The 115,343-nt window shown below is 42.1% G+C and carries 103 protein-coding genes, 4 tRNA genes and 1 riboswitch (1 of these 108 running past the window's edge); of the genes, 29 read left to right on the forward strand and 78 right to left on the reverse strand.

What is annotated here, in order from left to right; translation table 11 throughout:
- Window positions 1-400: 400 nt before the first annotated feature.
- Genes OFY17_RS10790 through OFY17_RS10800 form a run of 3 tightly spaced genes read right to left on the reverse strand, consistent with a single transcriptional unit; the run spans window position 401 to window position 3,670 of the window.
- Window positions 401-1,573, reverse strand: a complete 1,173-nt coding sequence (locus OFY17_RS10790) for a sodium ion-translocating decarboxylase subunit beta (RefSeq protein ID WP_263530749.1) — start codon at window positions 1,571-1,573, stop codon at window positions 401-403.
- A 17-nt stretch (window positions 1,574-1,590) separates the two neighbouring features.
- Window positions 1,591-3,384, reverse strand: a complete 1,794-nt coding sequence (gene oadA, locus OFY17_RS10795) for a sodium-extruding oxaloacetate decarboxylase subunit alpha (protein ID WP_263530750.1) — start codon at window positions 3,382-3,384, stop codon at window positions 1,591-1,593.
- A 34-nt stretch (window positions 3,385-3,418) separates the two neighbouring features.
- Window positions 3,419-3,670: an OadG family protein gene (locus OFY17_RS10800; protein WP_263530751.1), complete on the reverse strand. Its 252-nt coding sequence runs from the start codon at window positions 3,668-3,670 to the stop codon at window positions 3,419-3,421.
- Between the two features lie 178 nt (window positions 3,671-3,848).
- On the opposite strand from OFY17_RS10800, the gene OFY17_RS10805 reads away from it, so the two are divergent.
- Complete coding sequence (locus tag OFY17_RS10805) at window positions 3,849-4,829, forward strand: tRNA dihydrouridine synthase (protein ID WP_263530752.1); 981 nt, start codon at window positions 3,849-3,851, stop codon at window positions 4,827-4,829.
- A 23-nt stretch (window positions 4,830-4,852) separates the two neighbouring features.
- Here the strand turns inward: OFY17_RS10805 and OFY17_RS10810 are convergent.
- The 8 genes from OFY17_RS10810 to alr form a co-directional block, all read right to left on the reverse strand.
- A tRNA-Arg gene (locus OFY17_RS10810) sits at window positions 4,853-4,929 on the reverse strand.
- A gap of 59 nt (window positions 4,930-4,988) precedes the next feature.
- Window positions 4,989-5,065, reverse strand: a tRNA-Arg gene (locus OFY17_RS10815).
- 56 nt (window positions 5,066-5,121) lie between these two features.
- A tRNA-Arg gene (locus tag OFY17_RS10820) sits at window positions 5,122-5,198 on the reverse strand.
- A 56-nt stretch (window positions 5,199-5,254) separates the two neighbouring features.
- Window positions 5,255-5,344: transfer RNA gene (locus tag OFY17_RS10825), tRNA-Ser, on the reverse strand.
- A 68-nt stretch (window positions 5,345-5,412) separates the two neighbouring features.
- Window positions 5,413-5,598, reverse strand: coding sequence for a carbon storage regulator CsrA (gene csrA / locus OFY17_RS10830; protein ID WP_263530753.1), 186 nt, complete (start codon window positions 5,596-5,598; stop codon window positions 5,413-5,415).
- 140 nt (window positions 5,599-5,738) lie between these two features.
- Complete coding sequence (locus OFY17_RS10835) at window positions 5,739-6,980, reverse strand: aspartate kinase (RefSeq protein ID WP_263530754.1); 1,242 nt, start codon at window positions 6,978-6,980, stop codon at window positions 5,739-5,741.
- A 39-nt stretch (window positions 6,981-7,019) separates the two neighbouring features.
- On the reverse strand, window positions 7,020-9,638 hold the full coding sequence (gene alaS, locus OFY17_RS10840; protein ID WP_263531075.1) for an alanine--tRNA ligase: 2,619 nt from the start codon (window positions 9,636-9,638) through the stop codon (window positions 7,020-7,022).
- Between the two features lie 244 nt (window positions 9,639-9,882).
- Window positions 9,883-10,983: an alanine racemase gene (gene alr / locus OFY17_RS10845; protein WP_263530755.1), complete on the reverse strand. Its 1,101-nt coding sequence runs from the start codon at window positions 10,981-10,983 to the stop codon at window positions 9,883-9,885.
- 284 nt (window positions 10,984-11,267) lie between these two features.
- On the opposite strand from alr, the gene OFY17_RS10850 reads away from it, so the two are divergent.
- Window positions 11,268-11,720 (forward strand): regulatory protein RecX, encoded by a 453-nt coding sequence (locus tag OFY17_RS10850; RefSeq protein ID WP_263530756.1) that lies wholly within the window; start codon window positions 11,268-11,270, stop codon window positions 11,718-11,720.
- Between the two features lie 59 nt (window positions 11,721-11,779).
- Here OFY17_RS10850 and recA read toward each other — a convergent pair whose 3' ends face one another.
- Window positions 11,780-12,820 carry a recombinase RecA gene (gene recA, locus OFY17_RS10855; protein WP_263530757.1) on the reverse strand — a complete coding sequence of 347 codons (1,041 nt, stop codon included), beginning with the start codon at window positions 12,818-12,820 and terminating at the stop codon, window positions 11,780-11,782.
- Window positions 12,821-12,932: 112 nt separating this feature from the next.
- A complete protein-coding gene (locus OFY17_RS10860) occupies window positions 12,933-13,421 on the reverse strand; it encodes a CinA family protein (RefSeq protein ID WP_263530758.1) in 489 nt (162 codons plus the stop codon).
- Window positions 13,422-13,499: 78 nt separating this feature from the next.
- On the opposite strand from OFY17_RS10860, the gene mutS reads away from it, so the two are divergent.
- From mutS to OFY17_RS10885, 5 genes are all read left to right on the forward strand, one after another.
- Window positions 13,500-16,124 carry a DNA mismatch repair protein MutS gene (gene mutS, locus OFY17_RS10865; RefSeq protein ID WP_263530759.1) on the forward strand — a complete coding sequence of 875 codons (2,625 nt, stop codon included), beginning with the start codon at window positions 13,500-13,502 and terminating at the stop codon, window positions 16,122-16,124.
- Between the two features lie 136 nt (window positions 16,125-16,260).
- Window positions 16,261-16,584 (forward strand): ferredoxin FdxA, encoded by a 324-nt coding sequence (gene fdxA, locus OFY17_RS10870; RefSeq protein ID WP_263530760.1) that lies wholly within the window; start codon window positions 16,261-16,263, stop codon window positions 16,582-16,584.
- A 650-nt stretch (window positions 16,585-17,234) separates the two neighbouring features.
- Window positions 17,235-19,079: a dihydroxy-acid dehydratase gene (ilvD, locus tag OFY17_RS10875; RefSeq protein ID WP_263530761.1), complete on the forward strand. Its 1,845-nt coding sequence runs from the start codon at window positions 17,235-17,237 to the stop codon at window positions 19,077-19,079.
- A gap of 85 nt (window positions 19,080-19,164) precedes the next feature.
- The gene (locus OFY17_RS10880; protein WP_263530762.1) at window positions 19,165-20,007 is read left to right on the forward strand and encodes a 23S rRNA (adenine(2030)-N(6))-methyltransferase RlmJ; all 843 of its coding nucleotides are present in this window, start codon (window positions 19,165-19,167) and stop codon (window positions 20,005-20,007) included.
- 22 nt (window positions 20,008-20,029) lie between these two features.
- Window positions 20,030-21,253, forward strand: coding sequence for a sensor domain-containing diguanylate cyclase (locus OFY17_RS10885; RefSeq protein ID WP_263530763.1), 1,224 nt, complete (start codon window positions 20,030-20,032; stop codon window positions 21,251-21,253).
- A 75-nt stretch (window positions 21,254-21,328) separates the two neighbouring features.
- Here the strand turns inward: OFY17_RS10885 and OFY17_RS10890 are convergent, their stop codons facing one another.
- The gene (locus OFY17_RS10890; protein ID WP_263530764.1) at window positions 21,329-23,518 is read right to left on the reverse strand and encodes an OsmC domain/YcaO domain-containing protein; all 2,190 of its coding nucleotides are present in this window, start codon (window positions 23,516-23,518) and stop codon (window positions 21,329-21,331) included.
- 231 nt (window positions 23,519-23,749) lie between these two features.
- On the opposite strand from OFY17_RS10890, the gene OFY17_RS10895 reads away from it, so the two are divergent.
- Genes OFY17_RS10895 through OFY17_RS10905 form a run of 3 tightly spaced genes read left to right on the forward strand, consistent with a single transcriptional unit; the run spans window position 23,750 to window position 26,535 of the window.
- Window positions 23,750-24,655 carry a heme/hemin ABC transporter substrate-binding protein gene (locus tag OFY17_RS10895; RefSeq protein ID WP_263530765.1) on the forward strand — a complete coding sequence of 302 codons (906 nt, stop codon included), beginning with the start codon at window positions 23,750-23,752 and terminating at the stop codon, window positions 24,653-24,655.
- A 3-nt stretch (window positions 24,656-24,658) separates the two neighbouring features.
- Window positions 24,659-25,717: a FecCD family ABC transporter permease gene (locus OFY17_RS10900; RefSeq protein ID WP_263530766.1), complete on the forward strand. Its 1,059-nt coding sequence runs from the start codon at window positions 24,659-24,661 to the stop codon at window positions 25,715-25,717.
- 23 nt (window positions 25,718-25,740) lie between these two features.
- A complete protein-coding gene (locus tag OFY17_RS10905; RefSeq protein ID WP_263530767.1) occupies window positions 25,741-26,535 on the forward strand; it encodes a heme ABC transporter ATP-binding protein in 795 nt (264 codons plus the stop codon).
- 115 nt (window positions 26,536-26,650) lie between these two features.
- Here the strand turns inward: OFY17_RS10905 and OFY17_RS10910 are convergent, their stop codons facing one another.
- The 4 genes from OFY17_RS10910 to folA form a co-directional block, all read right to left on the reverse strand.
- Window positions 26,651-27,724, reverse strand: a complete 1,074-nt coding sequence (locus OFY17_RS10910; protein ID WP_263530768.1) for a hemin-degrading factor — start codon at window positions 27,722-27,724, stop codon at window positions 26,651-26,653.
- A gap of 15 nt (window positions 27,725-27,739) precedes the next feature.
- Window positions 27,740-29,629 (reverse strand): TonB-dependent receptor plug domain-containing protein, encoded by a 1,890-nt coding sequence (locus OFY17_RS10915; protein WP_263530769.1) that lies wholly within the window; start codon window positions 29,627-29,629, stop codon window positions 27,740-27,742.
- A 316-nt stretch (window positions 29,630-29,945) separates the two neighbouring features.
- Window positions 29,946-30,365 carry a secondary thiamine-phosphate synthase enzyme YjbQ gene (locus tag OFY17_RS10920; RefSeq protein ID WP_263530770.1) on the reverse strand — a complete coding sequence of 140 codons (420 nt, stop codon included), beginning with the start codon at window positions 30,363-30,365 and terminating at the stop codon, window positions 29,946-29,948.
- A 12-nt stretch (window positions 30,366-30,377) separates the two neighbouring features.
- Entirely contained in the window at window positions 30,378-30,881 is a 504-nt protein-coding gene (folA, locus tag OFY17_RS10925) for a type 3 dihydrofolate reductase (RefSeq protein WP_263530771.1), read from the reverse strand.
- Window positions 30,882-31,028: 147 nt separating this feature from the next.
- Here folA and OFY17_RS10930 point away from each other — a divergent pair, with 147 nt between their 5' ends.
- Together OFY17_RS10930 and OFY17_RS10935 are read left to right on the forward strand one after the other, a co-directional pair.
- Window positions 31,029-31,880, forward strand: coding sequence for a thymidylate synthase (locus OFY17_RS10930; RefSeq protein ID WP_263530772.1), 852 nt, complete (start codon window positions 31,029-31,031; stop codon window positions 31,878-31,880).
- 75 nt (window positions 31,881-31,955) lie between these two features.
- The gene (locus OFY17_RS10935; protein WP_263530773.1) at window positions 31,956-33,218 is read left to right on the forward strand and encodes a leucine-rich repeat-containing protein kinase family protein; all 1,263 of its coding nucleotides are present in this window, start codon (window positions 31,956-31,958) and stop codon (window positions 33,216-33,218) included.
- A 135-nt stretch (window positions 33,219-33,353) separates the two neighbouring features.
- On the opposite strand, the gene OFY17_RS10940 is transcribed toward OFY17_RS10935, so the two are convergent.
- From OFY17_RS10940 to OFY17_RS10970, 7 genes are all read right to left on the reverse strand, one after another.
- Window positions 33,354-33,884 carry a GNAT family N-acetyltransferase gene (locus tag OFY17_RS10940; protein ID WP_263530774.1) on the reverse strand — a complete coding sequence of 177 codons (531 nt, stop codon included), beginning with the start codon at window positions 33,882-33,884 and terminating at the stop codon, window positions 33,354-33,356.
- 27 nt (window positions 33,885-33,911) lie between these two features.
- The gene (locus OFY17_RS10945) at window positions 33,912-34,217 is read right to left on the reverse strand and encodes an NIPSNAP family protein (RefSeq protein ID WP_263530775.1); all 306 of its coding nucleotides are present in this window, start codon (window positions 34,215-34,217) and stop codon (window positions 33,912-33,914) included.
- 75 nt (window positions 34,218-34,292) lie between these two features.
- Window positions 34,293-35,423: a DUF1835 domain-containing protein gene (locus OFY17_RS10950; protein WP_263530776.1), complete on the reverse strand. Its 1,131-nt coding sequence runs from the start codon at window positions 35,421-35,423 to the stop codon at window positions 34,293-34,295.
- A gap of 167 nt (window positions 35,424-35,590) precedes the next feature.
- Window positions 35,591-36,094: a GNAT family N-acetyltransferase gene (locus OFY17_RS10955; protein WP_263530777.1), complete on the reverse strand. Its 504-nt coding sequence runs from the start codon at window positions 36,092-36,094 to the stop codon at window positions 35,591-35,593.
- Between the two features lie 29 nt (window positions 36,095-36,123).
- The gene (locus OFY17_RS10960; protein ID WP_263530778.1) at window positions 36,124-36,543 is read right to left on the reverse strand and encodes a mechanosensitive ion channel family protein; all 420 of its coding nucleotides are present in this window, start codon (window positions 36,541-36,543) and stop codon (window positions 36,124-36,126) included.
- Window positions 36,544-36,650: 107 nt separating this feature from the next.
- Window positions 36,651-37,139: a DUF1003 domain-containing protein gene (locus OFY17_RS10965; RefSeq protein WP_263530779.1), complete on the reverse strand. Its 489-nt coding sequence runs from the start codon at window positions 37,137-37,139 to the stop codon at window positions 36,651-36,653.
- Between the two features lie 200 nt (window positions 37,140-37,339).
- On the reverse strand, window positions 37,340-37,759 hold the full coding sequence (locus OFY17_RS10970) for a helix-turn-helix domain-containing protein (protein WP_263530780.1): 420 nt from the start codon (window positions 37,757-37,759) through the stop codon (window positions 37,340-37,342).
- A 74-nt stretch (window positions 37,760-37,833) separates the two neighbouring features.
- On the opposite strand from OFY17_RS10970, the gene OFY17_RS10975 reads away from it, so the two are divergent.
- Both OFY17_RS10975 and OFY17_RS10980 read left to right on the forward strand, forming a co-directional pair.
- Window positions 37,834-38,325, forward strand: coding sequence for a DUF2938 domain-containing protein (locus OFY17_RS10975; RefSeq protein ID WP_263530781.1), 492 nt, complete (start codon window positions 37,834-37,836; stop codon window positions 38,323-38,325).
- Window positions 38,326-38,352: 27 nt separating this feature from the next.
- Window positions 38,353-38,577, forward strand: coding sequence for a DUF2798 domain-containing protein (locus OFY17_RS10980; RefSeq protein WP_263530782.1), 225 nt, complete (start codon window positions 38,353-38,355; stop codon window positions 38,575-38,577).
- A gap of 71 nt (window positions 38,578-38,648) precedes the next feature.
- Here the strand turns inward: OFY17_RS10980 and OFY17_RS10985 are convergent, their stop codons facing one another.
- The 4 genes from OFY17_RS10985 to OFY17_RS11000 all read right to left on the reverse strand — a co-directional run bounded on the left by OFY17_RS10985 (window position 38,649) and on the right by OFY17_RS11000 (window position 40,809).
- Window positions 38,649-39,191, reverse strand: coding sequence for an HIT family protein (locus OFY17_RS10985; RefSeq protein WP_263530783.1), 543 nt, complete (start codon window positions 39,189-39,191; stop codon window positions 38,649-38,651).
- 103 nt (window positions 39,192-39,294) lie between these two features.
- Window positions 39,295-39,708 carry a VOC family protein gene (locus OFY17_RS10990; protein WP_263530784.1) on the reverse strand — a complete coding sequence of 138 codons (414 nt, stop codon included), beginning with the start codon at window positions 39,706-39,708 and terminating at the stop codon, window positions 39,295-39,297.
- A gap of 75 nt (window positions 39,709-39,783) precedes the next feature.
- Window positions 39,784-40,215 carry a helix-turn-helix domain-containing protein gene (locus OFY17_RS10995; RefSeq protein ID WP_263530785.1) on the reverse strand — a complete coding sequence of 144 codons (432 nt, stop codon included), beginning with the start codon at window positions 40,213-40,215 and terminating at the stop codon, window positions 39,784-39,786.
- A gap of 78 nt (window positions 40,216-40,293) precedes the next feature.
- A complete protein-coding gene (locus OFY17_RS11000; RefSeq protein ID WP_263530786.1) occupies window positions 40,294-40,809 on the reverse strand; it encodes a peptide-methionine (S)-S-oxide reductase in 516 nt (171 codons plus the stop codon).
- A gap of 152 nt (window positions 40,810-40,961) precedes the next feature.
- Between OFY17_RS11000 and OFY17_RS11005 the strand changes: the two genes are divergently transcribed.
- Window positions 40,962-41,672 carry a lipoate--protein ligase family protein gene (locus OFY17_RS11005; protein WP_263530787.1) on the forward strand — a complete coding sequence of 237 codons (711 nt, stop codon included), beginning with the start codon at window positions 40,962-40,964 and terminating at the stop codon, window positions 41,670-41,672.
- Window positions 41,673-41,687: 15 nt separating this feature from the next.
- On the opposite strand, the gene OFY17_RS11010 is transcribed toward OFY17_RS11005, so the two are convergent.
- On the reverse strand, window positions 41,688-42,611 hold the full coding sequence (locus OFY17_RS11010) for a DMT family transporter (protein WP_263530788.1): 924 nt from the start codon (window positions 42,609-42,611) through the stop codon (window positions 41,688-41,690).
- A 213-nt stretch (window positions 42,612-42,824) separates the two neighbouring features.
- Here OFY17_RS11010 and OFY17_RS11015 point away from each other — a divergent pair, with 213 nt between their 5' ends.
- Window positions 42,825-43,895 carry a bifunctional transcriptional activator/DNA repair enzyme AdaA gene (locus OFY17_RS11015; RefSeq protein ID WP_263530789.1) on the forward strand — a complete coding sequence of 357 codons (1,071 nt, stop codon included), beginning with the start codon at window positions 42,825-42,827 and terminating at the stop codon, window positions 43,893-43,895.
- Here OFY17_RS11015 and OFY17_RS11020 read toward each other — a convergent pair.
- The 4 genes from OFY17_RS11020 to OFY17_RS11035 form a co-directional block, all read right to left on the reverse strand.
- Window positions 43,888-44,517, reverse strand: a complete 630-nt coding sequence (locus OFY17_RS11020; protein WP_263530790.1) for a LysE family translocator — start codon at window positions 44,515-44,517, stop codon at window positions 43,888-43,890. The genes OFY17_RS11015 and OFY17_RS11020 overlap by 8 nt on opposite strands.
- Window positions 44,518-44,589: 72 nt before the next feature.
- The gene (locus OFY17_RS11025) at window positions 44,590-45,060 is read right to left on the reverse strand and encodes a GNAT family N-acetyltransferase (RefSeq protein ID WP_263530791.1); all 471 of its coding nucleotides are present in this window, start codon (window positions 45,058-45,060) and stop codon (window positions 44,590-44,592) included.
- Window positions 45,061-45,124: 64 nt separating this feature from the next.
- Window positions 45,125-46,876: a diflavin oxidoreductase gene (locus OFY17_RS11030; RefSeq protein WP_263530792.1), complete on the reverse strand. Its 1,752-nt coding sequence runs from the start codon at window positions 46,874-46,876 to the stop codon at window positions 45,125-45,127.
- A gap of 26 nt (window positions 46,877-46,902) precedes the next feature.
- The gene (locus OFY17_RS11035; protein WP_263530793.1) at window positions 46,903-48,714 is read right to left on the reverse strand and encodes a NirA family protein; all 1,812 of its coding nucleotides are present in this window, start codon (window positions 48,712-48,714) and stop codon (window positions 46,903-46,905) included.
- 546 nt (window positions 48,715-49,260) lie between these two features.
- Between OFY17_RS11035 and OFY17_RS11040 the strand changes: the two genes are divergently transcribed.
- The 4 genes from OFY17_RS11040 (at window position 49,261) to OFY17_RS11055 (ending at window position 56,700) form a co-directional block, all read left to right on the forward strand.
- The gene (locus tag OFY17_RS11040; RefSeq protein WP_263530794.1) at window positions 49,261-50,778 is read left to right on the forward strand and encodes a bifunctional metallophosphatase/5'-nucleotidase; all 1,518 of its coding nucleotides are present in this window, start codon (window positions 49,261-49,263) and stop codon (window positions 50,776-50,778) included.
- Entirely contained in the window at window positions 50,775-52,679 is a 1,905-nt protein-coding gene (locus tag OFY17_RS11045; RefSeq protein WP_263530795.1) for a GGDEF domain-containing protein, read from the forward strand. The genes OFY17_RS11040 and OFY17_RS11045 overlap by 4 nt, the downstream gene beginning before the upstream one ends.
- A gap of 525 nt (window positions 52,680-53,204) precedes the next feature.
- Window positions 53,205-55,094 carry a methyl-accepting chemotaxis protein gene (locus tag OFY17_RS11050; protein WP_263530796.1) on the forward strand — a complete coding sequence of 630 codons (1,890 nt, stop codon included), beginning with the start codon at window positions 53,205-53,207 and terminating at the stop codon, window positions 55,092-55,094.
- 301 nt (window positions 55,095-55,395) lie between these two features.
- Window positions 55,396-56,700, forward strand: coding sequence for a methyl-accepting chemotaxis protein (locus tag OFY17_RS11055; protein WP_263530797.1), 1,305 nt, complete (start codon window positions 55,396-55,398; stop codon window positions 56,698-56,700).
- 10 nt (window positions 56,701-56,710) lie between these two features.
- Here OFY17_RS11055 and OFY17_RS11060 read toward each other — a convergent pair whose 3' ends face one another.
- Window positions 56,711-57,661, reverse strand: coding sequence for an AraC family transcriptional regulator (locus OFY17_RS11060; RefSeq protein WP_263530798.1), 951 nt, complete (start codon window positions 57,659-57,661; stop codon window positions 56,711-56,713).
- 147 nt (window positions 57,662-57,808) lie between these two features.
- Between OFY17_RS11060 and OFY17_RS11065 the strand changes: the two genes are divergently transcribed.
- Window positions 57,809-60,082 carry a sensor domain-containing protein gene (locus tag OFY17_RS11065; RefSeq protein WP_263530799.1) on the forward strand — a complete coding sequence of 758 codons (2,274 nt, stop codon included), beginning with the start codon at window positions 57,809-57,811 and terminating at the stop codon, window positions 60,080-60,082.
- A gap of 95 nt (window positions 60,083-60,177) precedes the next feature.
- Here OFY17_RS11065 and atzF read toward each other — a convergent pair whose 3' ends face one another.
- The 8 genes from atzF to OFY17_RS11105 all read right to left on the reverse strand — a co-directional run bounded on the left by atzF (window position 60,178) and on the right by OFY17_RS11105 (window position 71,511).
- Window positions 60,178-62,031 carry an allophanate hydrolase gene (gene atzF / locus OFY17_RS11070; protein ID WP_263530800.1) on the reverse strand — a complete coding sequence of 618 codons (1,854 nt, stop codon included), beginning with the start codon at window positions 62,029-62,031 and terminating at the stop codon, window positions 60,178-60,180.
- Window positions 62,032-62,033: 2 nt separating this feature from the next.
- Window positions 62,034-65,702 carry an urea carboxylase gene (gene uca / locus OFY17_RS11075; protein ID WP_263530801.1) on the reverse strand — a complete coding sequence of 1,223 codons (3,669 nt, stop codon included), beginning with the start codon at window positions 65,700-65,702 and terminating at the stop codon, window positions 62,034-62,036.
- Between the two features lie 115 nt (window positions 65,703-65,817).
- Window positions 65,818-66,459, reverse strand: coding sequence for an urea amidolyase associated protein UAAP2 (locus OFY17_RS11080; protein WP_263530802.1), 642 nt, complete (start codon window positions 66,457-66,459; stop codon window positions 65,818-65,820).
- Between the two features lie 3 nt (window positions 66,460-66,462).
- Window positions 66,463-67,179 carry an urea amidolyase associated protein UAAP1 gene (locus OFY17_RS11085; protein WP_263530803.1) on the reverse strand — a complete coding sequence of 239 codons (717 nt, stop codon included), beginning with the start codon at window positions 67,177-67,179 and terminating at the stop codon, window positions 66,463-66,465.
- Window positions 67,180-67,192: 13 nt separating this feature from the next.
- Window positions 67,193-68,035: an ABC transporter ATP-binding protein gene (locus tag OFY17_RS11090; protein WP_263530804.1), complete on the reverse strand. Its 843-nt coding sequence runs from the start codon at window positions 68,033-68,035 to the stop codon at window positions 67,193-67,195.
- Window positions 68,032-68,850 carry an ABC transporter permease gene (locus tag OFY17_RS11095; protein ID WP_263530805.1) on the reverse strand — a complete coding sequence of 273 codons (819 nt, stop codon included), beginning with the start codon at window positions 68,848-68,850 and terminating at the stop codon, window positions 68,032-68,034. The genes OFY17_RS11090 and OFY17_RS11095 overlap by 4 nt, the downstream gene beginning before the upstream one ends.
- 87 nt (window positions 68,851-68,937) lie before the next feature.
- On the reverse strand, window positions 68,938-69,990 hold the full coding sequence (locus tag OFY17_RS11100) for a putative urea ABC transporter substrate-binding protein (protein WP_263530806.1): 1,053 nt from the start codon (window positions 69,988-69,990) through the stop codon (window positions 68,938-68,940).
- Window positions 69,991-70,053: 63 nt separating this feature from the next.
- A riboswitch (guanidine-I (ykkC/yxkD leader) is annotated at window positions 70,054-70,164 on the reverse strand.
- Window positions 70,165-70,482: 318 nt separating this feature from the next.
- Window positions 70,483-71,511, reverse strand: coding sequence for a YHYH protein (locus OFY17_RS11105; protein ID WP_263530807.1), 1,029 nt, complete (start codon window positions 71,509-71,511; stop codon window positions 70,483-70,485).
- Window positions 71,512-71,852: 341 nt separating this feature from the next.
- Between OFY17_RS11105 and OFY17_RS11110 the strand changes: the two genes are divergently transcribed.
- Together OFY17_RS11110 and OFY17_RS11115 are read left to right on the forward strand one after the other, a co-directional pair.
- Window positions 71,853-73,064 (forward strand): HD-GYP domain-containing protein, encoded by a 1,212-nt coding sequence (locus OFY17_RS11110; protein ID WP_263530808.1) that lies wholly within the window; start codon window positions 71,853-71,855, stop codon window positions 73,062-73,064.
- 325 nt (window positions 73,065-73,389) lie between these two features.
- Window positions 73,390-74,607, forward strand: coding sequence for an HD-GYP domain-containing protein (locus tag OFY17_RS11115; protein WP_263530810.1), 1,218 nt, complete (start codon window positions 73,390-73,392; stop codon window positions 74,605-74,607).
- A gap of 83 nt (window positions 74,608-74,690) precedes the next feature.
- On the opposite strand, the gene OFY17_RS11120 is transcribed toward OFY17_RS11115, so the two are convergent.
- The 9 genes from OFY17_RS11120 to OFY17_RS11160 form a co-directional block, all read right to left on the reverse strand.
- Window positions 74,691-76,562 (reverse strand): ABC transporter ATP-binding protein, encoded by a 1,872-nt coding sequence (locus OFY17_RS11120; RefSeq protein WP_263530811.1) that lies wholly within the window; start codon window positions 76,560-76,562, stop codon window positions 74,691-74,693.
- Between the two features lie 262 nt (window positions 76,563-76,824).
- Window positions 76,825-77,220, reverse strand: coding sequence for a cytidine deaminase family protein (locus OFY17_RS11125; RefSeq protein ID WP_263530812.1), 396 nt, complete (start codon window positions 77,218-77,220; stop codon window positions 76,825-76,827).
- Between the two features lie 54 nt (window positions 77,221-77,274).
- Entirely contained in the window at window positions 77,275-77,748 is a 474-nt protein-coding gene (locus OFY17_RS11130; protein ID WP_263530813.1) for a GNAT family N-acetyltransferase, read from the reverse strand.
- Between the two features lie 72 nt (window positions 77,749-77,820).
- Window positions 77,821-78,264: a GNAT family N-acetyltransferase gene (locus OFY17_RS11135; RefSeq protein ID WP_263530814.1), complete on the reverse strand. Its 444-nt coding sequence runs from the start codon at window positions 78,262-78,264 to the stop codon at window positions 77,821-77,823.
- Window positions 78,265-78,727: 463 nt separating this feature from the next.
- Window positions 78,728-80,041, reverse strand: coding sequence for a D-serine ammonia-lyase (locus OFY17_RS11140; protein WP_263530815.1), 1,314 nt, complete (start codon window positions 80,039-80,041; stop codon window positions 78,728-78,730).
- A 59-nt stretch (window positions 80,042-80,100) separates the two neighbouring features.
- Window positions 80,101-80,835: a GNAT family N-acetyltransferase gene (locus tag OFY17_RS11145; protein WP_263530816.1), complete on the reverse strand. Its 735-nt coding sequence runs from the start codon at window positions 80,833-80,835 to the stop codon at window positions 80,101-80,103.
- Window positions 80,825-81,283 (reverse strand): DMT family transporter, encoded by a 459-nt coding sequence (locus OFY17_RS11150; RefSeq protein WP_263530817.1) that lies wholly within the window; start codon window positions 81,281-81,283, stop codon window positions 80,825-80,827. The genes OFY17_RS11145 and OFY17_RS11150 overlap by 11 nt, the downstream gene beginning before the upstream one ends.
- Complete coding sequence (locus tag OFY17_RS11155; RefSeq protein WP_263530818.1) at window positions 81,284-81,913, reverse strand: NAD(P)H-dependent oxidoreductase; 630 nt, start codon at window positions 81,911-81,913, stop codon at window positions 81,284-81,286.
- 98 nt (window positions 81,914-82,011) lie between these two features.
- Entirely contained in the window at window positions 82,012-82,602 is a 591-nt protein-coding gene (locus tag OFY17_RS11160; protein ID WP_263530819.1) for a Crp/Fnr family transcriptional regulator, read from the reverse strand.
- Between the two features lie 210 nt (window positions 82,603-82,812).
- Between OFY17_RS11160 and OFY17_RS11165 the strand changes: the two genes are divergently transcribed.
- Window positions 82,813-83,463, forward strand: a complete 651-nt coding sequence (locus OFY17_RS11165; protein WP_263530820.1) for a peroxiredoxin-like family protein — start codon at window positions 82,813-82,815, stop codon at window positions 83,461-83,463.
- 65 nt (window positions 83,464-83,528) lie between these two features.
- On the opposite strand, the gene lgt is transcribed toward OFY17_RS11165, so the two are convergent.
- From lgt to OFY17_RS11180, 3 genes are read right to left on the reverse strand one after another with little or no spacing between them, the layout of a single operon-like run.
- Complete coding sequence (lgt, locus tag OFY17_RS11170) at window positions 83,529-84,326, reverse strand: prolipoprotein diacylglyceryl transferase (protein WP_263530821.1); 798 nt, start codon at window positions 84,324-84,326, stop codon at window positions 83,529-83,531.
- Window positions 84,327-84,366: 40 nt separating this feature from the next.
- On the reverse strand, window positions 84,367-86,652 hold the full coding sequence (ptsP, locus tag OFY17_RS11175; protein ID WP_263530822.1) for a phosphoenolpyruvate--protein phosphotransferase: 2,286 nt from the start codon (window positions 86,650-86,652) through the stop codon (window positions 84,367-84,369).
- 15 nt (window positions 86,653-86,667) lie between these two features.
- The gene (locus OFY17_RS11180; protein WP_263530823.1) at window positions 86,668-87,177 is read right to left on the reverse strand and encodes an RNA pyrophosphohydrolase; all 510 of its coding nucleotides are present in this window, start codon (window positions 87,175-87,177) and stop codon (window positions 86,668-86,670) included.
- Window positions 87,178-87,311: 134 nt separating this feature from the next.
- On the opposite strand from OFY17_RS11180, the gene OFY17_RS11185 reads away from it, so the two are divergent.
- Window positions 87,312-87,968 (forward strand): histidinol-phosphatase, encoded by a 657-nt coding sequence (locus OFY17_RS11185; RefSeq protein ID WP_263530824.1) that lies wholly within the window; start codon window positions 87,312-87,314, stop codon window positions 87,966-87,968.
- A gap of 88 nt (window positions 87,969-88,056) precedes the next feature.
- On the opposite strand, the gene OFY17_RS11190 is transcribed toward OFY17_RS11185, so the two are convergent.
- The gene (locus tag OFY17_RS11190) at window positions 88,057-89,253 is read right to left on the reverse strand and encodes a class I SAM-dependent rRNA methyltransferase (RefSeq protein ID WP_263530825.1); all 1,197 of its coding nucleotides are present in this window, start codon (window positions 89,251-89,253) and stop codon (window positions 88,057-88,059) included.
- A gap of 129 nt (window positions 89,254-89,382) precedes the next feature.
- Between OFY17_RS11190 and OFY17_RS11195 the strand changes: the two genes are divergently transcribed.
- Window positions 89,383-90,249: an HDOD domain-containing protein gene (locus OFY17_RS11195; protein WP_263530826.1), complete on the forward strand. Its 867-nt coding sequence runs from the start codon at window positions 89,383-89,385 to the stop codon at window positions 90,247-90,249.
- Between the two features lie 14 nt (window positions 90,250-90,263).
- On the opposite strand, the gene OFY17_RS11200 is transcribed toward OFY17_RS11195, so the two are convergent.
- From OFY17_RS11200 to ffh, 18 genes are all read right to left on the reverse strand, one after another.
- Window positions 90,264-91,331 (reverse strand): ABC transporter ATP-binding protein, encoded by a 1,068-nt coding sequence (locus OFY17_RS11200; RefSeq protein ID WP_263530827.1) that lies wholly within the window; start codon window positions 91,329-91,331, stop codon window positions 90,264-90,266.
- Window positions 91,332-91,339: 8 nt separating this feature from the next.
- Window positions 91,340-92,992 (reverse strand): ABC transporter permease, encoded by a 1,653-nt coding sequence (locus tag OFY17_RS11205; protein WP_263530828.1) that lies wholly within the window; start codon window positions 92,990-92,992, stop codon window positions 91,340-91,342.
- A 30-nt stretch (window positions 92,993-93,022) separates the two neighbouring features.
- Window positions 93,023-94,090 (reverse strand): Fe(3+) ABC transporter substrate-binding protein, encoded by a 1,068-nt coding sequence (locus OFY17_RS11210; protein ID WP_407659429.1) that lies wholly within the window; start codon window positions 94,088-94,090, stop codon window positions 93,023-93,025.
- A 206-nt stretch (window positions 94,091-94,296) separates the two neighbouring features.
- Window positions 94,297-95,124 (reverse strand): HDOD domain-containing protein, encoded by an 828-nt coding sequence (locus OFY17_RS11215; protein ID WP_263530829.1) that lies wholly within the window; start codon window positions 95,122-95,124, stop codon window positions 94,297-94,299.
- Window positions 95,125-95,508: 384 nt separating this feature from the next.
- Entirely contained in the window at window positions 95,509-96,735 is a 1,227-nt protein-coding gene (locus tag OFY17_RS11220) for a UbiH/UbiF/VisC/COQ6 family ubiquinone biosynthesis hydroxylase (RefSeq protein WP_263530830.1), read from the reverse strand.
- 33 nt (window positions 96,736-96,768) lie between these two features.
- Window positions 96,769-98,076, reverse strand: a complete 1,308-nt coding sequence (locus tag OFY17_RS11225) for an aminopeptidase P N-terminal domain-containing protein (protein WP_263530831.1) — start codon at window positions 98,074-98,076, stop codon at window positions 96,769-96,771.
- Window positions 98,077-98,123: 47 nt separating this feature from the next.
- Window positions 98,124-98,714 (reverse strand): YecA family protein, encoded by a 591-nt coding sequence (locus OFY17_RS11230; protein WP_263530832.1) that lies wholly within the window; start codon window positions 98,712-98,714, stop codon window positions 98,124-98,126.
- 106 nt (window positions 98,715-98,820) lie between these two features.
- On the reverse strand, window positions 98,821-99,663 hold the full coding sequence (gene folD / locus OFY17_RS11235) for a bifunctional methylenetetrahydrofolate dehydrogenase/methenyltetrahydrofolate cyclohydrolase FolD (RefSeq protein WP_263530833.1): 843 nt from the start codon (window positions 99,661-99,663) through the stop codon (window positions 98,821-98,823).
- Window positions 99,664-99,787: 124 nt separating this feature from the next.
- A complete protein-coding gene (gene recJ, locus OFY17_RS11240; protein ID WP_263530834.1) occupies window positions 99,788-101,512 on the reverse strand; it encodes a single-stranded-DNA-specific exonuclease RecJ in 1,725 nt (574 codons plus the stop codon).
- 94 nt (window positions 101,513-101,606) lie between these two features.
- Window positions 101,607-102,326 carry a 16S rRNA (uracil(1498)-N(3))-methyltransferase gene (locus OFY17_RS11245; RefSeq protein ID WP_263530835.1) on the reverse strand — a complete coding sequence of 240 codons (720 nt, stop codon included), beginning with the start codon at window positions 102,324-102,326 and terminating at the stop codon, window positions 101,607-101,609.
- A 75-nt stretch (window positions 102,327-102,401) separates the two neighbouring features.
- Window positions 102,402-103,787 carry a threonine synthase gene (thrC, locus tag OFY17_RS11250; RefSeq protein WP_263530836.1) on the reverse strand — a complete coding sequence of 462 codons (1,386 nt, stop codon included), beginning with the start codon at window positions 103,785-103,787 and terminating at the stop codon, window positions 102,402-102,404.
- A gap of 14 nt (window positions 103,788-103,801) precedes the next feature.
- On the reverse strand, window positions 103,802-105,103 hold the full coding sequence (locus OFY17_RS11255; protein ID WP_263530837.1) for a homoserine dehydrogenase: 1,302 nt from the start codon (window positions 105,101-105,103) through the stop codon (window positions 103,802-103,804).
- Window positions 105,104-105,248: 145 nt separating this feature from the next.
- The gene (locus tag OFY17_RS11260) at window positions 105,249-105,968 is read right to left on the reverse strand and encodes a DsbC family protein (protein WP_263530838.1); all 720 of its coding nucleotides are present in this window, start codon (window positions 105,966-105,968) and stop codon (window positions 105,249-105,251) included.
- Between the two features lie 103 nt (window positions 105,969-106,071).
- Window positions 106,072-106,434 carry a 50S ribosomal protein L19 gene (gene rplS, locus OFY17_RS11265; RefSeq protein WP_263530839.1) on the reverse strand — a complete coding sequence of 121 codons (363 nt, stop codon included), beginning with the start codon at window positions 106,432-106,434 and terminating at the stop codon, window positions 106,072-106,074.
- 67 nt (window positions 106,435-106,501) lie between these two features.
- Window positions 106,502-107,254: a tRNA (guanosine(37)-N1)-methyltransferase TrmD gene (gene trmD / locus OFY17_RS11270; protein WP_263530840.1), complete on the reverse strand. Its 753-nt coding sequence runs from the start codon at window positions 107,252-107,254 to the stop codon at window positions 106,502-106,504.
- Window positions 107,255-107,277: 23 nt separating this feature from the next.
- Window positions 107,278-107,823 carry a ribosome maturation factor RimM gene (gene rimM / locus OFY17_RS11275; RefSeq protein WP_263530841.1) on the reverse strand — a complete coding sequence of 182 codons (546 nt, stop codon included), beginning with the start codon at window positions 107,821-107,823 and terminating at the stop codon, window positions 107,278-107,280.
- 15 nt (window positions 107,824-107,838) lie between these two features.
- Entirely contained in the window at window positions 107,839-108,087 is a 249-nt protein-coding gene (gene rpsP, locus OFY17_RS11280) for a 30S ribosomal protein S16 (RefSeq protein WP_263530842.1), read from the reverse strand.
- 177 nt (window positions 108,088-108,264) lie between these two features.
- Complete coding sequence (ffh, locus tag OFY17_RS11285; RefSeq protein ID WP_263530843.1) at window positions 108,265-109,638, reverse strand: signal recognition particle protein; 1,374 nt, start codon at window positions 109,636-109,638, stop codon at window positions 108,265-108,267.
- Between the two features lie 128 nt (window positions 109,639-109,766).
- Here ffh and OFY17_RS11290 point away from each other — a divergent pair, with 128 nt between their 5' ends.
- The 3 genes from OFY17_RS11290 to OFY17_RS11300 all read left to right on the forward strand — a co-directional run bounded on the left by OFY17_RS11290 (window position 109,767) and on the right by OFY17_RS11300 (window position 112,447).
- Window positions 109,767-110,534, forward strand: a complete 768-nt coding sequence (locus OFY17_RS11290; RefSeq protein ID WP_263530844.1) for a cytochrome C assembly family protein — start codon at window positions 109,767-109,769, stop codon at window positions 110,532-110,534.
- Between the two features lie 91 nt (window positions 110,535-110,625).
- Window positions 110,626-111,882, forward strand: a complete 1,257-nt coding sequence (locus OFY17_RS11295; RefSeq protein WP_263530845.1) for an HlyC/CorC family transporter — start codon at window positions 110,626-110,628, stop codon at window positions 111,880-111,882.
- A 13-nt stretch (window positions 111,883-111,895) separates the two neighbouring features.
- Window positions 111,896-112,447, forward strand: coding sequence for an NUDIX hydrolase (locus tag OFY17_RS11300; protein WP_263530846.1), 552 nt, complete (start codon window positions 111,896-111,898; stop codon window positions 112,445-112,447).
- Window positions 112,448-112,456: 9 nt separating this feature from the next.
- Here the strand turns inward: OFY17_RS11300 and OFY17_RS11305 are convergent, their stop codons facing one another.
- The 4 genes from OFY17_RS11305 to OFY17_RS11320 all read right to left on the reverse strand — a co-directional run.
- The gene (locus OFY17_RS11305; RefSeq protein WP_263530847.1) at window positions 112,457-113,320 is read right to left on the reverse strand and encodes a DUF72 domain-containing protein; all 864 of its coding nucleotides are present in this window, start codon (window positions 113,318-113,320) and stop codon (window positions 112,457-112,459) included.
- On the reverse strand, window positions 113,317-113,826 hold the full coding sequence (gene greB / locus OFY17_RS11310) for a transcription elongation factor GreB (RefSeq protein ID WP_263530848.1): 510 nt from the start codon (window positions 113,824-113,826) through the stop codon (window positions 113,317-113,319). Before greB ends, OFY17_RS11305 begins: the two co-directional genes overlap by 4 nt.
- A gap of 84 nt (window positions 113,827-113,910) precedes the next feature.
- Window positions 113,911-114,732 (reverse strand): mechanosensitive ion channel family protein, encoded by an 822-nt coding sequence (locus tag OFY17_RS11315; RefSeq protein WP_263530849.1) that lies wholly within the window; start codon window positions 114,730-114,732, stop codon window positions 113,911-113,913.
- A 238-nt stretch (window positions 114,733-114,970) separates the two neighbouring features.
- A protein-coding gene (locus OFY17_RS11320; RefSeq protein WP_263530850.1) for a DUF2489 domain-containing protein crosses the window boundary here: on the reverse strand, window positions 114,971-115,343 show its 3' portion. The gene runs 86 nt beyond the window's last position; 373 of the gene's 459 nt are visible here — the last part of the coding sequence; the start codon falls outside the window, past its right edge; the stop codon is at window positions 114,971-114,973.

Consider the following 115,343-nt stretch of genomic DNA (forward strand, 5'->3'; position numbering starts at 1 on the left):
AAACACCAACTTACTTAATAAAGCGAATTGACGTGTTTGACTCTCGTGTAAGACTTCAATTTTTTTGAAAGTCTCCAGCGAGCGCCCACACAAATTATCTGATTATCTATTTTAAAGAGCGTTGCTATACCACTTGCAGCTACTTGAATCACCTAGTTACTAAATAACTAAGTAGAAGCACTGCCCGTGTCAGCGAGGGCGTATATTAAGGATCTACAGAAACAATGCAAGAACTTTTGGTAGTTATTTTAGCTTTATTCCTATTTAGTTTTAGACACTTAGCAAAACACCAAGCATCGATCAAAAAACCAACAACAAACACACAAACCACCCCTAAAAACAAAAAAGCCCTTAACCAAAGGTTAAGGGCTTTTTAAAAATACCTATTAAGTAATATTAACTAACCACCTACATAACTAAGCATTACACCAGCAGCAACAGCAGAACCGATAACACCCGCAACGTTTGGCCCCATCGCATGCATCAACAAGAAGTTTTGCTTGTTTGCTTCCAGACCTACTTTGTTAGCAACTCGCGCTGCCATAGGCACGGCAGATACACCCGCTGCACCAATAAGAGGGTTAATATCTTCTGCTGAGTACTTGTTCATGATCTTAGCCATGATAACACCGGAAGCTGTACCAATAGAGAAAGCCACCAAGCCTAAACCTAAGATACCCAAGGTCTCAACATTTAAGAAATCTTCTGAGCTAAGCTTCGAACCTACACCCAAGCCCAAGAAAATAGTAACTGTATTGATCAAAGCATTTTGAGCTGTATCGCTTAAACGATCCACCACACCACACTCTTTCATTAGGTTACCAAAGCAGAACATGCCTAATAGTGGAGCAGCACTTGGCAAGAACATAGCAGCCAAAAGAATTACCACAACAGGGAATATGATCTTCTCTTTCTTCGAAACGACTCGCAACTGAACCATTTTGATCGCACGCTCTTCTTTAGAAGTAAGTGCTCTCATAATTGGCGGCTGAATCAATGGAACCAATGCCATGTACGAATAAGCGGCAACAGCGATAGCACCCAACAAATCAGGAGCAAGTCGACTCGCAACAAAAATCGCCGTAGGACCATCTGCACCACCGATAATACCGATTGCTGCAGCATCCGCTAAAGTGAAGTCCATAATTCCAGCAGCACCCAGCACCACTGCACCGATAACCGTTGCAAAGATACCAAACTGAGCAGCTGCACCTAACAGAAGTGTTTTAGGGTTAGCTAACATTGGACCAAAGTCCGTCATAGCACCCACACCCATAAAGATAAGCAATGGGAAAAGACCTGTTTCAATACCACCATGATAGATGTAGTACTGAAGGCCACCCGGGGAAACCAAGTGACCCGCTGCATCATAAACAGGAGCGGCCATAAAGCCAGCCCCCGGAATATTAACCATGACAGCACCTATACCAATAGGCAGTAGCAACAAAGGTTCAAAGCCTTTTTTTACAGCCAGAAAGATCAGTATAAGACCCACACACATCATCACAAACTGACCCAGCTCAAGCTGGTAAAAGCCAGTATCATGAAGCAAATTTAGTAGCTTATTTTCCATCTCTAAATTTTCCTAGATTACAAAGTAAGAAGTGTGTGACCAACTTGTACAGAGTCACCTTCTTTCACGTTAATGGAACCAACCACACCAGACTTAGGAGCTGAAATCTCAGTTTCCATTTTCATGGCTTCTAAAATCATAACTGTCTCACCTTCTTCGACTTGCTGACCAGGAGAAACAAGTACTTTAAAGATGTTACCAGCAAGAGGAGATGGAACAGCCTCACCTGAAGATGCAGCAGGAGCAACTGGCGCCGCAGCTGGAGTCGATGCAGAAGCGGCAGGTTGAATAGCACCAACAACACCACCTTCAGTAACCTGTACAACATACTCTTCGCCGGAAACAGATACTGTGTAAACCCCTTCACCACCAGGAGAAGAGCTACCCACACTAGCCGAGTCTACAGTCGAATTTGCAATAGGCGCAGGCTCAAAGGCGCTTGCATCACCACGGTTCTGTAGGAACTTCAGACCAATTTGCGGGAACAAGGCATAAGTAAGAACATCATCAATTTGGCCATCCGCCAACTCAATGCCTTTCTCTTTCGACAAACCAACTAACTCTTCTGTTAGCTTATCCATTTCTGGAGACAGCAAATCAGCAGGGCGACATGTGATTGCTTCAGCGCCATCAAGAACACGAGCCTGAAGATCCGCATTAAATTCAGCAGGAGCAGCACCGTATTCACCTTTCAATATACCAGCTGTTTCTTTAGAGATAGACTTGTAACGCTCGCCTGTTAATACATTCAATACAGCTTGCGTACCCACAATTTGAGACGTTGGAGTAACAAGAGGAATTAGACCAAGATCTTCACGCACTTTAGGTATTTCTTTTAGCACGTCATCAAACTTATCTGCCGCACCTTGCTCTTTTAACTGGTTTTCCATGTTAGTCAACATGCCACCAGGAACTTGTGCAATAAGAATTCGAGAGTCTGTGCCACGCAGAGAGCCTTCAAACTTAGAGTATTTTTTCCTTACATCACGGAAGTAAGAAGCAATATCTTCAAGCTGAGCTAAATCTAAGCCTGTATCACGGTCCGTACCCTGTAAAGCTGCAACAACTGACTCTGTTGCACTGTGGCCGTACGTCATAGACATTGAAGAGATTGCAGTATCGACACGATCAATCCCTGCTTCCACAGCTTTAAGAATCGTCATATCAGACAAGCCAGATGTCGCATGGGCATGTAATTGAACTTCTAAGTGTGTTTGTGCTTTCAGAAGACTAACTAACTCATAGGCATCATAAGGAGTCAAAATACCTGACATATCCTTAATCGCGATAGAGTCCGCACCCATATCTTCTAGGGTTTTCGCGTAATCTACCCAGTTCTGAGTCGTATGCACTCGACTCTTAGTATAAGAAATTGTGCCTTGAGCATGTTTACCTTGTTGCTTAACCGCCTTAATAGCTGTTTCTAGGTTACGCGGATCATTCATCGCATCAAAAATACGGAAAACATCCACACCATTAAAGGCAGCACGCTCAACAAACTTATTTACAACATCATCTGCATAGTGACGGTAACCCAACAAGTTTTGACCACGAAGCAGCATTTGCTGAGGCGTATTTGGCATCGCCTTTTTCAACTCACGAATACGCTCCCATGGGTCTTCTCCGATAAATCGAATGCAGGAGTCAAAGGTTGCTCCGCCCCATGATTCAAGTGACCAGAAGCCAACTTTATCAAGCTTTTCAGCAATAGGAAGCATGTCATCAATACGCATACGGGTAGCGAATAGAGATTGATGAGCATCACGCAAAACGACATCTGTAATGCCAAGAGGTTGCTTAGTGGTTGTCATGTTTCAGCCTCAAAAGATCTGGATAGTTAGTAGTTTAAGAGTTTTTGTTGTTTCTATAGTGGTGCACTGCCGCCGTAATTGCTTCCGCAAGTTTCGGATCCACTTTACTTGCAGCAGGTGCAGCAACTGGCTTCGCACTTGGCGCAGCAACAGCAACATCTGGAAAAAATTGGTTGAGTAGACGAGACATAAAGCTCGTCGCAACAATTAAGATACATAGAAACAGGAACACAAAGCCCATTCCCAATACCATTAACCCAATACCGTCTCCGAGTAACCCATTCATAGCATAGTCACCTTTTACTATTACCTTGTTTGTGCTGATCAAATATGATCAGATGCACATTCAATGCATAATTAATATTTACACTGTGTTTTTTACCACAAACCAGAACAGTTTCATATTTTTTTTGCGTAACAGTTTGATTTTTATTACCTACCACCCCTTCAAGACCTCATTTATTTTGAAAGACACACAAACAAAAGAAACGATCACTTTAGCTGTTGCCCCAATGGAAGGTGTAATGGACCACACAATGCGGGAACAACTGTCCCTAATCGGCGGAATGGACTACCTAGTATCCGAGTTTGTTCGGGTTACCCAATATCCGATACCAACCCCTACTTTTCGACGCTTAGTACCCGAAAACACAAATCAGGCAAAAACCAAATACGGACACCCAGTCCACACTCAAATACTAGGCAGCAACCCAGAGCTGATGGCAGAAAGTGCAAGCGCAGCAATTAACGCTGGAGCAACACACATCGACGTCAACTTCGGCTGCCCGGCAAAAAGAGTAAATGGACATGGTGGAGGGTCGGTATTACTACAGGATTCTGAAAGCCTCCACAAAATAATGCAAAGCATTCGCTCTCACATACCTACACACACACAGCTATCAGCCAAGATACGATTAGGCTATGAAGATGAAAGCTTACTATTTGACAATGTTGCCGCAATAGAAGCAGCAAACACCAACACCTTAACCATACACGGCAGAACAAAAAAAGATGGTTACAAGCCACCTGCACGTTGGGAAAAAATAGGGCAAATAAAAAACAATACTAAAATGATCGTTGTGGCAAACGGTGACATCACCAATATTGAGTCTCTATTAAAATGCCAATCTATAACAGGCTGCTCACACTTCATGATAGGGAGAGGATCTTTAAATAACCCTTTCATATTCCAAGACCTAAGAGCCGCACTAGACAATAAAGAGATAAATACACGACACGAAGACCTAATACATCTATTCCAAAGCTACACACTAAAGCTACAAGAGCATTACGATGAAGTCGCCACATTAGGCAGGCTAAAGCAATGGTGTGGACATTTAAGACTTGAGTTCGACTTTATCAAAGACAACCTGCAAGAATTAAGACGTAGCAAAAGCACAAAAGAAATCAACGAGAAAATGATAGAGATAAGAGCAAGGAAATAAGAGTTAGAAAGAAAAATAAGAAATGGTGCACCCGAGAGGATTCGAACCTCTGACCGCTCGGTTCGTAGCCGAGTACTCTATCCAGCTGAGCTACGGGTGCATAGAAAAATATTAAACTCACAATAGAGAATCAATACTTAAAATAAGAAACTTAAGAAATGGTGCACCCGAGAGGATTCGAACCTCTGACCGCTCGGTTCGTAGCCGAGTACTCTATCCAGCTGAGCTACGGGTGCGTAGCAAAAATTTCTAAAAGCATCCAAAAAGGATTGTTTTAAATGCTTTGGGGGAATGGTGCACCCGAGAGGATTCGAACCTCTGACCGCTCGGTTCGTAGCCGAGTACTCTATCCAGCTGAGCTACGGGTGCAAATTCAGTACTCCAACCTTTCTAATAAACTGGATGTTTAAAAAGGTTACTTGAAATGGCGGAGAGTGAGGGATTCGAACCCTCGATGAGTGTTAACCCATACACCCTTAGCAGGGGCGCGCCTTCAGCCACTCGGCCAACTCTCCAAACAAGTGCGGCGTAGTATATACTGCCAAAAAAAACTGTAAAGACTTTTTGAAACTTTTTTTAAAAATTAATCTTCAGAGCTTTCATCTTGTTCTTTTTGTATACGAAGATAGATTTCTTCACGGTGCACAGATACATCTTTAGGCGCATTAATACCAATACGAACCTGATTACCTTTTACACCTAGTACAGTGACAGAAACCTCATCACCAACCATTAATGTTTCACCAACACGACGAGTTAAAATTAGCATAAATAATTCCCTGTTAAATTTATTTTTCTAGTTAGGCAGATTGCCCTACAAGCAATGTAGGACAATCCCTACAAAATGAATTGTAGCCTCTAGTTAAATTTTAACCAAGTGTTTATTTATTTTTTTTGTAACGACCTAAATTAACCCTTGCTAACACCGTAAGCACTAGTATCTAAACCAAATGCAGAGTGTAAAGATCGAACAGCTAACTCCATATACTTTTCATCAATAATAACTGAGACCTTAATCTCTGACGTTGATATGAGCTGTATATTAATAGACTCCGCAGCCAAAGCTCTAAACATGGTACTAGCAACACCGGCATGGGAACGCATCCCTACACCAACGATAGAGACCTTCGCAATTTTGGCGTCAGAAAACACATCTTTGGCGCCTAGCTCTTTCGCGACATTATTCAAAACCGATAAAGCATTTTCATATTCATTGCGATGCACAGTAAAAGTGAAGTCTGTTGTCCCATCCACTGAAATATTTTGAACTATCATATCCACTTCGATATTCGCATCACTAATAGGACCAAGGATACGCGCAGCTACACCAGGGATATCCGGAATACCTTTTAACGTCAACTTGGCTTCATCTCTATTAAATGCAATACCAGAAACTGCTGGCTGCTCCATACTGTCATTCTCCTCAGCTGTGATCAAAGTACCTTCGCCCTCTTTAAAACTGGACAACACACGTAACGGCACCTGATATTTTCCGGCAAACTCAACCGAACGAATCTGCAACACTTTTGAACCAAGACTGGCCATTTCTAACATTTCTTCAAAGGTAATTTTTTCTAAACGACGAGCACTATCAACCACCCTAGGATCTGTTGTGTATACACCATCAACATCGGTATAGATCTGGCACTCGTCCGCCTCTAAAGCGGCCGCCAGAGCAACTCCGGTTGTGTCCGAACCACCACGCCCAAGAGTAGTAATATTCCCTAACTCATCAGCACCCTGAAAACCTGCAACAACAACCACTCGACCAGCATCTAAATCTAGCTGCATCGCCTCTGTATCAATCTTCTGAATACGCGCTTTACCATGAGCGCTGTCTGTTGTAATACGAATTTGTGAACCCGTATAGGAACGAGCCTCAAGACCTCTTTTGTGTAATGCCATAGACAAAAGAGCAATGGTTACCTGCTCCCCTGTAGAAAGCAAAACATCCATTTCTCTCGCACTGGGGGCTTCTGAAATATCTTTAGCAAGGCCAATAAGGCGATTGGTTTCACCACTCATCGCAGAGACAACGACAACAATATCGTCTCCCTGCTCCCTATGCCTTTGCACCCTATCGGCGACAGCTTCAATTCGCTCCACAGAGCCAACCGAAGTACCACCGTATTTTTGAACTAATAGAGCCATAATTTATTTATCTACCTACAAACACTTAAGCAAGATGCATTAAAATTTTTCTGCAACCCAAGCTGGCACTCGAGCAAGCACACTTTCAATACCTGCTGGGTTACTACCACCCGCTTGCGCCATATCAGGACGACCACCACCTCTACCGTCTACTAGAGGCGCTACTTCTTTGATCAAGTCTCCTGCTCTTACTTTTTTCGTTAATTCTTTGGTCACGCCAGCAATCAAACTCACCTTGCCATCATTAACAGCAGCTAAAACAATCACAGCGGACTCAAGCTTACTTTTCAATTCATCAAGTAAATCGCGAAGCTCTTTCGATTCAGCAACTTCAACTTGAGCAACAAGTAATTTACCACCGTCAATATCAACCGCTTGAGATGCCAAATCAGCTCCTGCCAATGCCGCCATCTTGCCTTTTAAGAGATCCAACTCTTTCTGCAAAGAGCGTGCATGATCGTTTAATGCTGTCACTTTATCCAAGGCGTTCTCTTTATTACCTTTAACTAAAGCAGCTACATTATTAAGTGCTGTTTCCGTTTGACGAGTACTGTCAATGGCTGTTTTACCAGTAAAAGCCTCTATACGACGAACACCTGCAGCAATACCACTCTCTGCAACTATCTTGAATAAACCAATATCGCCCGTACGCTTAACATGGGTACCGCCACATAATTCAATAGAGTAATCAGCGCCCATTGTTAAGACACGGACTTCACTGTCGTATTTTTCACCAAACAGAGCCATAGCACCTTTCTGTTTAGCAGACTCTATGTCCATGATTTCTGTTTCAACTTCACGGTTAAGGCGAATTTGCTCATTCACCATATCTTCCACTTGCTCAATTTCTACCGCGGTTACCGCTTCAAAGTGAGAGAAGTCAAAACGCAATTTATCTGGATCTACTAGAGAACCCTTCTGAGAAACATGATCACCCAACACACGGCGTAAGGCTTCATGTACCAAGTGGGTTGCGGAGTGATTCAGTGTTGTAGCAGAACGTAGGCTTCGATCCACTTCACCAGTAATCAAATCACCCACTGACAGCGAGCCTTCTTTTAATTCGCCTTGGTGCAAGTGCGCTTTATTTTGCTTAGTAGTATTAAGTACCTTAAAAGCACCAACACCACGCAGCCAGCCTTTATCGCCAACCTGACCACCAGATTCACCATAGAAAGGCGTGCTTTTTAAAATAACCGCTGCAGATTGACCGGCTTCAATAGACTCAACAGCCACACCATCCACTAAGATAGTTTCGACTTCACACTGACCTTCTAAATAGTCATATCCAGTAAACTCAGTGACGCTATCGATAGTGACACCACCGGACATATCCATGGAGAAGTTACTAGCAGAACGCGCTCTGGTACGCTGGGCTTCCATCGCAACTTCAAAGCCCTCTTCGTCAATTTCCAGCTCGTTCTCGCGGGCAACGTCGTTAGTCAGATCAACAGGGAAGCCGTATGTGTCATACAGTTTAAAGACTGTTTCACCTGGAATGACTTTTTCATCCCCTAGCTGACTAATAGCGTCTTCTAGAATTTTCATACCCTGATCAAGGGTTTTCGCAAACTGCTCTTCTTCCTTCAATAAGATAGAAGCCACTCGTTCTTTTAGCTTACGCAGCTCTGGGTAGGCATCACCCATTTCAACATCCAACGCCTCAACCAAGGTATGAAAGAAGACGCCATTTTGCCCCAGTTTATTGCCGTGACGAACCGCACGTCGAACAATACGGCGAAGCACATAACCACGCCCTTCATTGGATGGCACAACACCATCAACAATCATGAAAGAACATGAACGGATATGATCGGCAATAACTCTTAAAGATTGAGAGGTTAGGTCGTCGGTGCCAACCGCTTTCGCCGCAGCAGAAATAAGGTTCTGGAATAAATCGATTTCATAGTTACTGTGAACACCCTGCAAAATGGCAGCGATACGCTCAAGCCCCATTCCCGTATCAACAGATGGTTTAGGCAGAGCAGCCATTTCGCCACTGGCAGAACGGTTAAACTGCATGAAGACCACGTTCCATATTTCAATGAAACGGTCGCCATCTTCTTCTGGAGAACCTGGAGGCCCGCCCCAAATGTGTTCGCCATGGTCATAGAAAACTTCTGAACAAGGGCCGCATGGTCCAGTATCACCCATAGCCCAGAAATTATCAGACTGGTAACGGCCGCCTTTATTATCCCCAATACGGATAATCTTATCTTTCGGCAAGCCTATTTCTTTGTGCCAGATATCAAAGGCTTCATCATCTTCCGCATAAACAGTCACCAGAAGCTTTTCTGTTGGCAACTTAAGCACAACCGTCAGAAACTCCCACGCATACCCAATCGCTTCTCTTTTGAAATAGTCACCAAAACTAAAGTTACCCAACATTTCAAAAAATGTATGGTGACGAGCCGTATAACCTACATTCTCAAGGTCATTGTGCTTACCACCGGCTCGAACACAACGCTGAGAACTTGTAGCTCGAGTATATGGGCGAATATCATCCCCCAAGAAAACATCTTTAAACTGAACCATACCGGCGTTGGTAAACAACAATGTAGGATCATTTCCAGGCACCAATGAACTGGAATCTACAATCTGGTGTTGCTTACTTTCGAAGTAGGATAAAAATGACTGGCGTAATTCAGAACTCTTCATAATAGGGTGAGTCTCTATCTCTATATTTTTGAACAAATTGGATTGCGTAATGGGCATACATATAGACGCCCATTCTGTGCACTAAAAAAACACAAAATAGTACACTCAAAAGGTAGGTATTTTCAAAAGAAAGTGGTGAAAATTTAGGCTTATTTCATCGGAAGTGTAATTAATGCACATTTTCTAGAAAAATAGTGGTTAAACAAGGCCTAAAAAGTACTTTCTAGGCCTTATCAATTTGGAATTAACTCTCTGATTCACCTTCTTTATATACGTAACGTGGGCGAGTGGTCATTCTTGCAACTAACTCGTAGCCTATAGTGCCAGAAAAGTCAGCCACTTCTTCAACAGGAACATCGTTACCCCAAAGTTCTACATCCTGACCAATTAAAAGGTTGTGAGTATCGCTTGAGGATTTCACCGTAACCATATCCATGGACACACGACCTACTAGCGTTGCAGGCACGCCGTTTATTTTTAAAGGCGTTCCAGTTTGCGCATGTCTTGGGTAGCCATCGCCATAGCCCACTGCAACAGTGGCCAATTGATGGTCTTCTGTCGCCTTGTAGGATAAGCCATACCCTACACCATCTCCTTCACGCAATTTTCGCACCGAGATAACTTTCGTTGTTAGCGTCATTGCGGGTGATAAACCAAGCTGTAGCCCTGTCAAACCGGCAAAAGGAGAAATACCATAAAGCATGATTCCCGGACGAATCCACCCACCCTCAGGCACCGACCATTTCATGATTGCCGAAGAATTAGCAACGCTTGTTGCGATATCATCTCCCACATCACGACAAACCATTTCAAAGCGTGTTAATTGCTCCATGGTCGTAATATCAGACAAATCATCAGCACTGGCAAAGTGAGTCATTAACAAGACTTCGTCAACAAGACCACTTTCTTTTAGTTGTTCAACAAAGCTTGGGGCTAATGACGGCTCTAGACCCAATCTATGCATGCCAGTATCGACTTTGACAAACACCTTGCCGATTTTCGCTTTACTCTCTAAAAGCCAATCTAACTGGCTTTGATTTTCTATAGCAGCCCAAAAGCCTTTTTCCTGACAAATGGCCCACTCATCAGCTTCAAACACACCTTCTAAAAGCATAATGGTCGATTTTACACCCGCATCACGGACGACAAGAGCTTCGTCGATAGACGCCACTGCAAAGGCATCCACTTCATCATCAAGGTAGGTCGCAACCTTGACGGCACCATGTCCATAGGCATTACTTTTGATAACAGCAAAGGCATTGCAGGTTGGATGAAGTTTTTTTGCATATTGGTAATTACGCTTAATACTGTTCAGATCTATCGTTGCGGTGAGCGGCCTAGCCATTAATTTCCCTTACTACTGACAACGTCCATCACAGAGCAATGGACATAAGTTACTATTTCTAATGATCCTATAATATCGGTAATGGGCACCCTAGAGCCACCTTATAGATCACTTTCCCTTAAGAATTTCCCATTAAAATGACTAAGCTCCAGAGTAAACATGAGCTAATTTCAGCCTCGGCAGGTTTCAAACAGGCAATTTACAACGATAAATGCGCCATTAGACCTCCTGTTCAGCAATATGGAAATGCTAGAATATCGACATAAAAAGCATTAGAGGAAAATATGTTTAATCAGCATAAATCGGCATTTGATCAAGCGTTAGCCCTGCTCAACCATAGGGAACACAGCGCTCACGAAATTGAAAAAAAACTTGAAGCCAAGGGTTATGAAGAGGCCGAAATTTCGACAGCCATTCAGAAGCTTCAAGAAATCAACTATCTAAATGACGAAAGATTCGCTGAAATCTTTGTGCGCAGCAAAATCAACAGACATCTAGGAGCCAATAGAATATTACAAGAACTCCAGCAAAAAGGGATTAGTAGTCAGATTTCCAAAATCGCCATTGAAGAGGCCGAAGTTGATTGGTTCGAGCTTGCCAGACAAACAAAAGAGAGTAAGTTCGGGGAGCATAAGTACAAGGACTTTAAAGAAAAAGGGAAGCAGTTTCGTTTTCTACAATACAGAGGATTTAGTTTTGATCAAATCAACTATGCACTGTCGCCTAATGATGAATAAAAAAAACGCCAACTTAGAAGCTAAGTTAGCGCTTTCAAAAAGTTTGAATTAAAGAGAATTTAGTCTTCTAGCTCTTCTTCACTTTCTTCTGCTGAGTTACTTTTCACTGCTAATAGTTCAGCACGAATTTTCGCTTCAATTTCTTGAGCAATTTCTGGGTTCTCGGTTAAGAACTGTGCTGCATTTGCTTTACCTTGGCCAATTTTATTACCACCGTAGGCATACCAAGCACCCGCTTTATCTACAAAACCTTGCTTAACACCTAGATCAATAATTTCGCCCATACGGTAAATACCCGCACCGTACATGATCTGAAATTCAGTTTGCTTGAACGGCGGCGCAATTTTGTTTTTCACCACTTTCACGCGGGTTTCATTACCAATCACTTCATCGCCTTGTTTAACAGAGCCAATACGACGGATATCAAGGCGAACGGAAGAGTAGAATTTAAGTGCGTTACCACCTGTTGTCGTTTCAGGACTACCAAACATAACACCGATTTTCATACGAATTTGGTTAATGAAGACCACAAGACAGTTAGCGCTTTTAATAGAACCTGTTAACTTACGCATTGCCTGAGATAGCAAACGCGCCTGTACGCCAACAGAAGAGCTACCCATTTCACCCTCAATTTCAGACTTAGGCACCAAAGCGGCAACGGAATCAACAATAACCACATCAACGCTGTTTGAACGTACTAGCATGTCAACGATTTCTAATGCTTGCTCACCTGTATCAGGCTGAGATATCAGTAAATCAGCAATATTAACACCCAATTTTTCAGCATAGGCTGGATCCAGTGCGTGCTCAGCATCAATAAAAGCACATGTTTTACCTTGTTTTTGTGCTTCCGCAATAACACTCAAAGTCAGTGTTGTTTTACCTGAAGACTCTGGGCCATAAATTTCACAGATACGACCATAAGGCAGACCACCAGCACCTAATGCAATATCCAAACCTAACGATCCAGTAGAAACCGTGTCGATATCCAGTTTGGCACCTTCGCCCATTTTCATGATGGCGCCTTTACCAAATTGGCGTTCAATTTGTGATAATGCTGCGTCTAGCGCCTTTTTTTTGTTATCTGCAATAGATGACATGTTAAAGTCCTTATGGCTAATTTCGATGTGGGTAACTTTATCGGGGTTTAAATAGAATTTCAAGAAAATACTGTATATAAAAACAGTATTTTTAAAAAAGACTAAACAGACATCATTTAAAGCATGCTTTTAGGCCATTTAGAGCCTCAATAACAGCCTGCTCACGCACACTTTCCCGGTCGCCTTCAAATTGAAATCGTGTCACAACGGCTGCCTTACCTTTCCTTAACCAACCTATATAGACGCACCCAACTGGCTTTTCAATCGAACCACCGCCAGGACCTGCCACACCACTTACCGCAATAGCCACATCACCACCAAGTAATAAAGCCCCCGCACACATCTCTTTCACGGTTTGTTCTGATACGGCACCAAAAGACGCTAAGGTATCTTGCTGTACCGACAAACCTTGGACTTTAGCTTCATTAGCATAACTAATCACACCACCATAAAACCAAGACGAACTGCCGGCTATTTCAGTACAAGTTGCCCCTATCAGGCCGCCTGTACAGGACTCTGCCGTCACTAACATACTGTTATGAGCTTTTAATAGCTCACCAACCTCTGTAGCCAAGACAACTCGATTTTGTCTTTGATTCATAGTGTCTATACCTTAAATCCTAAGAAAATATCCCGTAGAATACCCCTCTATTTTTTAGATCACAATTGAGCCGTAGAAATGAGCAAAAAATCAGCTGACAGCCATACACCCATGATGCGCCAATACTTTGGCCTTAAATCACAGCATCCAAATCAACTGCTGTTTTATCGTATGGGGGATTTTTACGAGCTCTTTTATGATGACGCCAAACGTGCCGCACAATTGCTCGACATCACCTTAACGGCACGTGGTCATTCAGGCGGCTTACCTATTCCTATGGCTGGCATACCTTTCCATGCTGCAGAAAACTACATTGCTCGATTAGTTCGTATGGGTGAGTCAGTTGTCGTGGCGGAACAAACTGGTGACCCTGCCACAAGCAAAGGCCCTGTAGAAAGACAAATTGCTCGTATCGTTACCCCCGGTACTATTAGTGATGAAGCCTTCCTTGAAGAAAAACGAGAAAACCTTTTACTGTCTCTATCTCATCAAAGCCGAAAAGGGCTTGATGTATTCGGCTTCTCCTATTTGGATATGGCCAGTGGTCGTTTTTGCTTATTTGAAGTGGACGGCCATGAGTCTCTTAGCAGTGAACTGCAACGTTTATCCCCCCGTGAGATCCTTATCTCAGAAGACTTTCCAGCCAGAGACACAATCAATCTAGAAAAAGGCATCTGTGAATTAGGCCCTTGGCACTTTGATTATGAATCCAGCTACCGTCAGTTAATTCAGCAATTCAATACGAAAGATTTATCTGGCTTTGGTTGCGAAGCATTAACCGCCGCTATTGCTTCTGCTGGCGCTTTACTTCAATACGCCAAAGACACTCAACGCTCCGCTTTACCGCACATTCAATCCATTACCGTTGAGCACAAAGACGATTCTGTTCTGATTGATGGTGCCACTCGCCGCAACTTAGAAATTGATATCAATTTAACTGGTGGTACATCCAACACGTTAGTTGAAGTATTAGACTCCTGCGCCACGCCTATGGGTAGTCGTCTATTGAAACGCTGGTTACACACCCCCATTAGAGACTTGCAAGAAATCAAAGAACGCCAAACCGTTGTTGCAGAATTGAAAGAGAAACACCTGCATTTTGATTTTGAAGCCAGCTTAAAGAAAGTTGGTGACCTTGAGCGAATCCTTTCTCGTGTCGCATTAAGGTCCGCTCGGCCACGAGATCTATTACGCCTTCGATTTGCTCTCGAAGTACTGCCAGAGATCAACAGTTTGCTTACCCCCCTAAGTGCTCAGAGGCTAGCAGACTTGAACCAGCGCATTATTGCTCAACCAGAATTAACAGACACCCTAACTAAAGCTTTGGTAGAAAACCCTCCGTCGGTTGTTCGTGACGGTGGTATTTTTGCTAAAGGCTTTGATGATGAGCTAGATGAACTGCTCTCCTTATCCAGCAACGCGACAGACTTTTTAGCCGAAATGGAACGTAGCGAAAAAGAGCGCACTGGTATTAGTTCCTTAAAGGTAGGCTTTAATCGCGTACATGGTTATTACATAGAAATCAGCCGACTTCATTCAGAACAAGCCCCCGTTGAATACATCCGTCGCCAAACACTGAAAAATGCCGAGCGCTTTATTACGCCTGAGCTAAAAACCTTTGAAGATAAAGCACTCAGTGCAAAATCTAAGTCTTTAGCACGTGAAAAAGAACTCTATGAAAACTTACTCGATTTGCTTAACAACTCTTTAAGAGAGTTACAAACCACCAGCCAAGCACTCGCTCAATTGGATGTACTGAGCAATTTCGCCTTACAAGCAGACAAACTTAACTTCGCCTGCCCTGAGCTTCATAATAATAGCGGCATTAACATAATAGGCGGCCGCCATCCTGTCGTGGAGTCTGTGATATCAGAACCTTTTGTCCCTAATGATCTGGATCTACATGATGGGCGATCTCTGCTGATGATAACGGGTCCAAACATGGGTGGTAAATCCACCTATATGCGTCAAATCGCGCTAATTACCCTACTAGCTCACACCGGTAGTTTCGTACCAGCAGAAAGTGCTTCCATATCTGTTGTCGATCGAATCTTCACGCGTATGGGGTCATCCGATGACCTTGCCGGTGGCCGATCTACCTTCATGGTGGAGATGACAGAAACCGCCAACATTTTGAACAATGCGAGTAAAAATAGCTTGGTTCTAATGGATGAAGTGGGTCGAGGAACCAGCACATTTGATGGACTATCTCTTGCTTGGTCCGCTGTAGACTTTTTAGCACGTGAACTACAATGCTATGTGCTATTTGCAACTCACTATTTTGAACTAACAACACTGGCTGACCAACTAGAGAACGCAGCTAACGTCCATCTAACAGCGACAGAATATGAAGATGAGATTGTATTCATGCACAAGGTTCATGAAGGACCGGCAAGTCAATCATATGGCTTACAGGTAGCTCAGCTTGCTGGCGTGCCTCGCAATGTCATTAGCCATGCAAAGCTTAAACTTCAAGAACTAGAAGTGACAACCGGCATAGAATCTTCAGAGAAGGCTCAGCCAACAAACCAAACCAAGAAAGGGATTCATCATCCTATTGAGAGCACACCTCTACAAACAGACTTATTTGCTATGGCCGAGCAAAACGACTTGAAAGCTCAAATAAGTGAACTGGATATAGATAATATGACGCCAATTGAAGCGCTCAATGCTTTACACAAACTAAAGTCCGAGCTTAACTAATTAAATTGATCTCAAGCAAACAACAAAGATCATTAGTAATTCTACGGTAGAGTATTAGTATTACTCGCTTGCTGAAAAATGATCTACACACTTAAAATAAGCGTAATTAATCATTATCGCTTAAAGGAGAAGTCGAATGGCTTTTATCGTGACCGACAACTGCATACGATGCAAATACACAGATTGTGTTGAGGTCTGCCCTGTAGACTGTTTCTACGAAGGTCCAAACTTTTTAGCCATCAACCCTGATGAATGCATAGATTGCTCATTATGCGAGCCAGAATGTCCGGCTAACGCTATTTTTTCTGAAGATGAATTACCAGAAGAGCAAGAAGTGTTTTTAGATTTAAATCGAGATCTTTCGATGATTTGGCCAAATATATCAGAGAAAAAAGACTCTCTCCCTGACGCTTCCGAATGGGATGGTGTAGAAGAAAAGCTAGAGCATTTGGAGCGCTAAAGACTTCTTCTTAAAAGTAGTGAAAAGCTTATGCTCAGTGCTTTCTTACACATAAACCCTATACCCAAAAACAAAAAAAGGGCGACTATTTAGTCGCCCGTCTTTGCTTAAAATCCTTTTAAGCAACTCATCCTATGAGTAAACATCACTGTCGCTTCTTCCTGAAGCATCCAAACTCTCCTTGCCACAGCACATCCTGATACTGTGTTATTTCCCTATTGAGCCATCCAGTGCCCTAATTCCTTACCACCTTCACTGGCGTATCATTCCGCAATCCTTGCGTTTTCATCCATGAATATCGTTTGGATGTGTTTAATGTAACAAACTTTTTAGCTTCGACAAAAAACTCAATAAAGCAGAAGTTTTATTATTTATTCTTATATATCAATAAGATGAATCAAAACCACACAACTCTAGAACTATTCTTCACAAAACAAATCGAAAGAACTTACAATGATGTAAGAATAAGATTACAAAGAGAATTGAAAATATGCCGGTTAGGCTTTTTAAAAGCATTCAATTACTCGCTTTAATATCTCAGACAGCCGTCTATATTTATTTTTACCTGTCCAAAAATTGTCATTGGGGATGACCAATAAAATTGGTAATATAGACAAACTCGATAAAACATAAAAATTCATGGGGATACAATGCCAACATATCGTTCCAAAACCACCACTTCAGGCCGTAATATGGCTGGTGCACGCGCATTATGGCGAGCAACCGGCATGAAAGATGAAGACTTTCAAAAACCTATTATTGCCGTCGCTAACTCTTTCACGCAATTTGTACCAGGTCATGTACATCTAAAAGACATGGGACAACTTGTTGCTCGTGAAATTGAAGCAGCAGGAGGTGTTGCCAAGGAATTCAACACGATAGCCGTGGACGATGGTATTGCTATGGGCCATGACGGCATGTTGTACAGCCTGCCTTCTCGTGACTTAATTGCAGATTCTGTTGAATACATGGTCAACGCACACTGTGCGGATGCATTGGTTTGTATTTCTAACTGCGACAAAATCACACCTGGGATGCTAATGGCGGCAATGCGCTTAAACATCCCTGTTATTTTTGTATCTGGCGGCCCAATGGAAGCTGGTAAAACTAAACTTGCTGAGAATAAGCTTGATCTAGTTGACGCCATGGTTATTGCCGCTGACCCAACTGCGACAGATGAAAAAGTAGCTGAATACGAACGCTCAGCCTGCCCAACATGTGGCTCTTGTTCTGGTATGTTTACAGCCAATTCCATGAACTGTCTAACTGAAGCGCTAGGATTAAGCTTACCGGGTAACGGTACAACATTGGCCACTCACTCGGATCGCCGTCACTTATTCCTTGAAGCTGGCCGACGTATTGTAGACATTACTAAACGTTTTTATGAAAACGACGAAGCAAACTGGGCACCACGTTCAATTGCCAGTTTTGATGCTTTTGAAAATGCCATGACTCTAGATATCGCTATGGGTGGGTCAACCAATACCATTCTTCATCTATTAGCGATTGCTCGAGAAGCTGGCGTAAACTTTACAATGCAAGATATCGATAGACTATCTCGCAAAGTCCCTCAGCTATGTAAAGTAGCTCCTAACTCGCCAAAATATCACATTGAAGATGTCCATAGAGCGGGTGGTATTTTCGGTTTGCTAGGTGAACTAGACCGAGCTGGATTACTCCATAACCAATGTCATACAGTGCATGCAGCTACTATGTCTGAAGCTCTGGAAACATGGGACATCATGCGCTCACCTACACCGGAAGTTATTGAGTTTTATAAAGCAGGTCCTGCTGGTATCCCAACTCAAACAGCCTTTAGTCAATCTACTCGTTGGCCTTCACTAGATGGCGACCGCCAAGACGGCTGCTTCCGTTCCATTGAACATGCGTTCTCACTGGAAGGTGGACTTGCTGTTCTTTACGGAAACATAGCTCTAGATGGCTGTGTAGTAAAAAGTGCCGGTGTTGATGAGTCTTGCCTAGTGTTTGAAGGACCAGCTCACATCACAGAATCTCAAGACGAAGCGGTTAAAAATATTCTCGATGACAAGGTTGTCGCCGGTGAAGTGGTAATCGTTCGTTACGAAGGACCTAAGGGCGGCCCGGGCATGCAAGAAATGCTATACCCAACGTCATACATCAAGTCTAAAGGTCTCGGAAAAGCCTGTGCCCTACTAACAGATGGTCGTTTCTCTGGTGGTACTTCAGGCCTATCCATTGGTCACGTCTCTCCAGAAGCAGCAGCAGGCGGTGCCATTGGTTTAGTACAAAGTGGTGACATCATCCGTATCGACATTCCAAATCGTACTATTGATGTACTATTAAGTGATGAAGAGCTTCAAGCCCGTCGTGATGAAATGAATTCACGAGGCTCAAAAGCATGGAAACCAGTTGAAGAGCGTCCACGTAAAGTGACTCCTGCTCTTAAGGTGTTTGCTCACTTTGCTACTAGTGCAGACAAGGGTGCGGTACGCGACATTAGCTCTATAGACTAACAGTCAGTACACCATATTAAAAAGGCCGCTGCCATATAGGTTTCGCGGCCTTTTTCATTAAATTAGATCATATATAGGAAACATCATGCTCAGCTATCGTCATATTTATCATGCAGGTAATCACGCCGATATTTTAAAACATTTGGTGGTGAGCCAAATATGTCGACACCTTATAAAAAAAGAGGCGCCATTTTTTTATTTAGATACTCATGCTGGCATTGGTCAATACCCTCTAGATTCAGAACAAGCACAAAAAAACAAAGAATTTCAGTCAGGCATAGCTAAATTATTGTCAGAAGATAATTTACCTGAGAGCATTGAAGCGTTGCTTGATATCGTTCGAGAAATGAACCCGAACGGTCAATTAGAGGTTTATCCTGGCAGCCCTAAAATCGTAGATTATTACGTACGCCAAAAAGACAAACTTCATCTTTGTGAGCTGCACCCAAATGACTTCCCTACCCTTGCCGCATTGTTCCCAAACAAGCGTAAGGCCAATGTAGTAAAAGACAATGGCTTTGCTGCTGTGAAAGCTATGCTGCCTCCGCCTCAAAAACGTGGCTTCGTTTTGATGGACCCACCTTATGAAGTTAAAAAGGACTACCAGTATGTGGTCCAAGCTCTACAAGAAGGTCAGCAAAGATTCCCACAAGGCACTTACGCAATTTGGTATCCTGTGTTAAATAGAAGGCAAGCAGATAACCTTTTAAAATCCGTAAAATCCACAGGCATACGCAACGTACTCTTACTTGAACTCTGTATACGTAATACAGAAAAAGAACGAGGTATGTCAGGTAGTGGTATGATCATTGTTAACCCGCCTTGGACATTAGAAAAAGAAGCAAAAGAATTTTTACCTTTTTTGCAAGATACATTGGCGGAAGATAACGATGCTGGGTATCAAATCACATGGATTACACCAGAATAGAACTTAGACGACGGAGTGTGTTATGACCAATATATTCGAAACGGCTTTTCAACATATGCCCACCCCTGCATTTGTCATTGAAAGCAGCACAGGGAAAATACTCTCTTGTAATAACGGCTTTACCGCTTTATTCGAAAACTTCCACACTACCCCTGCAGCAAGCTGGGATCAATTATGCGCCGACAGCAACCCAGAGAAAAGTTGGGATCAGTTACACGGCAACATAAAAAGTGGGAAAATTTTACGCTGCCAAAGCCTTATTAAAATTGCCGATAAGCGCATTAACATGCAGCTGGAGTTTCAATACCTAGAGGATAGTGTACTCGTCTGCGTTTATAACACAGATCATATGGATCTATCGGCAGCAGAGAATACATTACTGCAATTCGCCCTTGCAGAATCGTCCGCTGGCCTATGGTTATGGGAAACCGACTCCAACTTAATTTCTTGCTCTAAATCCATTGCTACCTTACTCGGCTGTTCAACGGATCAAACACCAACATCGACAATCGAATGGCATCAAAGAGTACACCCAGACGATGCCCCTAGACTCGATCGTTTTATCCAAGAGCACATCGAACACAAGCAAGAATACTACGAAATAGAATACCGCTTTAGAAAAGAAGATTCGTCGTACATCTGGGTGAAAGAGCGCGGCAAAACATACTCAAAAACAACAGATGGCAGCATAAAACAAATTGTTGGTTTCATCGTTGACATTAGCCATCAGAAGGCATTAGAAGAGCACTTGAGAAACCAAGCCACTCTAGACGAGTTAACAGGTTTGCTTACCAGAACATCTGCCATCATCCATTTTAAAAAGCAATTGGGTCTAGCAAAACGTCAATACACGCCTTTAACCATGGCGAAAATTCACCTTGATGCGAACGACCAGCTATCCTCTTTATCTATGGAAGATCGCAATATCGCCATACAAACATCTGCTAGATATTTGTTCAAAAAGATGAGGGAATCGGACATATTAGCCCGAGTTGAAAGCAACAAACTGCTCCTTCTTTTACCGAATACCAGCGTAAAAGATGCGGTTAATCGTCTAAACTATATGATCAACCCAACAGATGAGGAAGCAATCACCTTATCGCAAGGCAATGTTGACCCTATGAACTTCTGTGTTGGTATTGCGACCTTCCCTGAAGATGGCGACACCATTGAAGAGCTAGCGGAAAGTGCGAACGAAGCCGTACAAACAGGGCAGGCTAAACAACAAAAAATTGCCGTGAATTAAAGCTATCTTGCAACTAAAAAGCCCATCATTTGATGGGCTTTTTTATTTCACTTCATTTCTCGTGATTTAAAAACACTAGTTGGAATTTACTGCTTTCGCTCTAGCTGCATGCAGTTTCTTATAACTTTCGATCAGCCTTAAATGGGGCTCAATACCTTCTAGCTGCATACTGGTTTTGGTTAAACCATAAAAACGCACATCACCTGACACGGACCCAAGAGCATTGTCGATAAGTTCTTGACCAAACATACGGCTAAAGCTGTAAACAAAGTCTTCTAGAGCTAAATCTTCATCTAAGGTCACTTCCAATACTGCATTTACAGCCTGATAAAATAAGCCACGAGCAACCGTATTATCGTTGTATTGTAGGTACTCACCGACTAGATCATGAGCATCTTCATGGGCGCCCAAAGCAAGATAAATAAGAATCTTAAGCTCTAATACTGTGAGCTTCCCCCAAGGGGTATTTTCATCAAATACGATGCCTATCAGGGTCATAATATCTGTGTAGTTATCCAGCTGACTCTCTTCTAAACGCTCAACTAAATCTTCTAGCTCTTCATCACTCAAGGAATGCAGGTTTAAGATATCTTCTCGATAATCTAGCGCTTTATTTGTGTTGTCCCAGACCAAATCTTCCACTGGGTAAACTTCTGAATAGTCCGGCACTAGAATACGGCATGCAGATGCACCTAGGTCATCAAACTCTGCGATATACACCTCTTTCCCCATATCTTTCAGAATACCTAAAAGACAGGCTGACTCTTCTTCAGTTGTTCCTGAGAAATCCCACTCACAAAATTTGTAATCATGCTTACTACTAAAGAAACGCCAAGAGATGACACCTGTTGAGTCAATAAAGTGTTCTACGAAGTTTTCAGGTTCGCTCACTGCCATACTATTGAAGGTCGGCTGCGGAACATCATTTAAGCCTTCAAAACTACGACCTTGCATTAGCTCAGTTAAACTACGCTCTAATGCCACTTCTAAACTTGGATGAGCACCAAAGGAAGCAAACACGCCACCTGTTCTTGGGTTCATCAAGGTCACATTCATAACAGGAAATTGACCGCCTAAGGAAGCGTCTTTCACCACGATTGGAAAGCCTTGCTCTTCTAGGCCTTGGATACCCGCCAGTATATGTGGGTACTTTTCTAAAACCGACATGGGTACATCTGGTAAGACTAGTTCTTGCTCGATAATTTGGCGTTTTACTGCCCTCTCAAAAATTTCAGACAAACATTGAACAGCCGCTTCTTGCTGATTGTTACCCGCACTCATGCCATTACTGAGGAAAAGGTTTTCAATCAAGTTAGAAGGAAAGTAAACGGTTTCCCCATCTGACTGGCGTTGATAAGGGATACTACAAATGCCTCTATCGATATTGCCGGAATTGGTATCAATCAAGTGAGAGCCAAACAGCTCTCCTTCTGGGTTATAAATAGATAAACAGTAGTCATCAAGAATGCCTTCTGGAAGGGAGTCATCTTCTTCAAGTTCAAACCACTTTTCGTTTGGATAATGAACAAACTCACTTTGCGCTATTTCAGTTCCGAAGAATTGATCGTTATAAAAAAAGTTGTTGTTTAGCCTTTCAATAAACTCCCCTAAAGCTGAACACAAAGCACTCTCTTTTGTTGCCCCTTTACCATTGGTGAAACACATAGGAGACGCAGCATCACGAATATTCAACGACCATACGTTAGGGACAATATTTCGCCATGAAGTAATTTCAATTTTCATACCGAGGTTTGCCAAAATTTCCGTCATATTGGCGATGGTTTTTTCGAGAGGTAAGTCCTTTCCTACTATGTAGGTATCTGTTTGGTCTTCTGGCTGTCCCATTAACATGGCATTGGAATCAGTATCCAGATTATCAACCGTTTCTATCTTAAATTCGGGCTCAGTCTGTACTACTTTTTTAACCGTACAACGGTCGATGGAACGCAAAATTCCCTGTTTATCTTTCTCAGAAATATCTTCAGGAAGCTCCACTTGAATCTGAAAAATTTGGTTGTAACGGTTTTCAGGGTCGACAATATTATTCTGTGACAAGCGAATGTTGTCAGTAGAGATATCGCGAGCCTTACAATAGACCTTCACAAAATAAGCAGCACACAAAGCAGACGACGCTAAAAAGTAATCAAACGGACTCGGTGCAGAGCCATCACCCTTATAACGAATAGGTTGGTCCGTAATAACAGTAAAGTCATCAAACTTGGCTTCTAGCCTTAAGTTGTCGAGAAAATTAACTTTGATTTCCATAGGATTAAATAGCCGCTTATTGAGTGCAATTAAGATGTAAAAATATGGCCGTCATTATCGGTGTATTTTGGTAAATAGTCTTGGGTTAATTCTATTTTCAGCACTTTTGACAACATAAGTGTTATTTATCAGTGTAAAAGCACCTTAAAAAAAGTAAGTGATATTGACTTATATTTAGTAATGATTATCATTCATAAAAGAACCATTATCACTATCGAATTAGGCTATACCATGAATTTCTTCCGACTCTCTCTCGTCTTCGGCTTCATCTTCGGCTCCTTTTTTTGCAATCTACAGGCATCAGAACGCATTGCAGTAGCAGGAGGATCAATCACTGAGATCATTTATCGCCTTGGAGAAGAGCAGCGTATTGTCGGGGTAGACTCTACAAGCACCTTTAATAACGCATCCCAGAAACACCCCCTACTTGGCTATGTACGTAATATCTCAGTAGAAGGTTTGTTGTCTTTAAAACCGGATCTCTTGATCGGTGAAAGCGATACTGGACCGACTAAAGCCTTGGAACAAGTACAAGCAGTAGGCTTAGAGACGCTCATTATTAATGAAGACGACTCTATATCCGGAATAAAGGACAAAATCCGTCAAGTTGCTAAACAGCTAAATGTAGAAGAAAAAGGCGAGCAACTCATTCAAGAAATGCAAGTAGATATTGATGCTCTTGCCTATGCGAAGCAACAACTCAAAAGCACCGAAAACAAACCAAAAGTACTCTTTTTATTAGCTCTTAGTAACGGGGCTCCTATTGCTTCTGGCCATAGCACATCTGCCAATACAGCTATCATAGAAGCCGGTGGCATAAATGTATTAGCCACAGAAAAAGGCTGGAAAAAACTCTCCCCTGAATCTGCTCTAGCGCTTAACCCTGATGTCATCATTGTCATGAATAGACACGCAAATATTTTAAACGATGTAGCAGAGCTGCCACATTTCAAATACACAGCAGCGGTTAAAAACGCTGCAGTTTATGGTATTGATGGTGGCTACTTATTAGGTTTTGGTCCAAGAACGCCACAAGCGATTGTCGAACTTGGCACCATGATTCACGAGCAATTTCCCTTACCTGCAAATTATCACTTCCGCTATAAACGCAACACCCAAGGAAATTTAGGCCATTAAATCATGATAGACAGCATTACCTTGAGCCAAGAACGCAGCAAACTACAAATTATGGCCGTCCCCTTCACTTTAGGGCTCATGATAGCCAGTTTTGTATTAGCGGTTGGTATTGGTGCCATGCCGATATCACTTTCTGAAGTAGTAAACTATATCAGCCATGGTTTCACTTCTGTTCACAGTTCATTAAGTACCAATGTACTGTTCGAAATCCGCTTACCGAGAGCAGTACTTTCCATTGCAGTTGGCGCCGCACTTGGTATGTGTGGTGCAGCTATGCAAGCACTATTTCGAAACCCTTTGGCTGACCCAGGCCTCATTGGTGTCGCAGGCGGTGGTGCTTTTGGCGCGGTTACTATCATCGTTTTAGGCAATGCCATTTTTCCAAACTTTATGACCTTTTTTGGCTCTTATGCACTTCCTCTAGGTGCCATGTTAGGTTGCCTAGGGGTGTGCGCTACTATCTACAAACTGAGCAATCGACAAGGGCAATTTACCATTATTACCTTGCTGCTTGCAGGCATTGCCGTGAATGCTATTGTTGGCGCTTTAATAGGCATTCTGACTCTCATCAGTACCGATGAGGAACTCCGCGAACTCACCTTCTGGACTATGGGAAATTTGGGGGGAAATAGCTGGTCATTAACGCTTCCTGTATTAACTCTAATAGCCATTAGTTTAGTTGGACTAAGTCGCTTAGCTAAGCCTCTGAACCTTTACTTATTGGGTGAAGCTCAAGCCAAACATCTAGGCATTGCTGTCCCACAACTAAAGAAACAAGTATTCCTTTTTACCGCCATTGCCATTGGTGCTGCGGTTTCTATTAGTGGCATGATAGGTTTTGTAGGTTTTGTTGTTCCCCATTTAGTACGAATTCTAATTGGTCCAGACCATAGGTATTTGTTCCCTACTAGTATGTTATTAGGCGCCAGTTTTCTGACGATTACCGATATCATTGCTCGTGTTGCCATTATTCCAGCTGAGCTACCTATTGGTTTAGTCACCAGCGCGTTAGGCGGCCCTTTCTTCTTATTTGTGCTTTATAGACAAACTGCGCGATTCTAAACACCCACTAAATAGGAATAAAAATGTCGATCGAGGCACAAGACTTATCCATCTCTTTGGGAAATAAAACCCTTTTAAAACAAATTAACCTGACCATATCTCCCAATGAACTAACAGTTCTTATCGGCCCTAATGGAGCGGGTAAATCTACCCTTTTAAAAGCTTGCTGTGGCGACATGCCAAGCACCCAAGGCCAATTATCCATTAACAACACCCTCCTTGAGCAATACAGCCCTGCTGAACTCGCGCAAGCTCGTGCTGTCATGACTCAATCTTATGAAATGGGCTTTAGCTTTACTGTATTCGAAGTGGTTTCTATGGGTTGCTTTGCTTATGAAGAACAGGTTTCGCAGCAAGAAAAGAGCGCTATCATTTTAGATGTAATGCGCTTTATGGACATAGAACAGCTCTCTGACCAAAACTTCATGACGTTATCTGGTGGCGAGCAGCAGCGCACTCAACTGGCGAGAGTGTTAGCACAGCTTTGGTTCCCTTATGATCAAGAGGAAGCAAGATATCTATTCCTTGATGAACCGACGTCTAGCCTAGATGTCTTTCACCAATATCATGTACTTTCCCTCGCTAAAGAGCTCACCAAACGCAATATAGGCGTACTCGCAGTGGTTCATGACCTATCTCTAGCGGCTAGTTTTGCTGATAAACTTATCCTTCTGAATAAAGGTGAAGTCGTGACACAAGGTAAGCCTGAGAATGTATTACAAAGAGAAAACCTTGCTAATGTATATGGTATTCGTGGTGAGTTTTTCCATCAATCCGACAGAGTAAAACCCGTTATCATGTTAGACAGCCGACAATAAATCCACACACCTTTATATTTCGCTACCCAGTGATCACAAGATACAAAGCATAAAAAAGCGAGAGTCAATTCACATTGACTCTCGCTTTTTTGCATATTAGAGAAGCTATTTCAGCTTAAGAGATAACACCCTCTGCTATCGCTCCCCAAGCAAGGTTCTCAGGGTGCTGCTCTACTCGCTTACCAAAGAACTGAGCCACCTGATTGCTGTCCGCATCGTACAACTCTAGAGAGGTGATAATGCCATCACTGCTTGGCTTTCTAATCACCCAACCGCTCGTCACACCAGACATCAAAAGGTGTAAGTTAAACTCAGGGTCTAAAACGTTTAACCAGTCACCCATTTTTACTATTTTATTGACTTCACCTGAGTGGATTTGAATCCCCCCTTTGTTGCCAACAAAGCACATAATAGGCACTTGTTCTTTAGATACCGTTTGCAATACGTCTTCTAATTTATTCACATCAAAGCTTTGAGCGAATTTACTGCCCACCAACTTAAAAGATTGCTCACGAGAAACATTGTGATTTTTTAATAGCCCCATAAATTGGTGAACGTCCGTCATATTCGACCAGTCTTCAACCAATTTAGCTTGGTCTACTTCAGCATCTTCAGCAAAGCTTTCTTCCGCAGAGGCTTCAGCTAACTCAATAGCGACATTTTGCTCTTCATTAGCATAGGTTTTCACCAACGTCTCAAATGCCTGTAAGTCACTTTCTGGTTGCAGGTACAGCTTTTGAATAGCCACACCTTCAGCATCAAAAAATTGCAAACTATAGCGATCAACCGCACCAACCGTTTCCCTAACAGCAAAGCCATGCTTCCAGAGTTTGAGGAACAAGCGTAAATCAATGCGCTTATCATCAGAAATAATTAACCCCATGCCCATAGGACCACCAACTTTTACATTGCTGTAAATGCCTTTACGCTCATGGACTGCATATTCATTACGTAGCAAAATCATCACGTAACCAAGGTTAGGTAAGTCTTTCAGTAGAGACTTGAAGTCACCATTTAAATACAGGCTTTGCAGTCCAATTTGACTTTCAATGACTTCCAACTCAGTTACTTCAATAGCTTTCGCCACATCACGACGTCTCGCCTTAGGATTTTCCTTAACATAGTCACTGTACTTTACAGCCAGTTCAGTTTCTTGAACTGGTTTATTAAATAATTCAGGTAATGACATAACTACTCCAACACCTTAGAAAGAAGAGGTTAATGATAGTTTGTAAGAGCGACCCGCTTCTAATAACTGATCAGAGTCGTTTAGCACCACTTCATCTGTTAAGTTGTTAATGCCAAAACGTACTGTTGTACCCGCGAGCACTTCTTTACTGACACCTAAGTCAGCAACAAAGTATGCACCAATGGTTTCTGTATTATCGCTATCAGTAAACTGAGTTCCCGTGTAGCGGGCTGCTGCATCCATATCAAAACCAGAAAAGGCATTCTTATGGAAATAGTTTGCTTTCGCTAAATGCTTGGAACGTTCTGTTAGCTCCTTGCCTGTTGACTCATCTTCTGTATCAAGGAAGGTATAACTAAGATTCAATTTCTTAGAGCCCGCGTCATTAAAGAACGACCAAGATAGCTCTAGACCTTGCAATATAGAAGAATCGACATTGTTATATTCATATGTGGTTACACTACCCGATGTCGAAGAAGTTGTATCAATTAGGTCATCAACATTAGAGTGAAAAAGTGTCACCGAGCCCGAACTGTTTGGCTTTTGGAATGTTAAGCCAACCTCGGCCGTTTTCGCAGTCTCTGGTTTAAGATCATCATTACCAGAATACTGACGAGTTGGACCTGCACTCACAACATAACTTGAAGACCCTTGACTCAAAGAAGGCGCTAAGTAACTTTCGCCGTAGCCTGCCTTAAAACCTATTTCAGGTGTAATTTGTGTAACCACATTTAATTTAGGGCTAGACTCACTGCCATATTTACTATGCGAATCGTAAGCTAAACCGAAAGTCAAAGTTGTTCTTTCTGTAACCTCATAGACATCCTGGAAAAATACTGTTGTAGCATCAATTTCATCTTCAAATACCGTTGTATCGCCCCTCTCAGCGGCTTCTTCTCGGTAATTAGCACCAAAGCTTAAATAGTTTTTATCGTCGAGCCGACCCTGAGAATCAACAGATAAGTCGCTCTCATTTACTGACCAAACTCTAGTGTCTTCTAAAACATCAGATTCACCAGCAACTGCTGAAATCGAAGTATCAAAACCTGATATTTCCGTAAAATATTCAACTGTAAAAATTTGATTAGTTACATAAGCAGAATCATCTTCAACACCAGAACTAAACTCTATACTTTCTTCATCTGAAGAAAGTATGCCAAACTCAAGACGGTCACCACTATCTAAATCAATACCTAAATCCACCTGATAATTATCAACATCTCTAGAGGTTTGGAGGCTATCTGAATTATCATCATCTAAAATTCCATCTGTAGAAGAAGTCTCACCCGATATTAAAAGGTCTGCATTTTCTCCTAAAGCGCCAGAAGCAGATAAACTCATTCCTTGGCCGTCACCACCATTAGCATTTTCCATTTTTTCACTGTAGAGAGAAATAGAGCCAGTCCAATCTAATGTTGCTTCTTTGGTAATAATATTAATGACACCTGCAAGAGCATCTGCCCCGTAAAGACTAGAAGCTGGACCACGGATAATCTCTATTCTTTCAATATTGGCCAAAGGCACTAAGCCATAACGAAATGCTGGTTCTTGAGGAACAGTTCTATCCGTATTAGGGATGCGTTTACCATTTACTAATATTAATGTTTGCTCAGGATCCAAGCCACGTAACTGTGGAGCTGGAGATGGATTTTGACCAGTTTTTACCATCTGAACACTAGGTGTTGTTGCTAACACATCATTTATATTGGTAGCGCCGCTAGCGGCAATTTCTTCTGCTGTTACAACGGTTACCGAACCTGAGAAGCTGGTTTCGTCTACAGGCGCTTTTGCGGAAATAATGAGAGAGTCTAATTCAACAGAGGATTCACTTTCTGCAAATGTTGGAGTACTAGCAGCTAAGCAGCTGCATATTAGAAGGGAGAGTTCTTTTTTCTTAAATTGCATGATCACTTTAACCTCAATAACCATTAATGAATGTTCGTTAAAATGGCGCATCCTTACAACCGGATGCGGATGATAATGATTATCATAGGTATTATCAATACTATTTGTTTGTTTTTTTTGATCATGCGTTCAACTACTCACCATTTAGCTAAAGCCGCACTACACAAGGAATACAGCTTCATAAGTATAATTTTTTAAAATGAATGAGAGTGAAAAGCAATGCAATTGGGGCTGTAAAAAAACAGTAATAGAAATGAAATATTTATGTAAAACAATAAGATGAAGATAAAGCAACAAAAAGAGAGCAGAAGGGCAACTACTCTCCTTGTAAGGTTAAAACTAGTCGGCGGGCACCACCATAATCACGATGTTCACCAAGATAAATTCCTTGCCAAATACCGAGAAAAAAGTTTCTATTTTTAATCGGTATAGTTAAAGAAGAACCTAACATACTGGCTTTAATATGAGCAGGCATGTCATCACTGCCCTCATAAACGTGCTCATAGTATGGTTGATTTTCTGGCACCATATGAGAGAAATGCCGTTCCATATCACGGCGAACAGACGGATCGGCATTCTCGTTAATGGTTAAAGACGCAGAGGTGTGAAGCAACTGGATATGTAATAAACCCACCGACACACTAGGCATTTTTGCCACAGCCGCTTCTATATGATCCGTAATTAGATGAAAACCACGGGGCATTGGAGGTAATTGCATTTCAGTCTGCTGCCACATAATGTCATCGTCCTAGCTGTTTTTTTGATAGATGGAGAAGCGGTAGTCATATGGGTTGTGCCCCTCTGCACTGAAGGCTTCTTCTCCCACCAAGCTATAATCATCCCAACTTACTTCAGGGAAAAAGGCATCCCCTTCAACTTCAGCATCCACATGGGTGATATATAAGCGATCCGCTTTTTCTAGAGCTAGTTGATAAATTTGTGAACCACCGATTACCATGACTTCGTCTTGTCCGTTTACTAAACAAATGCTTTCGCCTAGCGCTATCGCTGCATCTAAGCTGGATACCACATCAATTCCTTCTGCACTGTAGTTTTCATCACGGCTTATCACAATATTGCGACGCCCGGGTAACGGTTTACCAATCGACTCGAAGGTTTTTCGCCCCATCACAATTGGCTTGCCCATAGTCGCTTGCTTGAAGTACTTCAAATCATTTGGCAAATGCCAAGGAAGTGAGTTGTTAATACCTATGGTACGGTTGGTGGACATGGCAACAATTAAGGACAACATAGAAAAACCCTTTTTAAAATGAATTACTCTAAACAATCTAAGAGCGAAGACTTATAATCAATGGCAATTATTATACCTATGGTCATCTAGATTGCATTTTCTAAGTTGCGCAATATGTCATGACTCACCAACATCTAAGGCATTTTTATGAAACAGTATTTGGACCTTTGTCACCGCATCATTAACGAAGGTGAGTGGGTAAACAATGAACGTACAGGAAAGAGCTGCCTAACAGTGATTAATGCAGACTTAACCTATAACGTTGGTAAAGGTGAGTTTCCCCTAGTCACTACCCGCAAAAGCTACTTTAAATCAGCCATTGCAGAGATCATTGGTTACCTACGTGGTTACGATAATGCCGCAGATTTCCGTGCTTTAGGTACGCCAACATGGGATGCCAACGCTAACTTAAACCAAGTATGGTTAGATAACCCTTACCGCAAAGGTGAAGACGATATGGGCCTTTGCTATGGCGCGATTGGTCGTAATTTCCCCAAGCCAGACGGTGGCCACATTGACCTTCTTAAGCAAATCATTGATGACTTAAAACGTGGCGTAGACAACCGTGGTGAAATCCTCACTTTTTACCACCCCGGCGCGTTTCACATGGCATGTTTACGCCCTTGTATGTACAGCCATCACTTTTCATTACTAGGCGATACACTCTACTTGAACAGTACTCAACGTAGTTGCGATGTACCCCTTGGACTTAACTTCAACATGGTACAAGTCTATGTATTGCTTGCCATTGTTGCCCAGATCACTGGGCATAAAGCGGGTCAGGCCTTCCATAAAATTGTTAATGCACACATTTATGAAGACCAGTTAGAGCTGATGCGTGACGTGCAGCTAAAACGTGAGCCTTACCCTCTGCCAACACTAAAAATTAATCCAGAAATCAAATCGTTAGAAGACATTGAAACATGGGTCACTATGGATGACTTTGAGCTAGAAGGTTATGAATGCCACGACCCTATCGCCTACCCGTTCTCGGTTTAAATAAGATAAAGTCGCCTTCTTCCAATAGGCGGCTAATTTCAAGACATTACCCCTTAACCAAACTTAGGATTTACCTTGCACACACTATCCGACCTTACAGCAGGCAAACTAAACGGCATTACACGCTTAACCTTATCCGAAAACCTCACCAGCTTTCCCCTAGAAATTTTAACCCTCGCTGATAGTTTAGAGATATTAGACCTGTCCAATAATCAATTAACAGATTTACCCAATGAGCTAGTGCAGCTTAAGAAGTTAAAGATCTTATTCGCTTCTGAAAATCAGTTTACCAAGCTGCCTGAGGTGTTAGGGGAATGTGAAAACCTTGAGATGGTCGGATTCAAATCAAACCAGATTAAGAGTGTGCCGCCTTCTTCACTGCCGAAAAAACTACGCTGGCTAATACTCACCAACAATGAAGTTGAGTCTTTACCAAATGAATTAGGCCTAAGGCCTCGCCTGAAAAAACTCGCCTTAGCGGGAAACCGTTTGACCGAATTGCCATCCACCTTAAACCGTTGCCATAACTTAGAGTTAATTCGAATTTCTGCGAACCAACTTACGACTTTCCCTCAGCAGCTGCTCGATTTACCTAAACTGGCTTGGCTGGCTTTTGCTGGAAACCCATTTTGCCAACTCACTGCAGCTGATACCCCAAGCACTGCAAAAGATGAAGAGATTCCCAAAATTGCTTCTACAGACTTCACTTTAAAGGAAGTATTAGGGCAAGGTGCTTCTGGGGTAATTTCAAAAGCGCACTGGAATACAGAACAAAGTCGCTTCACCCAAGATATTGCCGTTAAAGTATTTAAAGGGGAAATTACCAGTGATGGCTACCCAAAGGATGAGCTAGCTGTTTGTCTAAAAGCAGGTAAACACATCAACTTAGTACAACCCTTGGCGCAAGTACAAGAAAATGATTGTTTGGCTTTGGTAATGTCTCTAATTCCACCACATTATAAAAACCTTGGCTTACCACCCAACTTTGATACTTGCACACGGGATACCTTCACAAAAAGCTTTAGCCTCTCCATTGAGCAGATAGCAAAAATTGTGAAGCAAATGGAAAGTGTTTTTGAGCATCTTCATAATAAGAAAATATGCCATGGTGACTTATACGCTCACAACACCTTATTTGATGACGAAGCCAATATCATTTTCGGTGATTTTGGCGCCGCCAGCTTGTATCACATGCTAACCGCAGAACAACAAAATAGCGTGCAAGCCATTGAGCAAAGAGCATTGAACTACTTCATTGAAGATTTGTTGAGCATTTGTAAGGAAGAAGATAAAAGATCAGAACTATTTCTAAGCCTTTCAACTCGAATCAAGTTTTAACTTTTATCTGCTTACTTCATAATAACGAACATCAAAAAAGGGCTTTATAGCCCTTTTTATTCACAGTGATACAAGCGAATCTAGCAGTGGATTATCACCTATTACTCTTCCCCTACTTCTCTTCGCCATAGTCGTCTATTCCCTAGGAGCTGAATCTGTCAGATCCAATGCATAGAAAATCACACTTTGCCCCTCTTCACTGGGTTGGGCTTTAAAACCCAATTTTATTAATAAACGCGACGAAGCTGGATTATTTTTCTCCACACCGCCTATCAAACTATGCAGCTGTAAGCTTTGACGAGCATAAGATATAAAACCTCTTAACATTTCACTCGCTAAACCTTGCCCCCAATATTCCTCACCCAATAAGTAACCAATATGTGCGCCTTTAGCTGATTTATCTTTCCCAATAGAACTAAAGAAAAATCCAATTATGAGGTTAGAAGCTTTATCGTAAATGGCGAATAACTGACTATCCTTTAGCATGGTTTTCAGCCACGACTCAGCAGCAGCTGAGCTTTGAATATTTTGAAAGTAAGGCGACAAGCTATAGGTAACTGCAGGTGTTAGAAGACGTTGAATATCTAGCAACAGCTCTTGCCGTAGTAGCTTATCTGGCATTACTGAAATTTCTAATACTTCCAGCCTTTGTGTTGAGTAGCCCATCGCCATCTTCACTGCTGCCCATTCTTTTTAATCAAATACTGGTCGGAAAAAACTGCGCTCATAGCTCACAATACATTTCGTATCTTCCGCATATTGAAAAGCAGCCATGCATTCAGAATCTTGTAGTGACGCTTCTCGATATTGCTCATAGCTCGCCAGACTTTCAAAGGTGAACAAAGCTAAGGCAACGTTATTAGCACCCTCCGATGGCAAAAAATAGCCCAAATGTTGTCCACCGAATTTATTGACAAGAGGAATCCAAAGTTTGGCATAGTGCTCAAATTCTTTAACTTTATAGGGGTCGATAATGTATTTCAGGTAGCAAGTAACCAAAGGGTACTCCTTGTTAATTCTTGGCTAGAACACGAATAAAGCCAGCTCAAAAAGAGCTGGCCGTTGGTTCAGTCATTAGGCTAACGTAACAAAACGATCTGGCCAATGCTCCATATTTTTTAATATCTGCACGACACCCTTTTTTTCCATAGTTTGCAAAATATCCCAATACATAATGTCACCTAAAAAGGGAATTGGCTCTTTCTGCACCATTAATTTACGGAATAACATGCCCGCTTTTTGTGGAGACTCCTCCGACAACAGCTCCACAGTCAGTTTTTCGGTTAACGACAGATCACCTTCTGCAATAGGCTGCTCTTGAAGTTGCCTTAATGCAGCTTCTTTAAAATAAGGTAAGCTGGAATGCGTTAACTGGTTAACATAACGGTGGAATACGGTTTTATCTGGGTCTGTAAAGGCCAACCAATGTTGATCTGCTTCCAAACACTGTTGAACCGTTACCCTTTGCTTAGATTGCCACAATAAAGCGAGCCCTTCTGAGGGCAGCTGCCCAAGCCCAATAAAACGACTACTACCGGGGAATTGGTTCGTCGTTACCATCCATAGTTTTTGGGGTAAGCCGAAGCGATGGTAATAACTCAGCAAGAAGATAAGAATAAATTGATCGTAGGTATCATGCTCAAACCATAAAACAACATGTTCAAAGTCCGTAATGCTGTTCTGAAGTGTTTGATAGCTCTGAGTTAAACCAGCGGCTATTTGCTCATAATCTCGGCCAATACTCTCTCCATAACCGCTGGATAAAAAGCCTGCACGAGCTTCTATATCATAATCGTATTGCACAGGACCAACACAAAATGGATCAGAAAACTCTAAGAATTCTCCTTTAAAACCAGCATCGGATAAGGTTTTTTGAATGTCGGACCCACAACGAATATGTAAGCAATTCTCAGGTTCGTCAGTAACTCGACTACCTAATTCTATCTTGCTACGGACCTCATCCATTAAGAAAATATGCTGTCGTAGTTGCAGCCAAGTTTTACAACCTAACTCCCGAGCAATGACCAATTGAGCATCGGCCAACTTAGCAGAAAAATCGGCTGAGTTAACTTCATTATGAATCAGCTTAGGGTGGGCTTTCTCAAACCGAGATAAGGTATCAGGATCTTGTTGGTGAAAGGATTTTAGTAAACTTTTAGCGCGCTTTTTCTGCTGCTCAAGATTAAGACGAAATGGCATTTTCATAGGGACCTCTTTCTTATTCTCTGTGTCCGCCCTCAGAAAGAAAAAGGTTAATAAATACGTTCATTTTGCCGGGCGCAGCCCTTTTCGCGGACACGATTGCTTTGGCGAGCAACCAAAAGAATAGCAAAAAAGTAAATATTGACTCAACCAATCAACTCGTTTTTTCTTTATAAACTTTTATTCATAATGACACTTCGATAATTTGTCTTATCCCAATCGGCATAATCCACCAGCTTAAACCCTCTTTTTCCATACATTTTAATCAAGTGGTGTGCCCCTTCCGCTGTATCTAGCGCAAGATTGGGAAAGCCTTTCTTTCGTGCCGTATTTTCGATTTCTTCTAGCATTTTTGAACCTATACCACAGCCCTGATAATCAGGATCAACAGCAAACTGACCAAATTTTGCTACATCATCACGGTCATACCAATCACAGCCTGCCGGCGTATTTGAAGGGAAATATAAAGTGCCTGTACCGACAATATTGCCATCCTTTTCTGCAATAAAAGCGACCCCCGCTGACAAACGTTTTCTTGTCACCTCATCACCCTGCCATGTGGCGTAATATTTAAAGCCCATATCAGCCAGCTCTTTATAGGCACGATGAAGAAGAGCGGTTATCTTTGATATATCATCGGTTTCTCGCCATTTTCTAACTATGATTGAGCTCATAACACTCCCTGTTTACTATCAAGAACCGCTCAGCTTTTCTCAGTGTTATTCTCAGAGCTGTCGCTTTTCTCTGGCTCAATACGCGGCTTAGGATTTTTAATAACGCCTTTTTGTAGGATAAGAGAGTTGGGGTAAGTTATTAACTCTTCATCACGCTTGATCAGTACATGGAAAAGCGATATTTCTTCGATTTTTCCTGAAATATCTTCACCGCCATCAATAATTCTTATCTGGTCACCCACACGATATGGAAAACCGAAAAAGATAATTAAGCTCGCGGTGATGTTACTCAAAATGGACCACTGAGCGAAAAGTGCCACACCGATAACAGCAAACACAGAGGACAGGAAAATAGAGACCTGAGAATACTGTAAACCCGATACGTTAATAAGAAGAATGAGGAAGAGTATAGAAATAGCAATATTGGTTGTTTTTATAATGTATTTCATTCTATATAAGCTAACGTCTCTCTTTTGCCCAAAGTGCTTAATAGAAGAGTTGCTAAAATGAATGGATACAAAGAACAGCAATATAAGTATTAAAAATATTAAGATAGTCATTTTTTGTTCATCTCATTTTTTAAATCGTCAAATTTTTCGTGCAGGCGCATTAACTCTAGCTCTAATTTTAAATTAATTTCAAAAGTCGCTTTTTGCTCTAATCGGTCTTTCGCAACTTGTCGATTTTGAGACATCATAATGATTGGAGCTTGAAACGCTGCTAAACTTGAAAGCCCTAGGTTTAATAAAATAAATGGGTAAGGGTCAAATGCAAGCTCTCCAACCAACCACATAGTATTCAATAAAATCCAGCCAAGTATGAAAGCAAAAAATAAACCTATAAAGGTCCAAGAACCTCCAAAGGCGGCAATTTTATCTGCCACTAACTGACCAAATGTGAGGCTATCATGAAAGGTCTCATTCACATTTTCAGATACGGCTGTGCTCTCCGCAATACTGTCTATTACTTTTTTCTCGCCACCACTTAAGTCATCATACTTTTGACCTAATAGAGCTTTAGCCAAATTTTCAAAATATTTTTTCACGTATAACACCCTCTTTAATTCATGGAAGCAAAAACACACTGATAACACTTTTAACAATCTAACCAACACACATTTTTCAATGTATTCAAAAGAAAAGATAGTAACAGAATGTCACTTCCTGAACGCAACATCTCTGTTTAAATCAAAAATTAATAGATCTTAATGATATTAAATAAAAGTGCTAAACAGGCTATTAAAATCTATTTTAATTTCTTGCCTGTCACTTCATTTTTAATTGCTCCAGATGCCGCTAAACCTAACAGTCGTCGAAATTTAGGACACTCTATATGACTAGGCGCAGAACAAACAGCAGCATGTCGAAGACCATCACGCATAGCAGAAAGCTGCTGTATTGTTTTGTCTAATTCATCGGCTTTTTTTACTAATAAACCTCTATCAATATTAGGTTCTCGTCCATTACCTAGCATGGGGGCAATTTCGTCTAACGAGAAACCGGCAACTTGACCTAACGCGATCAAGGCAAGTCGATCTAGGACATTGGCTCCAAAGACGCGACGTAAGCCTTGCCTTCCAATTGATTTGATTAAGCCCTTTTCTTCATAAAATCGTAACGTCGAAGCTGGCACTGCAGAACGCTTCGCAACTTCAGAAATATCCATCTCCACCCCTTGACCTAAAGTCGACTTTAAGTCGTACGCTAGCATTTATTACTTAATTAAAGAAAGGAAAATGTATGAAAGATTGGTTATTGGTTCTATGTGTCGGCATTGGAGCGACCCTGATCATGGATATATGGGGGCTGCTAAGAAAGCCTCTCTTGGGTAGTCCTTTTCCCAATTATGCTTTTGTAGGCCGTTGGATTATGTATATGCCACGTGGTGTTTTTCATCACACACCAATTAGTGGTTCAGCACCAATGAAGGGTGAGCATCTCGTGGGCTGGATTATTCATTACCTAACAGGAATTGCGTTTGCAGTTTTGTTAACCACCTTATGGGGAAGCACTTGGTTACAAAACCCAACCTTGGCTCCTGCAATACTCGTTGGCGTGGGCACCATTATTGCCCCCTTCCTATTAATGCAGCCTGCGATGGGATCGGGTATTGCTTCCTCTAAAACAAAGGCTCCTAACTCAGCTCGTTTGCAAAGCTTAATTACTCATATTGTTTTTGGGCTTGGCTTATATGTATCTGGGTTAATCGTAAAACATACTTTTTCATTGTAAAAACACTATCTAATATAGGAGAAAACTATGCGTATTCCTCGTCGTTTCACCCCCATTCTATTTGGCGGTCTACTTTCACTCATCATGGTCTGCGTGGTGTCAGCTTTTGTTCTAACCATATCTCAAGGGATACAACCAGACTTTACCAGTGTCTGGTTGAAAAGCTGCCTCACCACATGGCCTGTCGCCTTCCCGACTGTTTTGGTAGTGGCTCCACTTGTTCGAAAACTTGTCGAGCGGATAACTCTTTAATATTAGGTAAAGCTAAAAACTCGCTGTGCACTATGCTGTTGATTCAGCATGCTGCACATCGACTTATATTGCTAGAAAGTATTTCTCAGATCTCTCGCCCACTGCTCTCTGATAGGCCTTTGTGTTTCAACTTTATTAGAACGATACAAGTTGTCATTTTGAAATCTACATTTCACATGCACATGTAAATGCCAAACATCCTGTGAGCCACTAGGTTCATTATGCTGCCAAATAGTGATGCCATCGGTATTCCATAATTCACGGCATTTGGATGCGATTCGTTTTGAGACTTGCATTACTTCGGCTAACAACTCGTCTGAAATATCATAAATATTCTCTACGTGTTGTTTAGGAATAACAAGAAATGTTGGGCCTGAGTTTTCTTGATGGTGCAAGCTGATACAAACGAATACATTGGCTGTTTCATAAACAACATCTTCTTCATTATGAAGCCCTGCTCGAATCATATTGCAAAAAGGGCATGAATAATTTTCTGGCTCATGGTTGTACAAGACAATTCTCCTTCTAATACGCCTAAAGTCGCCAATATTATCCCCCCTTAATGCCCCTTGCTCACAAATAAAAATATTCGATGCAGCGGGGTCGTACAGCATTAAGATTATCGAACATCTGTGCTCGAGAAAATTCTCTTTTAATTAGTGAATGCGGCTTAGCTACATTCACCCAGAGCTAAGAAGAACTAACAAAATTGACTTGTTATACTGTTTGTTGGGTTAAGCTGAACCAGTTACCAGAGTTATCTTTTCCCAGTGCTTCTATGCCATAAAATTGTTCTGTAGGTGGTTGAGTAAATTCGACGCCTTTTGCAATCAATTCATCATAAGTTTTTTGGCAGTCGTCTGTTTCAAAAACTCCAACACCAAATGCACCTGCTGCCACTAAATCACGAATTTTCTCTGCCGAATCTTTATCAAACATTGGACCTTCTTTTGGTTCCGCCAAAACTAACTCAAGCTTAGGCTGTGCTTTTGCGAATACCGTTAGCCAACGGAAGCCACCATCCATTGTCATGTCCATTCCCACTTCAAAGCCAAGCTTTTCCGTATAAAACGTTAACGCTTCATCCTGATCTAATACATGTACCGTTACATGAGCTATACCTTGAATCATTTTCTACTCCTTATTTAATGTGTACTAAGACTCTAGCAGAATAGGTTGTACTTATTTTCTTCTATATTGCTGTCTTCACTTCTTTGGCTCATTCGCTTTAAAGCCAAATAAGTTCTGCGCAAAACAAAGAGGGATAGATTGCATCGGAAAGCGGTGGGGCTCATTGGCTAGACTACTAAGCTGACGGCGGTATTGAGATGGAGACATGCCTACCTTCTCACTAAATAAAGAAGAGAAACTGCCAATACTGGAATACCCTACCTCAGTACAAATTTCACTTATGCTAGAGCCTTCCGTTACTAACAGTTGTTTGGCTTTTTCAATTCTTAATCTGGCCACAAAGGCATTAGGCGATTCGCCAAACACACTCGTGAAGACCCTAGAAAAATGATACTGAGACATACACGAATGCTCAGCCACTTTACTTAAGCTAAATTCATCCTTGTAATGCTCCTGTAGGTAATCTCGACCTGCACAGACTTTTTTATATTGAAAATGCCTAATCATAATTTATATTCTTAAACTGATTGGGTGATACAGCAATGTCGATAAAGCTCACTTTCTATCTATAAACATACTAAGAAATTAGTTCTTTTTGTATTTATGCAAAAGTGGCTTAGGTATATGGCAATAGTCATCCGGAAAGCGCGTTAGTCTCTCTTGATGTTCATCATCACTTTTCACATAGTTGGTAAGAGGCAGTACTTCGACCACAATCTTGTCGGCATCATCACGTCGGGCTATGTATTCTTTAGCTATTTTAAGATGATGCTCTTGCATGCTGTAAACAGCAGTTCGGTATTTTATGCCTACGTCTTCACCCTGCTTGTTCAAGCTGTATGGATCAATAATTTCAAAGAAGTAATCCATTAAGTTATCTAGGCTAATATGTTCAGCATCGAATATGACTTTTACACACTCCGCATAGCCATCGTAATCGGCTTTAGTCGTATTCTCTGTGCCATTCGCACGCCCAGCTTCTGTCGAAACAACGTGGGGCAAGTGTTTCATATACTCTTGCACTCCCCATAAACAGCCACCAGCAAAATACACGGTTTCTAGGCTCTCTTTGGTGTTTTCAGTATGCTCTTGCTTCATCATTTTTTACTCAAGTATTGATTCATTATTTTCGCTCATTATAGAAATGAAAATGCACAGTAAAAGCTTCCTTGAGCTTTCTACAATTCAAACCCTAATGCATTGAAAGTTTTTCTGTATTATAAAAGCTCTCTTCTCTATTCAATAAGCTTATTATGACTAACAAATACAAAATTGTGCGTTTAACTGAGACAACCGTCTCAAATGCATTCGATAAAGAGGCAGAGCTGTTAAAACAAGTTCAAGAAGGCAAGTTGCAGCAGGCCTTATTATTATGGCAACCCAGCGATAAAACCGTGGTATTGCCCGCCAGTAAAAAATGGCTCGCCAACCCAGAGCTGGTATCCCAGCTAGAGCAAGACAATTGGCTCATTCTGCCTCGTAGAACCGGTGGTGCGCCTGTCCCTCAAACCTCTGGAGTCATCAACCTATCCCACATTTATAGAGCACAGAGTGATTCGAAAGATTTAATCAAGCAAGGTTATAAAAGCCTGTGTGATGTACTAAAACACTTCTTTAGTGGTTTTGACTTAGAAGCAAAGACACATGCCACACCACACTCTTATTGTGATGGTGACTACAACGTTAATTTAGACGGTAAGAAAATCATTGGTACAGCGCAGCGTATTCTCACCACCAAAACACAAGAAAAGATCGTTCTAGTACAAGCTTGTATTTTGATAAATGTAAATATCGAAGAACTCGTTCATCCAGTTAACTTATGCTACCAACTTAACCAACACGAAGAGCGAATAAAACCAGAGGTGCATACCTGTCTACAGCAACATTGCTCAGTTTTGCCAACAACAAGCGAGCTCTATGATCGACTGGTACAGTCCTTTATTAATTATCAGCGCCAAACATAGCTGGATAAAAACCGACTAAAATAAATGGGTTTGTACCCTTTTCCAAAGTCGACCATCAATAGCTGAAAAACCAATGGCAATTAATAACATTCCTACAAAGTGCATTGGTTCTAAAACCTCGTCTAAAAAAAACGCGCCAAGAAAAATCGCTGAGACGGGAACCAATAAAGTCACCAGAGATGTATTAGTCGCACCAGCTAATTCAAGAATTTTAAAAAATAATACATATGCTATAGCCGTTGACGCAACAGCAAGACCAATAATTGCCAACCAAGTTGTCATACTGATTGCCTTTAGATCTATATCTCCTTCCACCCAAAGAGTAAGCGGTAATAAAACAAAGGTCGACGCCGTTACTTGCCCAGCTGCAGTAATAACAGGATTTACGCCTAATGCTTTGAATCGCCGGCCATATACTCCAGCAAAGGCATAAGATAACGTTGCCGCTACTATCGCTAACTGCGCAATTAAATTCCCCCCACCTTCAAGTGCCGGTAGGCCAATCATCACCACCACACCGCAGAACCCTAACATTACTCCTAATAATTTAAGGGGGGTTGGCCGCTCATCCGCTAACAAGAGACCCGCTACTGCCACGGTAAAAATAGGCGTAGCTGCATTAAGAATCGAAGCTAATCCAGAAGCAATTTGAGTTTGCCCCCAAACAATCAAGATAAAAGGAAAAACATTATTAAGAACACCCATTCCCAAAAAAGCACGCCACACTTTCAAGCTTTTAGGGGGCTGTAATCCCATAATGAATGCAATACACCACAAAACAATCGCGGCAATTCCAACCCGAAGCGTCACAATAGTCAGCGGTTGAAGCTCGTTAACTACAACACCAACAAAGAAAAAAGAACCACCCCATAAGATTGAAAGTAAAATAAGCATTGCCCATACTTTCACTGTCATTGAAGGAGCCACTGTAGATTTCATAAAAATTCAGCCATGTAAAAAAGATTGGTCTCATACTAACAGCCTCACATCTAAGAAAATATCTGAAAAAAGTGAGGTATTGAAGAAATTAATCAGCATTAAAAAAATGAGCCTGAGACAATTTTAATTACCCAACAAGAACCAGATACTTGTGGCATGCTAAATATGATCAAATGATGCCATTATCAATGAAAGAGTAAATGAGTTATGCCTATGCTATCTAAAAGTGAAATGGAAAAAGCCGTCCTAACGCGAGACAGTACTTTTGATGGTCAGTTTTACTATGGGGTCATTACCACAGGTGTCTTTTGTGTACCTTCGTGCCCTAGTAAAGCGGCGAATCCTGAAAATATTAGATTCTTTGAAAAAAGTACAGACGCTATGGCATCTGGCTTTCGCCCATGCAAACGCTGTAACCCTGCCCAGCAGGGAAAGGGTATTGACCACCTTATTCAGGTAGCTCGTTATATAGAGAATAATCTCGATGAAAAACTCACATTGGATACCCTTGCTGAAGTAGCACAGCTTTCGCCTTCGCAATTACAAAAGCGCTTCAAAGCCTCTTTTGGCCTATCTCCCAAACAATACCAAGACGCTATTCGCATGCAGTCTTTCAAAGATTCCCTATCAGCAGGAAATAGCGTAACAGAGGCCGTTTATGACTCTGGGTTTAGCTCCAGTAGCCGTGTGTATGGTGAAGCTAGCCGCCAAATGGGGATGACACCTAAAGCTTACAAAGATGGCGGCAAAGGTGAGGTCATTCATTATGCCTGTCGACCTACAGATTTAGGGCTCATTATGATGGCAGCCACAGAAAAAGGAGTTTGCTCCGTTCAATTTGGCGACGAAGAAGGAGAGCTGTTTTCTCAATTATCGAAAGAATTTCCCCATGCTGACATTCGCCTTTCTGCCGCACAAGACAGCCTAGCATTAGATAATTGGATTGAAGCGCTAGACGCACATATACATCAAGGTGCACCTAAGCCTGATATTCCCCTTGATATCAGGGGAACAGCCTTTCAAGTGACTGTCTGGAACTTTCTAATGAGCATCAAAGAAGGACAAGTCATGAGCTATGGGGAAGTTGCCGAAAAAATTGGTAAGGAAAAAGCCGTTCGCGCAGTAGGAACGGCTTGTGGAAAAAACACCATTGGCTACCTAATACCCTGTCATAGGGTACTAAGAAGTGACGGTTCTCTAGGCGGCTACCGATGGGGATTAGAGCGCAAACGCGCCCTACTCGACCAAGAAAAACAAAAAGGTAAGAAAACAGCGATTAATTAACTTTCGTTGTGATGACCTTTAGCCCCAACAGAATCATAGCGCCACCCAATACACGGTCTACCCAGTGCCCCATTTTCTTAAACTGCTTCATAACGGCAGGACGAGACAGCAGGCCAACCACAAGGGAGAACCAAGCAAGTTGCAGTAGCATGATCCAAGCGCTGTAAATAGCTAACTGATGCAAAGGCATGTCGGGTGACAAGACTACAGTAAACAAGGAAACAAAATAAATAGGCGCTTTCGGATTTAGGGCATTACACAGAAAGCCCACACCAATACTACGTTTAGCAGAATACTGCTCCACTTTATTCGCCGAAAAATCCGCCTCTGTCATAGGCTTTGCTCTTAAGCCTTTTATCCCTAAATAAATAAGGTATCCACCACCTAATATTTTTATGGCCCATAGGGCACTGGTTGAGTTGGCAATAACAGTCGCTAAACCTAATGCGGAATAAATGATATGGATAGATAAACCCAAGGCGATACCAATGCTGCACATCAGACCAGCCTTTTTACCGTTAGAGAGGGTTTGCTGGGAAACCAAAACAAAATCTGGCCCAGGGGACGCAGCCGCTAAAATATGTATCGAGGTAATAATCAATAAGCCTTGGAATAAATCCATTTTATTCTCCAATTTTTCTTCAAGATAAAGACAATCAATAGGGGGAAACTTAGCTTTTTCAAGGACTGAAGCTTACTTTTGTTGAGGTGAGCGTTCCATAAAATAATGAATATCGTTCTCTGATGTCACTCGAAAGCCATAACGCTTATACAGTGAACCAACAGGGTTCCATTTCAAATATTCCAAAATAACTGTCTTGGAATATTTATCACACTCTTCTAAAAATGCAGATAATACCTGTGAGCCAATACCTTTATTTTGATATTTACTCAGTAAATAAAACTCACCAAAGCGGGTATGCTCAGGCAATTTATGAATAGATAGAGTGCCGATAGGCTCCCCATCTAACATAATAATAAACCAAGGTTTTTCAGAATAGCGCTGTTGATGAAGTGAACGCTGGAATACCTCATCCCAGCCCCACTTAAATTCGATATGAGTCCCCATGGCCTGCCGCTTTGCTTCAAAGGCGAATTCGATGTCAGTGTCTAAGGCTGGCCGTAGAGTAATATCCATAGTTAACACATTTTCCTTAAAGTACATAAAAAACCTATGCCTATAAAAACATAGAAACCATTATCACTCTAGGGACAAAACAGGCCATGCATCAATACACATCTCGCTGGTATCTGTGCTCAGCTACCAATTTATCCATATACGCTTGTACAGCATCATCATCGAGCTGACCTTGTTCTTTAATAACATCACGGATGGCTTTATCCACATCTGCTGCCATGCGCGAAGCATCACCACAAATATAAATATAACCCCCTTGTTCTAGCCATTCGTAGAAGGCTTGGCCTTGTTGGCGAATAAGAGTTTGCACATAGATTTTTTCAGCTGTATCGCGAGACCATGCTAGGCTGGCTTTGGTCAGTAAACCTGACTCTTGCCATGCGTTTATCTGGTCGCGGTACAGGAAGTCTTCTGCTTCATGCTGGTCACCGAAAAACAGCCAGTTCTGTCCTGCTGCTCCACGTGATTCACGCTCTTCTAAGAAGGCTCTGAATGGCGCAATACCAGTTCCCGGGCCAATCATAATAAGTGGTGCATCATTGTTGTCTGGAATATGGAAATGCGCTGACGATTGAATATACACGCCCATATTAGAACCCGCAGCCAAACGCTTCCCTAACCAAGTGGAGGCAACACCTTTGCGGGGCTTATCGAATATATCGTAGTGCACTTCCCCTACGGTAAGGTGCACTTCTCCCGGATGAGCATTAGGGCTAGAAGCAATGGAATACAATCTTGGCTGTAGTGGACGCAAGCCATCTAAAAAGGTTTGTGCGTCGATTTCAGGCTTAAGTTCAGACATGACATCTAGTACCTGATAACCCTCTGGTGCAGACTCAAGCCCCCATGTTTCAAGGCTCTTCGCATTAACCGTATGAATGTCCATTTTGCTCTGTAACAACACTCTTAGTGATGCTGGGCCTGATTTTAAGCTCACCACTTCTGAGCCTGTAAAGCCGCTCGCTTGGAGAATAGCATTTACGTCATCTGGGCAATTCAATGGCCAAACACCCAATACGTCACCCGCTTGATACTCTAAATCAACGCCACCGCCTGCTAAGGAAATCTCTACATGATTCACACATTTAGCGGAGTTTTCACCACTTAAGGATTCAACATGAATGAGGTTAGCAATAAAGGGATGGTTTTTATCGAACTCAGGCGTGTATTCATCACTAGCACCAGCTTGTACGCTTGCTGCACCTGCCGCAGAAGAAAAGACTTCCGTTTGAAAAACTTCTGTTTTCCATTCTGCATATTCATCTTCAAAGGCCACATCACAGCCTAAGAAATCTTGGCAAGGCGTCGCACCCAATTCAGCCATGCGCCTCGCAATGTCTTCCGCTGCTTTATTGAAATAGGCATAACTGGAGTCACCTAAACCACATACCGCAAAATTTAGCGTGGCTGGTAATAACTGTGCTCCCTCAGAAGTAATGCTTTCGTAGAAGTTTTTAGCATTGTCTGGCGGATCCCCTTCGCCAAAGGTAGAACAAAGAATTAAGACATGATTCAACTCCGCCATAGCCGCAAGGTCGGTGGAATCCAACTCCCCAACACTGGCTTCAAAGCCTTGTGTTGCCGCGAATTTTTTCAAATCTTTCGCGAGTACTTCACAGTTACCCGACTGGGAGCCATAAAAAATGGCAAGCGGTGTACCGGGTGCTTCTTCTTTTGCACCCTGTGCCGCCGCAGCAATTGTACTGATACCTGTTAATAAACCGTTTAGCCATTCTCTTTGTGCCGGATCAAATGGTGCATCTTCTGGAAGCTCTACGACTGTATTGTCGTCTTGTGCTTTTGATTCCATGGCAGCAGAAAGCTGCGTAATAATCGAACTCATACAAACCTCAATAAAATGATTAGGCGTTAAGCTAATAGCTGCTCTGTTAACTGGCTGTCTTCAAGGCCTCGAGTAAAAGCCAAAAAGCTTTCCCCCTGCTTACGGCCATTCATATAATTACCGACGACTTTCTCTAACACTTGGCAAATGTCCCGTGATGCAACAGGTCCACACAACATGCGTGCCAAACCTTGATCATCATCACAGCCTCCTCCTACCAAGACGTTATAACCTTCACTTCCATCTTCCGCCGCCGTACCCACGAGGCCTATGTCACCTATGTAATGCTGGGCACAGGAGTTAGGACAACCTGTTAAGTGAATATTAATGGGGGAATCTAATTCAAAACGTGCTTGTAGGTGATCAACAATATTGCTGGCATCTTCTTTGGTATAAGCATTAGCCAACTTACAAGCCCAACGGCCAGTACAAGAAACCGCACCGGCTGCAAAGGAATTAGCATCTACACTCATTCCTAGTGCTTCCAGTTCACTTACGGCAGCGGCCACATCAGCATCCGCCACATCAGCAATTAAGAAGTTCTGCCAAACCGTTAGTCGTATATCGTTACTGCCATACTTTTGTGCGATACGACCCGCGCCACGCATTTGCTCCGGACTCATTCGCCCTAGCCTTAATGCCACACCAATGTAATTGAGCCCTTTTTGCGCTTGTGGATGAACACCTATATGAGCTTGGCGCTTTATAACAGGTCTTGGCTCATCAGCGTCTCTTGATAAAGAGATCATTTTTACGCCATTACCAAAGCCATCCAGCTTTTCTTGTACTTTTTCACATACCCAATCAAAACCATGCTGGTCTAAAACATATTTGAAGCGGGCTTTTTTACGGTTGGTTCGATCACCGTGCTCTAGGAAAACTCTTAGGATTGCTTCAGATATTTCAGGTGTGTCTTCTGGACGGCAAATTAGTCCTGTATCCCGGGCAAAATCCTCATGGCCAGTAATACCACCAAATAGAATTCGGCAATAAATCCCAGCGTCTACACCTTGGCTATTCTCTTTTACCTTCACAGCGAGGTAGCCAACATCATTGGTATCAGACACCACAGAGATGGTGCCGGCATTATCAAAGGAGATGTTAAACTTTCTTGGGATACCGTGGAGATCACGAGTATTCAAAATGCGGTGACTAACTTCTACTGCGTATTTATGGAGGTTAATAAGCTCTTCAGGGTCAAACCCTGCAGTAGGCGTTGCGGTGATGTTTCGAGCGCTATCAGCACCTGAGCCTTTACTGGATAAGCCTATGTCATATAAGGCACTGTTAAGAGCTAGAATTTTATTAGGTGGAATTTCTCGCATTTGGAAACTGCCGCGGGTGGTAATATGGGCATATCCGCCAGCAATATCTTCGGCGATATCCCCTAAGCCTATCATTTGATCCCCACGAAGCTTACAACCGGGAATGCGTAAACGGGTCATAAAGCCTTCCATTGCTGGCATCACATTAAACAGGCCGTGATGTCGGAACATAAAGTCTTTAATGCCTTCGGCTATTTGGTTGTTATTATTGTGAGCAACAATATCGTCCCAAATATCCAATACATGGCGTTCGTATTTCGCCGTTTCCTGTTTGCATAAGTCTTCTACTGGGGTCCCCCAAAAAGTTTCAGGGCCTATTTCCTCTGCGGCATTTTGTCCTGCCCCCAAAGCCACGTGGAGATTTAAATCCACTAATAAGCTGGCCATGTAACGTTTTTGTTCAGCGGTAAAGCCTTGAGGAGCTGGTGCTGCATTACTGCTGGCAATAATAGAGGATGTATCTAAATTAGAATTTTCAGCTATAGAAACTGCATTATTGGTGTCAATAGACAACTGGGCACCCTCCCTTCATCATAATAATTATGGATTAATGGATAGCCGCGCCGTTGCGGGGAATAACAATGTAGAGTGTTTATAGCAGTTTATGTTCTAGCCACTACGCCTGTGCAGAGGCAACTCACTATAAACATAAAGTATTGAGTCTGTTTATAAAGTAAGCAAAAAACTTGCCAAAACAATCCCCGAATCTACCTTAAGTCAGTTCTAAAAGCGCACAAGAAGCACCCAATTCAAATCAAACCAAAGATTAACGCACCAAAAAAGAACGCGATTATCAATCGAGAAATAAACGTATGCCATGTGACATCAAAGTAAAATGTAACGTGAATGTAACCCTTCACATGAAGTAACGAAGAAAAACAAATAAACACAAAACCAAACTCTTAATAAACAGTATGATAAGCAAAAAGTTAAACAAAAGGTCAAACTTTAAAAGTTCTTTTTTAAAACCTTATAAATACTTTTTATAGTAATGAGGTATAAACTCATTGAGTTTTCTATTTAAATTGGAATTAAAATAAATTTTATGGGAGAGAGGATATGTTTATAAAAACAAAAATATTAGAACGAAAAAACACACCATATCAGGCTCAAAATTTCCTTATTGCCCTCTGTATTCTCGTCATACTATTTTTGTCTGCGCCCGCAATCAGTAAGGTAACTATTGTCTATACATCAAATCAGCCTAATATTTTATTAGACAAAGAGGTTGCTCACTTTCCCCAATTATCTACCCTGCTAAATACATTAAGAAGCGAGGAAAGTGAGAACACCCTTTTTTTACAAGGGGGAGACAACTTCTCACCCAGTGCAATATCCATGTTTGATGATGCCAGCAATATTATTGCCTTGGCTAATATGATGGAGGCTTCTCTCTACTCTGTGGGTAAAAGAGAGCTTACTTACGATGTTGACGTTCTATCATTAAGAGCCTTAGAGGCTCAATTCCCAATCATATCTAGCAATCTTTTGGATTCGCGATCAGGCTCTACTCTTGAAGGGCTATTTCGTATGTATGACTTTAACGTAGACGATATCAATATATCGGTGGCCTCTCTTGTCAACAAAAGAGTATTAGTAGCCTACACACCAGAATATGCGCAACTTACCGATATTAACCATACGTTAGAAGAAATTCAGCGCAATCAAGCTAATGCCGATATCAAAATACTCATGACTGATTTGGAAGAATCTCCCAGTATAGATATTGCTAGGAAATACGACTTCGACCTTATCCTTGTTGCCATAGACGGTAAGGACAAGGTTATCCAAATAGATGACACACTTGTCGCTTTCGGGGGCGGTCAAGATGGCGATACTATTGTTATCACTTACGAGCAGACGAACAAACCTACTTTAAGTGCAAGTATCGAAGATCTTTCTTTATATGAGCCAGACCCTCAAATTGTCTCTTTTGTTGAAAAGTATCGATCTCGAATTAGCAGCTTATATCAAACCAAAATAGCCGTAGCTAACAGTCCTTTTACAACAAAAAGAGAAATCATACGTACCCAAGAAACGCCTCTGGCTAACACCTTCGCAGACGCTATTCGAGAGTACACTAAAGCCCAAATTGCGGTTCTTAACAGTGGTGCCATAAGAAACTCGGCAGACTACCCAAAAGGTTATAATTTCACTCGGGGAGACATCCAAAGCGAACTGCCTTTTGGTAATCACACAGTGGTTGTCAAACTATCTGGCAACACGATTAAAGCTATGATGGAAAATGCCTTAAGTAGAATTGAACACGTTGATGGACGCTTCTTAAATGTCTCAGGTATGAAAGTAACTTACGATTCATCAGCCCCCCCAGGTAGCAGAGTAAGAAGTATTAGCGTTGCAAATCAGCCTCTCAATGACAGTCAACAATATGAAGTAGCTATCCCCAGCTTTTATGCACAAGGGGGTGATGATTATTCCATGCTTAAAAACCTAGAGGTAGCGAAAAAGAGCTTTAGCAAAAAAAGGAATTGGCTTGTGATCGCTCAATATTTAGAAGAAAAACAAACTCTTACAGCAGAGCCTTTGGGCAGAATGGTTGATATCTCAAGAAAATGAAAATTAAATTCTTTAACAGTTTATCCTTCCGTATTAATTTTGGAATGTTGCTTATTTTGGTAACCTTGTTTGTGCTTGCTAGCATCTCACTATGGATAACAAGCACTTTTAACAACCTTTCTTGGAAGGTCTCTAATCAGCTAATGCCACAACTAGAGTATTACTCTGACATCCACATTACGGTAAAAAATGTCCATAGAAAAATTGATGCTCTCCCCCATTCTAGATCTAAGTCTGCTAACAGGGTTGTGGTTTCAGAGTTATTGGATGAATTAAATAAAATCTCGAATCGTGTGTCTGATAGTGAAGCAAGCCAATACAACCTTGCCATTAAAAAAATGACGACTGAGCTATTTCCCATTGTCAGTACCTACAGCTTAGAAGTCATGAGAAAAATTGAAATTGAGCAAGAACTAAAGCTCAAGAAGAAGCAACTTGATACCCTTTATTTAGCTCATACCTACAATCCAGAGTTAAGCCTAGAATTAAGGGAAGAGCTTCACCAGATTTACGTGGACTCTATTTCTTTATCTGAAATAAGTACCTCTTTTTTATTCAAAAGATCCACTCAATCGATTAGAAAAAAAAGCAAACAACTATTGGATAAGAAAGTAATAAACTCAGATTTTTACAACACTATAAATGACCCAGAAAAAGGCGTTATATCCATTCTGGTTAAACGTAATAACCTAGTGTCGAACTTATCCATTTTAAATACGCAAACGAGCTTTATTATTGAACAGCTTAGTTCAATATCTCTCTCTGAGGTAACGGCACTACAGGACATAGTTAAAGATGCTGCAAAAGAGTTAAATACTAAGTCAGCCTATTATAAGAACTTCTTAACGACGATCATATTTCTAACGACATGCTTTAGCATCATTATGATGGTTTACTTCCATAAAAATATAACGACAAGACTCATCACTATTGCAAACAATTTAGTCAATCAGGATAGCCAAGCTGTATTGGAAAAAGAAACCCATGGTTCATCCGAAATCAGCCTAATCGCAAAGGCTATATTGAGATATAAAGCAAACAACAAAAGGCAGCGAGATAAAATTGCCAGTAGTGTCGAACAACTTAAATTTATCATTGAGCACTCTTCTCAGGCGGTTCTTATATATAGAGAAAACACCATCATTTACTCTAACAACAGTGGTCAAAGTATATTAAATGCTAACCAAAGCCTCACGAATCACATAATACCTAGACACCTGTTAAAAGCGATTGATGGCCAAACTTACCTAGATAGATTGTCATTAGGTAACTCTCACTTTAAATTTTATGCCACCGATATTGATTGGGACGGTACGCCTAGTAGGCTGGCGTTACTTATGGATATTACTAATGAAGTAGAAAAAGAAAAGCAGTTAATGAAAAACCTGAAAGCAGCTACGGATGAATCTTTCGTTGATGCTATGACTGGACTATATAACCGCCGTAAACTTGACTACTTTATAGAGCAGAATGTCTCACAAGAGTACACCATCATTCTAACCGATATCGACTGGTTCAAAGCCTATAATGATCACTATGGTCATGCCGAAGGAGATACCTGCATTATTCAAGTGGCGAAAACTCTTAAAGAAAACCTACGTTCGGATAATGACCTAGCCATTCGTTACGGTGGTGAAGAGTTCTTGATTATTTTAATGGACAGCAACATAGCTCAAGCAGAAGCCGTTGCGCAAAGAATCCAGTCCAATATTAAAAGTTATCAAATACCACATGAGAAGTCGGATTTTGGCTACCTAACTCTTAGCCTAGGTATTGCCCACTCTAGTGAATCAGGCCCAGAAGGCGCTTGGCACACTTTATTTGAGATAGCCGACCAAAGGTTATATAAGGCGAAGGAACAAGGTCGAGCTCAAGCAGTTTCAAAAGCAAATAGCGCTTAAAGCAATACAGCAAATGAAAGCGTGCACATGCGGTATTAGGTGCTCGCTTTTTAAGAAAGGTACGAACAAGTCCATACGCTGAAGCCGGTGGACTTGTTCGAATCTTCCTTAACCCTCAATCAAGATTTTCTATTTATTCACACTTTAGCCCTCTCTAAGATAAAGCCTCTTATTCAATTTAAACCAAGTCGTTTATAGAGCTCTCAATGTCATAAAAATTAGATTTGCGGAATTTGCATATTCTATTGATACTCAAGAGAGTAGGATTTTTTTATCTATTTAATTAAATAGTCGAATAGCACTTACATTAACTATCAAGTAACTAAAACCAGTTTTATATATTGATAAAAAAATCGTTTTTATGATTTCCCAATTATAAAAAATAGTTATAGAAAAATATTGCGAATAGTGCGTTCTTATATCTCAACATTTATGAAAAATTAAATAATAAGGTCACTATACTATTTTCTGATTTTCGGTGTTCTCCACCATTCATTAATACAAGGCGTTATTCGCAGGGTTGATATGTTCAGTTATTCATTAAAAAGAAAAATTAGTCTTCTCGCTACATCAGCAGTGCTGTTAACCAGTATCACACTAACCTTCTATTCAACCAAAGAACTGTCTTTAGCAATGGAAGATGGCATGCAACAACGCATTACTAGCGTTTCCAATGCTGTCTCTTCTAACATTGAATCTTGGGTGACAAATAAATACCAAATACTTAATGCGCTATCAGAACAACCTTATGAAGCAGCCGCTTTTACTAGCCAGCTCAATATGGCCATTTCTGCGGGAGACTTTTCATCTATTTATGCAGGTTTGCAGGATGGAACACGAATTGGCTCAAATGGCATGACTCGCTTTGTAAATAATTATGACCCTCGAACAAGACCTTGGTATAAAGCCGTCTCTGCTTCCAAAGCTATGGAGCTAATAGGGCCATATAAGGATATAAACTCTCAAGAAATGACCTTCACTATTGCTAAGCCTCTTACGGGCTCAGGCAGTCAATCTGGCGTTATTGGGGTGGACTTAAGAATTAAGAACTTATTCTCAGAAGTCACTAATGTAGATACTGGTAAAAATAGTCAATTATTTTTACTTAACTCTGAAAATGACGTTATCGCACATAAAAACAATGCTTATATTCAAAAGAAAGTATTTGAGTTATACGACAATTTTTCTGAAAAAAGTTATATCTCTGCATTAAAAAATGGTGATTACCTGACTCTTGAAAGCCAAGCGATAAAAAAAATATTGCACTTTGCGCCAATCAAGAACTCATCTTGGGTACTTGCCATAGAAGTTGACCAAGAAACAGAGCAGGCGCACTTCTGGCGTACTTTTTATGCTGAAATTTTAATTAGTATTGTGATTACACTAGCTGCAATCATACTGATGAATTGGGTGATGGGTGTTCTATTTAGAGATTTGTTCTCTTTAAAAGCCGCACTAAACGATATTGCGAACGGTGAAGGGGATTTAACTCGACGAATAAACATCAATAGCCATGATGAAATAGGTCAAGTTACTAAGGATTTCAATCGTTTCACAGGCAACCTACACAGCATAATACAACAAATGGGGAAAGTTGCTCATGGCATGGCAGGTCAAGCGGATGCCTTATCTGCCTCTGTTCTAGAAAACCGTAAAAGCATACAAAAGCAGGAGCAAAGCACATTAGAAGCCTCTCTTGCAGTAAACTCACTTAATGACTCAACAGCCTTGATTAGCAGCAATGTCGAAAGTACTGGCCAACAAATCTCTAGTACCTTAGCCCTCAGCGAACAAGGTATCCAGCAAATGAAATCAAGCCAACAATCCATTACTCATCTTGCACAAAAATTGAGTGAAACCAATCTTGTTGTGGCCGAACTAAATGAACAGGCTCGCGGTATCGCCGGTATCGTTTCTACCATTGACGATATTTCTGAACAAACAAATTTATTGGCGTTAAATGCAGCAATAGAAGCGGCTAGAGCGGGAGAGGCTGGACGAGGGTTTGCCGTCGTTGCAGATGAAGTACGCGGATTATCTAGTAGAACAAGAACTTCTACAACTGAAATTCAAAGTATGATTGTCAATATCCAACAGTCTTCTATGAATGCCGTGGAGTTGATTAAAGATAGCACCGAACTGGCTAGTGGAAGCGTCAACGATGCTGATCAAGCACAAGAAATGATTAATGAAATAATGGCTGCTATACAAGAAATAGAAAGTATGACAAAAGTTATTTCCTCTGCCACGTTAGAGCAACTTCGTATTGGAGAAAACATTACTGATAAAACCAATAATATAAAATCGTTAGCAAATGATTTAGCATCTCAAGCAATCGGAACGGAAAACCAAGCGGAAGAATTAAACCGCTTATCTACAGACCTTCAGAAGGAAACAAATAAATTTATTGTTTAAATCCAGTAAATCTTTAAACAATAACACTAGTTTCTTTCATTAAAGCGAGTAAGTATTTAAACTTCTCGCTTTTAAAACCTTCATTAAAATCCTTAGACATACTTCCCTTTACACCCTAAATAACTCAATCACAGAAATCTCTCACTCTTCATTTCATATGCTCCACTAATAGTATTGCTATGTATCATAACTTTTATCAAATATTTTTTGCGGAATATGCATAGCACAACCATATACAGGACATTAAAATTTCATAAATTTTTTTAATGAAACATAAGTTTCAAAGGTGTATGAGGTCATAATGGGACTATTTTTTAAGAGAAAACCTGCCGTAGTTAAACCTTCGGAAGAAGAGTTAGAAATCATTAAGTCACACCATGTATTAAACAGCTTAAAAAAGTCTATCGCTTTTATCGAGTTCACTCCAAGTGGAGAAATACTGACAGCTAATAACAATTTTTTAAATGCTGTTGGATATACTCTCGAAGAAATAAAAGGCCGACACCATAGTCTATTTTGTGACAAGAGCTATGTTCAATCTATTGACTATAAAAACTTTTGGAAAACATTATCGTCTGGAACCTTCATTAAAGATAGATTCCTACGATTTACTAAAAACGGCACCCCTCTTTGGTTAGAGGCCAGTTATAATGCGGTTAAAAACGATGATGGTGAAGTAACATCAATAGTAAAGTTTGCGAGTGATGTCACTGATTTTGTTGAAGAATCAAATCTACAGCATGGAATATTGGATGCTCTTGAACGCTCAACAGCAATGATCGTCTTTGAATTAGATGGAACCATCATTGAAGCTAACGAGAATTTCTTACGTACAACCAAATACAATTGGCCAACGATTAAAGGGCAAAACCATCAAATTTTCTGTTCATCTAGCTATGCTAAAAGCCCTGAATACAAGGCATTTTGGAAGCAATTAAATCGAGGGGAATACGTTCAAGGACTTTTTGAGCGAAGAGACTCGGAGGGATATGTACTATGGTTGGAAGCAAGCTACAATCCCGTTTTTGATGTAAATGGAAAGCTTATTAGAATAATAAAATTTGCTTCAGATGTGAGCGAAAGAATTGAAAGTATTAAGAATGCATCTAAGGCTGTTCAAATAACAGCAACAGATACTCAAAAGGTATCAGACCACGGTAAAGAGGTTCTAGAAAAAAGTGTTTCTATAATGAATGAAATCACTCAGACTGTTGATATTGTCGTTCAAGATATTACCGACATTAATAAACAATCAGATAAAATTAGTAACATAATAAACACTATCTCAGATATTGCCGACCAAACAAACTTACTTGCTTTAAATGCTGCAATTGAGGCGGCTCGAGCTGGCGAACTGGGTAGAGGGTTTGCGGTGGTAGCAGACGAGGTAAGACAGCTAGCTGCCAGAACAAGTACATCAACAACCGAAATTTCGGATGTAGTTAAAACTAATCTATCCTTATCAACCGCACTATCTAAGAACATAATTAATACCCAAGAAAAGTCTCAAGCAGGCTCTGATTTAGTGGCTGAGGTCGATGAAATTTTTATAGAAATAAACGAAGGTATGGATAATGTTGCTGAAGCCGTTAATAAATTAAAGTAATTAACATGTTTCATCTTTTTTTAGCTAATGTTTCTGACGGGAGCTCCATAAACAACGATTTATAGTCTCTAGAAAAACGCCCAAGTTCAAAAAAGCCCCATTTCAAAGCTACATCCGTAATTTTTTGATGGTCTTTTTTGTTCTTAAGTTCAGACCTTACAGCATTTAGTCGTAAGACTCTCATATACTGAATGGGCGTTAATCCAGTATATTCTAGGAAGCCATATTGCAAACTTCGTTCACTTAATTTAGCAATAGAGCATAAAGTTTGCATATTGGGTAACTGGTGCACAGATGTGTTAAGGAAATCTATTACCTCCTTCACTCCCTTTACTCTTTTCGATTCTGGTTTTATTTTTTCAAACTTATTTATAGAGTTTGAGGAAGCGTTTATAGCTAACTTTAAAATAATAGAATTTAAAAAACCTACTAAAAATGGCTCATTTATTAAAAACTTATTACTTTGAAAAACCCTCAAAATTGTACTTACGCCCAACGCATATGCATTAGTATCGAGATGATTTGCTGAAATAATCTTACTTTTCAAAAAAGAATCTGAAAAAGAAATACCTGTTAGATTCTCATAACCAGAAATAAAGTAGTCCCTATTAAAAACAGTTGCAACAGAGCCAAAATCACTTTGAAAATTCACATCCCACTCTCCGTTACCAATTTGAACAAAAGATTGCTGGAGTGATTGTTGACCACAAAAGTTAAAATCTACGCTATTAGGAAAGACAAAAGCAAAGGGAATAAGGTTATCAGGTGTAAAAGATTCAACTCTAGTACCTATACTAAGATCTTCTCTAAATATATGCACATCTCCTAAATTAGCATCACTGAAAGACGCCCTCAGTTTACCGGGAAAAAGTTGACTATAGCGGCGACTATTTATATGAACTTCTTTAAGTTTATCTAAGTCTTCAATATAAAATTTTCTTATATTTTCAACGTTATTCACATTCATTAACCCAATATAATCAAGTTATATATAATATCAAAGAATCAATATATAGACCTCAAAATTTACATTTCTAGACATAACACTTTATCCTTTTATTTCAAGATGATAACTTTCATTTATAGATATGTTTTTCGAGGGATATGAATGCTCAGCTTTATAAAAGAAAAATGGCTTAAGGCTTGCCTAGCTACCATTGCGACTTCTCTTATATTACTGTTTTTATTAACATTTTTAGACTTACATCTAGGCACTTCGCCGTCAATTTTTCTTGTCTACCTTGCAAGTAGCGCACCTTTCCTAATACTTACACTTATTGTCTGCCATGATTTTAGAAAATATTCCAATACTGCTAACAACATTTTAGATAATATTGATGATGGTATTATTATCAAAGATGAACAAGGCTGCTTTTTATACTGTAATAAAGCCGTAGCTGACTTCTACAATACGACAGTCCAAGAAATGCTTGGTAAAAGTGACGAGAGTTTTAATAAAAATACAGATCAAACCAATTTTTTTCGAGATCATCTTCAATCGATTTTGGGGTCATTTGAGAAGCAGGAAGTACAACAATCCGTCACTAACGTAAACACAGGTAAAACCTACCATTTTAACGCCATCAAAATTCCATTCAAAAATTCACGAAATGAAAAAAATGTCTTTATTCTGGCAAAAAACATCACTCAGATAAAAGCAGATAGTGATAGAAAAGAATCTCGACTCAAAAAAGTGTTAGACGCATCTGAAGAATGTCTATGGGAATGGAACGTACAAACAAATGAAGTCAGATTTAATCGTCAATGGGTGCAATTGACTGGCATTCCAGAAAGCGAAACAGCTTTTGAAGATTTTGATAATGCGATACATGACGAAGATAAACCCATTGTGCATTCAGCAATCCAGACTCTTATCGAAAAAAACACACCATTTAATATTGAGTTCAAAATGAACCAGCCCAACGGTAATGTCATTTGGGTGTGGGACCGTGCTCGTATTGCTGAATATGATGACCATGGTAAGCCTCTATGGATTGTCGGTATTACTCTGGATATAACTCAAAGTAAGCTTGCACAAAAGAAAATTGAGAACCTAGCCTACTACGACCAATTAACAGGCTTAGCAAATCGAACTACTTTAGAGAATGAACTTAAGAAAGTAACTGAATGCAAAAAACAATCAGAGTCTTACAGTGGGCTGGTTTTTATTGATCTAGATAGGTTTAAATTGCTCAACGACAGCTATGGTCACTTCATGGGCGATATTCTATTAAAAACAATCGCAACACGACTTACTAGCATGCAGCTAAAGGGGGCAACAATCACCCGATTCGGGGGGGATGAGTTTGCTATTTTATTGCCCTTTATACATAGCGATCACCAAGAAGCAGTCAAATTTACCAAACAAGCTGGAGACGCGGCCATTGCCGAAATCTCAAAAACAGCGCAATTACAAAGTGAAGGCAATGATGGACTAACCATTGAATACACCATTACTGCCAGCGCGGGAGGTATTGTATTTAAAGAAGATGACATTTCCTCTAGCGAGGCTTTACAGCTAGCTGATATGGCACTTTACAGAGCCAAAGCCGATGGTGGAGATAGAGCAAGTGTTTTCGATATCAATATGCAGGAAAGCTTACGCAAAAATAATGAGCTCAGCTTGGCTATGCATAACTCAGTTATTAATCGTGACTTTTGCATCTACTTACAACCGAAACAAAATCAAAATGAACAACTAATAGGTGCAGAAGCATTAGTCCGTTGGGTTCACCCAAAGTTAGGAGTATTAGCGCCAGATGCCTTTATTAAAATGGCTGAAGAGACAAACGCCATATTACCTATTGGTAACCTAGTTCTGGAAAGGTCATGTGAGCAACTGAAGCTTTGGCAATTAGAAGAGAGCACTCAACATTTGCAATTATCAGTTAATCTAAGTGCTAAACAGATATGGCAAAGCACCTTCTATCAGGACATCATAAATATCGTCGAAGCCTATGACATTGACCACTCCAAGCTCATTCTTGAAGTAACTGAATCCGTACTGATCCAAGATGTTAACGATGCTACAGAGAAACTAGAAAAACTACGTAATTATGGCATACGAATATCGCTGGATGACTTTGGTACGGGTTACTCCTCACTAAACTATTTAAGATCATTACCCCTCGATGAAATCAAAATTGACCGCTCATTTATTCAGGATGTTGCCCAAGATACGCAAGCACAAGTTATGGTGAAATCTATTCTGGACCTTGCTGAGAGTTTTCATTTGAAAGTTGTATCAGAAGGCGTGGAAACACGAGAGCAAATTGAAGTTTTGCGTAAGCTAGGGAACACATTTTATCAGGGATATTTCTTCAGTAAGCCATTACCTATCAATGAGTTCCACGAAAAGTATTTGAAAAATAAAGAGTCATAAGACCGCACTTATTAACAACTAAAGTTACAACTAAAAAAGCCCTTCTTGCTACAGAAGGGCTTTTTCATAACTATATCTGAATACCTTTTGCACTATTAAAGACTAGCTAAATAAGCCTTCCAGCCTTTTAGGTGAGTGATCTCTGTTGCCCTTTCGATACCACAGGGTTCGCAGATAAAACCACTGACTTGGCTGTCGTCTTCTAGAGTGACTTTACCGATACCCAGTGGCGCGGGTATACCAGCCACAAAGCTGCCGAAGTTTTCAGCTGGTACAGACCAGACTTCTACTTCAATGGCGGCACCCTGTTCTTTATCGAGTACCAGACCCGGTCGCAGTGGTGGGCCACCAGCAAGGGCATACATGCGATAAATAGGCGCAGTTGTCGTGCTGGATTTTAAAATCGCACCACGCTCAATCAGTTGCCAGTTTAGTGGTTGACCTGTTAAGTGGGCACCACAAACCATCACATCCATGGTTTTCGTACTGGCTACAGGCGTTTTATTAGTAGGTGTCGCCATGACATCTAATGCACCTTTTTTCAAAGGCAAAGCTTGCTGAATACGGTTAGCAATCGACATCAGCATTCTGTCGCTAAAGGTAGAACCGACCAGAGTGATACCAAAGGGTCTATTTGCCTCTGTCATCATGGTAGGTACTGCAATTGAGGCTAAATCCAACAGGTTCATAAAGTTGGTGTAATAACCCAATTCGCTATTACGTTTAATCGGCTCTGCTAGCATTTCCGCTACGGTAAAGTGACGGCCTGCCGTTGGCGTCAATAAACAATCCACCTGTGCCATTTGCGCTAAGCAAATCTGCTTTAAGTCGTTAATACGATATTGCGCACTAAACAAGGCGGTAGCTGGTGGCTTACCACCGGGAGCGATGATTTCTCGCACCACAGGGAATATAGCCTCTGGATTCTCATCGATTAAAGGCTGAGTCGCAATGTAGCGCTCAGATACCCAAGGGCCTTCATATAGCAATTTGGCAGTTTCATCGAAGGGTACAAAGTCGATTTCTTGGAACTGGAAACCTTCTGCTTGCAACTTCTCCAAAGTCGCTTCATAAGCCTTTTGGTAGCTTTCATCACCAAAGAACTTCAATTGGTGGGCTGGAATAACACCAACTTTGAGTTCGCCTGTACGCAAACCATATTGACGTGCTTGGTTGGCAAATGGGTTAGCACGACTATAGCCGTCTCGTATATCAAAGCCTTCTGCCATTGATAGCACCAAGTTCGCGTCATCCGTGTTATAGGCAAAAATAGTAATACAGTCCAAGCTTCGACAAGCGGGCACTAAACCTGTTGCGGACAAGAGTCCAATGCTGGGCTTCACCCCAACAAGGTTATTGAAGCAAGCTGGGATTCGACCTGATCCTGCGGTATCAGTACCCAAGCTAAATGACGCTAGACCTAGAGCAACTGAAACCGCCGATCCTGAGCTAGAACCCCCACTGATATAGTCAAAATCAAAGGCATTATGACAAGCGCCATAAGGTGAGCGTGTGCCATTTAATCCAGTCGCAAATTGATCTAAATTCGCCTTACCCACTGGGATAGCACCTGCATCTATCAGTTGCTGCACAACCTGAGAAGACGCTTCTGATACATAAGCAAATTCTTCACAAGCCGTTGTAGTCGGAATACCAGCAAGGTCAATATTATCTTTAATAACAAAGGGAATACCCCATAATGGATGAGTATCAGGAGATTTATGCGCCAACTCGCTTAGCCATTGGGACTGTTCTGCTTGGCTAAGTAGGTGAATCCAAATGTTGTATTCCTTGTATTGCTCTGCGCGCTGACGAATATCTTCCATCACTTGTGCTGGGGTTAATTCGCCTGCCGCATATTTGCTTTGTAAAGCATCGATACCCATATCAAGTTCATTACTTACCTCATCATTTAGATCATTGCCTAGTTCAGTCTTTGTTGCAGTCATGTTCAGGCTTCCTCTTGTTCCAATGCTTCTAATACAACGATGGCCTGCCCAGCACTCACTCGGCCGCCATCGCTTACTAATATGTCGGTTACGATACCGTCTTCCGTTGCCTGCAACGGAATCTCCATCTTCATCGATTCTAAGATCACCAACAGCTCACCTGCTTTGACTTGCTGGCCTACCGCAACTTCGGTTTGCCATAGGCTGCCAGACACTGGGCTGTCGACCACGACCGCCTCTTCACTCCAAGTCACTTCCGTATCGACAGCTTCGGCTTCTTCACTGTCAAAATGAAACTGACCATTGGCATGCCAATTGGCTAACTCAGCTTCAAAAGCACCGTTTCGTTGCTGTTTAAAAGCATCAATACTGTCACTTTGCTCGGCTATAAAAGCTTCATACTCTGATAATGAGAAGGTGCTCTCTTCTATGCGAACAGGACTTGGCTTATCTTCTGAATACTGACCATGGGGGAAATCCTCACGAATCTGTTGCAGCTCTTCATGGCTCACTTCATAGAAGCGAATTTGATCAAAGAAACGTAGTAGCCAAGGTTTGCTGAATTCCGTCGTTTGGCGGTAGCGGTTCCACATTTGCAAAGTACGGCCAACAAACTGGTAACCACCCGGGCCTTCCATACCGTAGACACAGAGATAAGAACCGCCAATGCCCACGGAATTTTCTGCTGTCCAAGTTCGAGCTGGATTGTATTTTGTGGTCACCAAACGATGACGAGGGTCAACTGGCGTTGCTACAGGAGCACCTAGGTACACATCCCCTAATCCCATCACCAGATAACTAGCACTGAAAAGAATATCTTTAACATCCTCTATGCTATCTAAACCATTGATACGACGAATAAACTCTAGGTTACTTGGGCACCAAGGGGCATTAGCACGCACTGACTGGCTGTATTTATCTATCGCTTCTTGGCAGGCTTTATCATCCCAAGAAAGTGGAAGATAGACAGTTCGAGAAGGTACAGATAATTCTGAAAGAGTTTCGCTCAGCGCTTTCTCAGCCGCTTCTAAATGTGCCAACAGAGCCCCGTAGCTCAATACTTGGCTATCATAGTGAATCTGCAATGAGCGAATACCCGGCGTCAATTCACGCATCCCCTCTAAAGGGTTTTGCTCTAACCATTGCATAAGAGCGTGAACACGGAAGCGTAGGCGGATATCCAATATTTTTTCGCCATATTCCACCAGTAAGAAGTGGTCTCCCGCAGCACGATAAATAATCTCGTCGCCAAAACGGTCAGCAGGCAAGGTTTTTAAAATCGGACTCGCTACAGGACAAGGAGTAAGACAAGGGCTCGTAACGCTTTGAATCTCTGATAATTCTGCTAAACCTTTGTTTTGCTGAGCTTCTAGTGCCACTGCATCTTCAAGACTGACAGGCACAAAGCGAATTTTATCGCCAGCGCGTAATTGACCAAGCTTCCATAAATCGGCCGTGATAACAGTAGCTGGGCAAACAAAGCCGCCTAAAGAAGGGCCATCCGGCCCAAGGATCACTGGCATATCTCCTGTAAAATCGACACTACCAAAGGCATAGGCGTTATCGTGGATATTGGATGGATGAAGACCAGCTTCACCGCCGTCTTTACGAGCCCATGTGGGTTTAGGGCCGATTAGACGAACCCCTGTTCGGCTGGAGTTGTAGTGAATTTCCCACTCGGTTTCAAAGAAGGTTTTAATATCATCTGGGGTGAAAAAGTCGGGAGAGCCATGGGGGCCATAAATAACTCTTAGCTCGTATTCATTTCCCAAAGGGCGAATCAAGCTTGCTGGCAAAGAAGAAGCCACAACAGGTTGATGGGCATCCAACACATGTAAGACATCCCCCGTTTGTAGCGCACGGCCATTATGCCCACCAAATTGCCCTAGGGTGAAGGTGGATTTAGAGCCTAAGTAGTCAGGGCAATCAAAGCCCCCAGCCACCGCTAAGTAACTTCTCGCGCCGCCTTCTTTGATACGACCAAGTACCAAAGTTTGACCTGCCGACACCTCAACAATTTGATTAAGTGCCACTGCTTGACCATCTAGCTTGGCGTTAATTTGCGCACCAGATAAAACCAACTGGGTGTCGTAGCTAAAGCATAGAGTCGGCCCTTGCAGGGTAATTTCCATCGCCGCACTGTCTACTGGATTATTCAATAGACGATTCGCTAGTCGGAAGTGGTAATTATCAAAAGGCCCTGATGGGGGAACGCCAACATTCCAATGATGCTCACGTCCCGGAAAGTCTTGCAGTGTGGTTTGGGTACCACCACTAAGCACATCAATACGTTTGGGGGTATATTTAAACTCATTTAGGTAACGGGTACTGACTTCGCCCTTGAGCAATACAGGGTCAACCACTAGGGAACGTAAATAATCTAAGTTGGTTTCTGTACCATAAATGATGCTGTCATCCAGAGTGTTTTTTAATGCAGCAAAAGCGCTTTCTCGGTTTTCACTATGGACAATAACTTTAGCCAACATGGGGTCAAAATACGGCGACACCTGTATGCCTGTTTCGATCCAGTGATCGATACGTAAACCGTTATCTTTGGCTTCAGGAAAGACCACTTGGCTTAGCAAACCAGAAGAAGGCTGGAAATTTTTATAAGGGTCTTCGGCATAAACACGTACTTGTACCGCGTGCCCTTTAGCGACAAGTTGTTGGCGTTTGTCGTCTAATGCAAGCGCTTCTCCTGCGGCTAAGCGGATCATCCACTCGACAAGATCAACACCATAAACTTGCTCGGTAACACCATGTTCCACTTGTAAACGTGTGTTCACCTCTAAGAAATAGAAGTCTTCACTGTCCATGTCGTAAATAAATTCGACTGTACCAGCATTGCGATAGGCTACAGAAGATAAAAGCGATTCGGCTGTGGTATGCAGTTGTTCGCGCACTTGTTGAGTAAGGTTAGGTGCAGGGCATTCTTCCACGACTTTTTGGTTGCGGCGCTGGCTAGAACAGTCTCGCTCCCCCAAGGCTAAGGCGCCACCCTTTCCGTCCGCAAAAATTTGCACTTCGATATGACGCGCACGGGCGATAAATTTTTCTAAAAAGACACCATCATCCGCAAAGTTATTAGCTCCTAAGCGTTTTACAGAATCAAAGCCTTCTTTTAGCTCCTGTTCACTGTGGCACAATTGCATACCAATACCACCGCCACCAGCGGTACTTTTTAGCATCACAGGGTAGCCAATGGTATTCGCCGTTTCACAGGCGGAAGATAAGTCTTGCAGAAGATCGGAGCCCGGCAATAATGGTACTTTGGCTTGCTCGGCTAATTCACGAGCGCGATGTTTTAAGCCAAACTCCAACATTTGCTCAGCAGTCGGCCCAATAAAAGCAATGCCCTCTTCTTCACAGCGGCGAACAAAAGTCGCATTCTCACTTAAAAATCCGTAACCGGGATGAATCGCATTGGCTCCAGATTGCTTAGCGATTTTGAGAATTTTTTCCATGTCTAGGTAGGTTTCACTGGCACTACCTTCACCCAGTGGAAAGGCTTCGTCTGCCTGTTTGACATGCAAGCTCTTAGCATCGGATTCGGCATACACAGCCACGGAACCAATGTGCATTTTCTTCAATGTTCGGATAATACGTGTGGCAATGGCACCACGATTGGCAATAAGCACTTTTTGAAAGGCATGCTTCGCTTCGTTCTGCATCTTTACACCTTGTTCGGGCCGTCCCGACTTCGATCTTCTCAACACAATGGTCGTCCACTGCGTGTTTTTTATTCTGTTACTAATTTGCTCTAACGCTTGTCACTTTATTCAGTGCTCAAGCTTCCCACACTAATAAATCTACCGGTGTTGGGTTATAGCCATTACATGGGTTGTTCAATTGCGGGCAGTTCGAAATCAGTATCACTATGTCCATGTGTGCCTTCATCTCAACGTATTTACCCGCGCCAGAGATACCATCTTCAAAGGTCAAACCACCTTCTTCAGTAACTGGCACATTCATGAAAAAGTTAATGTTGTGGCTGATATCACGCTTGGATAGGCCGTACTCTGGGTTTTCTGCGATGGCCAACATCCAGCTGTCACGACAAGCGTGCATACAACGCTTTTCTAGGTCATAACGCACCGTATTACTTTCTGTCGCACAAGCGCCGCCTAGGGTGTCATGTCGGCCACAGGTATCCGCTTCAATCGAGATCATCACATTGTTTTCATTAGTACGAAGCTCTGATCCCGCTGTTAAGTAGACATTACCCTGCTCACGGATGGTGTCGGTCGCACTGTAACGCTCAGAAGGTTTATTGGCGTTATAAAACAAAGTATCTGCTGCTTGGTTACCTTCTAAATCCACAATACGAAAATGGCTCCCCGCCTTGATCGTATGGATAAAGTAATCCCCTGCTTCAATGTTAAAACGCTGGCTGGCCTCACTGGCATTTAATAGGCTTTCTTTAATCATGAATTAGTCCTCACATCCAAGGTGATAAAGTTCGTTGTTCGCAAAGCCACGCTGATTTTCGGGACGAGACATTTTGCAAAAGTCGTCCTCAGCAACGGGAGCGGCCTTTTCTAAAAGCAAAGAAATGGGCTTTTTAGGGTAGGTTGCTGCTTTGCTAAGAGGATGAGCACAGGTGTGTAGCATCACCAAGGTGTCCATTTCGAAACGTAGAGTTACACTACTGCCTGCAGGGCTGTTGCCCTCTTCCAATAGCATGTTGCCATCAGCATCTGTAACCACTTTACTGAACAGGTTTAGGTTTGCCGTGCTATCCGCTTGCGTAAGACCGTATTTCGCCATTTCGACCAAGAAAGCATCGGTGCCATTTTGCAGCCATTCGTTTTGGTCATTTTGGTAATCACGTTTACCCCATTGAGCCGCCACATGGGAAGCATGGCTGTTACCTGCCACCGTTTCATGCCAGCCAACTGTATCTTCGGTAATAGAGGCAAAAATGCGCCCCATATCAGAATACAAACAATGGCCTTTAGTGAGTTTAAAAGTATGCTGCCCTTTCAAGGTATCTGGTGCGTTATAACGCTCTAGTAAGTTTTCTGGGTTATAGAAAACCATACCGACATTAGCACCGCCTTCTAAATCCGTTAAGGTCATTTGCATACCGCGGCGAACCTTAAGAGACCAGTGGCTGGCGGCTGGAATAGTAGTTTTATATTGTTTCATTGCTATTTCCTTATTATCCCTCTGAACCTGTTGATAGGCTGGTGTTTTTATCCACAGGTCGTAGGCGATCGTCTATTTCTTCATAAAGTTCTTTTGGAGCATGACCTAGCGGCAAATCATAGGTAATGGAGGCACCGTAAGCATTAGGGGCTTGTGGGTCATGGCGAACTTTGTCGAACACCCAAAGTCTTGAACCAAGGTAGAAACCTTCTTTCAGATCATGGGTCACCATGAAAACAGTCAATTTGTGTTCGCGCCATAGGTCCAATACAAGAGCATGCATATCCGCTCGAATACCCGGATCAAGGGCACCAAAAGGCTCATCTAACAGTAAGATTCTTGGTTTACATATCAGGGCTTGGGCAATGGCAAGGCGCTGTTTCATACCACCTGAAAGCTCATCTGGGTAACGACCTAATGCGTGACTTAAGCCAACTTTCTCCAACATTTCTGTCGCTTCTTGTTTGGCTTGCTGTTTTTCCTTGCCGAATAAATAGCCCGTCAAAGACGACTTTTGAAAGCCTTTCGCGGCAATCACATTTTCCAATACCGTCATATGTGGAAACACAGAGTACTGCTGAAATACAATGCCACGATCTGGACCCGGTTCATTAGGGATGGCTTTACCATCTAGCAATAAGTCCCCAGAACTTGGGTCTTCAATGCCTAAAATCATTTTCAAAAAGGTACTTTTACCGCAACCGGACGCACCCACTAGGGTAATAAATTCCCCCTCTTGCACAGTGACGCTGACACGCTCAAGAATGACATCATTCCCGTACTGCTTACCGATGTTTTTTGCCTGAATTATACTTTCCTGAATAACAGGAGTGCTCTCAGTATTAGTTTGGCTCATGATTTCGCCTCCTGACTCCAAGGGAAGAGTTTTTGATTAGCCTTGCCTAATAGGTAATCAAACAAAAAGGCCAATAAGGTAATCCATGCCACGTAAGGCAGAATCACATCCATAGACAGATAACGTCGCACTAAGAAAATCCGATAGCCTAGGCCGTCGGTTGAAGCAATGGCTTCTGCGGCAATCAGGAACAACCAGCCCGCGCCTAATGACAAACGCACGGCATCAATCAGTTTTGGCATAACTTGTGGCAGCAAAACTCGAATCAAAATCTGTATCGTACTCGCCCCCAAGGTTTGCGCTTTTACCAGCTGCTCACTAGGAATTTCCTGTGTTCTGCGCTGAATATCTCGGGCGATAAAAGGGGTGATGCCCACGGCAATGAGTACAATTTTTGACATCTCACCTAAGCCGACAACGATAAACAAAATAGGTAACAAGGCTAAAGGTGGCACTAATGAAATAACAGTTAAAAGAGGAGAAAAGCCTGCCGCGGCAAGGGGTAAAGCACCAGTTAATAGCCCGACTAGCAAACCAATTGCGGCAGCAATCAATACACCGGATGCTAAACGAATCAAACTACTTAGGGTGTCTTGCCAGAAAATAAGCTCACCTGTTCGTTTGCTGGGTTCAAAAGCCATACGATACATCGCATCGCCCATCTGGCTGAACGCAGGTAGCAGCTTATCATTTGGGTTTACTGCTAATCGTGCTTCTGATCCCATCATGTACACAATGAGTAGCAACACAAACGGCAGAATACCAAGTAATATTCCGTTAGTTCGATTGGGTTTATAGTTAATCAATTTTTTCATGCGGTTAGTCCTCTGTTTTTCTTAGTCTCCAACTGGCGCTATAAACATAACGCCAGTGGAGTTAAGAAAGAGTTGATAAGGGAACTCTTATAGTTGACCGTCTTTGGCCATTTGCATGTAGGTAGGATCAAAACGAAGTTTGATGTAGCTTGGGTCACCGTAAACACCTGCTGGTGTTTCAATGCCAATCACACCGGCATCTGGCGCACCATCACCCAACAAACCATGATCGAAAGAGAACTCAGCAACGTTTTTCATCGTTGTCATTAACTCTTTGCTGTTCGTTAGAGAAAGCGCCGCTTCTGGTGTGTAGAACATTTCTGTACTTGCTAATTGAGCATCGTAGCCAGCAAGGTCTGTTTCAGAGGCTTCAGCCATAGCAGTACGTGCCGCAATCGCTGCGCTATCCGTGCCATTCATCAAGCCCATGATTTCATACCAAGCACCTACCAAAGCTTTACCTAATTTAGGGTTAGCATTTAGCGTGTCAGTATTGATAACCAGTAGGTCGATGATTTCACCAGGGATTTGTGAAGAATCGAAAACCTTGTTGCTGTTTGGCATAGCAAGGATTTCACTCACTAGTGGATTCCAAGTAACGACAGAGGTGATCTCGTCATTACCGTAAATAGAAACCATGTCAGCATCTGAAGTATTCACTACATTAACATCCGCTTCTTTTAAGCCGACAGTGTCTAAACCACGAGCCAATAGGTAGTGAGATACACTCAGTTCAACCAAGTTAACTGTTTGGCCTTTGATATCAGCAAGAGAAGTTTTGTCTTTTAAGATAACAGCGTCGTTGCCGTTGGAGAAATCACCTACGATAAGCGCAGTGCTGTCTACACCACCTGCCGCAGGGATAGTCAATGCATCCATGTTAGTCATAGTACAAGCGTCAAACTGACCTGTTGTGTATTGGTTGATTGATTCTACATAGTCATTAATTTGCACGACTTCGATATCAATACCGTATTTATCAGCCCATTTTTTGACGATGCCTTCCTCTGCACCATAGGACCACGGCATCCAACCAACATAAATCGACCAACAGACTTTAAATGAGTCAGTAGCCATGGCATTGGCAGATAGAAGAAGGGATATCAGCAGAACGGGTACTTTTTTTGCGAAGTATTTCATGGCAGTCACCTTTTCAGTTTATAAAAATTACACATGGAGCACCCTTGGCAATAACGCCATGTGGTCTCCCGGGCTTTTATCCCGCCGTGTAACCTTGAAACTTCCAAGGTCGAAAGCTCTCGGACCAGTAACACCAAACTTTGCAGTCCAGCCGGAACCCTAGCTCTCTATTGAATTCTGAATTGTCTTGTTCGACATTATTTCCAAAGGTGCGAACACTGAATATAAAGCAGTTAATATGCCAATTTAAAAAAACACATACTTTTCAAATACTTAAATATCAAAAAGAAAAATCATCTTTATTCAAAGGTAGAAACTGTACAAAAAGGAAGCACCTTTATAAAGCACTCGCACTATCTAAAAGCACCCAATCACCATACTTCCATCACCATACTCTCATCACAGTACTCTCATCACAGCAACCATACATAAAAAGTAAAAAGCCGAAGCGTTTATACGTTTCGGCTTTAATAAAATGGATATTTTATAGGCTTATTCTGGAGGTCGGTGAACGTGGCCCGGTGGTGGCCCACCTGCACCTCTTCCTGTCGCTACCGATTCCCCTGTTAAACAAGAAATAAAGGTGTTCTCACTAGGGGTCGCAGCATGGTAGTGGTAGCCACGTATATCATCCGTTTGACCGCGGCAGGCATCTAGGTTTTCTTCCACCACACCTTCAGCATTTTGATGAGCATAAATAGGATAGCCGTCAGCTGCATAGCCAATTAACGGTGCATGACCATCATCTCCCACTTGCTTATCGGTACAACCTGTAGAAGCGTGGTAATGATAACCTTGATGCACATTAATATGACCGCCGCAGTCATCAAACGCAGCGATAGTATAAGAGCCTAGAATAGCATCAACTGGAGCGGGACCAGACAGCTCAGTGCCATCTAATGCAATACCCGCCGTACGAACACGACTTGCTTTATCTGCTTTAATGGGAGTGGTTGGGATTAGAAAAGTACGGGAGAAGTCGTCATCCAAATAAGATAACTCACATTCAATACAATGGTTTTGGTATTGAGCTTCTACGTTTGGTTTAGCTGCCCCCAAACAAGATTCCTTAGTCGCTGTGTATCGCACTTTATTAGTTAACTTGTCATACACTAACCATTTATCATCATCGTAATATTCATCCAGTTTGAGTATGTACTCACCTGTAATATCGATAAGCTCACCATAGCCTTCTTTATTAAAGAAGGTGCCGCCAACATCCGCACCATCTGCTAGTGTTCTCGGACAAAAAGCTCCCGGCTCACGCCCTGCTGGAGCACCGTCCGTGACAAACTCATAACAAGTCGTTTTTGTTCCTTCTGCTGTCGTGCAGTCAACAATTTTAGGCTCTTGAGTAAAAGCCCCTTCAACAAACATCGAAAGATCAATCCCCTGATTCACCGCAACATTGTCATGTGAGTGACTATGGTCATGGCCCTGTTCTGATGAGTAACCGCACCCTGTTACGGTAGCAGCGACTGAAAGAAGTGCTGCGAGCTTTAGAGAAGACTGTACAGCCATTATGTATATCCTTATTTAAGTAAAAGAAACAATCACAGCGCATTATAGTGTATGAGTTAATAATGAGAACTTACTGAGTGAAAATTTACTTAGATTTACCTAGGGAAGGTACGAACAAGTCCACTGGCTAGCTCCACATAGACCGCCTGTTCATTATGATGGCGTTACCCTATACTTGTATAAGAAATGTACTTTGAACTATTGTTTGATGGTTCAAGCCGTGATGAGATGCCCACTTTGAATGACCTTTATCTGCCCATCACCTTATCCAGTTAAATACATACTTAAAATTTAGCAGTACACCTTATAACAATAACTATCTTCATTATGAGTGAGGCTACATGAGCGCCGAAGACATTAAAGTAATTAGTATTGATGAGTTACAGCCTGGCATGTATGTGCATGACATCATCAAACAACGTGGAAAAATGAAGATTAAAAGCCAAGGTAAAGTAAAAGACTTAAACCTTGTACAGCAATTGAAGGCGAAAGGGATTCTCCAACTAAAAATCGACCTGAGTAAGGCATTTGATCCTGAAACAGGTGAGCTTATTCAAACCCAACCAGAGCCAATAAAGAAAGCGGTAGAAAAACAGGTAACAAAACGGGTTAGCTTTGATGATGAATTGCACCGCGCGGCAAAATTACATTCGCAAGGTAAGGTAATTCAAAAAGAGGTTTTAGATCATGTTGCTAACGATCAACCTATCGATGCTGAGATACCAAAAGAATTTTCTGAAAACCTTGTTGGCTCCATCGACCGTAACCCTAATGCGTTAATGTGTCTCAGTAAAATTCGCGAAAAAGACACTTACTTACTAGAGCATTCATTAAATGTTGCTATTTTGCTGGCAAACTTTGCCAAGTTCTTAGGCTTCTCTAAAGAGGAAACTGAAGAGTTATCCTTATCAGGCTTCCTTCATGATATCGGCAAAATAAAGGTACCTGATGAGATACTTCATAAGCCTGGCAGGCTAACGGATTCAGAAATGGACGTTATGCGCCAACATGTCGAATGGGGGGTCGAAACATTATCTAAAATGGACATCCCTGAACGAATTATTCGAACCATGGGAGAACACCACGAGAGGCTAGATGGTGCCGGCTACCCTCAAGGTAAGCATGGTGATGACATTAGTAAATTTGGCCGCATGATAGCCATTGCCGACACCTATGATGCGATGACCGCAGAGCGCTGCTACAAAGCTGGCATGCCTTCACAGAAAGCGCTAAAAATCTTACTTGAAGAATCACCAAGTAAATACGATCGAAACCTTGTTCAGCAGTTTATAAAATGTATAGGAATTTACCCCGTTGGTAGCCTAGTTCGATTGAATAACCAACAAGTTGCCATGGTAGTTTCTCAGCATAGCGAAAAACCATTAGCACCTGTTGTGAAGGTTTTTTACTCGCTTCGTAGCAAGATATTCATAACACCTAAAAACGTAAACTTAGCGGCGAATAACGTAGAACTTGAAATCGAAAGTGAAGTATTAGCCAGCGATTTAGGAATCGACTTCAACCGCTTCTTTAACGAGAACATCGCAACCTGATTTACAGAAGAAATGGACCTTCTTCCTACCTGATAACCAAGAGCTAATCGAATACCTACCCTGCGGTTAGCTTAAACCCTCCTCTTTCATTCTATATCTGACATCAACCAATCAACCATGCCCCGACTCGGTGCAAACAAACAGTCAACCAACACCAAAAATAGAGCGAAAAAGTATCATAACTAGTGGGGATAATACTTATTATCATTTAAGCATAATGGTAGAGTTAGCCCCCCATATATATTGTCATACATATACTAAATACACCGTAAAAACAGCAATTCATGGAATGAATCAAATTACTTTTCTTAATTAGTAGGACACCATGAGCACTTCGGACATTAGAACAATCAGCATCAACCAACTAAAGCCTGGTATGTACGTACATGACATCATCAAGCAACGTGGAAAAATGCAAATTAAGAGCCGAGGAAAGGTAAAAAATTTAGACATTGTCCAGCAATTAAAGAAGAAAGGGATACTGCAACTAAAAATTGACTTGAGCAAAGCATTTGATCCCGAAACAGGTGAGCTTATTAATGCGAATAAAGCTCAACAGGCAGACGAAAGCACAATTAAAAAAACCATTACAAAGCATATAAACTTTGATGTGGAATTGACTCGCGCCGCTAAACTGCATGAGCAAGGTAAGACGATACAAAGAGAAATGTTGGATAACATCGCCAACGACCTCCCTGTAAATATAGATATCCCCAAAGAGTTCTCTGATAACCTTGTTGGCTCCATAGACCGTAACCCAAATGCATTAATGTGCCTCAGTAAAATCCGAGAAAAAGATAGCTACTTAATGGAGCACTCCTTAAATGTTGCTATCTTGCTAGCGAACTTCGCAAAATTTTTAGATTTGCCAAAAGAAGAAGTGGAAGAGTTAGCATTAACGGGCTTCCTTCACGATATTGGAAAAATAAAAGTACCCGACAATATCCTCCATAAGCCTGGAAGGCTTACAGATAACGAAATGACAGTAATGCGTAAGCATGTCATATGGGGTACTAAAACTCTTAACAAAATGGAGATGCCCGAGCGAATTATTCGTACCATGGGTGAGCACCACGAGAGACTAGATGGCGGCGGCTACCAACAGGGAAAATCCGAAGACGAAATTAGCAAATTTGGTAGAATGATCGCGATTGTCGATACCTATGACGCCATCACAGCGGACCGTTGTTATAAGGCCGGTATGCCATCTAAAAAGGCTCTTAAAATATTACTAGAAGATTCGCCAAGTAAGTATGACCTTGAACTCGTTCGCCAGTTTATAAAGTGCATAGGTGTGTACCCTGTCGGCAGCCTTGTTCGACTTAACAACCAACAAGTGGCCATGGTGGTTTCCCAGAATAGTAAAAGCCCACTATTGCCTGCGGTGAAGATTTTTTACTCACTGCGCAGCAAAATCTTTATCACACCTAGAAATGTTAACTTAGCGGCTAAAAACGAAGAGCTTGAAATCGAAAGTGAAGTATTAGCCAGCGACTTAGGAATGGACTTCAACCGCTTCTTTAACGAGAACATCGCAACCTGATTTACAGAAGAAATGGACCTTCTTCCTACCTGATGACCAAGAGCTAACCGAATAGAACTCGATTAGTTCTTGAAAAAGTCTTTCTAAACAGCGTCTTCAAGAACGTCTTCGTCGGCCCCGATAAAGCCCCCGGACTGGCGCTTCCAAAACCCCGCGTAACGCGTATCTTGCTTGACTAACTCATCATGGGTGCCGTCTTCGACCACGAGTCCTTCTTCGAGCACCAAAATACGATCCATTTGCGCGATCGTTGATAATCGATGTGCAATGGCGATGACGGTTTTACCTTGCATCACTTCTTCTAGCGTTTCTTGAATTTCAGCTTCTACCTCACTGTCTAATGCGGAAGTCGCCTCATCCAAAATCAAGATAGGTGCGTTTTTCAGGAAGACTCGCGCTAGAGCAATACGCTGACGTTGGCCGCCAGACAATTTAACACCACGCTCGCCAACATGGGCATCGTAGCCTGTACGCCCCTTACCACCTTTCAGCTGTTGAATAAAATCATCTGCTTTGGCTTTGCGTGCTGCAGCAATAATTTCATCACGAGTTGCCCCTACTTTCCCCAAAGCAATATTGTCATAAACAGAACGATTCAGCAGCGCAGCCTGTTGGCTGACCATACCAATGGCTCCCCGCAAACTGTCCTGATCTAGGGTGCGAATGTCTTGACCATCAATAAAAACAGTTCCCTTCTCCGCTTCATAAAAACGTAAAATCAAATTCACTAAAGTCGATTTACCCGCCCCAGATCGCCCAACAAGGCCGACTTTCTGACCAGCCCCAAGCGCCACGGAAACGCCATTCAGGCCTCCGCGTTCAGTGCCATATTGATGATACAAATTTTCTAGGGTGATCTGTCCACCAGAAACCACCAGCTCCTTCGCATCGGTATGCTCGGGAATAGTGATAGGCTGTGCGACTGTCTTGAGTGCTTCTTGTAAGTTACCGACACTCTCAAAGATTCGCCACACTTCATTAAGTACCCATTCAGCCAAACTGGTAATACGAAGGCTCAAGGCCACAGCTGAACCAATAAGACCTATGGTGCCCGCCCCGACCATCCATAACCAAACACCATAGCCAATAAATCCCACCATAATGAGACCTTCAAGTAGCACTACTATGGTATTCATAGAGAGGGAGATTTGGCGCGACAAGAACAACTTCTCACGGGTCAGTTCTAAGCTCACCTTGTGGTCTGCTGAAATATCTTCACGACGAGAAAATAACTTCAGCGTGTCGAAGTTAGAAAAGCTATCAACCACATTTCCCACAAGGGCAGATTTGGCACTAAAAAATTTTCTCTGCGCTTTAACCATACGAGGAATAATACGGATCATAATGCCCATATACAGAGCGACCCAAAGCACCAAGGGTAGAGCCAAACGAATATCCGTCTGTGCCATTAACACAATCAACCCAAGCATATAAACAAGGCCAAATGCCACAGCATTGAGCATGCCGCATACAATCCAAGAAACATGATTTCCCAGATCGACAAGCCTTACAGAAGTACGCCCAGCGAGGTCTTCTTGGAACCAACCAACAGATTGTTTAGAAAGGTGTTGATGCGCCCGCCAACGATACAGATTGGCGATATTGCAGCTAATGCTAATATCATTCACCATAAGGCGAGCACATTGTGACAAAGGCCGTATTAACAGCACAGCAACGGCAGCTAAAATCAGCTCACCACCGTGAGCCTGCCACATTTCCTGAGGTGTAGACTGCGCCAGCGTATCAATCAACTTACCAGCGTAACTGATCAGCCAGACTTCAATACAAGCCGCAATCACAGTCAAAACCAAACTTACGGCCATAATTTTATACAATGGTTGTAAATTCGACTTAATATAACCCCAAACAGAATAACTAGGCGCAACATCAGCAGGTGTATAAGGATCAATTAACCCCAACGCCCCACGCGTCACCTTTTCAAATAAACCAAACATAAAGTTCCTTTTTATTTTTATATTGCTTCTAAGTTGATATTTCTGCTGTTCTGGTTAGATTAAGCTTAATCCGAATTATTAATCAAAATCAGCAGCGGGAAGGTAGTACAGCTCAACTAACGTTTTAAATTTTCTATCTTCTTTTGACAATAGATATTTATTCATAAGCCTATATTGCTCTGTGGTACATAGAGCCTTTTTATGTGGAAGGATCTGCGCTCAAAAGTGAGTTTATCTAATAACCTAAATGTCTTCGCTTTATCTACTGCCTTTTCCATGAGCTATAGTCGGGTAATAATTCCGAAAGCGTTTTTGAGTTGTCTTTGTCTAAAATAATCTCTGCATTTAAGTTCTCACCTGACATCTCGTACATCATCTGCCTACAGTTTCCACAAGGAGAGATAACAAACACCTCCCCAGATTCATTTTTCCAAACTGCAACTATTTTAGATATTGCGTATTCACGATTTGTAATCATACTGCCAATCGCATTTTGCTCTGCACAAAATGTATTAGATCCTGTAGACGCACAAACTCCCGTATATAAATTGCCATCTTTAGTTAAAAGTGCACAACCAACATCGCCAATTAAGCCACCCTTAGTTTTGACAGAAAAAATTGTAGCTGCGGCTTTATCAATTAAAATTGAATTATTCATATTTCACCCAGTCATTCATAGCTTTTTATGCCTACTAACACCAAAAGCAAATGTTTACGGATTTTTCTGGTCTACAGAAAATAGATAAGTAGTAAAGCTGCGGCCAAGCAGTTGAGAGCGACTAACACTGTCGGCCATCTTCGCCAATGTTTTATATTCCCTTCTACTATCTAACAAATGAAAACACACCTCTTTATGCCCAAGCTCAGCAGCCCAACCCAGAAGCGTTTTGAAGATAGATGCACCCGCCCCCCAAAACTTTTGTGAGAGAACAATAGCTATTTCAAAGCCCTTATCGTCCGGTTGAATACCACACCAACCCGCAATATCTCCATCAATAGAAATAACACGAACCCGACAACCTTCAACTGCATCCGTTTCAACCTTACCCTTTACCCACTCACTTATACTTTTTGGATCAAAGTAAGGATGCTCAACCAAATGCTCACGCAAAGAACCCTCATTTAAAACATCCATCAAAACGTTCAGATCTACATACTCAAACGCCAAATACTCGATGTTTCTCATTACTATGCTCTTCTAAAAAAGGGAGGAATCGATAACTCACTTCGAAGAAAGTTATTTTAGTTACTCATTATTCTATACTACTGATCGTTCCATTTTATTAGCTATTACATCCACCTTATTATATGTCGTCATAAACTCTGAATGAATTTTGAAACCATATTTTTGATAGAGCTTGATAGCGGGCAAGTTTGAAGCAGCAACATAAAGTATTGCGCTCCCACTTAGTTTAGAAAGCATAAATTCTAGTAAGTCAGCCCCAATACCCTTTCCACGCGCATCTGGCTGAACAAATAAAGTTCTTATTTCTGAGCCATTGATAGCACAAAACGCAATAACCTCAGGTTTACTATAAACATAAATTTCTGAGCTGAAAATTTGAGAAGAGCGCTGTTTATCTTCATTTAATGGCAACAATTCAAATTCAGCATTTTCATATTTCAGCTCGTCCAATTTAGATTTGGAATAAATCTTTAAAATATCACTATAATCACTATCTAAATATTCACGTATGCTCATTACTTCAACCTTGTGATAACCTTATTTTAATGCCATGCAGTTTTATAGATATACTAAAGGTATAGTAAACGTATATACATTTCCCCCAATATAGCTTGATGAAATACGCTCTATTCTTTATTGGCATTAAATTTTTCAATAACACAACTAATTCCATTTTTAACCATTCCCCTCAATTAAAAACCTTCGATGCAATCCTGATTGCACGACAGTGAGGTAGTGGGGCGACCGTGTTTGAATTAAAAAGGAAAATTACCAGAAGACGACTAAACACCTTACGTAAAAGATCGCGTAGGAGAAAATTAGACACCCAAAGAGGAGAAGGCGTTAAGATTCTGATGAAGAGACCTTTTGGTTACTTTTGCGGATCTGGGCAAAAGTAACCCGCCCAGCAGGGCGGAAAAGTGCTCCTCCACCCAAAGCCAAGAAGAGGAACATGCCCCCTCTCAACTTAGAAAAAAGATTAATGCCCCAAATACCCTTTCATCTCTTCCTCAGGAACCATCCCTCCCCCAGTCCCCCAAACCAGATGAACTGCATTTGCCATTTTTTCTTCATTTAAAGCATGATGCTGGAGGTATGCCGCATCCTTCAAAACATGTACTGGCCCCACTATGCCAGCTAAGGCCGAAGGCTCAAGAGCTAAGCCTTCCAATGCATGGAGCTCTTTTAAGTGGTGGAGCATCTTGTCATCTGAGATGGTGTAAAAGCCATCTAACAGGTGTTCCATGGCTCGACCAACAAAACCAGAAGCTCGGCCTACCGCCAAGCCATCTGCGACTGTTAGGTTATCTATGCCGATGTCTTGCACCGATACCTGATCATGCAGACCTGTATGAACGCCTAGCAACATACAAGGGGAATGGGTTGGCTCGGCAAAAATACAATGCACATGGTCACCAAAGGCTAGCTTTAAACCAAAAGCCACCCCCCCAGGTGCACCGCCCACTCCGCAGGGGAGGTAAACGAATAAGGGATGTTCTTCATCCACTTGAATATTGCGTTCGATAAACTGCTTCTTCACCCTTTCGCCTGCAACGGCATAACCCAAGAAAAGTGTTTTTGAGTTTTCATCGTCAATAAAGAAACAGGTGGGATCTTGCTCTGCTTGGCGTCGCCCTTGCTCTACCGCCACACTGTAATCTTGCTGGTATTCAACAACATTTACCCCACAGGCACGCAGCTTATCTTTTTTCCACTGGCGGGCATCCGCTGACATATGCACAGACACTTGAAAACCGAGTTTGGCGCTCATAATGCCGATGGATAAGCCAAGATTACCAGTGGAACCAACCGCTACTTTGTATTGGGAAAAGAAGGTTTTAAAAGAACTTTGAAATAAAATACTGTAATCATCGGATTCGGAAAGTAGCCCAGCTTCCAGAGCGAGTTTTTCTGCATGGGTCAGCACTTCATATATGCCGCCTCGAGCTTTTATCGAACCTGCTATTGGTAAGTGACTGTCTTTTTTGAGTAACAGTTGACCTGAAATTTGAACCTTATATTGCTGCTCTAATGCCACTTTTATATTAGGTAAAGGCACAATATCTGATTCAATGATGCCTTTGGTAGCTGCTGTCTCAGGAAAGGCTTCAACGAGGTAAGGGGCAAAGCGCTCTAGCCTATCGCTTGCATCTTGCACATCTGACTTATCTAACCCCACATAATCTAAAGCTTCGTCTAATGGCTTAACATTAGGGTTAAACCAACTCACTTCTTGCAGGGCAGATATTTTTTTTACTAGAGGAAAGGCTTTCAGATCATTTAATAACGTCATTAATGTCTCATTTCTCTTAATTTAAGTTACCCATTCTCATGCAAAAGCCATGCGCGATGCTAGTCAGGTATGGCCTTATTTTTCATATAGCTCTTAATAAGAAACTGTGAAGAGAAGCCTAAACTTTCGTACAAAGGCTGCCCAGAAGCTGATGCTTGTAATACGAGGTAACGCCCGCCCCACCCAGCACTCTCTTTGATGAGTTGATTCATCATATACTTAGCAATGCCCTTCCCTTGATATGTTTGCTTCACTCCCATTTGATGCACACCAATATACTCACCTGTCTTGAGTAAAAGCGCACAGGCGACAGCTTTATTATCTTGATAACCTAACAATATACGTGCATCAATGTCATCCAACAAAGTCTCTACCGCTTTCAAGCTAACCTTATACTGGAAAGCGTCACTGGCGATTCCACACCATTCTTTTAGATTTACCTTTGTATTAACAGACACGATTTCAAAGTTAGCTCGTTGCTCATCAGACAATTCGATTTCTCGTAAATCTTTATACATAGCCATTTGTTGTAAAGTACAGTGATAACCAAGAGAAACTAGTTTCTTCTCCAGCTCTTCCAGAGCTTCACATGGCCATATAGGTAAGATGGCATGAGATGAGATGTTGTCCAGCCAAGCCATTCCATTTTCAGCTGGGGCTGAATCTCGATTAAACCAGCAGCGGTGCGGCCAATCATGATGGATATTCAATCCCCTATATTCAATCAGGGACACAGCCCCATACTTAGTCCATAAACCTTTTAAGTTCGCGATATTTGCTTCATCAATGGTCATGGCCGACTCCCGAATTAAGCAACACAACACCAATAATCAATGCCATAACTCCCAAGCTTTTTATCCCATCTATAGGCTTTTGAGGTAAATCAAACCAACCAAAGTGACTAGCAACCACTGCCATTATCAATTGCCCACACAGAGAATAAGACATGAGTGTTCCCACTCCCATTTTAGGGATGAGGTAATACATGGTTCCTATACCTACAGCGCATAATATACCGCCTGAAAACAATAAATATGCAGGTACAGAAAACACTTCATTAAAAGTAGGCCACCGGTGGACAGACACTAAAAAAGTTGAAAACATGCACAAAAAGGCCACTAAAAAAGCGATTGAAGTACCTAATAATGGGTTTTTCAATAAAAACCCAAGTTGAGCATTTAGAGTGCCTTGAACAGCAATAATGACGCCGGCAGATACGGCTAAAAATGGAAAAATGTTCATCTATATTTCCTCCACAAGATCAATAAAGCTCTTTCGTATCTTGGGTTGAAGCATTTTCACATCATCAGGATCTCGACGACCAATAGGACAAATAAAAGCAGTGGTTAGACCTCGCTCTTTAAGCCCTAGAACCTCATCATAGGCATGCGGATCAATCCCCGTCATTGGACAAGTATCAATTTTCATCATCGCGGCACAGGTTAATAAATTGCCTAAAGCAATATACGCCTGTTGAATGGCCCATTCTTGACGCTGCTGATTCGATTTAACACGCAAGGCCCCTTTCATATGCTCTGAAAAGTTAGCGAGCTTACTTGAAGTTTGCCTAGTTTTAGATGCATGCTGAGTAATATATTGGTCAACAATATGGTCACCGATATCTGTAGGGACAGCAAAAACAATCAAATGAGAGCTTTCAACAACCTGCTCTTGATTAAACGAATTCGGCAATAACTGGCTTCTTAATGCTTCATCTTTCACTAGCAGTAAACGATAGGGTTGCAGGCCATAGGAAGAAGCACTCAGCCGTGCTAATTTTAATAACTCCCGAACTTCTTCATTGGGAAGAACTTCCCGAGAAAATTTCTTTACGGCATAGCGCCATTTTAATGCTTCAAATAAATCCATCATACTTCTCCATACGAATTAACCTGTCAGCAAGCACTGTCAGGTGATGGAGAAGAGAATAATCAACGCGACATTCATCGACATTTACATAGGTTGATAATTTATAGTTTTTTACGAATTCGGCTAAGTTGGGTGGGCGTAATACCAAGGTGGGATGCAATATGGTACTGGGGAATACGTGATTCTAACTCAGGGTATTCAGCAAGAAAACGTAAATACCTCGATGTTGCATTCTCTTGCACTATCTCAATTTCTCGACGCTCTTTTTCTAGCAGCCAGTTCTTTTCCAAATACGCAATTTGAAAAAGCTTAAGATCCTCTTTTTCCAATAGTAATTGGCGAAACGCCGCAAATTCTATTTCAATTATTTGGCTTTTTTCAATCGCCTCAATGGCTAAAAAAGAAGGCGAAGAGGTTAATAAGGATGTCATCGACCCTGGGAACATACCTTCACAAAAGAAAATTTTATTATATTCATTGCCTTTATCGTCACAAATAAAGCATCGAAAAAGCCCCTGATATACATAAGAAAAAGAATTAGGAACATCACCCATTTTATAAAGGAATGAAAGTTTATCTAGCTCTCGATAATGACAAAACTGTTTAAGTTCATTCCAAGTGTCATCACTAATAACAGCATAAGACTCTAATGATTTACGCAATGCAATAAAAGCGTCCTGATGACTCAACATGATACTCATAATTCCTAAAACACTGTCCATGTAAAATAAACAGTCATTATACTTTTGCTTTATAGAACACTCACTCTACCACTCTTTCAAAACCTATAGAAAATAGATTTCGCATTTGTTTCTTATTGTTCGTTAGGAGCCATCATCTTTTGGCAGTACTGTATTCCTTAACAGGAAACATTATGTATCAAACTCCACTAAGGGAAAGACATGAGTAGTTTAAAAGCACAAACCGAAGCCAAAGTCGCCGAGACACGAAAAGCAAAGCCTGAATTTATGCAGAAGATTGATGACCTGATGGCTGAAGCAAAAGCTTTCCAACAGGGCGGTCAAGCTATAGCTATTGATCAAAATGCTCCAAATTTCACTTTGCCGAATGCCGAAAGGAAAGCCGTATCTTTAGCTGAACTTTTAGGGAAAGGTTCGGTTGTCGTGACATTCTATCGTGGTAGCTGGTGCCCATACTGCAACCTTCAGCTAAAAGCATTGCACAATCGTTTAAGTGAGATTCACGAACTAGGTGCTGAGCTTGTCGCTATTAGCCCTGAGGTACCAGATGATTCCCTAACTAAAACCGACATTGCCACAATGGGCTTTGAAGTACTTTCAGACCAAGGAGCCAGTGTTGCGTCTGAGTATGGTATCGCTTGGGAAGTGCCAGAAGTGCTACTAGAGCATATGAAGGTAGATAGAAACTTGGATCTTGCTGTAGTCAATAATGGCAACGGTACCATACTCCCCATACCTGCGACTTTTGTGATTAACCGTAAGGGAAAAGTGGTATGGCGCTATGTTGATGTGGACTATAGAACTCGTTCAGAACCCGAAGACATCATTAATGCGTTAAAAGCACTCGCGTAGCTCACGTGACTTCAAAAAATGAGATAGTTCTGCATGAACCAGCACTATCTCATTCCACTCTTTATTTAATTCTTGGGCATAACTTTCATTTTAAAGCCTACGTATACTAGTGCTGCACCCGCAATAATCATAGGTAGTGAAAGTAGTTGACCTTGAGTAAGCCAACCAAAAGCCAAGTAACCAATATGAGCATCAGGTTGCCTTACAAACTCAACTAATACTCGGAAAATACCGTAGCAAGCTAAAAACATTCCCGATACACAGTAGCGTGGTTTCGATTTCTGTGAGAAGAACCAAAGGATGGTGAAAAGCACCACACCTTCTAAAGCAAATTGATAAAGCTGTGATGGATGCCTAGCAAGCTGATATGGATCATTCGGGAAAACCATTGCCCAAGATACATCCGTTGGTTTACCCCATAATTCGCCACCGATAAAGTTACCAATGCGCCCTGCACCTAAGCCAACAGGAACGAAAGGCGCGAGAAAGTCCGTCACATCCACAAGGTGTTTGTTATAACGGCGAGCAAACAAATACATGGCGGCAATCACACCCAGCAAACCACCATGGAAAGACATGCCGCCTTCCCAAATTCTTACCATAATGACGGGGTTAGCGAGAAACTCTGAGAATTGATAGAAGAGCACATAACCGATACGCCCCCCAAGTACGACGCCCATGGCACCATAAAAAATAGCGTCACTGACCATTTCCGGCGTCCACAAACCATTGGATAGTTTTGCTCGATAAAGGCCTAATAAATACGCTCCGCCAAAACCAAGTAAATACATTATGCCGTACCAATGCACGGAAATTGGCCCCAAAGAAATCGCAATAGGATCAATATCTGGATAAGAAATCATATGAAAAAATAAACCTCAGAAGGTGCTTATTAGGTAGGAGTTACTCAATTGTGGTTTTACTTGGACGAATCAAACGTTCAACATTGGCTTCTCGCATCAATCGCGTCATAGTCTGTGTGACCGCTTCCGCATGCGGTAGTTCCATCACTTCGCTGAGCATATCTTGTGCCTGTGCCATAGTAATATTACGAATCACTGCTTTTACTTTGGGTAAGCTGGTGGCACTCATAGAAAGCACATCATAGCCCATCGCCATTAGTAATATGGCTGACATAGGATCACCCGCCATCTCACCACACACACTTAAGCCGACACCTTCATCGCGCACTTGATCAACAATGCTGTATAAAGCGCGTAATACCGCAGGATGATGAGAACTGTATAAACTCGCAACTCGAGGGTTATTCCGGTCAACGGCCAATAGGTATTGTGTTAAGTCATTACTACCAACCGATAAAAAGTCCACCAGCGACGCCAGCTCTTTGGCTTGGTACACAGCCGCAGGGACTTCTATCATCACCCCTACGCGAGGCATTTTGACGTTATAACCTTCTTCTTTCACTTCAGCGAAAGCACGACGAATTAATGCCAAAGCCTCTTCTACTTCTGCTGCATTCGAGATCATAGGCAACATGATCTTTAAGTTATGCAGATCAGCGCTGGCTTTTATCATGGCTCGAATTTGTGCCATAAAGATTTCTAGGTGATCCAAGGTGACTCGGATACCACGCCAACCTAAGAAAGGATTGGCTTCTTCAATGGGGAAGTAAGGTAGGGCTTTATCACCACCAATATCTAGCGTTCGCACTGTCACAGGAGCAGGAGCGAACCCCTCTAGCTGTAAGCGATAAATTTGTACCTGCTCTGCTTCGGTCGGGAATCGATCTCGAACCATGAAAGGTACTTCGGTTCGATACAAGCCTATGCCTTCTGCACCACGATCCAAGGAGCGACCAATATCGGCGGATAATCCCGTATTAACATACAGGTTCAAACGGTGGCCGTCTTTTGTCTCACAAGGTAGATCTTTTAAGGTTTCATATTGCTTCTCTAACTGGCGTTCTTCATTGACCACCTGTTGGAAGTTTTCTTTTAAATTATCAGATGGATAGGTAAATACCTGTCCTAGATAGCCATCAAGAATAAGCTCAACTTTATCTAACTGTGCATAGGGTAAGTCTAGTACTCCCATCACAGTCGGAATGCCCATAGCTCGGGCTAAAATCGCAACGTGAGAGTTACCTGAACCCTTAACCGAAACCAAGCCTTTGATATTATGGATTGGTATTTCACCCAACATTGAGGCTGTGAGTTCTTCGCCAATGATGATAGAAGGCTCACTAAAGCGCTCTTTGATTTTAGGACCTTTCTCTTGCAGGTGGGACAAGATACGACAACCAAGGTCTCGTAAATCTGTCGCCCGTTCACGCAAGTAGGAATCATCCATGGCATTAAATTGCTTAACATGGGCTTGTATGACTTGTCTTAACGCCCCTTGAGCCCATTGACCATCGTTAATTTTACGGACAATCTCACCAGCAATGGAATCGTCATCGAGTATTTTAAGATAGACGTCAAAAAGACCTTTTTCATCTTCAGAGACATGCTCGCTAATACGATCTGATGCTAAACGAATATCCGTACGTACGGCTTCCAGTGCTTGATAAAAATCACTGATCTCGGTCTCTGGAGTATCTGTTGTTCGATCAGGAATAACATTCAGATCTGCTGGAGGAAATACCACGACACCGCGACCAATCGCGACACCTGAGCTACCCGGAACCCCTTTGTAACGAACATCCGCCGCCATTTTCTCTTGATCAGCGCTGATACTATTAATCGCGCCTGTGGCTTCTGCGTGAGCAATAACTCCGGCTAATTGGGCGGATAAGGTAATCAGAAAAGCTTCTTCACCTTCATCAAAACGGCGTTGCTCTTCGTGCTGGACAACGAGCACCCCGAGTATTTGACGATGGTGGATTATAGGCACACCTAGGAAGGAGCGGAAACGTTCTTCCCCTGTCCCTTCTAGGTAACAATAGGATGGATGGGCTTGGGCATTTTCAAGGTTAACAGGCTCTGCTCTTCGACCAACAAGGCCGACAAGGCCTTCATCTTCTTTTAAGCTAACACTACCAGCTGCAGTGGAGTGAAGACCGCGGGTTGCCATCAGCACATATTCTGATGTCAGATTGTCGACCAAGTAAATAGAGCAGACTTCGGTTCGCATAGCACGACGTACACGACGCACAATAATGTCTAATGCCGCTGGCAATGACTGAGCGTCTGTTACTTCTTGTGTTATTTGTCTTAACAAACCTAGCATAAATACCCTATTCGCTTATTTCTCTAAGTGACTTGTCCCTTGCTTCTCCAATTGCCTGTGGGCAACCCTAGTTAACTCTTTCAACGCTCTTCTATAAACATCTTTTTTAAACGCGACAACTTGACCAAGTGGGTACCAATAACTCACCCAACGCCAGCCATCAAATTCAGGGCAATCTGTTCCATCAACACACACTGCCGCATCTGGGCAACGAATAGACAAAAGAAACCACTTTTGCTTTTGTCCAATGCATAACGGTTTACTGTTATGCCTCAACATGCGTTTCGGAAGACGATAACGCAACCAACCACTTGTTTTTCCTACGATTTCTACCTGTTCAGGTTCTAGCCCTACTTCTTCTTTGAGTTCTCGAAATAATGCTTCTTCAGGTGTTTCGTTGGGTTTAATTCCCCCTTGAGGAAATTGCCACGCGTTTTGTCCAACACGTCGCGCCCACAAAAGTTGGCCACGCTCATTCATCAGTATGATGCCCACATTCGGCCTATATCCGTCTGCATCAATCACGAGCTATCACCTTCTAATATAAGAATAAATTCCTTTCATTGTTCCATAATTCCCCCATTCACACAATTAAGACGGCTGTTATTTATTATTGCCAACGTTATACTTGCCATACATTGAAGAATTGAGGACAAACAGTGACTCTCGCAATATTTGATTTAGATGGTACTTTGCTAAGCGGTGACAGTGATTACACTTGGGGGCAGTTTCTTGTAGAGAAAGGTCTTGTAGACACACAAGTCTATAAAGAAGCCAATGATAAGTTCTTTTTACAATACCAAGCTGGCACCTTAGACATTCATGAATACCTTGCTTTCAGTCTCGCGCCTCTAAAAGCGTTTTCTCAAACAGAGCTAACGGAACTGCATAACAGCTTCATGGCTGAAAAAGTGCAACCTATGATGCTAGATAAAGCCGCTAAATTACTTCAGCACCACAAAGATCAAGGCCATTTCCTGTTGATGATCACAGCGACGAATCAATTCGTAACGGGACCCATTGGCGAACTATTAGGCATGGACCATATTATTGCCCCAGTCCCAGAAGTGGTTGAAGGCCGCTATACAGGCAAAGTTGTTGGTATCCCTAGCTTCCAAGAAGGTAAAGTGACTCGTCTTAATGATTGGCTAGCAGAGACTGGGCATTCAATGGAAGGCAGCTATTTCTATAGCGACTCTCGTAACGATCTGCCTCTTCTAGAATTGGTCACTCACCCAATCGCAGTAGATGCAGACGAGACCCTAACGAAAATTGCCCAAGAGCGAAATTGGCAACATATCTCATTACGAGATTAGATCTACTAGCCTTCCATTCGCCCAATAAAAAAGCGCGCTATATAAGCGCGCTTTTTTGTTCCAGCTCTGCTAAGCCTGAAAGAAAAGCTTACAGCCCCATATTATTATGAATGCGGTAAAACATAGCTTTTAAATATTCCGTTTCAGGAATCGCTGGATGTACTGGGTGATCTGGCGCTTGAGTACCACGGTAGATAAGCTGAGAAAAGCGCTCTAATTGACGACTATTACTACGGATAATATCGTGCAAACGAGACGTTTCTAGATGCATTGAACAAGAACCTGAAATTAGAATACCGCCTTTCGCTACTAGTCGCATCGCTAACTGGTTAACCCTATGATACGCCCCTTCACCTGCCTTAATATCTTTACGACGAGCTATAAACGCCGGAGGGTCCATGATCACAACATCAAAACGCTCTTGGTCTTCAATTAAAGATTGCATGGCTTCAAATGCATCACCGTGCATCAGGTTGGAATCACCTTCATATTGGTTTAACGATAAGTTGGCTTCAACATGACTAAGGGCACTTTCAGAAGCATCGATAAAGGTAACATCTGTTGCACCCGCTGACGCTGCCTGCACACCCCAACCACCAACATAAGAGAAAACATCTAGTACACGTTTACCACCACAAAAGCCCTGCATGGTCTTGCGGTTTTCTCTATGATCATAAAACCAGCCAGTTTTTTGCCCATCCCAAACTGGCGCTTGGAACAAGACATCGTTCTCTTGCAGGAAAACCACTTCAGGTACCGTACCAAAAGCTTCTTCAACATAGCTGTCTAAACCTTCAATTTGACGCATCTTGCCATCGTTTTTCATTAAGATGGCAGAGGGTTTAACGACATCTTGAAGTGCTTCTACGATTTCGTCTTTAATACGTTCCATGCCTGCGGTAGAAATTTGCACAACCAGAATGTCCGCAAAGCGATCGACGACTAAACCTGACAGCCCATCAGAATCACCAAACACCAAACGATAATATGGTGCAGGATAAGTCATATCTCGAAGTGAAAGCGCGATATTAAGACGGTGAACCAAAGTCGACTTATTTAAAACAGTGTCGGTGCTGCGGCTAATAAGGCGGCCACAAATAAGCGTGTTTGGATTAATTGTCGCGATACCCAAAGGTTTACCTTGAGCCGTTTCTACAACAACCTGATCCCCTGGAGAAAATTGCTTCAATGGGGTTTGAGAAGTATTTACTTCGTTACTATAAATCCATTGATGTCCCGCTCGAATACGGCGGTCAGCTTGACCTTTAAGTCGAATCACACTCACAATTTTCACCCAGTAAATTAAAAAAGCCTATTATAGTGAGTCTCATATCAATTACTATGTATTAGCTAACTCTTACGACACAAAATCATTGATTCTTTCTGGTAGGAATACATTAAGTAAAGGATAACCATGGCTTCCAGTTTTAATGAAAAAGATCTCAAAAAGATCCTTCAAGGAATAGTGATTCCACCTCAGCCACAAATATTAGTGGATATACAAATGGAACAAGTGATGCCAGACCCTGACATGGCATATATTGCATCCATCATTTCACAAGATGTTAGCCTCTCGGCGGCGGTTCTTAAATTTACCAACTCTTCTTACTTCAACCTGCCAGCAAAAATAACATCAATACAACAAGCTGTTATTCGCTTAGGTCCAGACAAAATAGCCAATATCATCAATGGTCTATTGATTAAAAGTGAGTTATCCGACGACTCCTTAAATTCATTGCATAGCTTCTGGGATACCGCTTCCGATGTCGCTCGAATCAGTGCAAGCATTGCAGACCAGCTTAATTTCAAGTTTAAAGACGAAAGCTATTCTTTAGGTTTATTCCACAATGCTGGCATTCCTTTAATGATGCAACGCTTTGATAATTATAAAGAAGTCTTGGAGCAAGGTTACCAAAGTTCAGGGTTCACCCTCACCGACCTTGAGAATAAGCACTTTAATACTAACCATTCTGTCATTGGTTATTACCTAGCGAAATCTTGGGGGATACCAAAAATAAATTGCTCCATCATATCCAACCACCACCGTATCGAAGAGCTCTTCAACCATCGCATTGCTGGAGATAATACTTACTTAACACTCGCTTCAATATTGAAGGTCTCTGAGCACATAGCCTCTGTTTTTAAACATTTAGGACGAGCGTCCAAAGACTATGAATGGGAAAAGATCAGTCACTATGTTCTAGATCATCTAGACCTATCGGAATACGATTTAGAAGGCATGATTGAAATTTGTCACGAGCAAGGATTGGGCGTCTTGTGACAATAGAGGCGAAACTAACGAGGAAATAACACTAGGTGATCAAGATTAACCGTTAAGCCAATGCTCTGCCCTACTTGATGATTATGATGAGAGGAGGCAAAGCAATATACTTTCTTACCCGAAGCCAGCTTCACTCTATACAGGAAATGTGATCCTCTAAACCACTTACTGACAATTTCACCTAAAAACTCACTGTCGTCATCATGCAAAATATCATCAGGGCGAACTAATAAGTCGACAGCTAGGTTATCTTCCAAGCCGTGGTTTAAATCTCCCTGTATTTCCCCTAAATCAGAGTGAACACAATTCACCCCACATACCGTACTCGGCAAGAAGTCACCATGACCAATAAACTCAGCAACAAAGCGTGTTTTCGATTGATGATAAATATCGTAAGGCTTGCCTGTTTGATGTATTTCACCCGCATCCATCACTGACACAATATCCGCCATGGCAAAGGCTTCCATCTGGTCATGGGTAACCAGTAGCGCACTCATGTTCTCATGCTTCAAAATGGCACGAATCTCAGGTACTAAATCTTCTCGTAATTTGGCATCTAAACCAGAGAAAGGCTCATCCATTAATAATAGTTTTGGCTTTGGAGCAATGGCGCGAGCAAGTGCCACTCGCTGCTGTTGACCACCAGAAAGCGAATGGGGATAGCGGGATTGAAAACCCGACAAGCCCACTAAATTCAATAAATAATCTACTCGCTCATCAGCTTCTTGCTTTGCCCAATCAGTCAATCCAAAAGCAACATTTTGCGCAATCGTCAAATGGGGGAATAAGGCTATATCTTGAAACACCATACCAATTTGGCGTTTCTCAGGGCTCAGTGTATGGTTTTCATCTGAGATGGTCTTGTTATTAACTTGGATGCTGCCGGAGATAAGGGGCTCAAAGCCTGCTATAGCGCGCAACAATGTCGATTTACCACAACCACTTGGTCCAAGTAAGCAGCCGATCTCACCTTCTCCAAGCTGAAAGGAGGCTTCTGTCACTATCGCCTTACCATCATAGCCAACGACAGCATTCTCGAGTACAAGCTCAGTAAGGGTTTCATTTGAAGGTGACAAACTCATATTTAATCCTACTTACTATGTTCCACGCGTGAAGAAATAGACCGACTCAATAAAATAACGGGAGCCAACCCCACCAGCACTATCATCAGAGAAGCCGGAGCCGCATCGATAAGTCTTTCATCGGATGCTAGCTCATAGGCTCTTACGGCTAAGGTATTAAAGTTAAACGGCCTTAGAACTAAAGTCGCTGGTAACTCTTTCAATACATCTACGAAAACAATTAATATGGCGGTAAGCACTGAACCTTTGAGTAAAGGTACATGTATCCGAGTAAGCACCTTACTAGGTGTCATTCCCAAAGAACGTCCTGCCATATCCATACTAGGTTTGATTTTACCTAGCCCGTCTTGTATCGCTCCTAAAGAAACCGCCATAAAACGGACGGTATAGGCAAACAATAGAGCAACTAGCGTGCCTGACAAAACTAGCCCGACTTTCTCGCCTGTGTAATATTTTACCAACTCAATGATTCTATGATCTAACCATGCCAGAGGCACGATAGTACCAATGGCAATAATAGTCCCGGGTAAGGTATAACCTAAGCCTGCAAGGCCAACTGAAGCGTTAATCATACGGCCTCTATGAAGGCGAACGGCATAGCTAAGAATAAGCGCTAGGGAAACTGCAATGAGAGCCGCTAACGCCGCTAAATAAAAGGAATTCCAAGCAAGCTGAATAAACTCCTCTCCGGGTAAATTCGCCTTAAAGGCTGCCCAATAGGCAAGGACGGCTACCGGCACAATAAAGCCAAGTAAAATAGGCAGCCAGCAAAAGACTGTTGTAAAGAAGGCACTGAGCCCTGTTAGAGGAATACGCCTACTACTCGCTTTTTTCAAACCCGAGGAATGATAGCGAATACGGTGTCGAGAATACCTTTCACACAAGATAAGAACAGAGACAAACAATAGCAGTACACCCGCCAGTTGAGAGGCTCCTGTCACATCACCAAAACCATAAAAAGTTCTGAGTATGCCAGTAGTAAAAGTATTCACACCAAAGTACTGAACTGTGCCGTAATCCGCTAGCGTTTCCATTAATACTAATGTGATGCCAGTAACTATTGCTGGACGGGCAAGAGGTAATGCCAGTTTAAAAAATGCCGCTTGTGATGAATAACCCAAAGTTCGGCTGACTTCTAAAGTATTCGCAGATTGCTCCAAAAAAGAAGCTCTACTCATCAAATACACATAGGGGTACAGCACCAATGTCAGCATAGCAATGGCACCACCTAAGGAACGAACTTCAAAGAACCAATATTGACCGTAGCGCCAGCCCGTAACATCCCTAATAAAAGTCTGCACAGGGCCTGCAAAGTCAAAAATCCCCGTATAGGTATAAGCAATAATATAAGCAGGCATCGCCATTGGCAGTAACAAAGCCCATGACAATAATTTACGACAAGGAAACTCGCACATGCTGGTTAACCAAGCGCATGGCACGCCAATAGCAAAAGCGCCAATAGCGACACCTAACATGAGAATTAGAGAATTCGATATGTAGTCAGATAACACAGTTCTATAGAGATGGTTCCATACTTCACCATCACCAATTAGAACATTGGTTAATACAACTAGAATAGGCAAAGACAAGGCCGCAGCAATTACTACTGCAGCCACCTTCAGCCAGTTAGATTTTGAACTCGTATGAGCGGAATCAAGCATTAAGGACAACGTCGCTTTCAGTAAAGAAGGCTACTTCCAGCCTCCGATATCCATTAGCTCAACCGCTTTTCTATTATTCTCACCTAGCTTACTAAGAGACAAGGTATCAGCACGGAACTCACCGAAAGGCTGAAGCATTTTTGGCACTTGTGCACCTTCGACTACTGGGTATTCGTTATTAACGTCGGCATACCAAGCTTGGGACTCATGATTAGTTAAGAACTCAATAACCAATTTAGCGTTTTCAATGTTAGTTGCTGCCGCAGTAATACCTGCACCACTTACATTCATGTGAGCGCCTCGCTCACCATCAGCTTGGTTTGGCCAAAAAAGTTTTACGCTTTCATACACTTTTCTATCGTCTGGATTGGCACTTTGACCAAGACGACCGTAATAGTAAGTATTTGCCAACGTCACATCACATACACCCGCTGCGACCGCTTTTAATAGATCCACATCGCCACCAAAAGGAGGGCGCGCTAGGTTAGATACCAAACCATTGATCCACAACTGTGTTTTCTCTCTGCCGCTGGCTTCAAGCATGGAAGCAACAAGAGACTGGTTATAAATATTAGCGGATGAACGTACGCAAATTCGACCTTGCCATTTAGGGTCAGCTAGGTCTTCATAAGTAGACAGTTCAGATGGAGAAACTGTTTCAGGGTTATAGAAAATCACTCGACCACGCTGGGATAAACCAAACCAATATTTGTCTGCATCTTGCAAGTGGCTCGGTATATTCGCCGCTAACACATCGCTTTCAAGAGGCTGCAAAACACCTGCAGCTTTGGCGCGATATAAACGACCAGCATCAACAGTGATAAACAAATCTGCAGGACTGGCACTGCCCTCTGCACGTAATCGACTCAAAAGAGCATCCGCAGACCCAGTAATCAGGTTAACTACCACGTCATGTTGCTCTGAAAAAGCATCTAACGCAGGGGCAATCAAGGCTTGCTTACGTGCAGAATAAATATTTACTTCACCTTGAGCTTGAGCATGATTTGCAAGCAGCAAAGAAGAGGCTAATGCCGCAAAACCAATACGGCCAAAAGTTACTCGTCTATCTAATTTGTTTATCAAGTTGCGTAATGTCACTGTTATAAAGCCTTCTATTTGGTGGATGAGTAGAAAAAAGAAAAGCGAGACAAAAATTAACACAGCATAATGTCAAACACTAGCAATTATCATTACTAGAAACTTTAACATTAAGATAAAAATTAATTATCTAGTCAATGGTAGTAAAGGCTCTTGTGTTGATCTCTACGAACACATAACTCAAACAAGAGCCTTACCTTGATTAATTAATCCAGTAACTGGTTTAACTCATCACCAATTGCTAGGGCATCGTCTAGCTCATAGACAATACCTTCTGATAGTCCAGCCGCCTTGGCAACGCTACGTGGAAAGCCTTCTCGAACTAGATCTGCTTCTCTATCATGACGAATACAAGCATTGATGTAACAAGCTAAGTTCAATACACAAGCCAATGGCTGTGGGTCATCATCTGCAAAAGGTCTTTGATGTTGCTGTACAGCATTGCCCAAGTTAGAAGGGAACTTCCATAAATCAGTGAGCGCCTTACCAACTTCTTGGGAGGTGAAGCCAAGTAGGTCTAGCTCAGCTTTTACTCGCCCAGCTTTACGCTCGGAGACCATAGTTTGAATTTGCTTCGCTGTTTCAGGCTCAGTCAAATGGATTAATAAGCGCCCAATGTTATGTACGATACCCGCAGTAAAAGCGTCATCTGGAGAAACGTCTTCTGATCGTTTCGCGAACCATTGTGCTAAACCAGCAACACGAAATGAATCAGACCAGAAAGCTTTTAGATCAATCCCTTCAACACTGTCTACAGAATTCGCAAAGCCTGATGCAATAACCAGTGTTTTAAGCTTATCCATTCCAAGTAAAACAGTCGCTTCCTCGATCGAAGAAATTTTTCTAGAAAGGCCAAAATAAGCAGAGTTAACAATACGCAAAACTTTTAAGGATATAGTTTGATCCTTCGTCACCTTCTCCGAGATTTCCTCGTATTTCGCATTAGGATCATTCAGGAGTTGAATCAATTCACGGACAACATCTGGAACATTAGGAAGCTTATCTGTTCTTTGAAGAATATCTTTGACCTGCATACAGCCGCACCTTTCTTTTGTTTATCGCTTTGTACTATTGAATATTAAAGTGTCTAAGTTACATTTTTGTAAATTAGACATGAAGTCGTAAAAGATTATGATAGCTTGTTTGCTGACACAAGAGTAAATCTTCACACCTTTGAAAAAGAGTTCAAGGAAGGTACGAATAAGCCTTCTGAACTTCAGTCTTATCAGAGGAATGATCTATCAAGACAAGAGTGAGCAGGAATGTTAATACCTTTCAATCACTCTTAACGCAGAGAGGTCATTCCTCTGAAAGACCCGAAGGGCGTGGTCTAAACACTTTTTATTCTTTGTTAAGCTTCTTGCCAATATGTTCAATATTGGACGGCGAAGCTTGCCTCGAATAAGCAAGAGTTATCCTCACGCTGAAGTCAGTGGGCTTGTTCGTACCTTCCTTACCCCCGCTGCACGGGCGATCATTTTTTTCTTTAATGATAACTGGCAATTAAACGCCTTCATCCCCGTATTTCTTAGCTGAACTAATAAGGGTTGCTGCGTTGTAAACAAGCGTTTAAAACCTTCCATGCCAGCTGCCATAGAAATGTTATCCAGCATACGGACTCTTTGATATCGTCTTAACACCCGACTATTACCGAGGCTCTCACCGCGTTTATGGGCTTTACTCAGTACCTCGACCAATGCCTGTACATCAGCAAAACCAAGGTTTGCCCCCTGCCCTGCTAACGGGTGTATGGTATGGGCGGCATCGCCAATGAGCGCAATACCAGACTGCACATATTCTTTGGCGTGCCTTTGACGAAGAGGTATTGCCTGCCTTGAACGGGTAATACTAAGCACTTCAAAGCGCTTATTAATGGCGTAATGCAAACGCTGACAAAACGCCTCATCGGATAATGTCGTAAGGCTTTTTGCTTCTTCTGGAGGAACACACCAGACAATAGAAACAAAGTGCCTATTGTCTACTTCTGGCAGGGGTAAGAAAGCCAAAACACCCTCTTCACCAAAACTCTGCCAAGCCGTGTGATTATGAGTTTGATCGATTTCAATCGTCGCAGCTATGGCAGTATGACCATAATCCCACTCTACTGTGGAAAAGCCATTTTCTGAACGCAGCTTTGAAGCAGCGCCGTCGGCCGCAACCAATACTTGGCTCTCAATACGCTCACCTGATAACAGTTCTGCTGTAGCACCGGACTCACTTAACTCATAGGAAGCTAAGCCATTATCAAGGTACAAGTCTATCGAGGAGTGAGTTTGAATTTGTGTCATCAGTTGCTGGCTAAGTACCGCGTTTTCAACTAAATCCCCCAACTCAGGCATGGCAGCAAAGCCCGCATTGAAGTCAATATAACCAGAACCTAAACCATCCCAGACGACAATATTATCGTAAGTCTCTACCCGCCCTTCAGGTAAATTATTCCAAACGTTAGCGGCCTGTAAAAGCGCCTTGGACTGACTAGAAATGGCGCTTACTCTTGCGTCATAAGCAGGTGGTGTAGATAGAGTATAGTCACCATTATGTTTGTCGATAAGGGCAACTCGTAAAGAAGAATTTGCCAGTAATATCGCCGATAATGAGCCAACCATTCCGGCACCCACTATGATTACATCGTACGATTTAGCCATTCAACTGTCTCCGCTACTGGTTAATCTTTTCGATTAATTGTTTTCCGCCATGAAGGCTTCGATCTCATCTATCTCTTTTGGCAAGCCGTGGGTCAATACATAAGGCCCTTCTGCTTTGATCAGGATATCATCTTCAATGCGAATACCTATGCCACGCCACTTTTCATCGACAGCTTGATTATCCGCAGCAATGTATAAGCCCGGCTCTAGGGTTAATACCATACCCTCTTCTAGTATTCTTGATGTCCCGTCTACTTTATAAGCACCACAGTCATGCACATCCAAACCTAACCAATGACCAGTATTATGCATATAAAAATCGCGGTAAGCATTGTCTTCGATCAGGGTATCCACATCACCTTCCAATAACTCAAGTTTAACCAAGCCTTGTGTTAAGGTTTTAACCGCAGTTTTATGGAACGCCTCATAAGGTGAGCCAACCGTTAACTCTTTCAAACCCGCATAGTAAGCATCTAGAACTAATTGATAGAGAGCCGCTTGAGGTTCGCTGAACTTACCATTGGCAGGAAAAGTACGAGTAATGTCGGCTGCATAACAACCCAATTCAGCGCCTGCATCAATAAGTACAAGGTCACCATTATCGATCTTTTCATCATTCTTTATATAGTGCAGTACACAGGCATTAGAACCCGAGGCGACAATATTGCTATACGCAGGCTGGCGAGCGCCAGACTTCATAAAGGTGTAATTAATTTCTGCCTCAAGCTGATATTCCATCATGTCAGGGCAAACAGACTTCATTGCTTGCTTATGAGCTTCTACACTAATTTGTGCCGCTTTCTCCATAATAGCAATTTCATGCTCATCCTTAACAAGGCGCATCTCAGCAACAAAATTCGCTAAGTTAATAAACTGAGTTGGAGCCACCGCACCCGCTCTTGCGCGTGACGCTAGCGTATCTCGCCAGCCCGCTATTTTTTCGCGCAGGCAAGCATCATCAAATAGATAAGCAATGTGTTCAACGCCGTCCATGCTTTCAACTAGAGTACAATCTAATTCACTTAGCACCGCTGCTTTCTCAGCACCAAAATGTTCGATAGCCCCTTCACTGCCGAAGCGAAAACCATCCCATAACTCTTTCTCTGGGTCTTTAGGCAAGGTGATTAGAGTTAAGTCGCCATTAGGATGAATAACGGCATAGGCGCTCGGTTCAGGGAAGCCAGTCAGATAGAAAAAACTACTGTGAGGGCGGAACTCATAATCGCAATCATTGTTTCTTGTCGACAATTCCCCCGTACGAATCACCACCGCACTATTGTCAGGCAAAGAGGCCATCAAGCGACGACGACGATCCGCATAAACATGAGCTGCTATCTGCATGGAAAATTTCTCCTAATGAAACAATAAAACGGCGTTAGCTAATTATCTTAATGCAATGGGGTTGTCTTAGTGTGATCAACGTCTGGATTAATGTCATGGTGCTCTGTGTACATCATCATGGCAGACACTCTAACGTACTCAACCAACTCCATTAAATCTTCTTCGTTTTCATTACTGTCTTCTAAGACACGCATTTCGGACTGCATACCAGAGATATTGGCAAAGTCCCTTAAGATCTGTTTGGTTTCTTCAGAAAGGTCATTCTTCTGACCAGACAAACCGTAACCCGCTAGAAAGCCATGCGCCCATTGCGACAAGGTTACGCCTCTGTCCGCTAGGTCTGCATCATCATCGGCCATACAAGGCACTAACGCATACTCACCATTTTGATAAAGGGTTAATGTGGCAGTATAAAGCTCTACGATAGCCGCTCGGCTCGCTTCTTCTTTCCAGCTTTCGATATCACAAAACTCCACCACCATAGCTAACCAATCTTCTAATGGTAAAGTAACACCTGACGCCAAATAACCGCATAGCTGACCATGTAACTCAGCAGGTGAAGCAGTAATTTCTTCGGTAACAAAAACGTCTGCGATCAAATCAAAATCCAGCGCATCTTTTAGCATGTCTGTCGACATAATATGACTACCTATTCTTATCCAATATATAAAAAAGAAGCCGCATACATTGATGCGGCTTTTCTAGAGATTAGCAAACTTTTTGCCTATCTTAATTCAGCCTAGATTAGCCCAGCTGTTTCAAACCAGATTCAAGTGTTTGTAGAATCAAAGTATTGATTGTCATTGGACCAACGCCACCCGGCACAGGTGTGTAAGCTGAGGCGCGTTCGGTCAGAGGAGCTAATTCGATATCACCTACACCACCTGGATGGTAACCAGCATCCACAACCACTGCGCCATCTTTAATCCACTCTGCTTTAATAAATTCTGGTTTACCTACAGCACCCACTACCACATCAGCTTGTTTAATTAGTTCAGCTAAGTTTTTAGTGCGAGAATGACAGATTGTCACTGTGGCATTGGCATTCAACATCATCATTGACATTGGCTTACCCAAAATTGGGCTACGGCCAACAACTACTGCATGCTTACCTTCAAGGTCAATATCGTAAGCTTCTAATAAACGCATGATGCCCGCTGGCGTTGCTGCACCGTAGGCTGGCTCTTGCATTGCCATACGGCCAAAACCAAGGCAAGTAACGCCATCTACGTCTTTATGGGCTGCAATAGCGTCAAAGCACAAACGCTCATCAATCTGCTCTGGCACAGGGTGTTGTAGCAAAATGCCATGTACATCTTGGTTATCATTCAAGTCTTGAATGGTTTTCAGCAATTCTTCTGTCGTCGTTGTATCTGGCAGTTCAATGGCCATTGAATCCATACCTACACGACGACAAGCATTACCTTTCATCTTTACGTACGTTGCTGATGCTGGATCAGCACCCACTAAAATAGTCGCTAATATAGGTGTGCAGCCAGTGCGTTCTTTAAGTTCCGCAACTTGTGCTTGTAGGCGAGTTTCAGTGTCTTTGGCGCAAAGTTTGCCATCAAGAACCAATGCAGTCATGAATGAGCTCCAATAAAAATAGAGGGTTATACGAGGGAAAGATATTGTACCTCAAGTTTGAATTCGATAGGCACTGATTAGATGAATTTGTTAATGAATTCTTTTAGTTTAAGAACCCACTATCCTAAGCAGGCTCTAAATAATCCACGATCAATTGTAAGTTACGCTGGCCGCGAAATTCATTGATATCCAATTTGTAAACTAAGCGAATTTTCTCTAGCGCTTGATTCGGCCATTTTTCTAAATCTACAAAGAAACTAATAGCATCTAAAAGAAGGCCACTTTTCGGCTCCCGCACCATAAGCTTGAGGTGCTTTTCTCCCACTAAACGTTGCTGTAAAACGTCAAAAACACCATCAAAACAAGGTTCAGGAAAGTTCTGTCCCCAAGGGCCAGATTGTCTAACCTGTTCTGCAAAGCTTAAGCTAAAATCTTCAGGCATCAGTTCGCCATCGGTTAATAAGACCGCTTCTAACTGATCTTCTGTTACCCATTCGGAGATGATCACATCAAATGCCAACTGAAAGGCTTCGTAATGGGATTCCTTTATTGTCATCCCAGCCGCCATGGCATGACCACCAAATTTGCTGAGCAATTGCGGATAACGTTTCGCTAATAAGTCTAGCGCATCACGTATATGTACTCCCGGTATTGAGCGAGCAGAGCCTTTCAGCTCCCCTTCTGCTACGCGAGCAAAAGCAATCACAGGACGGTAACACTTGTCTTTCATTCGCGAGGCTAAAATTCCAATAACCCCTTGGTGCCAATCAGCATCATAAAAACACATACCATTTGGTATATCTTGATCATCATCTAGCAGGCCTTCCAGAACCAATTCAGCCTGCTCTTTCATATCCGATTCAATGGACTTTCTTTCACGGTTGAGTTGATCAAGTTTTTGCGCATAAGATTGCGCTTGATGGGCATGGTTCGCTAACAGACATTCAATACCCACAGACATATCATCAAGGCGCCCTGCCGCATTGAGCCTAGGCCCCACGACAAAACCAAGATCTGACGCTTTCAACTGGGTATGTTCTCGACGACCTACTTCAAGAAGCGCAAGGATACCAGGGCGAGCTAAGCCAGCTTGAATGCGTTTGATGCCCTGCTGAACAAGGATTCGATTATTAGCATCTAACGGCACCACATCCGCCACCGTACCAAGGGCAACTAAATCTAAATAGTCTGCCATTTTCGGCTCAGGGATATGCTGATCAAGAAACCAGTTACGACTTTTCAACTCAGCACGTAGAGCGGACATGACATAAAAAATCACGCCAACCCCTGCCAAGTGTTTACTGCCAAATTCACAGTTTGGATGGTTTGGATTGACGATAGCATCCGCATTTGGCAAGGCATCGCCCGGTAAGTGATGGTCAGTAACAACCACCTTCATACCATACTCTTTGGCGGCCAATACCCCATCAATACTGGCAATACCGTTATCCACCGTTACCAACACGGAAGGCGACTTTTGTTTGGCCACTTCAACAATCTCTGGGGTTAAGCCATAGCCAAATTCAAAGCGGTTAGGGACTAGGTAATCTGGCTCTATAGCGCCCATCGCCTCTAAAGCAAGAATACCTAAACTCGTACTCGTTGCTCCATCCGCATCAAAGTCTCCCACAATGAGGATTTTCTCATTGGCCATAATCGCATCCGCTAGGATAGAAGCCGCTTTCTTCAAATCAAACAAAGCGTCAGGCCTTAGCAAATGAGGTAACCTATAATCTATTTGTTCTGTCGTCGTCACGCCACGGGAGGCAAATATTCTTTGCAAAGTAGCAGACATATTTGCTGGCAGTTGAAGTTCGGCTTCTGAAATAGGACGACGATCTATACGCATAAAAACTTAAACACTCTAAATGATGAATAACACAAGGATAACACGACAAGTATCGTGACTAAGGTCACTGAAGAATTTAGAGACAAAAAAGCAATTAAGCTGGATAAAGGCGGGATAATAAGACTGGGACAACCGTTTCCACTTTGAGAATTCGCTCTCCTAATTGAACAGATTCCATGCCTGCTTCCAACCACTTACCCACCTCAAACTCGTTCCAACCACCCTCAGGCCCTAAAGCTAAAACACATGGTTTCTGTAAGTTAATCGGGCAAGGTTTCGCTTGGTAAGGATGAGCCAGAAGCCCTTCTTTCTCTTCCAACAAAGCTGGTAGCTGATCTTCAACAAAAGGGCGAAATCTAGGAATAAATGACAGTTTGGGAAGAGTCGTATCTTTTGCTTGCTCCAAGCCTTCCAACAAACACTGGTGGATCGATTCAGGCTTTAATACTGGGCTCTGCCAATAACTTTTTTCTACCTTTGCTGAATGTATCAAGTAAATATCTTTTACGCCCATAGCAGTAATATTCTGCAAAGTTCGTTTCAGCATATTAGGTCTAGGCAGCGCCATAACCAAAGTCATGGGTAAAGGCGCTGGCGGCTCAGCAGATAACACGACGGAATGAATATGAGCTGGTTGCTCTGGTGTTTCAGCTTCGTATATTCCTTCACCAATCTTCCCACCCAAAACACCTACCCGTAACCTCTCACCAGATTTCGCTTTGATCACTTTATGAATATGAGTCTGCTGACGCTCTGATAAAGCATAAGATAAATCGCTTAGCATCTGCTTAGGGTCAAGTAAGATTAAATTCATAACTAGGTGAAGTCTTTGGAAGTGAAGGTACGGGAAGGATAGAGCAGCTAACGGATGCTAGCTGCTCTCAGAGCACTAGATTTTATTTGCAACGAAGGACTGAACATCTGCCAAGCTATTGTCCAGCACAGTGTAAGACTCTTCTCTTTCGAATAGATCTTTCATGTGTTCTGGTAACTTAGGCGACTCACAACCAGCCTTTTCAACCGCTTCTGGGAACTTAACAGGGTGCGCTGTCGCCAAAGTGATCAAAGGAACTGACTTGTCTTTCCAGCAATTACGCGCTGCTTCTAGACCAATCGCAGTATGTGGATCAAGCAAGTATTGAGTCTCTTTAAAGACTTCGGAGATAACATCACACGTTTTCTCGTCATCTACTTTAAAACTATCAAAATTCTCTTTCACAAAAGACCATGCCTGATCTTTCAATGAAACGTCACCACTGTTGAAACGTGCCATTAAGTCGTCAATTTGCGCACCATCACGACCATGAGCATCAAACAATAGGCGTTCAAAGTTACTTGAAACCATGATATCCATACTTGGAGACAAGGTTACGTTCAATGATTGACGGCTCATGTCATTTTCAGCAATCACACGGTGCAAAATGTCATTTTGGTTTGTTGCAACAACCAACTGATCAATAGGTAAACCCATTCGTTTCGCTAGGTAACCTGCGAAAATGTCACCAAAGTTTCCAGTAGGAACAGAGAAAGACACTTTACGATGTGGCGCGCCAACAGATAAAGCAGAGGAGAAGTAGTAAACGATCTGCGCCATGATACGCGCCCAGTTGATCGAGTTTACTGCCCCTAACTTAGCACCTTTCAAGAAAGACTGATCTGCAAAGCTGGATTTAACCATACCTTGGCAATCATCAAAGTTGCCTTTCACTGCGATATTAAAGACATTGTCATCGATCACTGTTGTCATTTGACGACGCTGTACTTCTGATACGCGCTGGTAAGGGTGCAAGATAAAGATGTCTAAGTGCTCTGAATGACGACAGCCTTCAATAGCAGCAGAACCCGTATCACCAGAGGTCGCACCTAAAATAACCAACTTTTCTTTACGCTCAGCAAGAACGTAATCCATCAAGCGGCCAAGTAGTTGTAAAGCGAAGTCTTTAAACGCCAGTGTTGGACCACGGAATAGCTCAAGTATCCACTCGTTGTTACCGACCTGAACCATAGGCGCAATAGAAGAATGATTAAAACCAGCGTAGGCTTCATCAATCATTTTTTTGAAAGCGTCTTCAGGGATGTCACCTTCAACAAAAGGCCACATCACTTTGAAAGCCAATTCTTGGTAGCTTAAATTAGCCCATGAAGCGATTTCTTCTTTACTGTATTGAGGCAAGGTTTCTGGCACATACAAACCACCATCATTAGCTAAACCCGCTAATAAAACATCGCCAAATGAAAGCGCAGGCGCTTTACCGCGCGTAGAAATGTATTTCATATCTTGTTCTCTCTTTATGCCAAATGTTCGACACGAATTCTTTGAATTTTACCAACCACATCAGGTAAAGCTTCGATAGCCGCAATGGCTAGGTTCATATTTTGTTCTTTGACATCATGGGTCATAACCACCAAAGGCACACTATCACTGCCTTCGCGCTCACGCTGGATAATAGACTCAATACTGATGTCATTTGTCGATAAAATCTGCGTAATGTTGGCCAATACACCTGCACGATCTTTAATCGTTAAGTTTAGGAAGAAGCCACATTCCACTTCTTCTACTGGCAATATCGCATCATCTGACAAAGTATCTGCATGGAAGCCTAGGTAAGGCACTCGGCTTTCGTGGCTTGATGAAATCGCACGAGCCACATCAATTACATCAGCAATAACGGAAGAACCTGTTGGCAGCGCACCAGCACCAGCACCGTAAGACAATGTTGGACCTACCGCATCACCTTGAACCATAACAGCGTTCATCACACCGTTCACATTCGCCAGTAACTGCTTGTAAGAAATCAATGTTGGGTGCACACGCAATTCAATTCCGGCATCCGTACGTTTCGCAATACCAAGGTGCTTAATGGCGTAGCCAAGGTCATCAGCAAAAGCCACATCTTCTGAAGTGATTTGGCTAATACCTTCTGTGTAGGTTTTTTCGAATTGTAGAGGAATACCAAAAGCAATGGACGCTAAGATAGTTAGCTTATGCGCTGCATCAATACCTTCAACATCAAATGTTGGGTCTGCTTCTGCGTAACCTAGTGCTTGCGCTTCTGCCAACACATCATCAAAGTTGCGCTTCTTCTCACTCATTTCCGACAAGATGAAGTTGCCAGTACCATTGATAATGCCAGCCAAAGACTGAACACGGTTAGCAGATAGACCTTCTCGAAGGGACTTGATAATTGGAATGCCGCCAGCAACAGCCGCTTCAAAGGCAACCATTACGCCTTTTTCTTGTGCTTTGGCAAACAATTCATTACCACACTCAGCAATCAATGCTTTGTTAGCAGTTACAACATGCTTGCCATTTTCGATTGCTTTCAAGACCAGCTCTTTTGCAACGCTAGTACCGCCAATCAACTCAATAACAATATCGATTTCAGGGTTATTAACAACATCGAAAATATCGCGAGTAACATTCACTCCAGTAGTGTCACATGCGTCATTATCACGACGTGCTCCAACTTGCTCAACAACAATACTACGGCCTACACGACGTGCAATCTCTTCTGCATTTTCCTGCAGAATATTAAAACTACCAGAACCAACAGTTCCTAACCCACAAATCCCGACTTTTACCGGTTTCAAAACGATACCTCACAAAGACCATTTAATTTTTATCAGACATTATATTCTGTGCAAAACGGCATACATTATACCGATTGCGTAACACAAACCCAACGTAGAAAAGGCCGAAGTAATCAACTTAGACAGTGAAATATCTCGTTAGATACTATAAACCTAGGCGTTCAACTAACTGAGCCGCTGGCAAGTAACCAGGAATCATCTCGCCATTAGGCAATATTATCGTCGGCGTGCCTCTAACACCTACTTCCTGACCAAGCGAGAACTGCTCAGCAACAGGGTTATCACATTTACTTTGCGGAACAGAATCGCCTTGCTTAGCTGCTGTCATCCATTTCTGTTGATCCGCTGAACACCAGATGCCAACCATCTTTAAATAAGAGTCTGAATCAATACCGGCTCTTGGATAAGCCAAATAGCGAACACTGACGCCCGCTTCATTCAACTTAGCGACTTCGTTGTGCAACATACGACAATAATGACAATCCACATCTGTGAAAACACTCACATGCGCTCTTTCATTATCTGCTTTAAAGACCACCATTTCAGATTCTGGCAAAGCCTCAATTTTTTCCAGCTTCACCAGCTCGGTTTCATTAACCAAGCCTTCATCTTCAATACGATAAAGATCTCCAGCGACAAAATACTTGCCATCTGCGGTTACATAAAGGATTGGCCCTTGCTTTAAGTCCACCACATACAAACCAGATTTTTCGTGCTGCCGAATACTTTCAATTTCAAATTGAGGCAGTGCAGAGTTTATAGCGGAAACAACCGTCGACTGGTCAGCCAGTAAACGTGTGGAAAACAACATCAGGATGACTATGGATAGCGCAAGGCGGGGTAACGATAGGATATTACTTTTCATAAAAACCCTTAAATAGATTGAAGTGTGTTCTATTAGGCCGTACGAAAGAAGGTTAGTTCCATAAAAAAAGGCGACTTTCGCCGCCTTTTTTACAATAGAAATATTAGCGCTTAGCCAATTTCTCTTTGATACGTGCAGACTTACCAGAACGTTCGCGAAGATAGAAGATCTTAGACTGACGAACATCACCACGGCGAAGCACTTTAATGCTATCAACTAGTGGGCTGTATGTTTGGAAAGCACGCTCAACACCGATACCGCTCGAAATTTTACGAACAGTGAATGCTGAGTTAAGGCCACGGTTACGCTTAGCAATAACAACACCTTCATAAGCCTGAAGACGCTCGCGTGAACCCTCTTTAACTTTTACTTGAACAACAATCGTGTCACCAGTACTAAATGCTGGTACTTCTTTTGTCATTTGTTCAGCTTCTAATTGCTGAATCAAAGTAGACTTGTTACTCATGGATGTAACTCCTAATGATTTGGTTTCTTATCAGTATGAAAAATTTCATCTGATAAGCTCGCAATTCCTACTCTGCCGAGGTTGAATCTTCAGTTTCGCGAATAAACTCTTCTAACAACTTCTGCTGTTCCTTGTCCAACTCAAGGTTCTGCAAAAGGTCTGGTCGGCGTTGAAAAGTTCTAATGAGCTTTTGCTTTAAACGCCAACGTCTAATCTCCTCGTGGTTGCCACTAAGTAATACTGACGGTACAGATACACCGTCTAGCACTTCGGGGCGAGTATAATGCGGACAATCCAACAAACCATCAGAAAATGAATCTTCATCTGCTGAGGCTTGCTTTCCTAAGACACCTGGCACCATACGAAATACAGCATCCATCAATGTCATAGCCGGCAACTCACCACCACTTAGGACAAAGTCGCCAACAGACCATTCTTCATCAATCTCAGATTGAATTAAACGCTCGTCAACACCTTCATAACGACCTGCTACCAGAATAAATTCTGCTTGCTTAGCAAGTTGTTGCACGCCTTCTTGATCCAGCGTACGCCCTTGAGGGGATAGATAAATAACTTTTGCGTTGGGCACCCGTTTCTTGGCACTCTCAATCGCATCTTTTAGGGGCTGAACTTTCATCAGCATCCCTGGACCACCACCATACGGACGATCATCAACTGTTTTGTGTTTATCATGAGTAAAATCTCGAGGATTAATAAAATCCACCTCAACTAACCCTGACTTAATGGCTCTGCCCGTCACCCCATACTGGGTAATGGCTTGAAACATTTCCGGAAAGAGCGATATCACGCTAACCTTCACGATGCGTCCTCAGTTTATTTCGTTTAAAATTCTGGATCCCAGTTAACTACCATTTCCTTCTGCTCTAAATCGATATTTACAACATAAGTCTCTGGCATGTACGGAATCAATCGCTCTTCACGATCCAAACTGCCTTCACACGCGCGGACAACGATTACATCATTCGCACCGGTTTCCATCAGTTGTGAAACCTTTCCTAAGAAGACACCTTCTTTGGTAATAACCCTTAGACCTTCCAGCTGACTCCAGTAATAATCACCTTCATCTAATTCTGGCAGCTCTATCGCATCAATATAAACATCTAAACCACAAATATCTTTAACTTGATCTCTGTCGGAATAGCCTTTTATTGAGGCTACCAAACCACGCCCTTGCAAACGCCCTTGGCCTAACTCTACAGCTTTCCACCCACTTGGAGTTTTCAGCCACCAATGCTGGTAATCAAAGATCCCTTGCATCGGATCAGTGTGCGAATATAACTTCACCCACCCTTTTACACCGTAAACAGAAGTAACATGTCCTACTAAAAGCGGCTGCTCAGGAGCATTTGCCTGTTTCAGTTTAGACATAATATTACCTCTGTATTAAGCGCTTTTTGCAGCTTCTTTAACAAGTTGAGCTGCACGGTCTGAAAGTTGAGCGCCTTGGCTAACCCAATGATTCACACGATCTAAATCGATGCGAATGCGTTCTTCTTGACCACGAGCTACTGGGTTAAAAAAGCCCAAACGCTCGATATAACGACCATCACGTGCACGACGGCTATCAGCCACGTTCAAATGATAGAATGGGCGCTTCTTAGAGCCACCACGAGAAAGACGAATAGTTACCATCTGATTGGTTCCTTATTGCTTAACGAAACACATCTTGCCGAGTCGCATTTCGACTCATCCTACAAGAAGGCGGCATATTCTATTCGATTAATGAAAAAAGTGGAAGGGTGAATTACTCAACCTTCCACTAAAAGTGATAGTTTTTTTGGGGTATTTAATAAAAACAACTAGATAGCTTTACATCTTAGGAAAGCCGCCGCCCATACCACCGGGCATCATACCGCCCAAGCCACGCATCATTTTCTTCATGCCGCCCTTAGAGCTAAACTTCTTCATCATCTTCTGCATCTGTTTGTGCTGTTTCAAAAGACGATTCAAGTCCTGTATTTGTAGACCTGCACCCGTTGAAATACGTTTCTTGCGAGAACCATTAATCACATCTGGGTTACGACGCTCTGCTGGCGTCATTGAATTGATCAAGGCTTCCATTTGCGCAAACATTTTATCGTTGACTTGATCTTGGATATTACCCAGCTGCCCCATACCTGGAAGCTTATCTAACATTGAGCTCATGCCGCCCATGTTTTTCATTTGCTGAAGCTGCTCTTTAAAGTCTTCTAAATCAAAGCCTTTACCTTTCTTCAGCTTGCCAGCTAATTTTTCTGCTTTATCTTTGTCAATTTTCTGTTCTGCTTCCTCGATAAGAGAAAGCATATCGCCCATACCCAGTATACGAGAGGCCAAGCGATCTGGATGGAATGGTTCCAGTGCTTCTACTTTTTCACCCACACCCAAGAATTTAATTGGCTTACCCGTTATATGACGAACAGATAAAGCCGCACCACCGCGGGCATCACCATCTGTTTTAGTCAGAATAACACCAGTCAAAGGAAGCACATCACCAAAGGCTTTTGCTGTATTGGCTGCATCTTGCCCCGTCATAGAGTCAACAACAAACAAGGTTTCAATCGGGTTAACAGCCGCATGCAAGGCTTTGATTTCAGCCATCATATCTTCATCGACTGACAAACGACCTGCGGTATCGACAATTACTACGTCTTTGTGCGCTTTCTTAGCGTAATCAATAGCGCCATTTACAATGTCGATCGGCTTTTGAGAAATGTCACTGGCAATAAAATCGACACCTACTTCGCCAGCTAACGTTTCAAGTTGTTTGATCGCTGCTGGGCGATAAACGTCAGCACTGACAACGGAAACCGATTTCTTTTCACGTTCTTTTAGATACTTGGCTAACTTAGCTGCTGAGGTTGTTTTACCCGCACCCTGCAGACCAGCAAGAAGAATAACAGCAGGACTTGCAACTCTTAGGTTGAGTTCGTCATTGGACTTACCCATGACAGTTTCAAGTTCTTGTTTAACTATCTTTAGAAAGACTTGGCCCGGACTTAAGCTTTTTGATACTTCTGTACCAATCGCACGCTCTTTAACCGCTGCAACAAAATCTTTAACAACAGGTAAAGCTACATCGGCTTCAAGTAAAGCCATGCGCACTTCGCGCAAGACATCTTTAATATTATCTTCTGTTAATTTGGCGCGACCTCGAATATGGTCAAGCGAAGACGTTAAACGATTCGATAAATTTTCGAACATATTACCCTCAAAACGTGTCTCTTAATGGAAAAACATACGGTTTCAGTTTATCCAAGGTGAAATTGGCTCTATTATAACGGATAAATGATTTTCACCCTAATATGTTTAAACAGTGGAATACCTAGGCCATGATTCAACTATTTCTTTGGTTAGCTTGCTTTACTTATATAGCTGCTGGTAGCGCCTATTTCTTCCGTCACCGACAGGTATCCACTCAATACATAGGCGCAGTGGCACTTTCTATTCATACACTTTCTCTTGCTTTACTGTTACTCAACAGAGATGGTTTTGACATTCTTGCCATAGGACTATTAATTACCATCATAGGTAACAGCCTTTTATGGTTCAGTAACAGAGATAAAGACCTCTCTATTTTGCTGGGTATTGCCTTTTACTTAGGCGCTATAATCATCGCTTTAAATGCCATCCGCCCTTGGGATCTAATGCAGCTTCATAGTAGCTCTTGGGGAACCAGCGCGCACATATTGATAGCATCAGGCGCTTATAGTCTGTTCACGGCTGCCTGCGGCGTCGGCATATTACTATCCATACAAGAATATCAACTTAAGCACCATAAGCTGAAACAGCTACTTAGGGTCCCGCCTCTACAAGTACTAGAAAAGCTCATGTTTGAATTCATTTGGGCCGCTTTTATCCTTCTCACTATCACGATCGCAACTGGCTTTTACTTTATTGAAGACATGTTTGCTCAACACTTAGCCCACAAAACCTTTTTCACCATCACTTCATGGCATATTTTCCTAGGATTATTAATTGGTCATTACATTGCAGGGTGGCGCGGTCAACTTGCAGTGAAATTCACGCTAAGTGGATTTTTCCTATTGATGCTGGGGTACTTTGGAAGCCGTATCGTCCTACAAATTTTACAGAACTAAAAAATAATTCGACAATCTAATTAAAGTCGTTTGACAGGCAGCAAATAAGAACCAATAATCGGCTAATCTAATTTTTTGAGGTAACACCTTTTTGAACGACGTGCCCATAAGTATCCTATCAGGAATACTTTTTTGCCTTATATTACTTTCCGCTTTCTTTTCCAGTTCTGAAACAGGAATGCTATCGCTTAACAAGTATCGACTAAAGCATCTTGTTAAAAATAAGAACCGATCCGCCATTAAGGTGCAGACTCTTCTTGAGCGCCCAGACAGGCTTATTGGCATCATCTTAATTGGTAACAACTTCGTCAACATTCTTGCATCTGCTATCGCTACAGTGATTGCTGTTCGCATATGGGGTGATGCCGGTATTGCTATTGCTACAGCAGGTTTAACATTAATTGTTCTAATATTTGCCGAAGTAACACCAAAAACACTAGCCGCATTCCATCCTGAGAAAATTGCTTTTCCTGCATCTTGGGTACTATCTATATTACTAAAGGCTCTTTACCCGCTGGTATTAATCGTTAACGGACTGTCTAACGGTTTATTAAGAATCTTTGGCGTCAATGCTTCACAAGGCAACAATGACAAATTAGACACTGAGGAACTTAGAACTATCGTAAATGAAGCGAGTGGACTCATACCCGCAGCCCACCAAGAAATGCTTATCTCTATCTTGGATTTAGAAAAAGTTTCGATTGAAGACATCATGGTACCTCGAAATGAGGTAGTTGGTATCGACATTGAAGACACGATAGAAGAGATCATCGAGCAGATTTGCCAAAGCCGCCATACCAGAATGCCAGTTTACAATGGCGAAATTAATAAAATCATCGGCATATTACACGCCCGACACGCGGCTGACTTTTTACGTGATGCCACACCATCTAAAGCCGCACTTTTGAAAGCGACTGTAGAGCCTTATTTCATACCAGAAAGCACCTCTCTTAACACGGCACTACTGAACTTCCAGAAAGATCATCAACAAATGGGGGTTGTTGTTGATGAATACGGCGATGTTCAAGGCCTTGCAGCACTAGAAGACGTTCTAGAAGAAATTGTTGGCGAGTTCACTCCTCCTACATTAGATGAAGAGGAAGAAATTAAAATTCTCGAAGACGGCTCTTTCAGAATAGAAGGCTCTACTCACATCAGAGAAATCAATAAGACATTGAATTGGCACTTACCTACTGATGGTCCAAAAACACTTAACGGCCTGATTATTGAAACTCTAGAGTTCATTCCAGAGCGTCCGATTAGTCTATGGGTAGGGCAATACACGATCGAGATTCAAGAGATCCAAGACAAAGTCGTCAAGTATGCCAAACTACAGTTAAATCGATAAGGATAACAACGCCATGAGATACTGCTCCAAATGTGGCAACACAGTCGACATGATTATCCCTAAAGGAGATAACCGTCCGAGAGCAGTCTGTCCAAAATGCGAAAACATCGATTACGACAACCCAAGAATCATCACCGGCACCATTCCTTTATATGAAGGCAAACTATTGCTATGTCGTCGCAATATCGAGCCTAGAATTGGCTTTTGGACTCTCCCTGCAGGATTTATGGAGAACCAAGAATCCACGGCTGAAGGAGCCCTGAGAGAGACACTTGAAGAAAGTGGTTCAAAAGCAAAATGCCTTCAGCTATTTAGCATACTTAGCATTCCACACATCAACCAAGTACACATGTTTTATTTAGCCGAACTGGAGAGAGATGACTTCCATCCTACGGAGGAAAGCTCAGAAGTGGCATTGTTTGAATTAGATGATATACCTTGGGATGAATTGGCATTCAGTAGTGTAGAAAAAACCTTAAAGTTCTTCGTAGATGACCATAAAAAGGGTCGCTACAGCCTTCATGATGACAACATCATACTAGACCAACTCTGTTCAAAAAAATAACCCCTACCTTTAGTAAAGGGATATCTGCTCTTGAACATCCGGCAAATGAAGCTGCGACTGGTAATCAGGTAATATCTCAGCAACTTTCTTATCCAACTGAACTGCCAAAGTAGGTGCAGCAACATTATCTGAAGAATGAACAAAGACATACGGGGATAACCCTTCCACCAACCAAGAAGCCAATTTTTTCGCCCACTGGTCCAGCCAAAGCGCATTACTTGGTAAATCTGGGTGACCAATAAAACGTACGACGGGGTGCTGAGCTGTATTAACAGGGTGACAAGGCACTTTTGGCTTCTTACTTTGAGCGTCAATAAGGCTTTCACAATAAGCCTCTGTAGAAAATACTGGCCTTGAGTCCATAATCACTCTATTAACGCTGCGTCTAGCTAAACCAGACAACAACCCCCTTTCCACTTCCCCCTTATCAAAAAAAGATAAATGACGGACTTCCACCGATAATGGCGTAGGTAATACCCAAAGGTCACACAAAGCAAATATTTTTTCGATAGAGCGCTCATCAAGATTAGATGGAAATTGCAACATAGTAGGCCCAAGCTTAGGTGCCAGCGGCTCAAGTGACGACATAAAAAACTGCCAATCTTGCAATACCTCCACCCATGGTCGATCAGCCAACTGATGCGTAACAGTCTGAGGGGCCTTGAAACTAAACTTAAAGCTCTCATTCACTGACCGAAACCACTTCATCAACTGCTCTTGGCTAACAGAGGTATAAAAAGTACTTCCAACCTCTACTGTTGAAAAAAACTCCGAATAGCGCCCTATTCGCTGACCTGTAGCTAGTGATGAAGGGTAAAGCCAGTCAACCCAAGCAAGGTGTTGCCATTGGGCCATTCCATAATGGATTTTCATAATGTAAAGGGTCGGTATTCGATATGGTCGATAAAGTACACTTTTTCACCTGCAGCGAGACGAATCATCACTTCATCTCCTTCTTGTTTTTTCAGGAGAGCCTTGGCAACAGGAGAATCAATACTAATATAAGCAGGGTCATGGTCTAATTCATCTGGACCAACAATACGATGCGTACGCAAAGCCCCTTCTTCATCTTCCAACGTCACCCAAGCACCAAAGAATATTCTTGATCTATCTTCTGGCAAGCGGTCTACGACCGTACAAGCATCCAATCTTTTTTCAAGGTAGCGGACTCTACTGTCTATTTGACGCAGTTGTTTCTTCCCGTAAATGTACTCCGCATTTTCAGACCTATCCCCTTGCGCGGCAGCCTCTCTAACTGACTCGGTCACTTCAGGACGCTTCTTTTTCCATAGAAACTTCAATTCAGACAATAAGGTTTGTGCGCCTTCTTTTGTAATGTATGCAGATTTCGGCGGTGATGGCGGGCGATAACGACTCATTAATAATTACTCTAATCTCTAACAAAAATGCCACCTAAGCAGGAAACTGCTCGGTGGCATTTTTCAGTTTATCTTGCTTTAAACTTATGACTCTTGTTTGTGAAGATGCACATCCATTTGTGGGTAAGGAATGCCAACGCCACGCTCATCAAATGCATATTTGATTTTCTCTAAAACATCTGCACGAACCGTCCAGTAATCCGCTGCTTTAACCCAAGGGCGAACAACAAAGTTTACTGAGCTATCAGCTAATTCTGATACAGCAATAGTGCATTCAGGATCTTTTAGAATTCGCTCATCAGCAGCAATGATGCCTTCCATAATTTCCTTAGCTAAACGAATATCTGCGTCGTAACTAATACCAACAACTAAATCAACACGGCGAGTTTCTTCACGCGAGAAGTTAACAATACAGCCACCAGTGATCGCAGAGTTAGGGATAATTACCACACGGTTATCAACTGTTTTCATGTAGGTATGGAATAGCTCAATGCGATCCACAACACCCATTTGTCCAGCAGCATCGATAAAATCGCCTACTTTGAATGGGCGCAAGATGATAATTAGCACCCCAGAGGCAAAGTTAGATAGCGAACCTTGCAAAGCAAGACCAACAGCCAAGCCTGCCGCACCTAAAATTGCAATAAAGGAAGTTGTTTCAACACCTACTTGACCTAGGGCCATCAAGACAACACCAGCAAACATCAGAGCATACAAGATGCTCGAAGCAAAGCCAGCAACAGCCGCATCAACATTAGATTTCAGCATTCGAGCTTTACACCACCCAGAAACCTTTCCTGCAAGCATTTTACCTACAACAAAAATCACCAAACCAATGACTAAGCTAATTGCCCAATCTGTTACGATCGGAGCCCATTCGGTGCCCTTATCAAACAAGTCTTCCATTCCATTTACCTCTTAGTTAAATATAAAATTTATTTATTATCATACGTTCAGATTAATCCGGCTCTCAATGCACAGGTCATATGCCTGATAACCTATCATTCCAAATTACTGCACGCTTTTTACATGAGAGCAGATGAGAAATAAATAGCTTTTTCGTAAACGAGAATGCCATGCCCTTATAACAAAAAGCAACATCGATTAAATACCAAACAATAATGTCAAAGAATGCATTACCATTTTATGAAAAATCATAAAGGCTTAAGCTATTTTTCCCTCTCAATAAATGTTCACCATAACGCTCTTCACAATCCTGCATCTCTTTACGGTATTTCTTTCGTGCCTCTTTTGGCAAAGTTTCCCACTGTTCATGGGTTGGTATATGCGCGGTATCTTCTGTAACCAAATAAAAGGCGGAGATATCTTCGTGAGCAGATAAGTCCAAACCCAATTGATCAAGCAAGTGCTTGATGCGAATACTAGCTTCCACCCAACCCATTTCTTCGGTATTTGCCACTTTCAATAAAACATTAATGCTATCAATTCGCTTTTGTCGCTCCTCTAAATAACGCTCTTCTCCCGCCTGTATACGGGCAGACCTAATTTTATTTGCA

The sequence above is a fragment of the Marinomonas sargassi genome, assembly GCF_025716875.1.
GTDB classification, from domain to species: domain Bacteria; phylum Pseudomonadota; class Gammaproteobacteria; order Pseudomonadales; family Marinomonadaceae; genus Marinomonas; species Marinomonas sargassi.

Coding starts and splice junctions, on each gene's coding strand:
- mutS (WP_263530759.1), top strand. CDS start 13,500: ATGAGCAAAAAATCAGCTGACAGCCATACACCCATGATGCGCCAATAC.
- OFY17_RS11230 (WP_263530832.1), bottom strand. CDS start 98,714: ATGTCGACAGACATGCTAAAAGATGCGCTGGATTTTGATTTGATCGCA.
- OFY17_RS11020 (WP_263530790.1), bottom strand. CDS start 44,517: ATGGATTTATTCCAAGGCTTATTGATTATTACCTCGATACATATTTTA.
- OFY17_RS11080 (WP_263530802.1), bottom strand. CDS start 66,459: ATGATTAAAGAAAGCCTATTAAATGCCAGTGAGGCCAGCCAGCGTTTT.
- OFY17_RS11155 (WP_263530818.1), bottom strand. CDS start 81,913: ATGATGGATTTATTTGAAGCATTAAAATGGCGCTATGCCGTAAAGAAA.
- uca (WP_263530801.1), bottom strand. CDS start 65,702: ATGCAGAACGAAGCGAAGCATGCCTTTCAAAAAGTGCTTATTGCCAAT.
- OFY17_RS10885 (WP_263530763.1), top strand. CDS start 20,030: ATGACCAATATATTCGAAACGGCTTTTCAACATATGCCCACCCCTGCA.
- OFY17_RS10960 (WP_263530778.1), bottom strand. CDS start 36,543: ATGAAATACATTATAAAAACAACCAATATTGCTATTTCTATACTCTTC.
- OFY17_RS10980 (WP_263530782.1), top strand. CDS start 38,353: ATGCGTATTCCTCGTCGTTTCACCCCCATTCTATTTGGCGGTCTACTT.
- OFY17_RS11200 (WP_263530827.1), bottom strand. CDS start 91,331: ATGAGTTTGTCACCTTCAAATGAAACCCTTACTGAGCTTGTACTCGAG.
- OFY17_RS10905 (WP_263530767.1), top strand. CDS start 25,741: ATGTCGATCGAGGCACAAGACTTATCCATCTCTTTGGGAAATAAAACC.
- OFY17_RS11165 (WP_263530820.1), top strand. CDS start 82,813: ATGAGTAGTTTAAAAGCACAAACCGAAGCCAAAGTCGCCGAGACACGA.
- OFY17_RS11135 (WP_263530814.1), bottom strand. CDS start 78,264: ATGAGCATACGTGAATATTTAGATAGTGATTATAGTGATATTTTAAAG.
- OFY17_RS11005 (WP_263530787.1), top strand. CDS start 40,962: ATGACTAACAAATACAAAATTGTGCGTTTAACTGAGACAACCGTCTCA.
- thrC (WP_263530836.1), bottom strand. CDS start 103,787: ATGAAATACATTTCTACGCGCGGTAAAGCGCCTGCGCTTTCATTTGGC.
- OFY17_RS10995 (WP_263530785.1), bottom strand. CDS start 40,215: ATGATTAGGCATTTTCAATATAAAAAAGTCTGTGCAGGTCGAGATTAC.
- OFY17_RS11030 (WP_263530792.1), bottom strand. CDS start 46,876: ATGAGTTCGATTATTACGCAGCTTTCTGCTGCCATGGAATCAAAAGCA.
- OFY17_RS11050 (WP_263530796.1), top strand. CDS start 53,205: ATGTTCAGTTATTCATTAAAAAGAAAAATTAGTCTTCTCGCTACATCA.
- OFY17_RS11045 (WP_263530795.1), top strand. CDS start 50,775: ATGAAAATTAAATTCTTTAACAGTTTATCCTTCCGTATTAATTTTGGA.
- OFY17_RS11010 (WP_263530788.1), bottom strand. CDS start 42,611: ATGAAATCTACAGTGGCTCCTTCAATGACAGTGAAAGTATGGGCAATG.
- alaS (WP_263531075.1), bottom strand. CDS start 9,638: ATGAAGAGTTCTGAATTACGCCAGTCATTTTTATCCTACTTCGAAAGT.
- rplS (WP_263530839.1), bottom strand. CDS start 106,434: ATGAGTAACAAGTCTACTTTGATTCAGCAATTAGAAGCTGAACAAATG.
- OFY17_RS10920 (WP_263530770.1), bottom strand. CDS start 30,365: ATGTGGCAGCAGACTGAAATGCAATTACCTCCAATGCCCCGTGGTTTT.
- atzF (WP_263530800.1), bottom strand. CDS start 62,031: ATGACTGCAACAAAGACTGAACTAGGCAATGATCTAAATGATGAGGTA.
- OFY17_RS10975 (WP_263530781.1), top strand. CDS start 37,834: ATGAAAGATTGGTTATTGGTTCTATGTGTCGGCATTGGAGCGACCCTG.
- OFY17_RS11130 (WP_263530813.1), bottom strand. CDS start 77,748: ATGAGAAACATCGAGTATTTGGCGTTTGAGTATGTAGATCTGAACGTT.
- OFY17_RS11015 (WP_263530789.1), top strand. CDS start 42,825: ATGCTATCTAAAAGTGAAATGGAAAAAGCCGTCCTAACGCGAGACAGT.
- OFY17_RS11125 (WP_263530812.1), bottom strand. CDS start 77,220: ATGAATAATTCAATTTTAATTGATAAAGCCGCAGCTACAATTTTTTCT.
- OFY17_RS11040 (WP_263530794.1), top strand. CDS start 49,261: ATGTTTATAAAAACAAAAATATTAGAACGAAAAAACACACCATATCAG.
- OFY17_RS11150 (WP_263530817.1), bottom strand. CDS start 81,283: ATGAACATTTTTCCATTTTTAGCCGTATCTGCCGGCGTCATTATTGCT.
- recJ (WP_263530834.1), bottom strand. CDS start 101,512: ATGCGTATAGATCGTCGTCCTATTTCAGAAGCCGAACTTCAACTGCCA.
- oadA (WP_263530750.1), bottom strand. CDS start 3,384: ATGACAACCACTAAGCAACCTCTTGGCATTACAGATGTCGTTTTGCGT.
- csrA (WP_263530753.1), bottom strand. CDS start 5,598: ATGCTAATTTTAACTCGTCGTGTTGGTGAAACATTAATGGTTGGTGAT.
- OFY17_RS11245 (WP_263530835.1), bottom strand. CDS start 102,326: ATGAATTTAATCTTACTTGACCCTAAGCAGATGCTAAGCGATTTATCT.
- OFY17_RS10930 (WP_263530772.1), top strand. CDS start 31,029: ATGAAACAGTATTTGGACCTTTGTCACCGCATCATTAACGAAGGTGAG.
- OFY17_RS11205 (WP_263530828.1), bottom strand. CDS start 92,992: ATGCTTGATTCCGCTCATACGAGTTCAAAATCTAACTGGCTGAAGGTG.
- ptsP (WP_263530822.1), bottom strand. CDS start 86,652: ATGCTAGGTTTGTTAAGACAAATAACACAAGAAGTAACAGACGCTCAG.
- recA (WP_263530757.1), bottom strand. CDS start 12,820: ATGTCATCTATTGCAGATAACAAAAAAAAGGCGCTAGACGCAGCATTA.
- OFY17_RS11305 (WP_263530847.1), bottom strand. CDS start 113,320: ATGAAAATCCATTATGGAATGGCCCAATGGCAACACCTTGCTTGGGTT.
- OFY17_RS11220 (WP_263530830.1), bottom strand. CDS start 96,735: ATGGCTAAATCGTACGATGTAATCATAGTGGGTGCCGGAATGGTTGGC.
- OFY17_RS10910 (WP_263530768.1), bottom strand. CDS start 27,724: ATGTCATTACCTGAATTATTTAATAAACCAGTTCAAGAAACTGAACTG.
- folD (WP_263530833.1), bottom strand. CDS start 99,663: ATGACTGCATTGGTTCTTGATGGCAAACTTTGCGCCAAAGACACTGAA.
- OFY17_RS10990 (WP_263530784.1), bottom strand. CDS start 39,708: ATGATTCAAGGTATAGCTCATGTAACGGTACATGTATTAGATCAGGAT.
- OFY17_RS11085 (WP_263530803.1), bottom strand. CDS start 67,179: ATGAAACAATATAAAACTACTATTCCAGCCGCCAGCCACTGGTCTCTT.
- OFY17_RS11315 (WP_263530849.1), bottom strand. CDS start 114,732: ATGGAAGACTTGTTTGATAAGGGCACCGAATGGGCTCCGATCGTAACA.
- folA (WP_263530771.1), bottom strand. CDS start 30,881: ATGTTGTCCTTAATTGTTGCCATGTCCACCAACCGTACCATAGGTATT.
- rimM (WP_263530841.1), bottom strand. CDS start 107,823: ATGTCTAAACTGAAACAGGCAAATGCTCCTGAGCAGCCGCTTTTAGTA.
- OFY17_RS11300 (WP_263530846.1), top strand. CDS start 111,896: ATGAGATACTGCTCCAAATGTGGCAACACAGTCGACATGATTATCCCT.
- OFY17_RS10835 (WP_263530754.1), bottom strand. CDS start 6,980: ATGGCTCTATTAGTTCAAAAATACGGTGGTACTTCGGTTGGCTCTGTG.
- OFY17_RS10800 (WP_263530751.1), bottom strand. CDS start 3,670: ATGAATGGGTTACTCGGAGACGGTATTGGGTTAATGGTATTGGGAATG.
- OFY17_RS10850 (WP_263530756.1), top strand. CDS start 11,268: ATGTTTAATCAGCATAAATCGGCATTTGATCAAGCGTTAGCCCTGCTC.
- fdxA (WP_263530760.1), top strand. CDS start 16,261: ATGGCTTTTATCGTGACCGACAACTGCATACGATGCAAATACACAGAT.
- greB (WP_263530848.1), bottom strand. CDS start 113,826: ATGAGTCGTTATCGCCCGCCATCACCGCCGAAATCTGCATACATTACA.
- OFY17_RS11160 (WP_263530819.1), bottom strand. CDS start 82,602: ATGTTGAGTCATCAGGACGCTTTTATTGCATTGCGTAAATCATTAGAG.
- OFY17_RS10985 (WP_263530783.1), bottom strand. CDS start 39,191: ATGCTGTACGACCCCGCTGCATCGAATATTTTTATTTGTGAGCAAGGG.
- OFY17_RS10890 (WP_263530764.1), bottom strand. CDS start 23,518: ATGGAAATCAAAGTTAATTTTCTCGACAACTTAAGGCTAGAAGCCAAG.
- OFY17_RS11055 (WP_263530797.1), top strand. CDS start 55,396: ATGGGACTATTTTTTAAGAGAAAACCTGCCGTAGTTAAACCTTCGGAA.
- OFY17_RS10940 (WP_263530774.1), bottom strand. CDS start 33,884: ATGGGCTACTCAACACAAAGGCTGGAAGTATTAGAAATTTCAGTAATG.
- lgt (WP_263530821.1), bottom strand. CDS start 84,326: ATGATTTCTTATCCAGATATTGATCCTATTGCGATTTCTTTGGGGCCA.
- OFY17_RS10950 (WP_263530776.1), bottom strand. CDS start 35,423: ATGAAAATGCCATTTCGTCTTAATCTTGAGCAGCAGAAAAAGCGCGCT.
- OFY17_RS10895 (WP_263530765.1), top strand. CDS start 23,750: ATGAATTTCTTCCGACTCTCTCTCGTCTTCGGCTTCATCTTCGGCTCC.
- OFY17_RS11215 (WP_263530829.1), bottom strand. CDS start 95,124: ATGCAGGTCAAAGATATTCTTCAAAGAACAGATAAGCTTCCTAATGTT.
- OFY17_RS10900 (WP_263530766.1), top strand. CDS start 24,659: ATGATAGACAGCATTACCTTGAGCCAAGAACGCAGCAAACTACAAATT.
- OFY17_RS11290 (WP_263530844.1), top strand. CDS start 109,767: ATGATTCAACTATTTCTTTGGTTAGCTTGCTTTACTTATATAGCTGCT.
- OFY17_RS11225 (WP_263530831.1), bottom strand. CDS start 98,076: ATGCAGATAGCAGCTCATGTTTATGCGGATCGTCGTCGTCGCTTGATG.
- OFY17_RS10860 (WP_263530758.1), bottom strand. CDS start 13,421: ATGAATCAAAGACAAAATCGAGTTGTCTTGGCTACAGAGGTTGGTGAG.
- OFY17_RS11115 (WP_263530810.1), top strand. CDS start 73,390: ATGAGCACTTCGGACATTAGAACAATCAGCATCAACCAACTAAAGCCT.
- rpsP (WP_263530842.1), bottom strand. CDS start 108,087: ATGGTAACTATTCGTCTTTCTCGTGGTGGCTCTAAGAAGCGCCCATTC.
- OFY17_RS11090 (WP_263530804.1), bottom strand. CDS start 68,035: ATGAGCCAAACTAATACTGAGAGCACTCCTGTTATTCAGGAAAGTATA.
- OFY17_RS10955 (WP_263530777.1), bottom strand. CDS start 36,094: ATGAGCTCAATCATAGTTAGAAAATGGCGAGAAACCGATGATATATCA.
- OFY17_RS11145 (WP_263530816.1), bottom strand. CDS start 80,835: ATGACCATTGATGAAGCAAATATCGCGAACTTAAAAGGTTTATGGACT.
- OFY17_RS11110 (WP_263530808.1), top strand. CDS start 71,853: ATGAGCGCCGAAGACATTAAAGTAATTAGTATTGATGAGTTACAGCCT.
- OFY17_RS11105 (WP_263530807.1), bottom strand. CDS start 71,511: ATGGCTGTACAGTCTTCTCTAAAGCTCGCAGCACTTCTTTCAGTCGCT.
- OFY17_RS11025 (WP_263530791.1), bottom strand. CDS start 45,060: ATGTACTTTAAGGAAAATGTGTTAACTATGGATATTACTCTACGGCCA.
- OFY17_RS11260 (WP_263530838.1), bottom strand. CDS start 105,968: ATGAAAAGTAATATCCTATCGTTACCCCGCCTTGCGCTATCCATAGTC.
- OFY17_RS10880 (WP_263530762.1), top strand. CDS start 19,165: ATGCTCAGCTATCGTCATATTTATCATGCAGGTAATCACGCCGATATT.
- OFY17_RS11120 (WP_263530811.1), bottom strand. CDS start 76,562: ATGTTTGGTTTATTTGAAAAGGTGACGCGTGGGGCGTTGGGGTTAATT.
- OFY17_RS11140 (WP_263530815.1), bottom strand. CDS start 80,041: ATGACGTTATTAAATGATCTGAAAGCCTTTCCTCTAGTAAAAAAAATA.
- OFY17_RS11100 (WP_263530806.1), bottom strand. CDS start 69,990: ATGAAATACTTCGCAAAAAAAGTACCCGTTCTGCTGATATCCCTTCTT.
- ilvD (WP_263530761.1), top strand. CDS start 17,235: ATGCCAACATATCGTTCCAAAACCACCACTTCAGGCCGTAATATGGCT.
- OFY17_RS11195 (WP_263530826.1), top strand. CDS start 89,383: ATGGCTTCCAGTTTTAATGAAAAAGATCTCAAAAAGATCCTTCAAGGA.
- OFY17_RS11095 (WP_263530805.1), bottom strand. CDS start 68,850: ATGAAAAAATTGATTAACTATAAACCCAATCGAACTAACGGAATATTA.
- alr (WP_263530755.1), bottom strand. CDS start 10,983: ATGGCTAGGCCGCTCACCGCAACGATAGATCTGAACAGTATTAAGCGT.
- OFY17_RS10970 (WP_263530780.1), bottom strand. CDS start 37,759: ATGGATATTTCTGAAGTTGCGAAGCGTTCTGCAGTGCCAGCTTCGACG.
- OFY17_RS10915 (WP_263530769.1), bottom strand. CDS start 29,629: ATGCAATTTAAGAAAAAAGAACTCTCCCTTCTAATATGCAGCTGCTTA.
- OFY17_RS11000 (WP_263530786.1), bottom strand. CDS start 40,809: ATGATGAAGCAAGAGCATACTGAAAACACCAAAGAGAGCCTAGAAACC.
- OFY17_RS10790 (WP_263530749.1), bottom strand. CDS start 1,573: ATGGAAAATAAGCTACTAAATTTGCTTCATGATACTGGCTTTTACCAG.
- OFY17_RS11065 (WP_263530799.1), top strand. CDS start 57,809: ATGCTCAGCTTTATAAAAGAAAAATGGCTTAAGGCTTGCCTAGCTACC.
- ffh (WP_263530843.1), bottom strand. CDS start 109,638: ATGTTCGAAAATTTATCGAATCGTTTAACGTCTTCGCTTGACCATATT.